This is a genomic window from Curtobacterium salicis, assembly GCF_011759505.1.
Lineage (GTDB): Bacteria > Actinomycetota > Actinomycetes > Actinomycetales > Microbacteriaceae > Curtobacterium > Curtobacterium salicis.
Map to the genome: position 1 here is coordinate 1 of NZ_JAAOYO010000006.1, position 81,627 is coordinate 81,627.

Annotated in this window: 81 protein-coding genes and 1 pseudogene; 50 read left to right on the forward strand and 32 right to left on the reverse strand. The window is 70.9% G+C overall.

Going from position 1 to position 81,627, the window contains the following annotated elements:
• Positions 1-664: 664 nt before the first annotated feature.
• Entirely contained in the window at positions 665-1,597 is a 933-nt protein-coding gene (locus tag E9228_RS16315) for a hypothetical protein (RefSeq protein ID WP_166781607.1), read from the forward strand.
• A gap of 143 nt (positions 1,598-1,740) precedes the next feature.
• Here E9228_RS16315 and E9228_RS16320 read toward each other — a convergent pair whose 3' ends face one another.
• The gene (locus E9228_RS16320) at positions 1,741-2,619 is read right to left on the reverse strand and encodes an SDR family NAD(P)-dependent oxidoreductase (protein ID WP_341849926.1); all 879 of its coding nucleotides are present in this window, start codon (positions 2,617-2,619) and stop codon (positions 1,741-1,743) included.
• Positions 2,620-2,779: 160 nt separating this feature from the next.
• A complete protein-coding gene (locus E9228_RS16325) occupies positions 2,780-3,613 on the reverse strand; it encodes an SDR family NAD(P)-dependent oxidoreductase (RefSeq protein ID WP_166781608.1) in 834 nt (277 codons plus the stop codon).
• 80 nt (positions 3,614-3,693) lie between these two features.
• Here E9228_RS16325 and E9228_RS16330 point away from each other — a divergent pair, with 80 nt between their 5' ends.
• Positions 3,694-4,320: an acyl-CoA-like ligand-binding transcription factor gene (locus E9228_RS16330; RefSeq protein WP_166781609.1), complete on the forward strand. Its 627-nt coding sequence runs from the start codon at positions 3,694-3,696 to the stop codon at positions 4,318-4,320.
• A 5-nt stretch (positions 4,321-4,325) separates the two neighbouring features.
• On the opposite strand, the gene E9228_RS16335 is transcribed toward E9228_RS16330, so the two are convergent.
• Positions 4,326-5,717 carry an MFS transporter gene (locus E9228_RS16335; RefSeq protein WP_341849927.1) on the reverse strand — a complete coding sequence of 464 codons (1,392 nt, stop codon included), beginning with the start codon at positions 5,715-5,717 and terminating at the stop codon, positions 4,326-4,328.
• A gap of 245 nt (positions 5,718-5,962) precedes the next feature.
• Here E9228_RS16335 and E9228_RS16340 point away from each other — a divergent pair, with 245 nt between their 5' ends.
• Positions 5,963-6,538, forward strand: a complete 576-nt coding sequence (locus E9228_RS16340) for a TetR family transcriptional regulator (protein ID WP_166781611.1) — start codon at positions 5,963-5,965, stop codon at positions 6,536-6,538.
• Between the two features lie 490 nt (positions 6,539-7,028).
• Here E9228_RS16340 and E9228_RS16345 read toward each other — a convergent pair whose 3' ends face one another.
• The 6 genes from E9228_RS16345 to E9228_RS16370 form a co-directional block, all read right to left on the reverse strand.
• The gene (locus E9228_RS16345) at positions 7,029-7,232 is read right to left on the reverse strand and encodes a hypothetical protein (protein WP_166781612.1); all 204 of its coding nucleotides are present in this window, start codon (positions 7,230-7,232) and stop codon (positions 7,029-7,031) included.
• A 212-nt stretch (positions 7,233-7,444) separates the two neighbouring features.
• Positions 7,445-7,858: a Rid family detoxifying hydrolase gene (locus E9228_RS16350; protein WP_215905457.1), complete on the reverse strand. Its 414-nt coding sequence runs from the start codon at positions 7,856-7,858 to the stop codon at positions 7,445-7,447.
• Complete coding sequence (locus E9228_RS16355) at positions 7,855-8,985, reverse strand: aminotransferase class V-fold PLP-dependent enzyme (RefSeq protein ID WP_341849928.1); 1,131 nt, start codon at positions 8,983-8,985, stop codon at positions 7,855-7,857. Before E9228_RS16355 ends, E9228_RS16350 begins: the two co-directional genes overlap by 4 nt.
• Positions 8,982-9,785: an ATP-binding cassette domain-containing protein gene (locus E9228_RS16360; RefSeq protein ID WP_166781614.1), complete on the reverse strand. Its 804-nt coding sequence runs from the start codon at positions 9,783-9,785 to the stop codon at positions 8,982-8,984. The genes E9228_RS16355 and E9228_RS16360 overlap by 4 nt, the downstream gene beginning before the upstream one ends.
• On the reverse strand, positions 9,782-10,756 hold the full coding sequence (locus tag E9228_RS16365; RefSeq protein ID WP_215905458.1) for an ABC transporter permease subunit: 975 nt from the start codon (positions 10,754-10,756) through the stop codon (positions 9,782-9,784). Before E9228_RS16365 ends, E9228_RS16360 begins: the two co-directional genes overlap by 4 nt.
• A 2-nt stretch (positions 10,757-10,758) precedes the next feature.
• A complete protein-coding gene (locus tag E9228_RS16370) occupies positions 10,759-11,724 on the reverse strand; it encodes an ABC transporter substrate-binding protein (RefSeq protein ID WP_166781615.1) in 966 nt (321 codons plus the stop codon).
• A gap of 179 nt (positions 11,725-11,903) precedes the next feature.
• Here E9228_RS16370 and E9228_RS16375 point away from each other — a divergent pair, with 179 nt between their 5' ends.
• A complete protein-coding gene (locus tag E9228_RS16375; protein ID WP_166781616.1) occupies positions 11,904-12,635 on the forward strand; it encodes a helix-turn-helix transcriptional regulator in 732 nt (243 codons plus the stop codon).
• 239 nt (positions 12,636-12,874) lie between these two features.
• Here E9228_RS16375 and E9228_RS16380 read toward each other — a convergent pair whose 3' ends face one another.
• Together E9228_RS16380 and E9228_RS16385 are read right to left on the reverse strand one after the other, a co-directional pair.
• Positions 12,875-13,867: a signal peptidase I gene (locus E9228_RS16380; RefSeq protein WP_166781617.1), complete on the reverse strand. Its 993-nt coding sequence runs from the start codon at positions 13,865-13,867 to the stop codon at positions 12,875-12,877.
• Positions 13,868-13,908: 41 nt separating this feature from the next.
• On the reverse strand, positions 13,909-14,511 hold the full coding sequence (locus E9228_RS16385; RefSeq protein WP_166781618.1) for a hypothetical protein: 603 nt from the start codon (positions 14,509-14,511) through the stop codon (positions 13,909-13,911).
• Positions 14,512-14,626: 115 nt separating this feature from the next.
• Here E9228_RS16385 and E9228_RS16390 point away from each other — a divergent pair, with 115 nt between their 5' ends.
• The 3 genes from E9228_RS16390 to E9228_RS16400 are packed head-to-tail and all read left to right on the forward strand — an operon-like array spanning position 14,627 to position 16,251.
• The gene (locus E9228_RS16390; protein ID WP_341849929.1) at positions 14,627-15,112 is read left to right on the forward strand and encodes a MarR family winged helix-turn-helix transcriptional regulator; all 486 of its coding nucleotides are present in this window, start codon (positions 14,627-14,629) and stop codon (positions 15,110-15,112) included.
• A gap of 39 nt (positions 15,113-15,151) precedes the next feature.
• On the forward strand, positions 15,152-15,817 hold the full coding sequence (locus tag E9228_RS16395) for a pentapeptide repeat-containing protein (RefSeq protein ID WP_166781619.1): 666 nt from the start codon (positions 15,152-15,154) through the stop codon (positions 15,815-15,817).
• Positions 15,814-16,251 carry a DUF6314 family protein gene (locus E9228_RS16400; RefSeq protein ID WP_166781620.1) on the forward strand — a complete coding sequence of 146 codons (438 nt, stop codon included), beginning with the start codon at positions 15,814-15,816 and terminating at the stop codon, positions 16,249-16,251. Before E9228_RS16395 ends, E9228_RS16400 begins: the two co-directional genes overlap by 4 nt.
• Here E9228_RS16400 and E9228_RS16405 read toward each other — a convergent pair.
• A complete protein-coding gene (locus E9228_RS16405; protein ID WP_166781621.1) occupies positions 16,235-17,200 on the reverse strand; it encodes an NAD(P)/FAD-dependent oxidoreductase in 966 nt (321 codons plus the stop codon). The two genes, E9228_RS16400 and E9228_RS16405, sit on opposite strands and share 17 nt — an antisense overlap.
• 66 nt (positions 17,201-17,266) lie before the next feature.
• On the opposite strand from E9228_RS16405, the gene E9228_RS16410 reads away from it, so the two are divergent.
• Positions 17,267-17,893, forward strand: a complete 627-nt coding sequence (locus E9228_RS16410) for a helix-turn-helix domain-containing protein (RefSeq protein WP_166781622.1) — start codon at positions 17,267-17,269, stop codon at positions 17,891-17,893.
• Between the two features lie 58 nt (positions 17,894-17,951).
• On the forward strand, positions 17,952-18,749 hold the full coding sequence (locus E9228_RS16415; RefSeq protein ID WP_166781623.1) for an SDR family NAD(P)-dependent oxidoreductase: 798 nt from the start codon (positions 17,952-17,954) through the stop codon (positions 18,747-18,749).
• Positions 18,750-18,809: 60 nt separating this feature from the next.
• Here the strand turns inward: E9228_RS16415 and xylB are convergent, their stop codons facing one another.
• Together xylB and xylA are read right to left on the reverse strand one after the other, a co-directional pair.
• Positions 18,810-20,336 carry a xylulokinase gene (gene xylB, locus E9228_RS16420; protein WP_166781624.1) on the reverse strand — a complete coding sequence of 509 codons (1,527 nt, stop codon included), beginning with the start codon at positions 20,334-20,336 and terminating at the stop codon, positions 18,810-18,812.
• Positions 20,329-21,522 carry a xylose isomerase gene (xylA, locus tag E9228_RS16425; protein WP_166781625.1) on the reverse strand — a complete coding sequence of 398 codons (1,194 nt, stop codon included), beginning with the start codon at positions 21,520-21,522 and terminating at the stop codon, positions 20,329-20,331. Before xylA ends, xylB begins: the two co-directional genes overlap by 8 nt.
• Before the next feature lie 99 nt (positions 21,523-21,621).
• Here xylA and E9228_RS16430 point away from each other — a divergent pair, with 99 nt between their 5' ends.
• The 3 genes from E9228_RS16430 to E9228_RS16440 all read left to right on the forward strand — a co-directional run bounded on the left by E9228_RS16430 (position 21,622) and on the right by E9228_RS16440 (position 25,749).
• A complete protein-coding gene (locus E9228_RS16430; protein WP_341849930.1) occupies positions 21,622-23,277 on the forward strand; it encodes a GrpB family protein in 1,656 nt (551 codons plus the stop codon).
• Positions 23,278-23,402: 125 nt separating this feature from the next.
• On the forward strand, positions 23,403-24,653 hold the full coding sequence (locus E9228_RS16435) for a Gfo/Idh/MocA family protein (RefSeq protein ID WP_166781626.1): 1,251 nt from the start codon (positions 23,403-23,405) through the stop codon (positions 24,651-24,653).
• Between the two features lie 61 nt (positions 24,654-24,714).
• A complete protein-coding gene (locus tag E9228_RS16440) occupies positions 24,715-25,749 on the forward strand; it encodes a LacI family DNA-binding transcriptional regulator (protein ID WP_166781627.1) in 1,035 nt (344 codons plus the stop codon).
• A gap of 16 nt (positions 25,750-25,765) precedes the next feature.
• Here E9228_RS16440 and E9228_RS16445 read toward each other — a convergent pair whose 3' ends face one another.
• Positions 25,766-25,984, reverse strand: coding sequence for a hypothetical protein (locus E9228_RS16445; protein WP_166781628.1), 219 nt, complete (start codon positions 25,982-25,984; stop codon positions 25,766-25,768).
• A 173-nt stretch (positions 25,985-26,157) separates the two neighbouring features.
• Between E9228_RS16445 and E9228_RS16450 the strand changes: the two genes are divergently transcribed.
• From E9228_RS16450 to E9228_RS16460, 3 genes are read left to right on the forward strand one after another with little or no spacing between them, the layout of a single operon-like run.
• Positions 26,158-26,715 (forward strand): RNA polymerase sigma factor, encoded by a 558-nt coding sequence (locus E9228_RS16450; RefSeq protein WP_166781629.1) that lies wholly within the window; start codon positions 26,158-26,160, stop codon positions 26,713-26,715.
• The gene (locus tag E9228_RS16455; RefSeq protein WP_166781630.1) at positions 26,712-27,326 is read left to right on the forward strand and encodes an Asp23/Gls24 family envelope stress response protein; all 615 of its coding nucleotides are present in this window, start codon (positions 26,712-26,714) and stop codon (positions 27,324-27,326) included. The genes E9228_RS16450 and E9228_RS16455 overlap by 4 nt, the downstream gene beginning before the upstream one ends.
• Positions 27,327-27,334: 8 nt before the next feature.
• A complete protein-coding gene (locus tag E9228_RS16460; protein WP_166781631.1) occupies positions 27,335-27,706 on the forward strand; it encodes a hypothetical protein in 372 nt (123 codons plus the stop codon).
• 31 nt (positions 27,707-27,737) lie between these two features.
• Here E9228_RS16460 and E9228_RS16465 read toward each other — a convergent pair whose 3' ends face one another.
• Positions 27,738-29,156 (reverse strand): MDR family MFS transporter, encoded by a 1,419-nt coding sequence (locus E9228_RS16465; RefSeq protein ID WP_166781632.1) that lies wholly within the window; start codon positions 29,154-29,156, stop codon positions 27,738-27,740.
• Positions 29,157-29,225: 69 nt separating this feature from the next.
• Between E9228_RS16465 and E9228_RS16470 the strand changes: the two genes are divergently transcribed.
• From E9228_RS16470 to E9228_RS16490, 5 genes are all read left to right on the forward strand, one after another.
• Positions 29,226-29,861 (forward strand): TetR family transcriptional regulator, encoded by a 636-nt coding sequence (locus E9228_RS16470; RefSeq protein WP_166781633.1) that lies wholly within the window; start codon positions 29,226-29,228, stop codon positions 29,859-29,861.
• A gap of 142 nt (positions 29,862-30,003) precedes the next feature.
• Positions 30,004-31,197 carry a Gfo/Idh/MocA family protein gene (locus E9228_RS16475; RefSeq protein ID WP_166781634.1) on the forward strand — a complete coding sequence of 398 codons (1,194 nt, stop codon included), beginning with the start codon at positions 30,004-30,006 and terminating at the stop codon, positions 31,195-31,197.
• A gap of 80 nt (positions 31,198-31,277) precedes the next feature.
• Positions 31,278-31,925: a ThuA domain-containing protein gene (locus E9228_RS16480; protein WP_252728541.1), complete on the forward strand. Its 648-nt coding sequence runs from the start codon at positions 31,278-31,280 to the stop codon at positions 31,923-31,925.
• Positions 31,922-33,037, forward strand: a complete 1,116-nt coding sequence (locus E9228_RS16485; RefSeq protein ID WP_166781636.1) for a Gfo/Idh/MocA family protein — start codon at positions 31,922-31,924, stop codon at positions 33,035-33,037. The genes E9228_RS16480 and E9228_RS16485 overlap by 4 nt, the downstream gene beginning before the upstream one ends.
• Before the next feature lie 69 nt (positions 33,038-33,106).
• Positions 33,107-33,448, forward strand: coding sequence for a hypothetical protein (locus E9228_RS16490; RefSeq protein WP_166781637.1), 342 nt, complete (start codon positions 33,107-33,109; stop codon positions 33,446-33,448).
• A 95-nt stretch (positions 33,449-33,543) separates the two neighbouring features.
• Here E9228_RS16490 and E9228_RS16495 read toward each other — a convergent pair whose 3' ends face one another.
• Complete coding sequence (locus E9228_RS16495; protein ID WP_166781638.1) at positions 33,544-33,900, reverse strand: putative quinol monooxygenase; 357 nt, start codon at positions 33,898-33,900, stop codon at positions 33,544-33,546.
• Positions 33,901-34,069: 169 nt separating this feature from the next.
• Between E9228_RS16495 and E9228_RS16500 the strand changes: the two genes are divergently transcribed.
• Positions 34,070-34,990, forward strand: a complete 921-nt coding sequence (locus E9228_RS16500) for an AraC family transcriptional regulator (protein ID WP_166781639.1) — start codon at positions 34,070-34,072, stop codon at positions 34,988-34,990.
• Between the two features lie 10 nt (positions 34,991-35,000).
• Here the strand turns inward: E9228_RS16500 and E9228_RS16505 are convergent, their stop codons facing one another.
• Positions 35,001-35,648, reverse strand: coding sequence for an FMN-dependent NADH-azoreductase (locus E9228_RS16505; protein ID WP_166781640.1), 648 nt, complete (start codon positions 35,646-35,648; stop codon positions 35,001-35,003).
• Between the two features lie 124 nt (positions 35,649-35,772).
• On the opposite strand from E9228_RS16505, the gene E9228_RS16510 reads away from it, so the two are divergent.
• Entirely contained in the window at positions 35,773-36,213 is a 441-nt protein-coding gene (locus tag E9228_RS16510) for a winged helix-turn-helix transcriptional regulator (RefSeq protein WP_252728510.1), read from the forward strand.
• Positions 36,214-36,250: 37 nt separating this feature from the next.
• Here E9228_RS16510 and E9228_RS16515 read toward each other — a convergent pair whose 3' ends face one another.
• The gene (locus E9228_RS16515; protein WP_166781641.1) at positions 36,251-36,709 is read right to left on the reverse strand and encodes a VOC family protein; all 459 of its coding nucleotides are present in this window, start codon (positions 36,707-36,709) and stop codon (positions 36,251-36,253) included.
• Positions 36,710-36,810: 101 nt separating this feature from the next.
• A complete protein-coding gene (locus tag E9228_RS16520) occupies positions 36,811-37,506 on the reverse strand; it encodes a WYL domain-containing protein (RefSeq protein ID WP_166781642.1) in 696 nt (231 codons plus the stop codon).
• 301 nt (positions 37,507-37,807) lie between these two features.
• Here E9228_RS16520 and E9228_RS16525 point away from each other — a divergent pair, with 301 nt between their 5' ends.
• The 6 genes from E9228_RS16525 to E9228_RS16550 all read left to right on the forward strand — a co-directional run bounded on the left by E9228_RS16525 (position 37,808) and on the right by E9228_RS16550 (position 45,784).
• Positions 37,808-38,815 (forward strand): LacI family DNA-binding transcriptional regulator, encoded by a 1,008-nt coding sequence (locus tag E9228_RS16525; protein ID WP_166781643.1) that lies wholly within the window; start codon positions 37,808-37,810, stop codon positions 38,813-38,815.
• Positions 38,816-38,909: 94 nt separating this feature from the next.
• On the forward strand, positions 38,910-40,214 hold the full coding sequence (locus E9228_RS16530; RefSeq protein ID WP_166781644.1) for an ABC transporter substrate-binding protein: 1,305 nt from the start codon (positions 38,910-38,912) through the stop codon (positions 40,212-40,214).
• A 175-nt stretch (positions 40,215-40,389) separates the two neighbouring features.
• On the forward strand, positions 40,390-41,292 hold the full coding sequence (locus E9228_RS16535; protein WP_252728551.1) for a carbohydrate ABC transporter permease: 903 nt from the start codon (positions 40,390-40,392) through the stop codon (positions 41,290-41,292).
• Positions 41,289-42,215 carry a carbohydrate ABC transporter permease gene (locus tag E9228_RS16540; protein ID WP_166781646.1) on the forward strand — a complete coding sequence of 309 codons (927 nt, stop codon included), beginning with the start codon at positions 41,289-41,291 and terminating at the stop codon, positions 42,213-42,215. Before E9228_RS16535 ends, E9228_RS16540 begins: the two co-directional genes overlap by 4 nt.
• Positions 42,215-44,470, forward strand: a complete 2,256-nt coding sequence (gene yicI / locus E9228_RS16545) for an alpha-xylosidase (RefSeq protein WP_166781647.1) — start codon at positions 42,215-42,217, stop codon at positions 44,468-44,470. The genes E9228_RS16540 and yicI overlap by 1 nt, the downstream gene beginning before the upstream one ends.
• Before the next feature lie 126 nt (positions 44,471-44,596).
• Positions 44,597-45,784 carry an ROK family transcriptional regulator gene (locus E9228_RS16550; RefSeq protein WP_166781648.1) on the forward strand — a complete coding sequence of 396 codons (1,188 nt, stop codon included), beginning with the start codon at positions 44,597-44,599 and terminating at the stop codon, positions 45,782-45,784.
• A 303-nt stretch (positions 45,785-46,087) separates the two neighbouring features.
• Here the strand turns inward: E9228_RS16550 and E9228_RS16555 are convergent, their stop codons facing one another.
• Complete coding sequence (locus tag E9228_RS16555) at positions 46,088-46,588, reverse strand: MarR family transcriptional regulator (RefSeq protein ID WP_166781649.1); 501 nt, start codon at positions 46,586-46,588, stop codon at positions 46,088-46,090.
• A gap of 102 nt (positions 46,589-46,690) precedes the next feature.
• Between E9228_RS16555 and E9228_RS16560 the strand changes: the two genes are divergently transcribed.
• A complete protein-coding gene (locus E9228_RS16560; protein WP_166781650.1) occupies positions 46,691-47,620 on the forward strand; it encodes an NADP-dependent oxidoreductase in 930 nt (309 codons plus the stop codon).
• Between the two features lie 78 nt (positions 47,621-47,698).
• On the opposite strand, the gene E9228_RS16565 is transcribed toward E9228_RS16560, so the two are convergent.
• Positions 47,699-48,466, reverse strand: a complete 768-nt coding sequence (locus E9228_RS16565; protein WP_166781651.1) for a glycosyltransferase family 2 protein — start codon at positions 48,464-48,466, stop codon at positions 47,699-47,701.
• Positions 48,467-48,656: 190 nt separating this feature from the next.
• Here E9228_RS16565 and E9228_RS16570 point away from each other — a divergent pair, with 190 nt between their 5' ends.
• From E9228_RS16570 to E9228_RS16600, 7 genes are all read left to right on the forward strand, one after another.
• Entirely contained in the window at positions 48,657-49,559 is a 903-nt protein-coding gene (locus E9228_RS16570) for a hypothetical protein (protein WP_166781652.1), read from the forward strand.
• Entirely contained in the window at positions 49,556-50,005 is a 450-nt protein-coding gene (locus E9228_RS16575) for a phage holin family protein (RefSeq protein ID WP_208386469.1), read from the forward strand. Before E9228_RS16570 ends, E9228_RS16575 begins: the two co-directional genes overlap by 4 nt.
• Positions 50,005-50,610, forward strand: coding sequence for a DUF3618 domain-containing protein (locus E9228_RS16580; protein WP_252728512.1), 606 nt, complete (start codon positions 50,005-50,007; stop codon positions 50,608-50,610). The genes E9228_RS16575 and E9228_RS16580 overlap by 1 nt, the downstream gene beginning before the upstream one ends.
• Before the next feature lie 132 nt (positions 50,611-50,742).
• Complete coding sequence (locus tag E9228_RS16585) at positions 50,743-51,417, forward strand: HAD family hydrolase (protein ID WP_166781653.1); 675 nt, start codon at positions 50,743-50,745, stop codon at positions 51,415-51,417.
• An 85-nt stretch (positions 51,418-51,502) separates the two neighbouring features.
• Positions 51,503-51,985, forward strand: coding sequence for a GNAT family N-acetyltransferase (locus tag E9228_RS16590; RefSeq protein ID WP_341849931.1), 483 nt, complete (start codon positions 51,503-51,505; stop codon positions 51,983-51,985).
• An 84-nt stretch (positions 51,986-52,069) separates the two neighbouring features.
• Positions 52,070-52,693 (forward strand): TetR family transcriptional regulator, encoded by a 624-nt coding sequence (locus E9228_RS16595; protein ID WP_166781654.1) that lies wholly within the window; start codon positions 52,070-52,072, stop codon positions 52,691-52,693.
• Positions 52,690-54,402 carry an MDR family MFS transporter gene (locus E9228_RS16600; RefSeq protein WP_166781655.1) on the forward strand — a complete coding sequence of 571 codons (1,713 nt, stop codon included), beginning with the start codon at positions 52,690-52,692 and terminating at the stop codon, positions 54,400-54,402. The genes E9228_RS16595 and E9228_RS16600 overlap by 4 nt, the downstream gene beginning before the upstream one ends.
• Before the next feature lie 65 nt (positions 54,403-54,467).
• On the opposite strand, the gene E9228_RS16605 is transcribed toward E9228_RS16600, so the two are convergent.
• The gene (locus E9228_RS16605) at positions 54,468-55,478 is read right to left on the reverse strand and encodes a LacI family DNA-binding transcriptional regulator (RefSeq protein WP_341849932.1); all 1,011 of its coding nucleotides are present in this window, start codon (positions 55,476-55,478) and stop codon (positions 54,468-54,470) included.
• A 245-nt stretch (positions 55,479-55,723) separates the two neighbouring features.
• Between E9228_RS16605 and uriH the strand changes: the two genes are divergently transcribed.
• Genes uriH through E9228_RS16625 form a run of 4 tightly spaced genes read left to right on the forward strand, consistent with a single transcriptional unit; the run spans position 55,724 to position 60,013 of the window.
• Positions 55,724-56,743 (forward strand): uridine-preferring nucleoside hydrolase UriH, encoded by a 1,020-nt coding sequence (uriH, locus tag E9228_RS16610; protein ID WP_252728555.1) that lies wholly within the window; start codon positions 55,724-55,726, stop codon positions 56,741-56,743.
• 6 nt (positions 56,744-56,749) lie between these two features.
• Positions 56,750-58,186 (forward strand): uridine transporter UriT, encoded by a 1,437-nt coding sequence (gene uriT, locus E9228_RS16615; protein WP_166781656.1) that lies wholly within the window; start codon positions 56,750-56,752, stop codon positions 58,184-58,186.
• Positions 58,183-59,043: a ribokinase gene (locus E9228_RS16620; protein ID WP_166781657.1), complete on the forward strand. Its 861-nt coding sequence runs from the start codon at positions 58,183-58,185 to the stop codon at positions 59,041-59,043. Before uriT ends, E9228_RS16620 begins: the two co-directional genes overlap by 4 nt.
• A 34-nt stretch (positions 59,044-59,077) precedes the next feature.
• Positions 59,078-60,013 (forward strand): Ppx/GppA family phosphatase, encoded by a 936-nt coding sequence (locus tag E9228_RS16625; RefSeq protein WP_166781658.1) that lies wholly within the window; start codon positions 59,078-59,080, stop codon positions 60,011-60,013.
• Between the two features lie 186 nt (positions 60,014-60,199).
• Here E9228_RS16625 and E9228_RS16630 read toward each other — a convergent pair whose 3' ends face one another.
• The gene (locus E9228_RS16630; protein WP_166781659.1) at positions 60,200-60,361 is read right to left on the reverse strand and encodes an aureocin A53 family class IId bacteriocin; all 162 of its coding nucleotides are present in this window, start codon (positions 60,359-60,361) and stop codon (positions 60,200-60,202) included.
• Positions 60,362-60,665: 304 nt separating this feature from the next.
• Here E9228_RS16630 and E9228_RS16635 point away from each other — a divergent pair, with 304 nt between their 5' ends.
• From E9228_RS16635 to E9228_RS17240, 5 genes and pseudogenes are all read left to right on the forward strand, one after another.
• On the forward strand, positions 60,666-61,346 hold the full coding sequence (locus E9228_RS16635; RefSeq protein ID WP_166781660.1) for a hypothetical protein: 681 nt from the start codon (positions 60,666-60,668) through the stop codon (positions 61,344-61,346).
• On the forward strand, positions 61,343-62,221 hold the full coding sequence (locus E9228_RS16640) for an ATP-binding cassette domain-containing protein (protein WP_166781661.1): 879 nt from the start codon (positions 61,343-61,345) through the stop codon (positions 62,219-62,221). Before E9228_RS16635 ends, E9228_RS16640 begins: the two co-directional genes overlap by 4 nt.
• A gap of 160 nt (positions 62,222-62,381) precedes the next feature.
• Complete coding sequence (locus E9228_RS16645; RefSeq protein ID WP_166781662.1) at positions 62,382-62,690, forward strand: PH domain-containing protein; 309 nt, start codon at positions 62,382-62,384, stop codon at positions 62,688-62,690.
• A 58-nt stretch (positions 62,691-62,748) separates the two neighbouring features.
• Positions 62,749-63,048, forward strand: a pseudogene (locus E9228_RS17705) (PH domain-containing protein); the annotation flags it as partial.
• A gap of 1,119 nt (positions 63,049-64,167) precedes the next feature.
• A complete protein-coding gene (locus tag E9228_RS17240) occupies positions 64,168-64,425 on the forward strand; it encodes a hypothetical protein (protein WP_252728514.1) in 258 nt (85 codons plus the stop codon).
• Positions 64,426-64,562: 137 nt separating this feature from the next.
• On the opposite strand, the gene E9228_RS16655 is transcribed toward E9228_RS17240, so the two are convergent.
• Together E9228_RS16655 and E9228_RS16660 are read right to left on the reverse strand one after the other, a co-directional pair.
• A complete protein-coding gene (locus E9228_RS16655) occupies positions 64,563-65,171 on the reverse strand; it encodes an antibiotic biosynthesis monooxygenase (protein ID WP_166781664.1) in 609 nt (202 codons plus the stop codon).
• Between the two features lie 103 nt (positions 65,172-65,274).
• Positions 65,275-69,228 (reverse strand): glycoside hydrolase family 3 protein, encoded by a 3,954-nt coding sequence (locus tag E9228_RS16660; RefSeq protein ID WP_166781665.1) that lies wholly within the window; start codon positions 69,226-69,228, stop codon positions 65,275-65,277.
• A gap of 220 nt (positions 69,229-69,448) precedes the next feature.
• Here E9228_RS16660 and E9228_RS16665 point away from each other — a divergent pair, with 220 nt between their 5' ends.
• Positions 69,449-70,630: an ROK family transcriptional regulator gene (locus E9228_RS16665; protein ID WP_166781666.1), complete on the forward strand. Its 1,182-nt coding sequence runs from the start codon at positions 69,449-69,451 to the stop codon at positions 70,628-70,630.
• Positions 70,631-70,786: 156 nt separating this feature from the next.
• Here the strand turns inward: E9228_RS16665 and ku are convergent, their stop codons facing one another.
• A complete protein-coding gene (gene ku / locus E9228_RS16670) occupies positions 70,787-71,857 on the reverse strand; it encodes a non-homologous end joining protein Ku (protein WP_166781667.1) in 1,071 nt (356 codons plus the stop codon).
• 94 nt (positions 71,858-71,951) lie between these two features.
• Between ku and E9228_RS16675 the strand changes: the two genes are divergently transcribed.
• The 4 genes from E9228_RS16675 to E9228_RS16690 all read left to right on the forward strand — a co-directional run bounded on the left by E9228_RS16675 (position 71,952) and on the right by E9228_RS16690 (position 76,425).
• Positions 71,952-72,524, forward strand: a complete 573-nt coding sequence (locus E9228_RS16675) for a hypothetical protein (RefSeq protein ID WP_166781668.1) — start codon at positions 71,952-71,954, stop codon at positions 72,522-72,524.
• A 103-nt stretch (positions 72,525-72,627) separates the two neighbouring features.
• Positions 72,628-73,518 (forward strand): SDR family oxidoreductase, encoded by an 891-nt coding sequence (locus E9228_RS16680; RefSeq protein ID WP_166781669.1) that lies wholly within the window; start codon positions 72,628-72,630, stop codon positions 73,516-73,518.
• A 23-nt stretch (positions 73,519-73,541) separates the two neighbouring features.
• Positions 73,542-76,028, forward strand: coding sequence for an ATP-dependent DNA ligase (locus E9228_RS16685; protein WP_341849934.1), 2,487 nt, complete (start codon positions 73,542-73,544; stop codon positions 76,026-76,028).
• Between the two features lie 199 nt (positions 76,029-76,227).
• Complete coding sequence (locus E9228_RS16690; RefSeq protein WP_166781671.1) at positions 76,228-76,425, forward strand: hypothetical protein; 198 nt, start codon at positions 76,228-76,230, stop codon at positions 76,423-76,425.
• 25 nt (positions 76,426-76,450) lie between these two features.
• Here the strand turns inward: E9228_RS16690 and E9228_RS16695 are convergent, their stop codons facing one another.
• The 5 genes from E9228_RS16695 to E9228_RS16715 form a co-directional block, all read right to left on the reverse strand.
• The gene (locus E9228_RS16695; RefSeq protein ID WP_166781672.1) at positions 76,451-76,630 is read right to left on the reverse strand and encodes a hypothetical protein; all 180 of its coding nucleotides are present in this window, start codon (positions 76,628-76,630) and stop codon (positions 76,451-76,453) included.
• 9 nt (positions 76,631-76,639) lie between these two features.
• Positions 76,640-77,623, reverse strand: coding sequence for a TIM barrel protein (locus E9228_RS16700; RefSeq protein ID WP_166781673.1), 984 nt, complete (start codon positions 77,621-77,623; stop codon positions 76,640-76,642).
• A 140-nt stretch (positions 77,624-77,763) separates the two neighbouring features.
• Positions 77,764-78,447, reverse strand: a complete 684-nt coding sequence (locus E9228_RS16705; RefSeq protein ID WP_166781674.1) for a fumarylacetoacetate hydrolase family protein — start codon at positions 78,445-78,447, stop codon at positions 77,764-77,766.
• A complete protein-coding gene (locus E9228_RS16710) occupies positions 78,444-78,929 on the reverse strand; it encodes a GtrA family protein (RefSeq protein ID WP_215905459.1) in 486 nt (161 codons plus the stop codon). Before E9228_RS16710 ends, E9228_RS16705 begins: the two co-directional genes overlap by 4 nt.
• Positions 78,930-79,008: 79 nt before the next feature.
• Positions 79,009-81,483 carry a phosphoketolase family protein gene (locus E9228_RS16715; RefSeq protein ID WP_166781675.1) on the reverse strand — a complete coding sequence of 825 codons (2,475 nt, stop codon included), beginning with the start codon at positions 81,481-81,483 and terminating at the stop codon, positions 79,009-79,011.
• Between the last annotated feature and the right edge of the window lie 144 nt (positions 81,484-81,627).

Below are 81,627 nucleotides of genomic sequence, written 5' to 3' on the forward strand. Positions count from 1 at the left end.
GAGGGGGTGGAGAACCAGCGGTGAGCTGCTGGTGAGCTGCTGGTGAGCGCTTGCGGGTGTTTCCCGCTCGTTGCAAGGGATTCGTCGCACCCCACGCAACCGTTTGGTGCCGAACGCGGTCGTTACCTCGTCGTTACATTCCCCGTACGAGACCCCGCGAAGTCAAGGTCGATCCACCCAGCGCTCCGTATCCGGCGACGTGAGATTGCTGCCGTTCAGCCGGCTGCCGGAGAGGAGGTGGGGCGTCTGCTCGCCACCCGAAGGCGACCAGGCGACCCGCTTCGTGAGCGCTACCCCACGCAACGGAGCATGCGCCGCAGAAGTGGCCCGACTCGTCCAGTGAAATGCATGGGCCTTTGTCCGGTGAACTCGAATTCAGGTCCAGAACACAGGTCCTCTCGGACCGGCCTCGCTCGCGATGCGGCGTAGCGTTTCTGCGTTCCGCCGTCACTCACTCGGCATCGACGGTTCAACGTGGTTGGCATTCTCGTCGGTACTCGGTGGTGACGGCACCGAAGCTGCGCGGCTGAAATCGAAGGATGAACCAGTGCCTGGCGAGGTACGAGGACATGACCACTGCTGGACGGCACGGCCGAGAACCGTGATCACGTTGTCCCTCGCAGGTTCTCGGCAGATGCGAGGTTGGACGGCGTAGACATTGTCGGTGCGAGATGACGAGTACGACGCGTTCGGGCCCTGGATCGATGAGGTCGACAGCGTCGCCCTGACCCCCCGGCTGTACCGGGACCACCCCATCGACTTCGATACCGCGCTCCTGGTGTTGAAAGTCCCCCGGGACATCGAACGCCGCAACGCAAACCCCTCGATGCACCTCTACGACGCGCTCATCATCGTGATGCCCAACACGATCACAGTCCTCGTCCGCTCCGGTGACACCTACACAACTCGAGTAGCGCAACTCGACGACGTCTTCGCCGTCGAAGACTCGGTTCATCTCCTCGACGGGCGTCTCACCATCCACTTCACCAACCGCGCTCCGATCGCTGTGCACTACAACGGATCGGCACGCGGGTCGATCGGCCGGCTCGTCGACCTCCTGCGAGCGTCGAAAGTCACCCCAGTGGCGAAGGCGGGAAAACTCGGTCAAGGCGCCGGTGCGATCGGCACTGGGCAAGCGTCGATGGCTTCGATCCTCGTATCGGATCGTGACCACGGACTCCGCGGTGACTGCGTCGACGTGTTCCGCACGGAACCGCAAACGGTCTTCCTCGGAGGTCACACCGCAAGCGTCGTGCGTCCCGCCGGTGGGCTCGTCACGACGCTCGCGCACCGGATACGGCCGGCATACCTCCAGGGTGCGGCGGTGATCGCCGCACCAGGTGAGGTATCTGTGATCCATCGTCGTGCTCCGATCACGCGCGGGCGAGGCGACGATCTCTCCCACGCCCGGACGTTCGTGTTCCCGGATCGGGTGCAGACGGTCGTCGCGAAGTCGCATCCCTTGTACCAAGACGTCGATCTCATCCGGTTCGGATCGCCTAGCCCGAGCGTGGAGCTAGTGGTCCCAGCCGGATCCGCGACAGCGACAAAGCTGTTGGCGGACGCTCAGGCACGCCAGGTTCAACCGGTCCGGTAGTTCATCGGCTACCGGACCGGCTGGCTACAGAGGTGGGCACCAGGTCCCCTGCGCTGCCGCCTGGCCCAAGTACGTTCCTCACGCTCGACAACGCTGTTGAGCGTGAGGCGGCGGTCGTCGCGAGTCCGCCCGCTCGGGTGCAGTTACTGCACGGACCAGCCTCCGTCGGACGGCAAGACCACTCCGTTGATGTTGATGCTGTCGTCGGAGAGCAGGAACGTGATCGAGGCAGCGAGCTGATCCGCGGTGGCAATGGTCGGGATCTGCTGTTGGAACGGCGCCAGTCGTGCTGATCCAGCCTGCGACACGTTCGGCGGGAATGGGATGCCGGTGGCGACACCGCCGGGGGCCACCGAGTTGACCCGGATGCCAGCGGGCCCGTACTGGAACGCTGCCGATCGGGTGAGCCCGACGACGGCGTGCTTCGACGCTGTGTAGGCGTTCCCCGAGGAGTTGCCTCGGAGAGCCGCTTCCGATGCGACGTTCACGATCGTTCCTGCCCCGACGCTGAGCATCAGCGGGAGGACGCCTCGGGTGAGCTTGAAGGTGCCGGTGAGGTTGATGCCGATCACCCGATCCCACATCGCGTCGCTCGTCTCGTGCAGCGGAGAGAAGTCGTCGTTGATCCCAGCCACGTTCGCCAGGCCATCGACTCGATCGCCCGCCGCTGCCAAGATCGCAGCGATCCCATCCTGCTGCGTGATGTCCGCCGTGACGGTCACCACCTCAGCTGGCGACAGGTCATCAGCAAGCGTCTGTAGCCGGTCGGCAGCAACGTCCACGGCGACGACTCGCCCACCTTCGCGTGCGATCCTGGACGCGGTCGCCCGTCCGATACCCGACGCCGCCCCGGTGACGATCACTGTCTTGCCGGTGAAGCGATCTTGCGTGATCCTCTCGACCCAACCGGTCGGAGCAGTCTCTTCCGGCATGACGCCGTCGTTCGCCTGCAGGACGAGAGCGTCGATTGCGGACTGGGGTAGCTCGCCCTGGCTCAAAGCGACGAGCTGCTGCAGGGGCACCCTCGCACCGGGTCGAGGCTCGCCGCGTCGGTCCCACCGGGAGCGAGGAAGTCGCGAAGCAGGTCACCTCCGGTGGGGTGGTCAAGCCACGTTCCGATGCTGGTCGAAGCGGTGAGCGGTGTTGCGTTCGTCACGGGGTTCTCCTCGGGTTGAGCTGTGGTCAGAGAGTTTCGCCGGCGTCGGCAAGCAGCGTGCTGCCGGTCATCACGACCGACAGGTCACTGGCGGCGAACAGGACGACGCGGGCGATGTCATCCGGGGTGCCGAGACGGCCGATGCGGCTGCTCGTCATGACATCGAGTGGCGGGATCTCGATCCCGTGTTCAGCGGCGGCCTGGGTGGCTGCTTCGGCGGCAGCGATGTTGCCCTCGGTCGGCACGAAGCTCGGAGCGACCCCGAGGACCCGGATACCAAGGGGTGCAAGGTCGACGGCGAGGGACTTCGTCAGCCCTCGGACCGCGTGCTTCGACGCCACGTACGCCGCCATGCCAGGGAAAGCGACCCGGAACCCGGCGGTGGAGACGATGTTGACGATGACTCCGCCATGGCCCGCATCGGCCATGCGACGTCCGGCCTCCCGGGCACCCAGGAACACCCCTCGAGTGTTCACTGCGAACACCTGTTCCCACATGTCGTCCGGTAGATCGAGAACCGGGACGTTCGGGAAGATGCCGGCGTTGTTCACCCAGATGTCGATCCCGCCCAGAACGGCGACCGCTTCGTCAGCGGCAGCAGTGACTTCCGCCGAGTTGGACACGTCAGTTCGGAATCCGCGGGCAGTCACACCGAAACGGGAGCTGATCTCCGCTGCGGCGGCGTCGGCGGCGGCGGCGTCGAGATCCACCAGGAGGAGATCAGCGCCAGCCTCCGCGAGGCGGAGTGCGATCGCTTTACCCAGCCCCTGAGCTGCGCCGGTGACCACCGCACGCCTCCCGCCCAGCGACAGCAGGTCCACAAGGGGGCTACGGGAAACGTCCGGAAAAGCAAGTGTCATGGGGGTCCTCCTCGACCGTGCAACCTTCTTTTGGCACGTTATGCCAAAACGCGCGGGCAAGCAAGCGCTACCGTGAACCCATGGAGCCGGCAGGGGCGAAGAAGCAGGGGCGACCTCGCGTGGCAGAGCGGGAAGTCCTTCGGAGTCAGGCGCTGCAGGTCGTCCTCGAACTCGGGTACGAGCACGCAACGATGTCGACGATCGCCGAACGAGTCGGTGTTGCGCTGAGGACGCTGCACCGCTACTTCCCGACGAAGGCAGACATCGTCTGGGGTGGGCTCGAGCGTTCCATCGATGCCCTCCGCGGTGGTCTCACCCGCGCCGATGACCAGCGGCCCGTCATCGAAGCAGTCTCGGCCGTGATCATCGAGGTCTTCGACGACGATGGCGACGAACTCGACGTCAGCCGAGCGCGCCTGCGACTGATCGCCACGGTCCCGGAGCTGCAGGCGATCCAGACGGAAACGTTCCTGCTCTGGCAAGAGCAGCTCAGCACCTACATTGCGCGTCGCGTTCAGACGGATCCGTCGGGTCTTGTGCCGATAGTGGCGGCGAAGACCTTGCAGGCTGCCGTGTTGCACGCACTCCAATGGTGGGCGGTGCACGACGTCAACGTCAACCCGAGCGAGGTCGTCACCACCGCCCTCGGCGGCCTGCTGGACATCCTCGGCAGCACAGAGCCCAAGCCGCCCGCCGCCAGCGCGTGACGCGCTCAGCCCATGTGCACGACCGGACCCGAGGGCAAGAGCTCCTCCTTCGACCCGCGGATCATGAGGAACGAGATCGGCGCGGCGACGAGCACCGCGATGGCGGCCCCGACGAACGCAGCCGAGTAACCATCAACGAGGGCTCCGAGCCCCGCGGCGGCGCTACCAGCGGCTGCTGTCGCGTAGAGGTTGGTGTAGACCGCGAGCCCGATCGAACCGCCGATCTGCATCATCGCGTTCGACGTGGCGCTGGCGGCACCCGCCTCATGCGGAGCCACACCGGCGAGTGCGAGGTTCTGCATCGGCACGAAGATCGCTGCAAGGCCCACCCCCATGACGACCAGTGGGGGCAGCACTTCGACAGCGTACGAACCGTCGGCGGTCACACGCGAAAGCCAGAACAGCCCGCCGGCTGCGACGAGCGGCCCGACGATCATGAGTACGCGGGGGCCGATTGCGGGGAGCAGCTTCGTGAACACCGGAGCGAGGATCGTGATGACGACGGTCATCGGGAGTGTGGCAATTCCTGCCTCTAGCGGACCGAAGCCGAGCACGATCTGCAGGTGGAACGTGAGGTAGAGCAGCGCGCCGATCATGACGCTGCCGACGAGGAGTTGCACGAGGAACGCTCCGCCTCGCACCCGGTTCGTCAGGACGCCGAGAGGCAGCAACGGGTGATCGCTGCGCTTCTCCACCAGGACGAAGAGCGCGAGCAGCCCCGCGCCGAGCGCGATGAACCCGATGACGACGGGGTCTCCCCAGCCTTCCTCAGCCTGGGTGAAGCCGTACACCAACGACGCCAGACCGAGCGCGACGACGATCGTGCCGACGACGTCGAGTCGGTTGTCGCCCTCGGCCTTGCTTTCGCCGACCACGAGGACCGCGGCGATGATCGCTACGAGCACGACGGGCACGTTGACGAGCAGGCACCAGCGCCAGCTGGCGTATTCGGTGAGTACTCCGCCGAGAACGAGGCCGACGGCCGCGCCGGCACCCGAGATCGCACCGAACACGGCGAACGCAGTATTGCGTTCGCGTCCTCGCGTGAACGTGGTCGTCAGCACGGCGAGGGCAGCCGGAGCAAGCAGTGCGGCGAAAGCCCCCTGCAGTGCGCGGGCAACGACGAGCAGCTCGCCGGTTGAGACCAGTCCGCCGAACGCCGATGCGGCGCCGAAGCCGATCATGCCGACGATGAACGTGCGTTTGCGGCCCCAGAAATCGGCGATGCGTCCGCCGAGTAGCAGCAGTGCACCGAAGGCAAGTGCATACGCGGTGACGACCCACTGGCGGTTCTCATCGCTGAGGCCGAGTTCGACCTGCGCCTGCGGCAGCGCGATGTTCACGATGGTGCCGTCAAGCACGACGACGAGCTGGGCGAGGCCGACGATGACCAGCACCCACCAACGCCTCGTCGAAGGATGCACGGTGTCGGCGGTCGGGACAGATCCGGTTGCTGAGGTGGTCACTGGTCTCCTCGTACGGGTGCGGGTCCTGCTGTGCTGTGGCTCGCACTACGCACTCGTCATTTCGACCTCCCACGATGACGGGAAGCGGCGCGGGCGCAGCAGGCACTTGTCACATCACGGGGACCACGTAAGGCTACCTACTAGTTGGTTGGGTCCGCAAGGCGTATCGTCAGTGTGTGGCCTATGACGCGGAGGAGACTCGACGACGCATCCTCGGAGCAGCGACAGACGAGTTCTCCGCACGGGGCCTGGCCGGAGCCCGGGTGGATCGCATCGCTGCGGCGGCGGGCTGCAGCAAAGAGCGGATCTATGCGAACTTCGGTGACAAGGAGTCGCTGTTCACCACGGTGCTGAACCGATCCTTCGTCGCGCTCGGCGAGGCAGTCGCGACGGCCAGAGCCGCGGACAGCGAGATCGAGAGTGTCACCGGCTTCGCTGTCGCCATGTTCGATCACTTCGCCGACAACCCGGTCAACCAGCGGCTACTGAGCTGGGCGCGCTTGGAAGACACGCACGACTGGCACGCGTCGTTCGCCGTGCTCGCGTCCGTACGGGAGGCGAGCACTGCGGAGCTCCTGCGTCTCGGCGCCGGCACCGCGCCTTGGTCGGTGGACGTCATCTTCGTCCTGGTCCTGTCGATCGCGACGGCATGGTCGCAACTGCCGAGGGTCGACGGAGTTGCGGGCGCCGTGCCTGACGTTGACGAGCAGCGCGAGATCGTGCGCGGGACAGTGGCGCGCCTCCTCACATGACGCACTACGCAACCGGGGCGGTTGCGGCGGAGCTCCCACGTCACGGTGCCGCACTTCGCGGGTCATGGCAGCCCCCGGGATCCCCTGGTTCCCGCAGATACCGCCATAGCGGCTGACACGACGCTCCTTCCCAACCCAACCCATCCCGGCCAGTGGCGGAGTCGTCACCGACTTGGATGTCCGTTCCCAGACGGGCGGACACGTCGCTTCCCCAGCAACCGTTCTCGACGCGTCAACGGGGCGCCGCTCACCTCGGAAGCCAACGACATCGACAGTCACGAGGGCACACCACTGAGCCCCTCGCACGCCGTCTGGCGCGCCGCAGATGCATGTCCTGTCAGATCCTGGAAGCAGTGGCCGCCTCGCCAGTGCATGTTCGAGTCGTCCAACGGCTTGTCGGACGACTCATGTGGGCTCCACGGCCGGTCATCGCTCGAGCCGGTGAAAGCGATCTGTCCGTGCTCGGGCGCGTACACCAGGCCCTTGTCGATCAGTGCTGCTCGGTAGGGGCCGAGACTGCTGGGCTGGATGCCCGGGCAGCGTCGAGGAGGGTCGCCAACGCGTCGGGCGCGTACTGAGCGCCGAGTCGTTCCGCTGGCTCGCGGAGCGCCTGCGCGGCGTCGTCCCGGCTGAACTTGCCGATCTGGCGGGAGTCGAACAGCCGCTCAGCGTAGGAGCGGGTTTCGGTCAGCACCCGGGGCAGGCTCGGCAGGCCCGCGGCGATGATGCAGAACGGCCAGTCGCGTTCAACGACGAGATGATGCCGAGCGCTTCACGCATCCGTCGGGTCAGTGAGGTTCGGGTGAGCTTGCGGGCGGAAACGACGAGCTCGCGTGCCAGAGCTCGTCGCACCGCCTTCGCCCCGGCTTCATCTCGCCGTACTTCGATGCGGACCGTCAGTCGCGATCAGGTACCTGTTCGGGTGGAGACAGCGATGAACTCGATCTCGACGCGCGCCCCTCGTGGTAACGCGGCAACCTGGTAAGCAGCCCGTGCCGGCAGCACCGCTCCGTTGAAGTACTCGCCGTAGACCTCATTGACGGCGGTGAAGTCGGCGATGTCGGTGAGCAAGACGGTGGTTTTCACGACACCGCTCATGTCCGATCCGGCGGCGGCGAGGATGGCCGCTCCGTTCTGGAGCGACTGGGCCGCCTCCTCGCGGACTCCCGGACCGGCGAACACGCCGGTAGCGGGGTCGATCGGGAGCTGTCCGGAGACGAAGAGCAGGTCTCCGGCCCGGACAGCCTGCGAGTACGCGCCCACGGCGGCGGGCGCTTTGTCCGTGTGGACGGCGCGTACGTCGATGGTGGTGTCGGTCACAGCGTTCCTCCTAGAACGTCGAGGGCCGCGTCGATCGCGGCGGTGGTGGTGGTGGCGTGCACGCTGAGCCGCACGCGGTCCTCGCCGTGTGCGGTCGCGGTCACGCCGGCGTCCGCGAGTCGCGCGGTGACCGCGGATGCGGCACCGGCCGATGTGCCGGCGACGACGATTCCGGCGCGGTCGGCTCGTCCGGTCGGTGAGAGCACCGGGGTGCCGGCCGTGGCGAGGGCCGCGAGCAGCTGGTCGACGGTCCCGGCAATCCGTTCCTCGACAGCTGGCACCCCGACGGACTCGAGCTGCTCCAGCGCCGTTGCGAAGGCGCCGGACGCGAACGGGGACCCGTTGGTGACGGAGAAGCGACGGGCGTTCGGGAGAGGACGATGGGGGCGGCCGTCGTAGTTGCCGGGGTCCTCGACGCCGGTCCATCCGCCAAGGACGGGCCGGATGCGATCGAGCGCCCGCGGGGACAGCGCGACGAACCCTGATCCCCACCCGGCGCGCAACCACTTCTGCCCGCCGACCACGAGCACGTCGGCGTCGGTCCAGTCGAGGTCCGCGACGCCGAAGCCCTGGATCCCGTCGACGACCAGGAGGCGGTCACCGACTACGTCCCGCAGTCCGGCGAGGTCGGCTCTCGCACCCGTACGGAAGTCGACCGCGCTGACTGACACTGCCACCGTGTCTGGTTTGAGCGCGGCAGCGACTCGTTCCGGTGTGATCGGGGCGAACGGATCAACCGGCACCGGAGGGAGTGGCCGGACCCGTGTCAGTCCTGCCTCCTCTGACCGCCACCAGGCGTACAGATTCGACGGGAACTCCGCCGCACTGACGAGCACCTCGCCCCGCGGCAGCCCGAACGCAACCTGCATGAGCCCGAGCGAGGTGCTGCTCGTCAGCGTCAGCCCGTCGGCATCGAATCCAGTCAGCCGACCGACAGCAGCCAGGGCACGCTGGTCCTCCGCGTGGAGCAACGCCGATGACGTGCCTTCCGCGGCGGCGGTCGCCAGCCGGCCAATGGTCTCGATCACCGCCCGTGACGGTGGTCCGTAGCTCGCGAAGTTCAGATAACCGCTCGGCTCGGCAAACGACGCCCGGTACGCGTCGAACGCTCCCGCCCCGTCGATCACGCGAGGACCCGCTGCAGGAACTGCCGCGTGCGGGCCTCCCGGGGCGACCCGAGCACCTGCTCGACGGGACCCTGCTCGATGATCCCGGCGTCGGCCATGAAGACCACGCGGTCGGCGACCTCGCGTGCGAAGGCGATCTCGTGGGTCACCACGAGCATCGTCATGCCGTCGCGGGCGAGGTCGCTCATCACCGTGAGGACCTCGCCGACGAGCTCCGGGTCGAGTGCTGAGGTCGGCTCGTCGAACAGCAGGAACAGCGGCTTCATCGCGACCGCACGGGCTATCGCCACGCGCTGCCGCTGACCGCCGGACAGCTGCCCCGGGTAGGCGTCGACCTTGTCACCGAGACCGACGCGTTCCAGGATCTCGACCGCTTCGGCGCGGACCTGCTTCGCCGGACGACGCTGGACGCGCGTCGGACCCTCCATCACGTTGCCGAGCACGGTGAGGTGCGGGAACAGATTGAAGTGCTGGAACACCATGCCGGTCTTCGCCCGCTGGGCCGACAGGCGGCGCTCGCTCAGCTCGTGCAGCCTGCCGTCCCGCAGCTCGAAGCCCATCGGCGTGCCGTCGACCCACACCTCGCCGGTGTCGGGCTCCTCGAGTCGGTTCAGTGTGCGGAGAAAGGTCGACTTCCCCGCACCGGACGGACCGATGATGCAGACGACTTCGCCGCTGTGCACAGTGAGCGACACGTCACGCAGCACCTCGTGGGAGCCGTAGGACTTGCCGATGCCGATCGCCTCGAGGACCGCCTTCCGCCCGGGAGCGGACGTCGCGTCGGTGTGGGTCGTGGTCACGGGGTGCTCCTGACGAGGGGCGCACGCCCCAGATCGGCGGCCACCTTGCGCCGCAGGGACCGGGGATTCGTCGGTCCGCCGGGACGCCGGTCCTGACGGTCGAACCCGCGTTCGAGGTAGTACTGACCGACGCTGGCGACGCTCACGATGACCATGTACCAGATGGCGGCCGCGATGAGGGTCTCCATGACCTGCAGGTTGAACGAGGAGATGTTGTTCGCGGCCTTGATGAGCTCGAGGTACCCGATCACCGACGCCATCGCCGTGCCCTTGAGCATGTTGATGAAGTCGTTGCCGGTCGGCGGGATGATGATCCGCATCGCCTGGGGCAGCACGATTCGGCTCATCCGCTGCATCGGGGTCTGTCCGATCGACTGAGCGGCCTCGATCTGCCCGCGGTCGACGCTCTTCAGACCCGCTCGGACGATCTCCGCCATGTAGGCGCTCTCGTTCAAGGCAAGGCCGAGGAACGCGGCAACGAACGTGGTCATCACGGCGTTCGTGCTGACGTCCACGAACGTCACGTCGGTGAGGGGGATCCCGATCTGCAGCCGCGGGAAGATCAGCGCCAGGTTGTACCAGAGCAGGATCTGGAGCAGGACCGGCAGGCCGCGGAACAACCACGTGTAGGCGGCGGCGAACGCCTGGGCGACCGGGTTCTTCGAGATGCGCATGAGTGCGATCACGATGCCGATCACGACGGCACTGGCCTGCGCCACCACGGCGAGCACGATCGTACCGACGAGCCCCTTCAGGATGATCGGTGAGACCAGGTAGTAGGGGATGTCGCCGTACGAGATGTTGCCCTGCGCCGCGCCCAGGACGAGCGCGACGAGCAGCACCACGATGACGACCGCGCTGATCCAACGGCCCCAGTGCTTCACCCGCACCTGGGGCAGGAGCTCGCGCTGCGGCCCGGCAGTGTCCGCCACGAGCGCGTCGGCGCTGGCGGGTCGGTCAGGAGTGGACACCGTCACTTGCCTCCGTTGACGACGGCCTTCGACACGCTGCCCGAGGTGATGCCCCAGGCGTCGAGGACCTTGCCGTAGGTGCCGTCGTCGATGAGCGAGTCGAGCCCCTTCGCGATGGCGTCGCGGAGTTCCGCGTCGTCCTTGTTCACGCCGATGCCGTACGGCGCACCGTCGATGACGTCACCCGGCACCACCTCGAACGCCTTGCCGTCCTGCGTGGTCTTCGAGATGTAGACCGCGCTCGGCAGGTCGTTGACGATGGCGTCGATACGGCCGGTGCGCAGCTGGGTCTGGTTCTGGCTGTCGCTGTCGGTCACGGTGACCTTCAGCGCGTCCTTGCCGTCGGCCGTGCACTGCTTGCTGGTGGCCTCGGCGAACTCCTGCTGGCTCGTACCGGTGACCACCGCGATCGACTTCCCGCACAGCCCGTCCGGCCCGGTGATCTTCGCCGGGTTCCCCTTCTGCACCATGAGCGTGATCCCCGAGGTGAGGTAGTCGACGAAGTCGATCGCCTTCTGCCGCTCGGCGGTGTCGTTCATCGCCGCGATGGTGACGTCGATACGCCCGGACTGGAGGCTCGTGATGAGCGACCCGAAGTCCTGGTTCTTGTACTCCACGTCGAGCCCGAGCTTCTTCGCGACCGCGGTGATGAGGTCGTGGTCGGAACCGATGACCGTGGAGCCGTCGGCCGCGTAGAAGTTGTTCGGCGCGGACTGGACGAATGACCCGACGGCCAGCGTGCCCTTCTTCGCGATGTCGCTCGGGACGCTGCTCGCGAGCGCGTCGTCCTCCTTCACGCCCGCGAGGAGCGATGTCGTGTCCGGGATCGTCGACGATGCCCCACCGGACGATGTCTCGCCGGGCTGCGGGGCACTCGGCCCGCCACCGCACGCGGAAAGCGTGAGTGCGAGGACCGCGCCGGTGGCGACGGCTCCCCAGACGGCGGGGCGGATGCGGGGTCGGGTCATGGGTGGCACCTTTCATGAACGTCGTCGGTCATCGGAAGTTAGCCGATTCCTCAGGTGGCTGAGAGGAAATTATCACACTGCGAGATACTTGTTACACACGGGTGACCTCGGAGGCGTTGGACGCCGTCGGCCACCGGCTGGCAACATCGAGTCCCGTGCGACACGACATGGAGGTGGTCATGAGCAGACCGACCAGCACGACCGTCGTTGACGACAGCCGCGTCCTCCGCCCCGAATTCCTGCCGTACTTGCCCGTGATGGACTTCTTGGCCGAGCTGCTCGGGCCACGTTCTGAGGTCGTCCTGCACGACACCAGTGACCTCAGCCGCTCGATCGTGGCGCTGACGAACGGCCACGTCAGCGGCCGCTCGGTCGGCGGCCCGGCCACGGACCTCGTCCTCAAGGTGTTGCAGAACCACGAGCACGAAGACCAGGACTTCCTGGCGAACTACCGAGCGGTATCCCGGGCCGGTGGCACCTTCCGGTCGTCCACGTTCTTCATCCGCGACGCCGGGGCGAACGTCGTCGGCATGCTCTGCGTCAACATCGACGACGAGCCACTCACCCGAGCGCGCGATCTGCTCACCGCGATCACCGCCACCACCGGACTGGTCAAAGGCGCGTCGTCAGGAGACGATTCCGCCACAGCTGGCGCACGGGACCCGGTGACGGAGCGGCTGAGCACCACCGTCGACGAGCTCGCCCTGGACGGGGTCCAGCGGATCATCGCCGCGCAGGGGGTCGACCCTCATCGCATGACGTCGGACGAGAAGATCGCGACGGTGCGGGACCTCGACCGTGCGGGGGTCTTCCTCCTCAAGGGTGCCGTGGCACAGGTCGCAAGTCACCTCCACGTCTCCGAACCCACCGTGTACCGCTACCACCAAGCAGTCCGCCGTGAGAAGCGCTGAGAGCAGGGTGCATCTGCCTCTGGCTCTGCCTCGAGCACAAGATCGGCGCGGTCGAGTCCGGGGACGGCGACGTCCTCCGCTCCCTCGAACAGCCTGCGTCGGCCGGTGTCGTGGCGACGCGGACCGCGGAGCTCTTCGGGTGCGTAGCGTTCGAGGCCCCGTCAACGGGGGCGCCTCGGGTGGTTCGCTAGCGAGCCGCACCAAGGTCCAGATCGTCACCGCCCCCGCACGACCTCCGGTCACCGCGCGCAGGAGGTCCGACCCAGCCCGAACAAGCGGATGGTCGTGATCCGGACCGTGCTGTTGGAGGTGGCGGTCCACGAGTCCGTGAGGTCCGTCCGGACCCCGATGGTCGACGTCTTCCACTGGAAGAAGTCGGACGCACGCAGCGCGACCTGGGCGGCGTCGGGGCCGGTCGTGATGCCGCTCGCGACGCCGTCGACCAGGATCGAGAAGCGTTCCGGGGCGACGCCGGTCGGTGTCCAGCCGATCGTCACCCCGCTGCCGGAGTCCGTGCAGGTCAGTCCGGTCACGGGACGCGCGACCGCGGTCGCCAGTGCGCTGACCGGGGTGGTCGTGGTCGCCCCGAACGCGGCTGCCGCAGCGGGTGCGGGCAGGGCGATGCCGACGACGGCCGACAGGACGGCGACGACGACCGCCCGGGTCCGTGTCCGGGTGGAGCGGCCGGCTCGGTGCCGACCCCGGCGCCCGAGCGGTGCGTCCGGGGTCGAGGCGCCGGACGGCACGGGCGGCAGCACCGCCAGGCCGACGAGCAGGGTGATCGCGAGCGCCAGGACCACCAGACGGTCGACGCGGTGTTCGGCGAGCCAGACGACCGGCGTCCCGACCAGGGGGACGCGCAGGTAGCCGACGCCGACCACGGCGGTGCGTCGGACGGTGCTCGAGTCGTCGGCCGGGTTCGCGTCCCCCTTCGTGACCAGGGCGCCGTCGGCGTCCACCTGGTGGAGGCGGTGGAGGCGCAGGACGCCGGCGTGGTCCGGGTCCGGGAAGAGCAGGACCTGGCCGGCACGGATCTGGGAGGTCGGGACGGGGCGGCTGACGACGACGTCTCCGGGCACCAGTGACGGCTGCATGGAGCCGGTCATCACCGTGGTGCTGTGCCATCCGAGTGCCAGCGGTGCGACGCCCCAGATGGCGACGCCGACGAGGGCGGCGACCAGGCCACGTGCGACGAGCACCGCCGTGAAGCGGAGCCAGGACGACGAACGCATCGCGATCCTCCTGTCCGGGCCGGGGCCCCTCGGTGCGGGGACTACAGGTTCTGTGCTTCCCAGGTGAAGCCGAGTCCGGCGGTGGCGCCCATCAGGGAGGCGGGGGCGTCGGGGGAGACCGTGTAGGTGATCTGGAAGGTGCGCGACTCGGGCTTGGCGCCGGTCGTCTTCCACGTACCGACACCGTTGGCGTAGTTGGTCCGCGTCGACGCGAAGGTGGCGAGGGAGTCGTCGTACAGGGTCCCGTCGGCACCCGCTGCGGGGGTGAAGCCGGCGCAGGTCCCGTACCCACCACCGGACCCCTGCTTCACCTGGAGCGACACGTACGAGGCGAGGGCCTTGGTCTGCGTGACGTGGGTGGCGTAGAGCCGCACTGCGCTGGGCAGGCTGCCGTCGGACGTCACCGCGATGCAGTTGGCGCCGGTAGAGCCGGGCTTGAGGTTCGCGGCCGAGAAGAGCGCGGCGTTCGACGCGTCGTTGGTCAGCGAGACGGAGCCCATCGACCAGTTGTCGGTCCCGTCCGAGGACGTCGCGGAGAAGGCGGAGTAGCTGGCCGTCGAGACCGCGACGCCGGCGGCGAGGAGCGCGGCGGGGATCACGGCGAGGGTGCCGATGCGAGCGAGGGTGCGGGTGGGGCGGCGCATGACTTGGAGTCCATCCTGATCGGAACACCTCGAAATTCGAGGCAACTGAGACCATACGCCTCGAAAAACGAGTTTGTCAATCTTCGTGCTGAACGGAATCGGTTATGCTCAGATCGTGACTGCTTCCGGACCGCCTCCTGCGCCGCGTGACGCGGACCGCCTGTTGGACGAGGCCGTCGCGACCTTCTACGGCGCTCAGCTCGAGCACGCGCATCTCATGCAGCACCTCGCCGTCGGGCACGACCTCAACCCGGTCGACCTCCGCGCGCTGCAGTACCTCGGCGCGATCGACGACGACCGCACCCCGAAGGAACTCGGCGGGTACCTGGAGATGGGGACCGGGGCGGTCACGGCGCTGCTCGACCGGTTGACGCGACAGGGGCTGCTGGCCCGGGTCCGGAACCCCGACGACCGCCGCAGCGTCCGCATCGAACTGACCGCCGACGGCTTCGCGGTCGTCGGGACCCTGCGAGCCGCCTACCGGCGGGTGCTCGAGCAGGCCGTCCCGCTCGAGTCCGTCCAGCTGTTCACGGACTTCACGGACCGGATGGCAGCGGCGCTCCGAGCCGCCGCCCTGCCGGAAGCGGACCCCGAGCGCTGACGCTCGCTGCCCGTCGGTGCCGGACGGCAGACTGGGCGCATGGCACGGAAGACCGGCGTCACGGCGCCCCGCATCACGCTCACCGAACCGACCGATCTCGAGGACTGGACGCCCGGCCCCGGTGACGTCCTCACCGGCGACCGCATCGAGGGCAAGCGCATCGGCGTCCTCGACCTGTCCGGCGAACGGCTGCCCGACCTGGAGGTCGAGGAGTGCATCATCGAGACCCTCCGCGCCGGTGACGCCGAGCTGCGCGGCTTCCGGATCCGCGACAGCGTCGTCGAGGTGCTCGACGCCCCCGTGCTCCGCGCCGTCAGCGGTGCATGGCGGGAGGTCCGGATCGCCGGCGGACGCGTCGGGTCGGCCGAACTGCACGACAGTTCGCTGGCCAGTGTCGAGTTCGTCGGTCTGAAGCTCGGGTTCGTCAACCTCCGCGCCTCGACGCTGACCGACGTGGTCTTCCGCGACTGCGTCATCGACGAGATCGACATCGCCGACGCCCGACTGCTGCGGGTGTCGTTCCCGGGCAGCACCGTCCGAGAGTTCGCCGGAACGAACACCCGCATCGAAGACGTCGACCTGCGGGACGTCGACCTCGACCGCCTGGAGCGGCTGGACGGCCTGCGCGGCGCGACGATCGGCGGCGAACAGCTGTTCACGCTCGCCCCCCTGCTCGCCGCCCAGGCCGGCTACCGGGTCGAGTGACCGGCGCGCTCGCACCCACCGACCTGCTCGGCCGGTGGGTGCTGGACCGCACCGTGCAGGACCGGCTCGCCGACCTACGCGGCACCGTCACCGGCACGACCGAACTCGCCGCGGTCGACGACGACACGGTGCGCTGGCACGAGACCGGCACGATGGTCCTCGGCGACCGGACGACGCCGGTCTGGCGAACGCTGACGATCCGGCGCGGCCCGGCGGACGGCCCGGATGGCCCGGTCGGCCGGTGGCGGGTGCACTTCGCCGACGGCCGGCCGTTCCACGACTGGGTGTGGGGAGCGCCGGTCGAGCACGCCTGCGCCCCCGACGACTACACGGGCCTGCTCGCCGGCACGGCCGAATGGTGGAGCGTCCGCTGGCACGCACGCGGGCCCGCGAAGGACCTGCTGCTCGCCAGCACCCTCACCCCGCTGCGCTGACCGCTGCCGCGACGTCCGCCTGCAGCAGGTCGCCGTGCACCGCGGCTCCGGTCTGCGACCCCGCGGCCGCCGAGGCGACCACGGTGTGCATCGCGTTCGCCGCGTTCCCCGCCGCGTACACGCCGGGCACGTCGGTCCGGCCGAGTGCGTCGACCGCCAGGACCCGGCCGATCACCGTGCCGTTCACGTCCTGGTCCGCCGGCGTCAGCCCGAGTCCGGCGGCCCACTCGACCCGGGCCTCGACGCGGCTCGCAGCGGCCAGGGCGTCGAGTCCGACGACGGTGCCGTCCGCCAGCTCCACCCCGGACAGCGCGTCGCCCGCAGAGACCACGCGGACGACGGGGGACTCGATGACCCTGATACCACGGGCCACGAAACCGGCCAGCACGGTGTCGTCGAGGAGGTCCGGGTCCGCCACGAAGGCCGTGACGTCGTTACTCAGCGCGCGGAACAGCTGCACCTGGTGTGCCGCCGCCGCCATCGTGACCAGGACACCGATGCGTCGGTCGCGGACCTCCCACCCGTGGCAGAACGGGCAGTGCACGACCCCGCGGCCCCACTGCTCCGCGAGGCCGGGGACGTCCGGCAGGACGTCGACCGCGCCGCCGGCCACGACCACACGGCGGGCGGCGACGACCTCGCCGGACGCCAGGGTCAGCCGGAAGCCGACCGGGTCGTCGGCGGTGGCGGGCGAGGCGGACGCGGCCACGATCCTCCCGTCCGTCACGGTGACCCCGTACCGGGCGACCTCCTGCCGTCCGACCCGGACCAGGTCGCGTGGTGCGGTGCCCTCCTGCCCCAGCAGGTTGTGCACGCCCTCGGCGCGGGCGTTGCGGGGTCCACCCGCGTCGACGACCAGGACGGAGCGACGCGAGCGCCCCAGGATGAGCGCGGCGGACAGGCCGGCGGGGCCGCCGCCGACGACGATGACGTCGAAGTGTTCAGACATGCGGTGATCCTCGGTCGTCCGGAACCAGAACGGCAAGTGCTGTTGCTGGTGTGGCAAGATCACCGCATGACATCCACACGGGAGGCACGCCCCACCGAACCGACGACGGCCGACGTCGTCGACGCGGTCGGCCCACGACTCCGCGCGCTCCGCACGCGGCAGGACGTCACACTCGCCGCCCTCGCGGAGCGCACCGGCATCTCGGTGAGCACCCTGTCGCGGCTGGAGTCCGGGCAGCGGAAGCCCACCCTGGAACTGCTGTTGCCGCTGGCGCGGGCGTACCAGGTGCCGCTCGACGACCTCGTCGGGGCGCCACCGACCGGGGACCCGCGCGTGCACCTCAAGCCGGAACGGCACGGTCGACGCGTGGTGATCCCGCTGACGAAGCGGACCGGGGGAGTGCGGTCGTTCAAGCAGCTCATCGAACCGAACGACCACGGCTCGGACACGACGCTGAAGACCCACGAGGGCTACGAGTGGCTCTACGTGCTCTCCGGTCGGCTCCGACTGGCGCTCGGGGACGAGGTGTTCGACCTCGGTCCGGGCGAGGTCGCGGAGTTCGACACCCACACCCCGCACTGGGTCGGCAACGTCTCGCAGCAGGTCACCGAGGTGCTCTGCCTGTACGGGCCGCAGGGCGAGCGGGCGCACGTGCGGTCCAAGCCCGCGCCGCGGACCACCGGCCGACCCTGAGCTGCGGCCCACCGCGGGCACCGAGCAGCTCCGGCCGCGGCGGCCTACCGTGGCCGGCATGCAGAACCTCGACCTGACGGGCCGCACGGCCCTGGTGACCGGCTCCACCCAGGGCATCGGGCTGGCCATCGCGATCGACCTGGCCACCGCCGGGGCACGCGTCGTCGTGAACGGCCGCGGCGACGACGGCGTACAGCGCGCGATCGCCGCGGTGCGGGCCGCGGTGCCCGACGCCGACGTGACCGGAGCGGCCGGCGACCTCGCCACCGACGACGGCACGGCCGCCGTGCTCGAGGCGTTCCCGCACGTCGACGTGCTCGTCAACAACCTCGGCATCTTCGGCAGCCGCGACCCGTTCGCGATCACCGACGACGAGTGGCGGCACTACTTCGAGGTGAACGTCCTCGCCTCGATCCGCCTGATCCGCGCGTACCTGCCCGGCATGACGGAGCACGGGTACGGCCGCGTCATCTCGATCGCCAGTGACTCCGCCGTCGTGATCCCCGCCGAGATGATCCACTACGGCATGACGAAGACGGCGCTGCTGGCGGTGTCGCGCGGGTTCGCGAAGGCCGTGAAGGGCACGGGTGTGACCGTCAACACCGTCATCGCGGGCCCGACACACACGGCCGGGGTCGAGGACTTCGTCGCCGAGCTCGTCGGCACCGACCTGCCGTGGGACCAGGCGCAGCGGAAGTTCATGCAGGAGCACCGGCCGCAGTCGCTCGTCGAACGACTGCTCGAGCCGGAGGAGATCGCGCACATGGTCACGTACCTGGCGTCGCCGCTCGCCTCGGCCACGACCGGCGGGGCGCTCCGGGCCGACGGCGGGTACGTCGACTCGATCCTGCCCTGACGCGGACGGGCCCCGCCGCCGACCGGGTGGTCGGTGACGGGGCCCGTGCACGTGCGCCGGTCAGCCGACGGCGGCGCGGTACCGCTCGAGCACCTCGGGGTGCGGGTCCGCCGGGATCGACGTCGTCGGGATCGACCAGCCGGGGAGGTCCCCGGTCACGACCCACGCAGCCTGCCGCGCAGCACCCGCGGCGACGTACTCGCCGGGTTCGGGCACCAGGACCTCGCGCCCGAAGACCTGCGCCGCGACGACGCGGACGGCCTCGTTCTGCGCGGCCCCACCGATGAGCAGCAGTCGCTCCACGGTGACGCCGGTCCGCTCGACCGCAGCCAGACCGTCGGCGAGGGCGCAGAGCATGCCCTCCACCGCGGCACGGGCCAGGTGTGCCCGGTCCGTCGTTCCCGGGGTCATGCCGAGCAGTGACGCGGTGGCGTCGGGCCGGTTCGGGGTGCGCTCACCGACGAAGTACGGCACCAGGACGAGCCCGTCGGCACCGGCCGGGGCCTGCAGCGCCAGTCGACCGAGTTCGGCGTGGTCGACGCCGAGCAGGCCGCCGATCACCTCGAGCACCCGGGCTGCGTTCAACGTGGTGACGATCGGCAGCCGGGCGCCCGTGGCGTCCGCGAACCCGGCGACGGTGCCGGACGGGTCCTCGACCGCGGTGTCGGTGACACCGAACACGGTGCCGCTCGTGCCGAGGGACACCGCGACGTCGCCGGCGGCCAGACCGAGTCCGAGCGCGGCGCCGGCGTTGTCCCCGGCACCGGGTGCGACGACGAGACCCGCGGGAGCGGTGACGCCGCCGGGCAGTCCGACCGCCTGGTCGAGCGTGCCCATCGCCTCGGACGGACCCACGACCCGCGGGACGATGACCGCGTCGCCATCGTCTCCTGTCTGCGTGTCGTCAGCAGTCTGGGCCAGCCGGAGTCGACGGCCCAGCGCGAGCTCGAACAGCTCCGGGTCGTACTCCCGGCGGGCCGGGTCCCAGTAGGCGGTGCCGCTGGCGTCGGAACCGTCGGTCGCCAGTGCGTCCAGGTCCGGGCCGAGCGGGCTCTCGTCCGCCGGGCCGTAGCCGCGGAGGCGCCATGACAGCCAGTCGTGCGGCAGCGCGACGGCGGCCACGCGGGCCGCGTGCTCCGGTTCCGCGTCGCGGAGCCAGCGGAGCTTCGTGGCGGTGAACGAGGCCACCGGGACCAGCCCCGTGCGGGCGACCCATGCCTCCCGTCCGAGTTCCTCGACCATGTCGGCCGCGGCGGCCGCACTGCGGACGTCGTTCCAGAGCAGAGCCGGTCGGATCACCCGGCCGTCGGCGTCGAGCACGACCATGCCGTGCTGCTGGCCGCCGATGCCGATCGCGGCGACGTCGTCCAGGCCGCCGGCGTCGGCGACCGCGGTGCCGAGGGCGTCCCACCAGGCGGCGGGGTCGACCTCGGTGCCGTCGGGGTGCGTGGCACGGCCGGAGCGGACGACCTGGCCGGTCGAGGCGCGACGGACGACGACCTTGCAGGACTGCGTGGACGAGTCGACCCCGGCGACGAGGAGGTCCTCATCGCCGGGGTCGGTCGCGCTGGAGGCGAGATCAGCCACGAGCGCCCATGAGGTGCTCGATCGCGAGCTGCTGCAGCTTGACGAAGCCGAAGCCCTTGCCGCCGAAGTACGCGTCGGTGTCGAAGTCCTCGTACGCCGAGGTGTCGGCGAGGAACGCGTCGTAGCTCTCGCCCTCGTTCAGCGTCGGCTTCGCGAGCTCGGTGACCTTGGCGGCCTCGAGCGCTGCCTGGACCTCGGGGTCGGCGCGGAAGGCCTCCGCGCGCTCCTTGAGGAGCAGGTACATGCGCATGTTCGCGGCGGCCGAGTCCCAGACGCCCGTGATGTCCTCGGTGCGGGACGGCTTGTAGTCGAAGTGACGGGGGCCGTCGTAGGCGCGGCCACCCTGCGGGGCGCCGTGCTCGAGCAGGTCGACGAGCGAGAACGCGTTCTGCAGGTCGCCGTGACCGAAGACGAGGTCCTGGTCGTACTTGATGCCGCGCTGACCGTTGAGGTCGATGTGGAAGAGCTTGCCCGAGTAGAGCGCCTGCGCGATGCCGGCGGTGAAGTTCAGGCCCGCCATCTGCTCGTGGCCGACCTCGGGGTTCACGCCGAACAGCTCGGGGCGCTCGAGGGTGTCGATGAACGCGATCGCGTGGCCGAGCGTCGGCAGCAGGATGTCGCCGCGGGGCTCGTTCGGCTTCGGCTCGATGGCGAACTTGATGCCGTAGCCCTTGTCGGTGACGTACTGGGCCAGCAGGTTCACGGCCTCGCGGTAGCGCTCGAGCGCAGCCTGGACGTCCTTGGCGGCGTCGTACTCGGCGCCTTCGCGGCCACCCCACATGACGAAGGTCTCGGCGCCGAGCTCGGCAGCGAGGTCGACGTTGCGGAGCACCTTGCGGAGGGCGAAGCGGCGGACCTCGCGGTCGTTCGAGGTGAAGCCGCCGTCCTTGAAGACCGGGGCGGAGAAGAGGTTCGTGGTCACCATCGGGACGACGAGGCCGGTCGACTCGAGCGCGCCCTTGAGGCGGTCGATCTGCGTCTGACGCTCGGCGTCGGTCGAGCCGAACGCGAAGAGGTCGTCGTCGTGGAAGGTGAGGCCGTAGGCGCCGAGCTCGTCGAGCTTCTCGACCGCCTCGACCACGTCGAGCTGGGGGCGCGTCGGGCCGCCGAAGGGGTCCGAGCCGTTGTAGCCGACGGTCCAGAGACCGAAGGAGAACTTGTCGTCGCGGGTGGGCTGCACTGCCATGGGGGTCTGCCGATCGTCGTCGAGCGGATTTGTTGTCAGCGAGAACATATCCCGTCCGACCGTCACCCGCAACCCTCGGCACCCTGGGATACTCGGCACATGACGATCGGCGCTGCGGAACGGTCCGGCTCGCGCCCGACCCTCGACGCCATCGCCCGCCAGGCGTCGGTGTCCCTGGCCACGGTGTCGAAGGTCCTCAACGGCCGCCCCGGCGTGTCCGATCCGACCCGGGAGCGTGTCGAACGCCTGCTCGCCGCCTCCGGCTACGCCCAGCGCGACACCCCACCCGGGCCCGGGTCGCTCGTCGAGCTCGTCGTGGAGGACCTGGCCAGCGAGTGGTCGATCGAGATCGTCCGCGGGGTCGAGGCCGTCGCCCGCGAGCACGGCTACGCCCTCTCCCTGTCCGCCCTCGGTCCGGACCACGCCGTCGGGGAGGACTGGATCACCGGTGTCCTGCACCGCCGACCCGCGGCGATCGTCCTGCAGTTCTCCGCGCTCACCGCCGGCCGCCGCGACCAGCTCCGCGCCCGCGGCATCCCGTTCACGGTGGTCGACCCGGTCGGCGACCCGCCCGCCGACGTCCCGGTCGTCGGTGCGACCAACACCGCCGGGGGAGCGGCGGCGACACGGCACCTGCTGGACCTCGGCCACACCCGCATCGCGGCGATCGCCGGTCCACTCGACATGGCCTGCGCGGTCGACCGGCTGGCAGGACACCGTGCGGCGCTCGCCGCGGCCGGACTGGAGGCACGCAGCACCTCCGGCACGCCCGTCCCGCCCGGCACACGCGACCCGTCCGTCGTCGTCGCCCGGTTCAGCCGGGAGGACGGCGAACGCGCGGCCCGTGGACTCCTGGCGGTCGACCCTCGGCCGACGGCGATCGTCACCGGCAACGACCTGCAGGCCCTCGGCGTGCTCGACGCAGCCCGGTCGCTCGGGTTCCGGGTGCCCGAGGACCTGTCCGTCGTCGGGTTCGACGACGTCGCTCCCGCACGGTGGGCACGACCGGCGTTGACGACGATCCGGCAGCCGCTGCAGGAGATGGCGGAGCGGGCCACACGGATGGCGCTCCGCCAGCACGCGGGCGCGGACGGGCCCGCGGGTGGCGCGCCGAACGGGCCGGTCCGGGTCGAGCTCGCCACGACGCTCGTGGTCCGCGACTCGACGGCCGCACCCGGTGTCGGGGCGGGGGACGAGCCTCCCGTCCGACGTGACGTGACCACCGTCGAGATCGTGGGCGGACCCGAGGCGCTGCGTGTCGGCCTGCACGAGCACGACCCGGCCTGGGCGGTGACGTTCGCGGAGCACCGGGAGCGGATCCTCCGCGCGGTCGGGCCGCTCGACGTGCGGGTCGAGCACATCGGCTCGACGTCGGTGCCGGGGCTCGCCGCCAAGCCGATCGTCGACCTGGTCGTCGTCGTGCCGGACGTCACCGACGAGTGCGCGTACCTCGAGCCGCTCCTGGGTGCCGGGTACGAGCTGCGGGTGCGTGAGCCCGGCCACCGTCTGGTCCGGACGCCGGCGCGGGACGTCCACGTGCACGTGTACGAACGCGGCGCGGCGGCGATCGACGACTACCTGCTGCTGCGTGAGCGGCTGCGGACGGACCCGGACGACCGGGCGCTCTACGAGCAGACGAAGCGGGCGCTGCTCGGCGGGACGTGGGACGACATGAACGACTACGCGGACGCCAAGACCGACGTGATCCGCGCGGTCATGGCACGGGCGCGCGCCGCGGCGGCGTCACCCGTGTGACTGGCGTGCTGCCGTCTGGCGATCGCGATGGCGCGACACGGGTTGACACGAGTAAACCCGCGCCGCCACACTGGCCGGACGCCCCGTCGGACGACGGTGTGCAACGACGCACAGAAGGACAGCACATGACGTTCACCCTCGGCATGGTCGGTGCCGGCCAGTTCTCGTCCCACTTCGCCGCCCTGTTCCAGCTGCACCCCGGTGTGTCGGCCGTGTACGCCACCGACGTCATCGAGGGTCGCGCGCAGCGACTGGTCGACGACCTCGGCCTCGCCGGCACGTACGCCGATCTCGACGCGATGCTGGCCGACCCCGCGATCGACGCGGTCGCCGTGTTCACGCAGCGCTGGACGCACGGGCCGATCGTCGCCCGCGCACTGCAGGCCGGCAAGCACGTCTACTCGGCGGTGCCGATGGCCGTGACGCAGGAGGAGATCGCCGAGGTCATCGACCTGGTGTCCGCGACCGGGCTGACCTACATGATGGGCGAGACCAGCCAGTACAACCCGGCGACGGTCTTCGCGCGGCAGAAGGCCGAGCAGGGTGCGTTCGGTCGGGTGTTCTACGCCGAGGGCGACTACCTGCACGACATGGACCTCGGCTTCTACGACGCGTACAAGTACAGCGGCGGTGACGACTGGAAGGCCACCGCCAGCTACCCGCCCATGTGGTACCCGACCCACGCGATCGGCGGGGTCCTCGGCGCCATGCCGCGGCACGCGACGAGCGTCAGCTGCATCGGCGTGCGTGACGACCGCGACGACGGGGTGTTCGACAAGCAGGTCAGCATGTTCGACAACGACTTCTCGAACATGACCGCGCTGTTCGAGCTCGACGGCGGCGGGTCCATGCGCATCAACGAGTTCCGCCGCGTCGGCTACCCGTCCCCGATCCGGGAGAGCCGGTTCCGCTGGTTCGGCACCGAGGGCAGCTTCGAGCAGCTCGCCGCGACCTCGGTCTGGCAGGACAAGGACGGCGTGCAGGACGTCTCCGACCTGCTCGCCTCGGAGCCCGCGATCGGTCCGGACGACCCGCTGCTGGCCGACATCGCACCGTCCCTCCGCGAGGCGTTCAGCTCCGGGCACGCGAAGGTCCACCAGGCGGAGGCCGAGCGCCTCCCGGCCGAGTTCGACGTCGCCCCGGACGGACACGAGGGCAGCCACCGCTTCCTGGTCGACGACTTCGTCCGCGCGGTCGCCGGCGGCACGCTGCCCACCGTCAACGCCTGGGTCGCGGCCCGGTACACGCTGCCCGGACTCGTGGCGTTCCAGTCCGCGCTGCGGGACGGCGAGCGACTGCCGATCCCCGACTTCGGCGACGCCCCGGTGCCCGTCGGGTCGCCGCTGCCGGTCCGCAGCGAGCCGTCCGGAGCATGACCGGTCGGGCGGCGCGGCCGCGTGCGCGCCGCCCTGTGCCGGCCTCCGTGCGGAGCCGGGCATGACGGGCAGGACGCCGGCGCCGCGGAAGGCGACCCGACGGGACGTCGCCCGGCTCGCCGGTGTGAGCGACGCGGTCGTCAGTTACACCCTGAACGGCACGGCGCCGGTCGCCGCCGCGACGGCGGAACGTGTCCTGGCTGCCGTCGAGCAGCTCGGGTACCGGCCGAACCAGGCTGCGCGCGCCCTCCGCTCCGGCTCCGCGGACACGCTCGCCTTCCTCGTGCCGAGCAGCAGCGACCCCGTCTTCACGAACCCGTTCTTCGGTGAGTACGCGAGCACCCTGGAGGCTGCTGCTCGCGACCGCGGGTACGCCCTGTACACGACGGCCACGTCGTTCCGACCGGACGAGGTGCTCGCCCGGTTCCGCGAGTTCGCCGCGCGCCAGATCGACGGTGTGCTCGTGCTGGCGGGCAGCACCCCGCTCGACAGTGCGGCCCTCGACCGTGTCGGACTGCCGTGGATCGCCCTCAACGTCGCCACCGGCGAGCACGGGGTCGCGAGTCTCGGTACCGACCTCCGAGCGGGTGCGGTGGCGATGACGACGCACCTGCTCGAGCACGGCCACGGGTCCGTCGGGTTCGTCGGCCAGGACGACCCGAGCGAGCCCCGGTACGTCGGGTGGCTGCAGGCATGCACCGCCGCCGGCGTGCCGGCCGGACCGTTCATCGCGGCCGAGGTCACCCGTCCGGGCGGTCGGGACGCCGGCCACCGGATCGCCGACGAACGGTCAGCGGACCCGACCCCGGCGCCGCGGGCGTTCTTCGTCGCGTCCGACCGGACCGCGGTGGGTGTGCTGCGGGCCTTCCACGAGCGTGGCGTCCGGGTGCCGGAGGACATCGCGATCGCGTCCTTCGACGGCTCGTCGGAAGCCGAGTACGCCTGGCCGGGCCTGACGACGTTCCGGCAGCCGATCGACGAGATGGCGCAGAGCGCGGTCGCGCGGTTGCTCGCGACGGACCGCGACCACACACACGAACTGTTCCCCGGAGAACTCGTCCGCCGACGCTCGTGCGGGTGTCCGGACGCAGGGTGACGACCTCCCTGTCGGGTCAGAGCGCGCTGAGGTCGCGGCCGTCCAGGGCGTCGTTCCAGGTGGTCCGGCCCTGCTGCTCCTCGGCGACGTGGAGTCCGCCGTGCGCCTGCTGCAGTCCGCAGAGCCAGCGGTCGAAGCGGCTCGGGCAGCGCTCCTCGCCGCGCGGAGCCGGGAGTTCCGGGGACGTCGCGGGGGCTGCCCCGGGGAGGGGATGGGTGGTCGAGCGGTCGTGCATCGTCTGCTTCCTGTCGTGTGTTCCTCTCCTTGGACGTGTCGAGCGGCCGTTCCGTCACGAAACCGATGCGCGCAGGCGAGTCGGGGGCGGACGGTGCATGCTCGGATGCGGCCGTCGACCCGGACGGACACCGCCTCCAGGACCCCGGAGGTCCCGGACCTCGGAAGGTGAGGATGACCGACGACGACCCGCTCGGCCGCGCCGAGGACTCGACGCTCGTCGTCCGTGCCGCCGACGGTGACGTGCCGGCCTTCGCGGTCCTCGCCCGCCGCCACGGACCGCTGATGCGCGTCTACGCCGAGCAGATGCTCGGGTCGAACATCGAGTCCGACGACGTCGTGCAGGAGTCGTTCCTCGCCGGGTGGCGCCGCCTGTCCGACCTGGACACCCCCGCCCACTTCCGGCCGTGGATGATGCAGATCGTCACCCGGAAGGCCATCGACCGCCTGCGCCGTCGCCGGCACCACGACGACGTCGACGAGGTCGAACGGCCTGCCGACCCGGCACAGAGCCCGGAGCGTATCGTCGAGGCGCGGCTGCAGCTCGACGCGATGTGGGCTGCGTTGGACCGGCTCCCTGCCGACCAGCGTCGCTGCTGGTTGTTGCGGGAGACAGCCGGGTACAGCTACCAGGAGATCAGTGAGGCGCTCGAGCTGCCGGTCTCGACGGTCCGAGGGCTCCTCGCTCGGGCACGGCAGTCCCTGCTCCGGGAGATGGAGGCGTGGCGATGAGCGACGACGACCAGACCCTGCCCGCGGACTCCCTGCCGGTCGACGGTCTGCCCGATGCCGACCTCGACGGCCACACCTTCGACGAGCTCGCCGACTACCTGGACCGCGGCCGCACACCGCGTGACCCCGACATCGAGTCGTCCGCTGCCTGCCGTCTGGCCCTGTCGAACATGCAGCGCCTCCGTGAGCTGTCGGTCGGGGCCATGCAGCGTCGGGCCGACACGGACCCCGACCCGCAGCGCGAGAGCGGGTGGATCGACGGCCTGCTCGCCACGATCCGGGCCGAGATCACCTCCGGCCGCGACGTCCCCGTCAGCCACCCGGACCCGCGGCTGCGGCTCACGCTCACCGAGGCGGCGGTCCGCAACCTGGTCCGTCGTGCCGGCGACACCACCGGTGGGATCGTGATGGGACGCTGCACCCTGACCGGAGACGTCTCCACCCCGGGGACGCCGATCACCGTCGACCTGACCGCGGCCATCGCCTACGGGCAGGTCGCCGACGAGACCGCGGACCGACTGCGACGACGGGTGGCCGACGTCCTCGCCCGGCACACCGAACTCGTCATCGAACAGATCGACGTCACCTTCGACGACGTCTACGTCCCCTAGGAGCATCCGTGGCCGACGACCAGGAGCTGTCCCGCCATCTGACCGACGTCGCCCGAGCGACCGAGGGCGTCAGTCACGTCTTCCCGGCGCAGTCGCTCGTGCAGATCGCGGCGGACGCCGTCGCGGCCCAGCTCGAGATCCGCGACCCGGGCACGCTGGTGGACGTCCACCGTGGCGGCGGGGCCGTCCGGGTCACGGCCGAGGTCGCGGTCGACGGCGCCCGACCCGCGACGGAGACCGTGCGCGAGGTCGGCGAACGCATCCGCTCGGTCGTGGACGCCGAGCCCGGCCCGCGACCGGACACGATCACCGTCGTGGTCCGGCTCGTCGAGGACACCGTCGGGATCACGGCGGACGAGGTCGCGGCCGACCTGGTCTGACCCGGTCCACGGACGGCACGCGGCGACGACGTCAGGAGCGGGACCGGGGCATGAACAGGGCGAGCCCGAGCGGGATCGAGCTCAGCCCGAAGACCCACCAGAACGTGCCGGCGAACGCTCCGACCACCGCTGTCTGGGTGGCGGCACCGGCGACGAAGTGCTCGAGGACCACCGCGACGACGGTCACGCCGAAGGGTGCGCCGACACGTTGGACGATGCTGAACGCCGCGCTCCCTCGCGGGGTCTCGGCCTGACTGAGGCTCGCGAAGGCCAGGGTCATGACCGGCAGTGACGCCGCTCCCATCCCGAAGCCCTGGACGAACTGGGCGGCGAGCAGCAGGACCGTGTCGCCGCTGGCACCGGCCGTGGCGAACGGGACGATGCCGAGCATGAGCAGGACGACGCCGCCCGCCACGACGACCCGCTGGTCGACCCGGGCGAACACCTTCCGGCTGAGCACGATGAACACGATCGTGCCGAGTCCCTGCGGCACGAGCAGCAGCCCCGTCTGCAGCACGCTGACGCCGCGGACCTGCTGGTACCAGAGCGGCAGGAGGAACATCAGCGCGTACATCGAGAACCCGCCGACGAAGGTGATGACGCTGGACAGGCCGAAGCTGCGCCGGGTGAACACACGGACGTCGACCAGGGCGTGTGTCCCACGGCGGAGCGCGGTGAGGACGAACGACACGAGGAGCGCCACCCCGACCGTGAGGGGGAGCCACGCCTGCACCGCACCGAACCCCTCGGAGCCGGTGAGCTGGCTGACGCCGAAGGCGACGAGAGCGACGCTCGGGGTGAGCAGCACGAAACCGAGCAGGTCGAACCGGTGTCCGCGCTGAGCGGCCGCGGCCGGGAGGTACCGCGGTGCGAGCACGAGCGCGGCGAGGCAGATCGGGACGTTCACGAAGAACAGCCAGTGCCAGCTGATCGACTGGACGATCGAGCCGCCGATGATCGGCCCGAGGATCGGCGCGAGCTGCCCGATCAGGCCGATCGTCGCGATCGCCCGGCCGATCCGTTCGCGGCCGGCGGCACGGGTCAGGATCGTGATCGTCACGGGGAGCACCAGTCCGGCGCCGAGGCCCTGGAGCACCCGGAACACGACGAGTGACGGCAACGACCACGCCAGGCCGCACAGCAGCGAGCCGACCGTGAACAGGCCGACGGCGACCATCCACGTGGCGCGGGCACCGATCCGTTCGGAGAGCCATCCGGACACCGGGATCACCGAGACGTAGGCGAGCAGGTAGCCGGTCGCGATCCACTGCGTGTCCGCCACGGGTGCGTGGAACACGTGGTGGAGGTGGTCGAGCGCGATGTTCACGATGGTCGTGTCGAGGAGCGTCGTGAGGGCTCCGAGCACCAGCACGAGGCTGATGGCGTTGAGTCGCCGGTCGCTGACCGGGGCGGTGTCGGTGGACGGTGGGGGAGTGCTGGTCGTCGTCATGAGCGGCACACTACACCGTGCAGTGTAGTTTCCAGCAAGGCCGGTAGGCTCGGGTTCGTGGGAGCTGCCGTGCCGTCGAGACCGCTCCGCCAGGGCCAGGCGGAGAAGCGATCAGCGATCATGGCCGCAGCACGGGAGCTCTTCGTGCGGGACGGTGTCGACCGCACGAGCATGGACGCGGTCGCCGCGCGGGCCGGGGTCTCCAAGCGCACCGTGTACGACTACTACGGCGACAAGCGCGGCCTGCTCCTCGGGGTCGTGGTCGACGCCGGCGAGTCCCTGGTCGCGTCCCTCCGGACAGCCCTCGACACGCACCTCTCCGACGAGGCGGACATCGCGGACACCGCCACCCTGGAACGCGCACTCACCGAGTTCGCCGTCGAGATCGGGTCGTCGATGCTCGGCTCCTCGGACTACGCCACCACCGTCAAGCTCATCTCGGAGAACCGCACGCTGCTGCCGGAGCTGGAGCAGCACCCGCTGAGCTCCGCCCCGGAAGAAGCCCTCGCCGAGCGGATCGCACACTTCGCCGAGACCGGCCTGCTCGATGCCGACGACCCGCGGCTGGCGTCGGACCACTTCAACGCGCTCACCACCCTGCTCGCGTGGAACAACTGGATCCCGGGGGAGCCCGCGCGCGCCGAGGTCCGTGACGTCATGACGAGCGGCGTGCACGCGTTCATGCGGGCGTACGGCGCACGCTGACGCGACCGGATCGCAGGGGAACACGGCCAGGCGCTCGCGCGACCCGTTCCACGAAAGTTTTCCGATCCTCCCGTCCGCCTTGTCCCGGCCACCCGCCCGTCCGTAGCGTCGACGACGGACGCACGATGCGAGGGAGCATGCGATGACGGAGGACCGGTTGCGGGTCGCCATGGTGGGCCACGGCTTCATGGGAGCCGCGCACTCGCAGGCCTGGCGGGTCGCCCCGCGCTTCTTCCCGCTCGACCGCGAGCCCGAGATGACCGTCGTCGTCGGCCGCGACCCCGAGCGCACCGAGGCCGCCCGCGCCCGCTTCGGGTGGCAGCGTGCCGAGACCGACTGGCGCCGTGTCGTCGAGGACCCCGACATCGACGTCGTCGACGTCTGCTCACCCGGGTCCTCGCACGTCGAGGTCGCGATCGCGGCACTGGAAGCCGGCAAACACGTCCTCTGCGAGAAACCGCTCGCCAACACCGTCGCCGAGGCGGAGGCCATGGTCGCCGCCGCCGAGTCGGCCGCCGCGCGCGGGATCCGCTCGATGGTCGGCTTCAGCTACCGGCGCGTCCCCGCCCTGGCGTTCGCCCGCCAGCTCGTGCAGGCCGGCCGGATCGGCGAGGTCCGCCACGCCCGCGCGCTGTACCTGCAGGACTGGCTCACCGACGCCGACGGCCCGATGACGTGGCGACTGGACGCCTCGCTCGCCGGGTCCGGCTCGCTCGGCGACATCGGCGCACACGCCGTGGACCTCGTCGAGCACATCACGGGTGCGACGCTCGGCACTGTCAGCGGCACGCTCGAGACGTTCGTGCACGAGCGCCCGCTGCTGGCCGACGGCGTCGGCCTGTCCGGTACCGCCTCCGACCAGCGCGGACAGGTCACCGTCGACGACGCCGCCTGGTTCACCGGCCGACTGACGGGAGGCGCGGCCCGCCCCGGTGGGACCGTCGCCACGTTCGAGGCCACCCGGTACGCGACCGGGCGGAAGAACGGCCTGACGATAGAGATCAGCGGGTCCACCGGGGCGATCGCCTTCGACCTCGAGGCCATGAACGAACTCCACGTGTACGACACGAACGCGCCCGCGGGGGAGCAGGGGTTCCGTCGGGTGCTCGTCACCGAGCCGGAGCACCCGTACATGGCGAACTGGTGGCCGACCGGTCACCCGATCGGCTACGAGCACACCTTCGTCCACGAGGTCGTCGACTTCGTCACGGCGATCACCAGCGGGCAGCAGCCCGAGCCGTCTTTCGCTGTCGGGCTGCACGTGCAGGACGTCCTGGACGCCGTGCAGCGGAGCGCCGCCGACGGCAGCGCCTGGACCTCCATCCCCCGCCGATGACCTTCCCTCCCCCCGATCCGCAAGGAGCACCTCCCGTGCAACGCCAGGCACTCGTCGTCCGCGGCGGTTGGGACGGGCACATGCCCGTCGAGACCACCGAGCTGTTCATCCCCTTCCTCCGTGAGAACGGGTTCGACGTCCGCGTCGAGGAGGGCACCGCCGTCTACGCCGACCAGTCCGTGATGGACACGATCGACCTCGTCGTGCAGGTCAACACCATGTCGACCATCGCGAAGGAGGAGTTCGACGGCCTGCAGCGTGCCGTCCTCGCCGGCACCGGGATGGCCGGCTGGCACGGCGGCATCGCGGACTCGTACCGGGACAACGCCGACTACCTCCACATGATCGGCGGCCAGTTCGCCCACCATGCCGGCAAGCACCCGGACGAGCGCGTGGGGGAGCAGTCCGACAACTACATCCCGTACACGGTGCACGTCACCGACCTCGGTCGTGCGCACCCGATCATGCAGGGCATCGAGGACTTCGACCTGGTCAGCGAGCAGTACTGGGTGCTCAGTGACGAGTACGACGACGTCCTCGCCACCACCACCCAGGAGGCCCGTGCCTGGGACGCGTGGAACCGCCCTGTGACCTCGCCGGCGATCTGGACCCGGCAGTGGGGCGAGGGGCGGATCTTCGTCTCGGCACCCGGGCACCGGATCGAGATCGTCGAGTCGCAGCCGGTCCGCACGATCATCGAGCGCGGCCTGCTGTGGGCCGCCCGATGAGCGCCGGAGTCGCGGGTGACGCCGGTCCTCGTGCTGCCGCTCCGCTGCGGGTCGGGATGGTCGGCGTCGGCAACATCAGCAAGCAGTACCTCGAGCAGTTCCCGTCGCTGCCGGACCTGCGCCTCACCGCGGTCGCCGACCTCGACACCGCCCGGGCAGCAGCCGTCGCCGACGAACAGGGCGTCCAGGCGCTCGGTGTCGACGAGCTGCTGGCGTCCCCGGACGTCGACGTCGTCCTCAACCTGACGATCCCCGCCGCCCACGCCGACGTCGCCAGCCGGGCGCTCGCCGCGGGCAAGCACGTCTACGGCGAGAAGCCGCTGGCCCTCACCACCGCCGAGGCCGCTCCGGTCCTGGCCGCCGCGCAGGCCGCGGGCCTCCGGGTCGGCAGCGCCCCGGACACCGTGCTCGGCACCGGGATCCAGACCGCTCGGGCCGCGCTCGACGCCGGTCGCATCGGCACCCCGGTCGCCGCCGCGGTGTCCTGGAGTGCCCCGGGCCACGAGCTCTGGCACCCCGCACCCGGCTTCTACTACCAGCCGGGCGGTGGCCCGCTGCTCGACATGGGCCCGTACTACCTGACGAGCCTCGTCACGTTCTTCGGCTCCGTGGTGCGGGTCAGCGGCAGCACGACCCGCTCGACCCGACAGCGGACGGTCGCCACCGGGCCGAACGCCGGCCAGGTCCTGCCGGTCGACGTCGACACCCACGTCGTCGCGGTCCTGGAGCACGAGGACGGCGTCGTCTCCACGGTCACGCTGTCGTTCGAGGTGTGGGCGACCGAGGCCCCGCTGTTCGAGGTGCACGGCACCGCCGGGTCCCTGTCGGTCGCCGACCCGAACCGCTTCTCGGACCCGACCCGCATCGCGACGGCCGAGGACCGGGCGTTCCAGGAGCTCCCCGTCCTCGCGGGCCACCGCGACGCCGGGCGGGGGGTCGGTCTGGCGGACATGGCGCGGGCGATCGCCTCCGGGGAGCCGCACCGGGCCTCCGGCGACCTGGCGTTCCACGTGCTCGACGTCATGGAGTCGATCGCGACCGCGGGGCGGGAGCACGCCGTCGTCGAGGTGGCGAGTCGCGCCTCCCGGCCGGCACCGGTCCCGCTCGGGTAGCCCGCTCCGCGCCCGTCGTGTGCCAGACTTCCGTCGCTGACACTGAGGTCGGCTCAGGAGGGGAACGAGATGCACCGGAACCGGGCGCCGTTCTGGATCAGGAGCATCCGGCGCCGGCCCGCAGCCGTCGTGGTCCTCTCCGCCCTGGCCGCGCTCGCCACGGTCGTGTCGGTCCTCGCCCCGATGCTCCTCCGTGCCGTGCAGCAGACGGCGCTGGACGAGGCACTGGACCACGCTGGCGTCCCGGGGACGTCGATCGCCGCCTCCGCCGACTACGACGTCGCCCAGGAACAGCCGGCAGGGCTCGTCGCGCTCGTCCGCGACGGCGCACTGCAGAACCTCGTTCGCGGCGGGGACGGAGCAGCCCTGGCCGACGAACCCGTCGCTGTCTTCGACCGCGCGCTCCGCTGAGTGACCGGTCACCGGGTCGAGCGACGCGGCGGCCCCGCCCGGGCCGTCGTGCCGCGGGCCGCCAGGAGGTCGGCTCGCGGCGCGGACGCACGGGGTCAGTCGGCCAACGGCCAGAGCCACTCGGCTTCGAGCTCACCCTCGACGAGGTCGCCCAGCTTGCCGAAGTACTCCTGCATGTGGGGCTGCTGCACGTGGCGGGCGATGTCCGCACCGGACGACCAGCGCTCGTAGAACGCGAACGCGCCCGGCTGCTCCTTCGTGGTGTGGACCGAGTACTGCTCGTGGCCCTGCTCGGCTCGGACCGACGGGATGATCGCGCGGATCGCGTCCTCGAGTTCGCGCTCCTTGCCCGCCTTCGCGCGAGCGAACCCGTAGACGGCGACCGCCGTCGGCGAGGCCAGGACGTCGGCGGGCATCAAGCCGTCGGGGACGGTGTCTTCGGTCGTGCTCATGGTGTGTTCCTCTTCCGGTTCTTTCGTCGAGAGCGTGCGCTCGGGACGACGTCAACGCTAGGAGCACTCGCTGGCACGATCAATGCGTGATCGGACCAGGAAGATGTCCGGAAGGACCAAGCGCTGTCGGCGGAGCGATCATCCGGGCATGTGGCCGTAGGTTCGGTCCATGGACGTTCTCTCCGAGGTGCTCGACATGTCCGGTGTCCGGGGGAGCGCCGGCGCACGGATCGCGGCAGCGGGCGACTGGGGCGTCGAGTGGCTCCGGGACCGGGACGCGGTCGTGTACGCGGTCACCGCAGGCACCGCCTCCCTGGCCGTCGACGGTGAGACTCCACGGCTGCTGATGACCGGCGACGTCGTGATCCTGCCCACCGGGGCGGCGCACGCCCTGTCCAGCGCACCCGGCGTCGAAATCCACTCGTGTGACGTGGCAGCCGCGGCCGAGGCTCGTCGGCGTGGTGACGTCCTGCGCCTGGGCGACGGGGACGTGCAGACCCAGATCCTCGGCGCCTCGTACTCCCACGACGCGGCGAGCAGCACGCCCGTCTTCGCCCTCCTCCCGACGGTCGTCCACCTCCACGCGCAACAACTCGACGCCAGCGCGTCGGACATCGTCCGGCTCCTCGGACGGGAACTGGCCCGCCCCGGCCTCGCGACCGACCTCGTCCTGGACCGCCTCGTCGACGTCCTCCTCATCGAGGTCCTCCGCGTCTGGCTCGCCGCGACGCCGCAGGCCGATGCGTCATGGTGGGGAGTGCTCCGCGACCCGATCCTCCTGCGAGCCGTCACCCGGATCCACGAGGCTCCGGGGCGCCCGTGGACGACCGAAGCACTGGCACGCGAAGCCGCGACGTCGAAGCAGACCCTGGTCCGCCGCTTCTCGACGTTCGCGGGGACCACCCCCGGTGAGTACCTGACCCGCTGGCGGATGGACCTCGCCGCCCATCGCCTTCGGGACACCGACGACGCCCTCGAAGCGATCGCCGCGGACGTCGGCTACACCTCCGTCCACGCCTTCAGCCGGGCCTTCCGGCGGGAGCGTGCACTCCCGCCGGGGCGCTACCGGACGGCTGCCCGGACGGCGTGACGCACCGTCGTCACCGTTCGACGGTCGCCAGCGTCCGGCCGTGGCGAGCCGCGTCGCCCTCGGCACGGACCCGCAACTCGTCGGCCAGCTCCGTGAACTGGTCGGGGGCAGGGTTCACCCCGACGAGCGTGAACTCCCGCGTCACCACCTCGAGGTCGAGCTGCCAGACGTCCTCGAGGATGCGCCGCATCCAGGCGGTGGCGTGGTCCCATCCCTCCCGGGGCGTGCCGGCGGAGTAGTTGCCCCCCTGCACCGTGACCAGGACGGCCGGCTTGCCCGCGGTGGCGGGTGCGACGCCGGGCGCCATGCGCGGATCGGTCAGCACGAGGTCGACGTAGGACTTGAAGTGCTGCGAGACGCCGAAGTTGTAGAGCGGCACGGCGAACAGCAGCGCGTCGGCACGGGTGAGCTCGTCGGTCAGCTCGCTCGCCAGGGCGACCGCGGCAACCTGGGCGGGCGTGCGCTCGGACTCGGGTGTCGCGGACGCGGCGACGGCGTCGGCCCAGGCGTCCGCGGGCAGGGGCTCGGAGCCGACGTGGCGTCGGGTCACGGCGGAGCCCGCGTGCACGGCGCTCCACTCCGCTTCGACGATGTCGCCGAGCGCTCGGCTGGTGGAGCCGTCGGTGCGGATGCTGGCGTCCAGGCGGAACAGGGTCATGACACTCCTTCGATCGTCCCCGGGTCGGCGACCCGGGCTACAGTTACGATCAGTAACCCTGCCTGCCGGGCTCGCGTTACCGCAAACGACCCCCTGTTACCCGGCAGTGACCACGGGAGACCGGATGACGGACCAGACAGCACTGGAGCGGTTGCACGCCCGGCTCGACCAGTCCATGCCGACGATGGCCGAGCTCTGCACCGGCGAGGACCCGGACCTCTTCCGGTCGCTGCTGGCACGCATGGGCGACAAGTGGACGCTGCTGGTGATCGGCGTGCTCGGTGACGAACGCCGACGGTTCACCGAGCTCTCCGAGGTCATCCCGGGCATCTCGCGCCGGATGCTGACCGTGACCCTGCGCGCACTCGAGCGCGACGGGCTCGTGTCGCGGACGGTCCACGCCCAGGTGCCGCCCCGCGTCGACTACGAGCTCACCGACCTCGGACGGTCGCTCCAGCACGTGGCCCTGGAGCTCGCCGACTGGGTGCGGGAACACCAGCGGACGCTCGCCGGCAACCGGCAGGCCTTCGACGGCGACGGCGACCGCGACGACAGCGGTCGATGACGACGCCTCGGGACGTCCGCGGGTGGGACCCGCCTCCTCACCCCGCGACGTCCGTCCCGCCGTCGTGACCCGGTGACGCGGGCGCGGCATGCGACGACCCGCTCGTCCGGTCGCTCCGCGCCGGGTCGGTGGCGGGACCGCTGAACAGGTTGACGACGTTGCCGTCGGGGTCGCGGACCAGTGCGGAGCGGTTGCCCCACGGCATCGTGGCCGGTTCGAGGACGACGTCCTCGCTCTCGACCTGCAGGTCGGCGACGGCGCGGTCGACGTCGGCGACCTCGAACTCGATGAACACCGACCGGTTCGTCGCCGGGACGAGGGCGCCGCCCAGCATGGCGACGGTCGCGGTGCTGGCGATCGCGAGGTTCGCGCCCGGCCCACTGAACTGCGCGAAGACCGGCGCGGGGCGCTCGGCCTGCTGCCCGGTGACCTGCTCGTAGAAGGCGACGAGGCCGTCGAGATCGTCGGTGACGATGCGGATGGATGCGAACGACATGTGGTTCCTCCGGTGTGCTGGTGTGTGGTGAGGGCATCAGCTTCACGGAGCGTCGCGACACCGTCCTGTCGGTGTTCCCCGAGAACGGTCCCGGCGACGGATCAGTCGTCCATGACGGACCGCAGCCGTCCGTACGGGATCGCGAGTTCCTCTGGTCGGAGGGAGCGCTTCGGGGGTCGTTCGTCCGTGACCTCGACGGAGAGCATCCGATCTCCCCGGAACGCCCGTACTCCGTCACGCAGTCGGCACCAGGCGATCAGGTACCACTGCCCCTCCTTCCCGATGGACCCCAGTGGTTCGACGTCCCGGACCGAGTCCGCCCCGTCGGCGTCCTGGTAGCGGAGCCGCACGACACGGTCCGATCGGAGGGCCGCCGCGAACGCCGTCGGCACGACGACGTCGTCCTCGCCCTCGAGGAAGTGCACCCGCGACGCGAGTGCACTGGCACGTGCCGCGTCCCCGTCGGGCATGACCGCGAGCACCTTCCGGGCAGCCGTCCGGGCCGACTGCCGGAACGGGCTGTGCCGGAGCCCGCCGAGTCCGATCAGCACCGCGAGGGCCTCGTCCAGCGTGAACCCCGCGGGGCCGAGCGTCGCCGACGCGTCGATGACGTACCCGCCGGTCCGGCCGGGCTCCGCCCAGATCGGCAGGCCCGACTGCTGCAACGCGGCGAGGTCCCGCTCGATGGTCCGGACCGACACCTCGAACCGTTCCGCGAGGCGACGAGCGCTCCGCGGTCGCGGCGACACGGCACGCAACTCCTCGACGAGGCCGTACAGACGATCCGTTCGGTTCACGCACTCATCATCCGCCAGGTCGCGGCTCTGCGAGGCTCGCGTCCAGCGACACGGCTCGGGCCGGCAGGAGCGCGTCCTGTCGCTTGAGGCGAATCCGGGAGGCGCGTGGCGCGGAACCGGGAGGCGCGTGGCGGAGCCGGGAGGCGCGTGGCGCGCTCCATTTGTTGGCATCGCAGACAAATGCTTGCGCGAAGCGCTTCGACGCTGTTAGCGTCGCCGTCGCGAGCTGATCGAAGCGCTTCACAAGCGCCGCGGTGAGCCGCGCAGGGCACGGCGCAGACAGGCACGAGGAGGTGCGGGCATGGTGACGATCCACGAGGTGGCGAAGGCCGCCGGCGTCTCGATCTCGACCGTCTCGTACGCCCTCTCCGGCAAGCGCAGCATCTCCGCCACGACCCGTGCACGCATCGACCAGGCCGTCGCCGAGCTCGACTACCGACCGAACGCCGGCGCCCGCATGCTCGCCGGCGCACGCACGAACATCCTGGCCCTGTCCGCCCCGATCCGGGAGGACGCGCACCTGCCCACGCACATGCGCTTCGTCACCGCGGTGGTCGAGGCGGCGCGGGCCCACGACGACGACGTCCTGCTCCTCGCTCGCGACGACGAGGTCACCGGCATCCGGCGCGTGGTCGACAGCTCGCTGGTCGACGGGGTCGTCGTGCTCGGGGTCTCGACGGACGACGAGCGCGCCGAGGTCGTGCGTCGTTCGGGTGCGGCGGCCGCGTTCGTCGGCGTGCCGGGTGACACCACGGGCCTGACCTGCATCGACCTGGACTTCGCGGAGGCCGGCCGTGCGTCGGTCCGCGAACTCGCCGCCGCCGGACACCGCAGCATCGGCGTGATCGGCCACCCCGCCACCTACGTCGAACGGCACACCGGCTTCATCCGCCGCTTCGCCGACGCGTTCGAGGACGAGTGCCGGGCAGCCGGCGTCGCGACCCTGGCGCTGTACCCGTCCCTCGACCGTGCCGACCAGCGTGCTGCGGCCGACGAGCTGCTCGCCGGCCTGCCGGACATGACCGCGCTCGTGTTCCACTGCAACGAGCCCGTCGTCGAGGCCGTCCTCGCCCACCTGGTGGCACGGGGTGTCCGCGTCCCCGAGGACGTGTCGGTCGTCGCCGCCTGTGCGAGCTACGACACCGACCGGCTCGAGATCCCCCTGTCCACCATCCCCCTCCCGCTCGAGGAGATGTGTCGCGGCGCCGTGGAGGACGCCGTCCGTCAGGTCGACGGAGCCCGTGAACCGGGCGTCACACTCCTCCGACCGCGGTTCATCGACCGCGGGTCCATCCGGCCGGTGCACTGACCGGCTCCGAACGGCCAGCGTCCTCGTCGGTCCATCGTCGAAGCGCTTCGACCGTTCGATCCCGCCCCGAAAAACCCTACAAGGAAGTAGCGACATGAAGAAGTCACGCCTGCTCGGCGCACTCGCCGGGCTCGCCGCGACCGCCGTCGTCCTGACCGGCTGTTCCGCCGGCGGGAGCGCCGACGACCGCAGCAACGAGGACGGCAAGACCCTGAAGCTCTGGCACTTCGAGTCCGAGGACTCCGCCATGGGCAAGGCCTGGAAGGAGTCCATCAAGGTCTTCGAGAAGGAGACCGGCGCCAAGGTCGAGTTCCAGGAGAAGAGCTTCGAGCAGATCCGGAAGACGGCCAGCCAGTCGCTCAACTCCGACCAGGCCCCGGACCTCATCGAGTACAACAAGGGCAACGCGACCGCCGGCCTGCTCGCCAGCCAGGGCCTCCTCAGCCCGCTCGACGACGCGGTGGAGAAGTACGGGTGGGACGACAAGCTCGCCAAGTCCCTGCAGACGACCGCCCGCTACGACGACAAGGGCGTGATGGGCTCCGGCTCCTGGTACGGCGTGCCCGACTACGGCGAGTACGTGGAGTTCTACTACAACAAGGACCTGTTCGAGAAGTACGGCGTCGAGGTGCCCAAGACCCAGGCCGACCTCGAGAAGGCCATGGCCACGTTCGAGTCGAAGGGCGTGACGCCGCTCGCCGAGTCCGCCGCCGAGTACCCCCTCGGTCAGCTCTGGTACCAGCTCGCCCTGTCCAAGGCGGACCGCAGCTGGGTGGACGACTACCAGCTGTACAAGAACCCGGTCGACTTCTCCGACGAGCAGATCTCGTACGCCACGAAGACGATCAAGGACTGGACCGACAAGGGCTACATCTCCGGCGACGCCACGGGCATGAAAGCCGAGGACGCGGGCACCGCCTTCATCAGCGGCAAGTACCCGATGTTCTTCTCCGGCTCGTGGTGGTACGGCCGGTTCACCACCGAGATGCAGCAGGACTGGGGCACGTTCCTCTACCCCGGCGCCGAGATGTCCCCGGGTTCCTCGGGCAACCTCTGGGTCGTCCCCACGAAGGCGAAGAACAAGACCCTCGCCGAGAAGTTCATCGACATCACGCTCCGTCCCGACATGCAGGCGATCATCGGCAACAACGGTGGCGTCCCGGTCGCGGCGGAGGAGTCGGACATCACGGACGCGAAGAGCAAGGAGCTCATCGCCAACTTCAACACGCTGACCGGACGTGACGGTCTCGGGTACTACCCCGACTGGCCCACCTCGACGTTCTACGACCAGCTGAACGCCGGTCTGCAGAGCGTGCTCAACGGCAGCAGCTCGCCGAAGCAGGTCAACGAGGAGCTCGGTCAGCAGTACGCCGACGGCGTGAAGGCCGTCACCGGCTGACCCGGCCACCCCGGCCGACCCGGGAGGCACGGTGCGCGTCCGACCCGCACCGCGCCTCCCGGCCCCCTCACCACCCACTCCCCGGAAGGGAAGCCCGACGATGGCGTCCAGTCCTCCCGTCGCGCCGCTCCGCGGCCGCGTCCCCCGCCCCCGCCGCCGCGACGACGGCGCGATCATGCCCGCCTCCGGCCGCGGCAGCTACTGGTTCTACCTGCTCCCCGGCTTCGTCCTGCTGGCGGCGATCATCCTCGTGCCGCTCGGATGGAACGTGTACCTGTCGTTCACGAACTACCGCGGGATCCTGCCGCCGCAGTTCACCGGCCTGGACAACTGGCGCCGGCTGATGTCCGACGGGCAGTTCTGGATCTCGTTCCGGAACAGCATCGTGATGATCCTGGCGATGGTGATCGTGCCGACCAGCCTGGGCCTCGTCCTGGCCGCTGCCCTGTTCGACGTCATCGGCAAGAAGTTCGGCGGCAAGCTCGCCAGCTTCCTCCGGGCCACGTACTACCTGCCGCAGATCCTGCCCGCGGTGATCGCCGCGATCGTCATCGGGTGGATCCTCCGCCCGGAGAACGGCGCGCTCAACGCGGTCCTCGGTGCGGTCGGCCTCGACGGCCTGCAGCACAACTGGCTCGGCAGCCCGGACACCGCCCTGCTCTCCGTCGCGGTCGTGCTCGTCTGGGTGCAGATCGGCTACCCGGTCGTCGTCTTCATGGCGGCCCTGCAGCGCGTCGACCCGGAACTGTACGAAGCCGCCGAGCTCGACGGCGCGAACTGGTTCCAGCGCTTCCGCTCCATCACGGTGCACATCATCCGGCCCGAGATCTTCGTGGTCGTGCTCACCTGCACGATCGCGGCGCTCAAGGTGTTCGGCCCCGTGTACGCCCTGACCGGCGGTGGCCCGGGCAACGCCACGATCGTGCCGAGCTACTACTCGTACAGCCAGTTCTTCCAGGCGCAGCAGGTCGGGTACGGCGCGACGATCGCCACCGCCCTGACGGTCGTCATCGTCATCGTCGCCATCGGGTTCATCGCCGCCCAGAACCGGGCCGAACGCAAGGAGGAGGCACGATGACCGTGTCCGCACCCGACACCAGGGCGACCGTCGCGGCGGACGCGGGGCGTGCCTCCCGTCCGACGACGCCGAAGCCGCGCAAGCGACCCGGCGAAGGCGGGCGCAAGCGGCCCTCCGACTGGGTCGTACTCGCCGGCGGGATCGTCATCGCGGTGCTCATCGCCGCGCCGTTCCTGCTCATCCTGCTCAACTCGTTCAAGACGCCGGCGGACTACGCGGCCGGCGGCCCGCTCGCCTGGCCCACGCAGCTGTCCTTCGACGGCATCACCACGTTCTGGAACCGGGTCGACTTCCCGTTGAAGCTCTGGAACAGCGTGTTCATCAGCGGCATGGTGGCGCTGCTCGCGGTGCTCATCTCGATCCTCAACGCGTTCGCGATCGGCATCGGGCGGGTCCGCTACCGCACCTGGATCGTGGTGCTGTTCATGCTCGCGAACATGCTGCCGCAGGAGGTCCTGCTCTACCCGCTCTACATGATGTTCAAGGGCATCGGACTGTACGACAACGTGTGGAGCGTCATCATCGTCTTCACGGTGATCCAGTCCGCGTTCGGCACGTACCTGCTGTCGAGCGTATACGGCACCTTCCCGAAGGAGATCCTGGAGGCCGCCGCACTCGACGGTGCCGGCCGCTGGCGCGTGCTCTGGCGTGTGATCGTGCCGATCAGTCGCCCGACCCTGTCGGTCCTGCTCATCTTCTTCTTCATCTGGACGTGGAACGAGTTCCTCATCCCGCTGACCTTCCTGGTCAGCAACGACAACCAGACGGTCCCCGTCGCGATCTCCCTGCTGCAGGGCGACCGCCTGATGGACGTCACCACCACGAGCGCGTCGGCCCTGCTCGGCCTCATCCCGACGCTCGTGTTCTTCCTCATCTTCCAGCGCACCCTCGCGCGCGGCATCACGGCAGGAGCGGTCAAGTAATGAAGTTCACCGACGGGTTCTGGCAACTCAGGCCCGGAGTCCACCCCGTGTACGCCGCCGAGGCGTACGACATCGACGCGCGGACGTCGCCGGAGGGTGACCGCCTGGTCGTCACCGCGCCGACGAAGGTCATCGCGTCGCGGGGCGACACCCTCAACCGTCCGACGCTCACCGTCTCGCTGTCGAGCCCGATGGAGGGCGTGGTCACGGTCCGCGTCGAGCACTTCCGTGCGCCCCGTCCGGAGCTCTCGTTCGACCTGGTCGGGAAGGAGGCCGGGCACGGGTCCGTCACGGTCGCCGACGGTGTCGGGACCCTCACCTCCGGCGACCTGTCGGCCGTCGTCACGCCCGGGGCGCCGTGGGACCTGCGGTTCCTGTCGGAGGGGCGGGTGCTCACCGGGTCCGGCCACAAGTCGCTCGGGTACGTCACCCTCGACCCCGGCGCCGAGGTGTCCCGCGGGGTCGTCGGCAACGCGCGGGTCCAGGGCGCGGACGCACCCGCCTCGGACCGGTTCGTGCACGCGCAGCTCGACCTCGGCGTCGGCGAACTCGTCTACGGGCTCGGCGAGCGCTTCGGGCCGCTCGTGAAGAACGGGCAGACCGTCGACATCTGGAACGCCGACGGCGGCACGTCGAGCGAGCAGTCGTACAAGAACGTGCCGTTCTACCTGACGAACCGCGGCTACGGCGTGCTCGTCGACCACCCCGGACACGTCTCGTTCGAGGTCGGCTCCGAGACCGTCGAACGCGTGCAGTTCTCGGTGCCGGGGGAGTCCCTGGTCTTCCACGTGATCGGTGGCGGCAGCCCCGCGGCGGTGCTCGAGCGGTACACCGCGCTGACCGGCCGTCCGGCGCACGTGCCGGCGTGGTCGTACGGTCTGTGGCTGTCGACCTCGTTCACCACGGACTACGACGAGGCCACGGTCACGTCGTTCGTCGACGAGATGACCGCCCGCCAGCTGCCCGTGTCGGTGTTCCACTTCGACTGCTTCTGGATGCGCGAGTTCACCTGGTGCGACTTCGAGTGGGACCCCCGGGTGTTCCCGGACCCCACGGGCATGCTCGGCCGCCTGCACGACAAGGACCTGCGGGTGTGCGTCTGGATCAACCCGTACATCGGGCAGGCGTCGAAGCTGTTCGACGAGGCCGCCGAGGCCGGGTACCTGGTCCGGAACCCCGACGGCACCGTGTGGCAGTGGGACCTCTGGCAGGCCGGCATGGGCCTCGTCGACTTCACCAACCCGGACGCGACCGCCTGGTACCAGTCGAAGCTCCGCGCGCTCGTCGACCAGGGCGTCGACTGCTTCAAGACCGACTTCGGCGAGCGGATCCCGCTCGACGTGGTCTACGCCGACGGCAGCGACCCCGAGCGGATGCACAACTGGTACACGCAGCTGTACAACCAGGCCGTGTTCGAGGTGCTGCAGGAGACCAAGGGCCCGGGCGACGCCGTCGTCTTCGCCCGTTCCGCGACCGCCGGTGGCCAGCAGATGCCGGTGCACTGGGGCGGGGACAACACCTCGTCGTTCCCGTCGATGGCGGAGACCCTGCGCGGCGGCCTGTCGCTCGCACTGTCCGGCTTCGGCTTCTGGTCGCACGACATCGGCGGCTTCGAGGGCACCCCGGACCCGGCGGTGTTCAAGCGCTGGGTGCAGTTCGGTCTGCTGTCGTCGCACAGCCGGTTCCACGGCAGCAGCTCGTACCGGGTGCCGTGGGCGTTCGACGAGGAAGCGGTCGACGTCACCCGGGCGTTCACCGAGCTGAAGCTGCGACTCATGCCGTACCTGTACGCGGCCGGGCTCGAGGCGTCGTCGCGGGGCATCCCGGTGATGCGTCCGATGCCGCTGGCGTTCCCCGACGATCCGACCGCGGCGTACTGCGACCGGCAGTACCTGCTCGGACCGGACCTGCTCGTCGCGCCCGTGTTCAGCGAGTCCGGCGACGTCGAGTACTGGCTGCCCGCGGGTTCGTGGACGAACTGGTTCACGGGCGAGGTCGTCACGGGCGGGGTCTGGCGGCGCGAGCAGCACGGCTTCGACACCCTGCCGCTCTGGGTCCGTGAGGGGGCGGTCCTGCCGCTGTCCACCCGCATCGACCGGCCGGACCACGACTACCACGAGGCGCTCGAGCTCCGCGCGTTCCCGGGAGCCGGTGGTGCCGGTGCCCGCGAGGTCGTCGTGACCTCCCCCGAGGGTCGTGCGGTCACGTACCCGGTGTCCTTCGACGCCGACGGCACGGTGACGACCGCCGGCTGACGCGCGATCGTCCGTCCGCGCTGAGCGACGGTCCTCGCGGCCGCCACCACGAGGACTGTCGCTCAGCGCGGGACGAAGCGGACCGAGCGGACAGCTACGCTGGCGGGACGGACGATCGGAGCGGCCATGTCGGAGGCGAGCACTGCCTCCCGTCCGGTGCGCACCACGGACGTCGTCCGCCGCCGCAACCTGGCACGGGTCCTGCGCCTGGTCCACGAGCGCGGACCGATGCCCCGCTCGGCACTCACCCGCGAGACCGGCCTGAACCGCTCGACGGTCGCGGCGCTGGTCGGCGAACTCGTCGACCTCGGCCTGGTCGTCGAGGGTGACGCGCCGCCCGCGACCGGTGTCGGACGGCCGAGCGCGACGGTGTCCGCGTCCGCCGAGGTCGTCGCGCTGGGGATCGTGCCCGAGATCGACGCCGTGACGCTGGCGGTCATCGGCCTGGACGGCACCGAACACGAGCGCCGCACGGTCCGCACGTCCTCGGTCTCCACCCCGGACGAGGCGCTCGCCATCGCCACCGACCTCGTCGCCTCGGCCACCGGACGGCAGCGGGACGCGGGCCGTCGGGTCGTCGGCGTCGCCGTGTCCGTCCCGGGCATCGTCCGCGTCGGCGACGGCGTCGTCCGGTACGCGCCGCACCTGGCCTGGCGGGACGAGGCCTTCGCCGCGCCGCTCGCCGACCGCACCGGGTTGCCGGTCCGCGCGGCGAACGACGCGAACCTCGGTGTCACGGCGGAGTTCCTCTACGGTGCCGGCCGCGGCGCGACCGACGTCGTCTACGTCAACGGCGGCGCGAGCGGCATCGGTGGTGGGATCATCACCGGCGGACGTCCCCTCGCCGGAGCCGCCGGGTACGCGGGGGAGCTCGGCCACACCTTCGTCGCCGCGAACGGCATCCGTTGCCACTGCGGCGCGGTCGGGTGCCTGGAGACCGAGGCGTCGCAGGCCGCGCTGCTCGATGCCGCCGGGCTCGGGATCGACGAGGCCGACCGGCTCGGCGACGTCCTCGCGGCGACGCCGGCACCTGCGCTCGCCGCCGTCGTGGACCGACAGGTCACCGCGCTCGCCGTCGCCATCCGCAACGTCGTACACACCGTCAACCCGGACGTCGTCGTGCTCGGCGGGTTCCTCGGCACGCTGCTCCGGCACGTCGGGACGCGGTTGGAGGAAGCCGTCCGGGCGCAGACGATGACGGCGATGGGCGAGGACCTGCGGATCGTGCCCGCGGAGCTCGTCGGCAGCGTGCTCTTCCGTGGTGCGGCCGAGCTGGCGTTCGCGTCCCTGCTGGCCGATCCCACCGCGGGCTGAGCACACCGGAACGGCACCGGAACCAGCACCGGCACGAGGGGGATCGCGGACGCCCGCCGCCGTTCGGGTCAGGGGCGGGCGTCCACGGCCTGCGCGTGCCTCCGGGAGTGGCAGGCGCGTGTCGTCGCTCCACGAGGTCAGGGTCCCTCGCGTGCCTTCCGGCTGGGCGACTGGAGCGACGCTACGCCGTCCGTCTGGACTGTGCACGGTATTCGTCGAACGGATGATCGGGTCGATCGGGTCGATCGGGTCGGTCGGGTCGGCCGGGTCGGCCGGTCGGTGGGCCGGGCTGCCGGTGCGTCCTCAGTCGACCCGACGGCGACGCGGCGCGGCGGACCGGGGCGGGGCCTCGCGGAGCCGGGTCCCCACCTGTCCCAGGATCCGCGCGAGCGATGCGACGTCGTCCTCGGACAGGGACGCGAAGAGGAGTTCCCGCACCAGGGCGATGTGTCCCGGGAACACCGCTGCCAGGACCTCGCGGCCGGCGTCGGTGATGGTGACGACGACCCGCCGTTCGTCCTCGGGCGACGGTGCTCGCGAGACGAGTCCGCGCTGGTCGAGCAGCTGCGCCTGGTAGGTCAGTCCGCTCCGGCTGTAGACGACGCCGTCGGCCAGGTCGGTCATGCTCCGGCTGCCGCTCGGGTCGTCGCCGAGTCGGGCGAGCAGCTGGAACTGCACGTAGCTGAGCGCGCCGACGTCCTTGAGCTGCTTCTCGACCGCCGGACGGAGGAGGGCGCTGACCTCGGTGAATGACAGGTACGCCGTCAGTTGCGCGCGGGTCAGGGCGGGAGGAGTCGCAGGCACGATCCCATCCTACCCGTTGCTTCGAGTTCGAAGCAGCGGTACGTTCCTCACCAGGTGCTTCGAACTCGAAGCAAAAGGCATCATCAACGAGAGGAAACGATCATGCGTGCAGTCCAGTTCTCCGAGGTCGGCGGTCCCGAGGTGCTGCGTACCGTCGACGTCGAGCAGCCCGTCCCGGCCGACGGTCAGGTGCGGGTCCGCGTCGCGGCGTCGGCGTTCAGCGCGGCCGACAACGGCATGCGGGCCGGCTTCCTGCCGATCCCCGTCGTCCTGCCGCACATCCCCGGCTACGACGTCTCCGGCACGGTCGACGCCGTGGGGGCCGGGGTCGACGGCCTCGCCGTCGGTGACCCGGTCATCGGGTTCCTGCCGATGGAGCGCGACGGCGGCGCGGCCGAGTACGTCGTCGCACCCGCGGAGGCCCTCGTCGCCGCCCCGACCAGCATCCCGCTCGCCGACGCCGCCGCGCTGCCCTCCGTCGCGCTCACCGCCTGGCAGGCCCTGGTGGACGATGGCGGGCTCACGGCCGGTCAGCGTCTGCTGGTCGTCGGCGCCGGCGGTGTCGTCGGCAAGTACGCGGTGCAGCTGGCGAAGCAGATCGGCGCGCACGTCATCGCGACCGCCAGCCCCCGCAGTGCCGACGCCGTCCTGGCCGCCGGCGCGGACGAGGTGGTCGACCACACCACGACGGACCTGCTCGACGCCGTCGGCGAGCCGGTCGACGTCCTCCTCAACCTGGCCCCGATCGACCCGGAGCAGTTCACCCGCCTGGTCACGCTCGTCCGTGACGGCGGCGTGGTCGTGAGCACCACGGCGTGGATGGCCGCCCCGGACGACGCTGCCCGCGGAGTCCGGTCTGCGGTCGTCTTCGTCCTGCCGAACCGGGACCGCCTGACGCGACTCGTGTCGATGGTGGACGAGGGCACGCTGCACGTCGAGGTCACCCGCCGCATCCCGCTCGACGCGCTGCCCGCCCTGCACGCCGAGGCGAGTGCCGGCCCGGTCGTCGGCAAGGTCATCGTCCTGCCCTGAGGGCTGAGGGCTGAGGCCGGACGCCCGGGGCCTGACGGGGCGAGGCCGGTCCCGGGGCAGCGCCCGGTCGCGCCGTGGTCAGCGGCCGCGCCACCACGCGTGCGCGTCGCCGCGGTTCCGCCAGTCCGTCCGCAACCGTCGCGCCCACCGACGCGGCGGCGACGCCCGCCGGCCGTTCACCCGGAAGGTGTGGAACGCGCGGCGGGCACGCAGGACAGCGGACGGGAGGCTCGAGAACGGTCGCGCGGACACCCGCACGGTGAGCGCGGGATCGGCCAGCACCCGCCACGCCGGGTCGAACTGCATGCTCAGGTCGATGTCGTCGTGCACCTCGGGGTCATCGCGGTGCACCCGGTCTCGGACCGCGAGCCACGTCGAGCGGCGGAGTGCGGTGGCGGACCCGAACAGCGGCGGGCGGGAGAGGGCTCCGCGCATGAGCACGAAGTACGGCTGCATGTAGAGGACCGGCCAGACGACCCGGACGAGGGCACCGGCGTCGGACGGCCGGCCGGGCCCGGTGACCGCGACGACCGACGGGTCCGCGAGCAGCTCGAGCGCCGTCGCGATCCAGTGCGGCGGCGGCACGGAGTCCGCGTCGAGCCGGACGATCACGTCGCCACGAGCGGTGTCGTAGCCGCGGGACGCCGCCCGCGCGATGCCCCGGACCGGTTCGGTACGGACGACGGCTCCGGCCGCCCGGGCAACGGCTGCGCTGTCGTCGGAGCTGCCGTTGTCGACGACGACCACCTCGTCCGCGGGGCGGGTCTGGGCCTGGAGCGCGGACAGACACCGCCGCAGGTGTGCGGCGTCGTCCAGCACGGGGACCACGACGGACACGGATGGCATGGCCCGAGCCAACCGGACCGTCGCTGGGAGGAGCGCTCGTTCCGCTCCTCGTCTGGCGTTCTGGGGAGGGTGCGCGTCGAATCCGCGCAGATCGGCGTTCCTGGCACCCGTCCCAGAGGGTTCAGCGCACCTTCGGGTCCAACGCAGCGGGTGCACCGCCCGCCGCGACGAGAAGACCGGAAGGCCGACCATGACCACGAACCCACCCGGGAACGACTCCGGGACGCCCATCCACGACGCCACGGCTGCCACCGAGGGTCACGAGATCCACCCCGGCGTCACGGTCCCGTCCTACGCGAGCGGCACGCCCGTCGAGCGCCCCATCGGTTTCGACGACCTCGAACCGCTGGACGCCATCCCCGCCGACGAGCAGCTCCCCGCCGGCACCGTCCCCGCCGGCAGCCTGACCGCGAGCAGCACCGGCAGCACCGACTCCGGCAGCACCGGCTCCGACAGCTCGGGCGGCGGCAAGGCCAAGGCCGACGCCGCCAAGGGCGCCGCGTCGGACGTCGCCGGTGACGCCAAGGAGAAGGCCGCGAACGTCGCCGGCACCGCCAAGGAGCAGGCCGCGAACGTCGCCTCCGAGGTGTCGGACCACGCACGCCAGCTCTTCGGCCAGGCGTCGAGCACCGTCAAGGACCAGGCCGCCGACCAGCAGCAGAAGGCCGCCAGCGGGCTCCGCACCATCGGCGAGCACCTCGGCAAGATGGCCGACAACGACGACGAGCAGGGCCTCGCGGCGAAGGTCGTCCGCGACCTGTCGAACCGCGCCGGTTCGGTCGCCGGCTACCTCGAGGGCCGCGACCCGGGCTCCCTCGTCGACGAGGTGAAGTCCTTCGCCGCACGTCGTCCGGGCACCTTCATCGCGATCGCCGCCGGCGCGGGCATCCTCGCCGGTCGACTCGCCAAGGCGCTGACGACCGAGATCAAGCACGAGAAGGAAGCCGAGGCGAGCGGCAGCACCGGAACCGCCACCACCGAGGCCGACTTCGGCACGACCGGCACCGCCGGGTTCGGCACGACCGGACTGGGCACGACCGGCACCACCGGCACGGGTACCACCGGTTCCGCCGGGACGGGGCCGCTCGTATGACCGATCCGTTCCCCGGCGCGTCCGGTCGGACGGTGCCCGGGCAGCCGAGCGCCGAGGAGCGCGCAGCGTCGACGCCCCTCGGTGAGCTCCTCTCCGAGGTGTCCCGTGACCTCTCGACCCTCTTCCGCCAGGAGGTCGCGCTCGCCAAGGCCGAGCTGACCGACTCCGCGAAGAAGGCGGGCAAGGGCGCCGGCATGTTCGGCGGCGCAGGTGTCGCGGGGCTCTTCGCCCTGCTGTTCCTGTCGATCGCCGCGTGGTGGGGTCTCGGCTACCTCATCGGCAACGCGTGGTCCGCCGTGATCATCGCCGTCATCTACGCCGTCGTCGCTGCGATCCTCGCGTCGCGCGGTCGCAAGGAGATCAAGCAGATCGACGGCGCCCCCCAGACGGTCGCGACCGTCAAGGAAGTCCCCGAGACACTCAAGCCCAACACCGGGAGGAACTGATGAGCACCCCAGACGAGATCCGCGCCGACATCGAGCGCACCCGAGGAGCACTCGGCTCGGACGTCGACGCACTGGCCGACAAGGTCAGCCCGTCACAGATCGCCCATCGCCAGTCCGAGAAGGTCAAGGGCAAGTTCCAGGACGTCCGTGAGTCCGTCATGGGTGCCGCCGGCAGCGCGCGCGACTCCGTGATGGGTGCGGCCGACTCGGCTCGTTCCAGCATCTCGGGCACCGGGTCGAACGCCACCGGTTCCGCGAAGGACGCCGCCTCGCGTGGTGTCGAGAAGGCGAAGGGCAACCCGCTCGCCGTCGGCCTCATCGCCTTCGGTGTCGGCTGGCTCGCGTCGTCGCTCCTGCCGTCCTCCACCAAGGAGGAGGAGCTCGCCGGTGAGCTGAAGGACAAGGCCGCTCCGCTCGTCGACAAGGCGAAGGAGCAGGCGAAGGACGCCGGCGCACCGCTGCTCGACGCCGCGAAGGAGCACGCACAGGACCTCAAGGGCACCGCGCAGGACGCCGCCCAGACGGTCAAGGACGAGGCGCAGGGCGCCGCGTCCGACGTGAAGGACAACGCGCAGTCGTCGGCCGACGACGTCCGCAACGCCTGATCGCGTCACCACCTGACGGACGGGAGGCCCGGGACCAGCTGGTCCCGGGCCTCCCGTCCGTCTCGTGGCGGGTCACCGCGCTCTCCGGCGCACCTGAGGCGACGGTCGTCGCCCACGGAGCAGGCTGGCCGCATGTCCGACACCCCCACCACCGCCGTCCTGTTCGACATCGACGGCACCCTGGCCGACTCGAACTACGCCCACATCGACGCGTGGTGGCGGGCCTTCCGCGCCGTGGGGGAGTCCGTCGACGCCTGGCGCATCCACCGGGCCATCGGGATGGACTCGTCGAAGCTGCTCGAGGCGCTGCTGCCGGACGCCTCCGAGGACGTCCGCGACACCGCGAAGCAGTTCCACACCGCGTTCTACTCCGAGCACATGCCGCAACTGCGCCTGCTGCCCGGCGCCCGTGACCTGCTCGAGGCGGTCGCGGGTCGCGGGCACGCCGTGATCCTCGCGACGAGTGCGCCGCAGAACGAGCTCGACCGTCTGCTCGAGCTGCTGGACGCCGAGCAGTGGATCACCGCCGTCACCAGCAGTGAGGACGTCGAGCAGGCCAAGCCGGACCCCGGGATCATCGAGGTCGCCCTGCAGAAGGCCGGCGTCGACGCGGACCACGCGGTCATGGTCGGCGACGCGATGTGGGACGTCGAGTCCGCGAAGCGTGTCGGTGTGCCGTGCATCGGCGTGATGACCGGCGGGATCGGCGGCGACGAACTGCGCGGTGCGGGTGCCGCGGCCGTGTACGACGACGCGGCGGCGTTGCTCGAGGACCTCGACGCCAGCCCGATCGGCTCGCTCGGTTGAGCAGCCCTGCTGCCGGTGTCGGCGCGGGTGCTGCCCGTCGGCGCGGTACGCCCGCTGTCGTCCGTTCGTGTCAGGATTGACGACCGTGATCACCATCGAACGCGTGCCCTGGGAAGACCCGCGCGGAGTCGCACTCCGCGCGACCATGGACGAGGAGATGCACGAGCGCTACGGCGACGGCAACCCCGGAGAGGCCCCCGAGGTCTCCGCGGAGCGCAACCGTGTGCTGTCCGTCGACCCGAGCACCGTCGTGACGTCCCTGCTCGCCGTCGACGAGGACGGGACCGTCCTCGGGCACATCGCCGTCCGACGCCTCGGGGACGAGATCGAGCTGAAGCGCCTCATCGTCCTGGCGGCCGCCCGGGGCAAGGGCGCCGCGACCGCGCTCCTCGACGAGTGCGCCCGGGTCGGCCGCGAGCAGGGCGCCAGTCGCCTGATCCTGCAGACCGGTGACAAGCAGCCGGAGGCCGTGGCACTGTACGAGAAGACCGGGTGGGACCGCATCGACGTGTACGAGCCGTACGCCGAGACCATGCCGTGGTCGTACTGCTTCGCGAAGGCGCTCTGACCGGCTGTCACTGCGAGACCGGACATCCTGGGAGTTCGGCCGCGGTGAATTGCACTCTCGCAGAAGGAGTGCAAGTATCACCGGGTGACCACTGCTGAACGCACCCGCGCCCTCCGGCGCAGCATGGTGTCCGAAGCGCGCCGGGCGGTCGTCGACGGCGGGCTGCAGGGCTTCACCATCGAACAGCTCTGCGAGCGCGTCGGTGTCTCCCGTCGCACGTTCTTCAACCACTTCGCGTCGAAGGAGGACGTGGTCCTCGGCATCGAGCTCAACGCCGACACCGCACTCCTCGCCGCGTACGCCGAGGGCTCGGTCGTCCCCGCGACCCTCGCCCCGCTGCCGTCCGTCATCGCGCTCATCATCGAGCAGCTGCACGTCGCCGGCATCGACCGCGCCGACGAGGCCCTGGTGCGCCGCGTCTTCGAGCGCGAGCCCGCGCTGACCGCACGGTTCCTGTCCGCCACGGACACCCAGATCCAGAAGGTGGCCGACGCCGTCCGCCAGCGGTTCTCCTGGAACGACCCCGCCGACCCGCGCGCCCGCCTGGTCGCCGAGGCCGCCGTCGGCGTCATCCGGGTCAGTGCCGGCACCTACTTCGACGACGACTTCGACGAGGCGTCCGGACCCCGGTTCGACGAGCTCCTCGACACCAACCTCCGTCTCATGACGGAAGCCATCACCATCCCCGCCCAGGAAGGCACCTCATGAGCGCATCCGCGCCGAGCACCACCCGCCGGGGTCGCCAGCAGGCCGACGGGCCGCTGCTCCTGACCCAGCGCCGCATCTGGATCATCTTCTCGGCGCTCATCGCCGGGATGCTGCTCTCGAGCCTCGACCAGACCATCGTGTCGACCGCCATGCCCACCATCGTCGGCGAACTCGGCGGCGTCGCCCACCAGGCGTGGATCACGACCGGGTACCTGCTCGCGTCGACGATCGTCATGCCGATCTACGGCAAGTTCGGTGACGTCATCGGCCGCCGCAACCTGTTCCTCGTCGCCATCGCCCTGTTCACGCTGGCATCCCTCGGCTGCGCGCTGTCGACGGACTTCTGGCAGTTCGTGGTGTTCCGCGCCCTGCAGGGCCTGGGCGGCGGCGGTCTCATGATCCTGTCGCAGGCGATCATCGCCGACATCGTGCCCGCCTCGCAGCGCGGCAAGTACCTCGGCCCGCTCGGTGCGATCTTCGGCCTCTCCGCCGTCGGCGGCCCGCTGCTCGGCGGGTTCTTCGTCGACCACATGACCTGGAACTGGGCGTTCTGGATCAACATCCCGGTCGGCATCGCGGCCTTCGCCGTCGCGTGGTTCGCCCTGACGCTGCCGAGCAAGAAGGCGACGAAGCGGATCGACGTCCTCGGCGTCGCCCTGCTGTCCGCCACCACCGCGTGCCTGGTGTTCTTCACCGAGTTCGGCGGCAACCGGCAGCACGGCTGGGGCGCTCCCGAGACGTGGGCGTGGGGTGCCGGCTTCCTCGTCGCCGCCGCGTCGTTCGTGCTCGTCGAGTCCCGGGCGCAGGACCCGATCATCCCGCTGTCGTTCTTCCGCAACCGGACGTTCGTCATCGCGACGGCGATCGGCTTCGTGCTCGGTCTCGGCATGTTCGCGGCGATCGGCTTCGTCCCGACGTTCCTGCAGATGGCGTCGGGCACGTCCGCCGCGGTCTCCGGGCTGCTGATGCTGCCGATGATGGTCGGCCTGATCGGCACCTCGATCCTGTCCGGCACGCTCATCACGAAGACCGGCCGCTACCGTGCGTTCCCGATCATCGGCACGATCGTGGTCGGCATCGCGATGCTCGGCATGACCTCCCTGGCCGCCAGTACCCCGATCTGGCTGATCTGCGTCTACCTGTTCGTGTTCGGTGCGGGACTCGGCCTGATCATGCAGGTCGTCGTCCTGGTGGCGCAGAACGCCGTCCCGCCGGAGCAGGTCGGGACCGCCACGTCGACGAACAACTACTTCCGCGAGGTCGGCGCCTCCCTCGGGGTCGCCGTCTTCGGCGCACTGTTCACCTCGCGCCTGACGGACGCGCTGACCGACGTCTTCCGCGGCGCCGGTGGCAGTGCGACGGACGCGGCGAGTGCCAGCTCGAGCATCGACCCGACCTCGCTGTCGAAGCTGCCGCAGGCCGTGCAGGACGGCATCGTCAACGCGTACGCCGACTCGCTGTCCCCGGTGTTCTGGTACCTGCTGCCGTTCATCGCCGCCGCGCTCGTGCTCGCGCTCTTCATCCCGCAGATGCAGCTGGCGGACGTGGCCGGCATGGTCGCCCGTGGCGAGGCGGTCGGTGGCGACGAGGCCGACGCCCTCGAGCGGGCACGACGCGAGGGGACGGCTCCGGCCGCGACCCAGCCGGCCACCCCTGAGCCGGTGGGCTCGCAGACGGGGTCGGTGTCGACGACCCGCCACGACGAGTAGATCGACCGGACGACGGACGGGAGGCGCGGTGCCGGCTGGCACCGCGCCTCCCGTCCGTCGCCGTCTCAGGCCCCTGTGCTCGCGCGGGGGACCAGGCGTGTGGGCAGGGCGGGGTCCGGCGCGTCGACCCCGTCGAGCGTGGCGAGGAGCCGGAGTGCCGCCGCCCGCCCCAGCTCGGCACCGGGGAGGGCGACGCTCGTCAGGCTCGGTGCCGTGACCGAGGACGACGGCAGGTCGTCGAAGCCGGCGACCGCCAGGGAGGCCGGGACGGCGATGCCCCGCTCAGCGGCGACCCGGAGCACCCCGTAGGCCAGGGTGTCCGCGGCCGCGACGACCGCGGTGACCCCGTCGGCGAGCCACGCGTCGACGACCGGCGCGACCGCGCCCGCAGCCGCGTCGATCGTCAGGTCGGCCTGTGCCTGGACGGGGGACACCGTGATGTCGGCGGTGGTGCAGGCCTGCTCGAACAGCGAGCGGCGGACCGCGAACGTCGTCGCGCGCGAGGTCCCGTCGAGGTAGGCGACCCGACGGTGCCCGGCGGCCCGGAGGTGGGCGACCAGCGCCTGCACCCCGGCGGTCAGGTCGTAGTTGACCGCTCCGGGGCCGCCCGGGGCGTCGAGCAGGACGACGGGGACGCTCGCGGACATCGACGCGCTCTCGGCCGGGGCATCGACCAGGATCCCCGCTGGCCGGAGTCGCTCGAAGCGGCGGACGTCGGCGTCCACCGGCTGCTCGCCCCGCTCGGTGACGGACAGCACGAGCTGGAAGCGGTCGCCGACGGTGTCGCGGACGCCGCGGATGACCTCGGCGAAGAACGGGTTCGACAGGTCCGGTGCGATGAGCACCACGAGGTCGCCGCTGCCCCGCGCCAGGGAGCTCGCGGCGTGGTCGACGACGTAGCCGAGCTGCTCGACGGCATCGCGGACCCGGTCGGCGATCGGCGTCGAGACGCGTCCGCGGTCCTTGCCGTTCACGACGAGGGAGACCGTGGCGATGCTCGTGCCGGCGCGTTCGGCCACCATCGCGGCGGTCACCCGGCCGGACGGAGCGGAGCGACTGCGCGGGGTCGTGGGCACGTGTCGATGCTAGCGACGGCCGTGCATGCGGAATCCGCGCGACTTGACGTCAAGCGCTTGATGCGGTGTGATGTCAAACGCTTGACGCGGCGTGCATGGCGCGTCAGGCCCTGACCTCCTGCCGGCCGCCCGCACCCCGGGCACCCGGCTCCCCGACGAAGTGGAGCACCCCCGTGTCCGACGCCCCGCGCACCCCCGCGAAGATCATCCTGGACTGCGACCCCGGCCACGACGACGCCGTCGCGATGCTGCTGGCGCACGGCAACCCGGACGTCGAGCTCCTCGCCGTGACCACCGTCGTCGGCAACCAGACCCTCCCCAAGGTCACCCGGAACGCGCTCGCCGTCGCCCGGATCGCGGGGATCACCGGCGTGCCCTTCGCCGCCGGTGCCGCACGGCCGCTGCTCCGGCAGGTCGAGGTCGCCCCCGAGATCCACGGCGAGAGCGGCCTGGACGGACCGATGCTGCCCGAGCCGTCGTTCGCCCTCGACGAGCGCCACGCGGTGGACCTGATCATCGACACCGTGATGGCCCACGAGCCCGGCACCGTCACGATCGTGCCGACCGCCGGCCTGACGAACATCGCGCTCGCCGTCCGCAAGGAACCCCGCATCGTCGAGCGCGTCAAGCAGGTCGTGCTGATGGGCGGCGGCGTCCACGTCGGCAACTGGAGCCCGGTCGCCGAGTTCAACATCGTCATCGATCCCGAGGCCGCGTCGATCGTCTTCGACGCCGGCTGGGACGTCGTCATGGTCGGACTCGACCTCACCCACCAGGCGCTCGCCACCCCCGAGGTCGCCGCCCGCATCGCCGCCGTCGGCACCGGGCCCGCCGCCTTCGTGGGCGAGCTCCTCGACTTCTTCGGCAAGGCGTACCAGGACGTGCAGGGCTTCGACGCCCCACCGGTGCACGACCCCTGCGCCGTGGCGTACGTCATCGACCCGACGATCGTCCGCGCCGTCAAGGTCCCGATCCGCGTCGAGACCCAGGGCACGCTGACCCTCGGCATGACGGTCGCCGACTTCCGCGCCCCGGCGCCGGAGGACTGCCGCACGAGCGCCGCGATGGAGCTCGACCACGGCCGGTTCTGGGACCTGGTCGTCGACGCCCTCGAGCGCATCGGCGAGACGCCCGACACCGGCTGGACGCCCCGCGCCGCAGCCGACGCCGTCCAGGCCGGCCTGACCACGCAGCCGAGCACCACACAGCCGAGCACCACCCAGCCGTCCGGCGCTCAGCCGACCGCCACGACCACGGAGATCTGACCCACCATGACCACCCCCTCGACGACGATGTCGAAGAAGTCCATCGGCGCGCTGACCGCGGCACTCCTCGCCGCTTGCATCGCCTTCCAGCTCAACGCCAGCATGCTCAGCCCCGCGCTCGTCACGATGGCGCGTGAACTCCACACCGACGACGCCACGATCGGCCTGTCGCAGACGCTCTACTTCACCCTCGCCGCGCTGTTCTCACTGTTCCTGCCCCGGCTGTCGGACATCGTCGGCCGGAAGCGGGTGCTCGTCGCCATGCTCGCCGTGATGTTCGTCGGCAGCGTCGTCGCCGCCCTCGCCGTGAACGTCCCGATGCTGTTCGCCGGCCGCATCATCCAGGGCGTCACCGGCCCGGTCGTCCCGATCAGCCTGCTCGTCCTGCGCAACGAGATCCGCGACCCGAAACGCTACGGCGCCGCCCTCGGGCTGCTCACCGCGGTGAACGGCGGCATCGCCGGGATCGACGCGCTCGCCGGCGGGTGGATCGCGACACACTTCGGCTTCCGCGGCATCTTCTGGGTGATCGCGGTCGTCACGGTCATCGCCCTCACCCTCGTCACGAAGTGGGGCGTGGAGTCCCGTCCCTCGGCCGGCACCCGGATGGACTGGGTCGGCGTCGTGCCGCTCGTCGTCTCGGTGGGTGCGCTGCTGACGGCGTTCAACGAGGCCGGCAAGCTCGGCGCCGCGAACCCGGTGCTCGTGGTCGGCGGGATCGTCGTCGCCCTCGCCGCGTTCGCCGTGTTCTGGGCCGTCGAGTCCCGCGTCCGCGAGCCCCTCGTCGAGACCCGGTTCCTCCGGCGTCGGGGCACGTGGGCACTCCTCGCCACCACGTTCCTCACGATGACCGGCGTCTTCGCCGTCGTCAACGGACTGGTCACCTCGCTCGCGCAGAACGGGGACGCGGGCTACGGGATGGAGGCCGACCTCGCCTCCCTCGTGTTCCTCACACCCTACGCACTGGTCGGCTGGGTCGTCGGGCCCTTCGCCGGCCGGCTCGCCCCGACGCTCGGCTACCGCGCCGTGCTGCGCGTCGGACTCGTCGGCAGCATCGTCGCCACCGTCCTGATGGCACTCGTCGGCGTGCACTCGCTGCCGGTCCTCGTCGCCACCACCGTGCTCATCGGCATCACCTACGCCGGCATCGCGAACATCATCCTCAACGGCCTGGGCATCGTGCTGTCCCCGGACTCGAACCCCGGCTTCCTGCCCGGACTCAACGCCGGTGCGTTCAACCTCGGCGCCGGCGTCAGCTTCGCCGTGCTGCCCGCGCTGCAGATCGCGCTCGGGGTCGGCGGTTCCTCGGGCACCGCCGGGTACTCCGGTGGGATGCTGCTCGGTGCCGTGATCACGACCGCTGCCCTGGCGACCTCGTTCCTCATCCCCCGGCCGGAGGCCGCCGAGACCGCCGCCGCCCCGCAGAAGGAGTCCGTCCGATGACCGACACGATCGTGATCGTCGGGTCGCTCAACGCCGACCTGGTCGTCCGCACCGAGCGTTTCCCGCAGCCGGGGGAGACCCTGCACGGGTCCGACCTGGCGACCCTGCCCGGCGGCAAGTCCGCCAACCAGGCCGTCGCGGCCGGCAGGCTCGGGGGCACCGTCCGCATGGTCGGCGCGGTCGGCGACGACGGCAACGGAGCGCTGCTCCGCGACTCGGTCGCTGCCTCGGGCGCCGACACCACGCACGTCGCGGTCCGGACGGGCACGGCCACCGGCACCGCCGTCATCACCGTCGACGGCCGTGGTGAGAACACCATCGTCATCTCGGGCGGCGCGAACGCCACGCTCACGCCCCAGGACCTGCCCGACGACGTGTTCCAGGACGCCGCCGTCCTCGGGCTCTGCCTCGAGGTCCCGATGGACGCCGTGCTCGCCGCCGCCCGGGCAGCCCACGCCGCCGGGGTCACCGTGCTGACGAACCTGTCCCCGTTCGGCGCCGTCCCGCCGGAGCTCCTCGACCTGACCGACGTCCTGCTCGTCAACGAACACGAAGCCGCAGCGCTCGGCGACCACGGCGTCGCACGCTCCATCGTCACCCGGGGCGGCGACGGATCGGTCGTGCACGACGGGGACGCTCGGCCGGTCGAGGTCCCCGCTGTGCCCGTGGACGCGGTCGACACCACGGGGTGCGGGGACGCCTTCATGGGTGCGGTGGCACTCCGGCTCGCCGCGGGGGACTCGCTGGTCGAGGCTGCGCGGTTCGCCGCCGGGGTCGGCGCGTACGCGGCGACCGGTGCCGGCGCGCAGGCGTCCTACCCGACCACCGCACAGCTGGAGGCGTTCCTCGGGACGTGATCCGGGCCTCCCGTCCGACCACTAGCGTGGGCGCATGCGCGTCGGAGTCCTCGACATCGGTTCCAACACCGGTCACCTGCTCGTCGTCGACGCCCACGGGGGTGCGGCGCCACTGCCCGCGTCCTCGTTCAAACGGCCGCTGCGGCTCGCCGAGCACCTGGACGACCGGGGCGCGGTGACGCCGGTCGGCATCGACGCGCTGACCGACTTCGTGGCCGAGTCCGTCCGGGTCGCGGAGGACCGCGGCTGCGAGGACATGCTCGGGTTCGCGACCTCCGCGGTCCGCGATGCCGTGAACTCCGAGGCCGTCCTGGCGCACGTGCAGGAGAAGACCGGGGTCGAACTCGCGGTCCTCTCCGGCTCGGACGAAGCCCGGTTGACCTTCCTGGCGGTGCGCCGCTGGTTCGGCTGGTCCGCCGGACGACTGGCCGTGTTCGACATCGGTGGCGGCTCGCTCGAGATCGCCGGTGGCGCGGACGAGGCGCCCGACGTCGCCTGGTCCATGCCGATCGGGGCCGCACGACTCGCTCGCACGTACTTCGCAGCCGGTACCCCCAGCCAGGACGAGCTGCGCCACGTCCGGCACGAGGTCCGCGTCGAGATCGCCCGCGAAGCCGGACGGCTGCTGCGGTCCGGAGCGCCGGACCGGGCGGTCGCGACCTCGAAGACGTTCCGGTCCATCGCGCGGATCTGCGGTGCAGCGCCGTCGGCCGCCGGGCCGCTCGTCCCGCGGGTGCTCGACGGGGCGGCGCTCCGCGAACGGCTGCCGTCGCTGCTGACCATGTCGGTCGACGAGCTCGGCACGCTGCCCGGGGTCTCGCCGAGCCGGGCGCACCAGGTCGTGCCGGGGGCGCTCGTCGCCGAGGCGTGCCTGGACATCTTCGACCTGCCGGCGCTCGAGATCTGCCCCTGGGCGCTCCGCGAGGGCGTGATCCTCGAGCGGCTGGACCAGCTCTCGGTCCTCGGCTGACCGCTCGCGAAACGCAACGTCGGCGCCTCCTCGCAGCGGTATTCCGTTGCGGGCAGACGCCGACGTTGCGTTCCGCGATCAGGAGTTGACGCATTTGTCCATGCCGCGAACGACGGTCAGCGCCTGCGCTCAGTCCCCGAGCGCAGGCGCTGACCAGCTCTGCATCAGACAGGCCTGGCCGTCCTGCTAGCGGATGCCGAGGACCTGCTTGATCTTCGACACGATCCAGTCGATCGCCTGTCCGATGTTGATCCAGTTCAGTACCTGCTGAACGTGGGCCTTCGCCCACGCGACGGCCCGCGCTCCGTACCTCGCCAGCAGCTGGAGGATCCTTGCGAACACAGCCATGGCTGTGCCCCCCTTCGATTCGTTGTTCGCTTCATCCGGGTCGCCGCGTGCACACGTCTCCCCGACCGCAGTCGGTGCGGTGAGCACGACCGTGGCAGGCCGGAGCCGTCACGTCAAATACAAAGTACTGATAGATGTTGTAAGGCATACGCGACCGCGAAAACCCGCTACGTTGGGCCATCCCGGATGTTCCGGGACGGCGGAGACCGGAGTTCGAGGGCGGGAAACGATGACAAGGCGGTCGAAGTACGCAGTGACCAGGTCCAGATGGTCGCGATCGTTGCGGGCCGAGGGGTACCGGCTCGTGAGCCTGCGCTCCCAGGTGGCCCTGGTGGCGATCGCCGTAGTGGGAGCGCTTGCACTCGGCGCGGGGCAGGTCCTCGTCCTCGCACCGGCCGCGGCACCGGCGGCGGTCGTGCGAGCAGCTGTGTCGGGCGCAGAGGTCAGCCCGTTCTTCCTGGGACTCGCGGCGGCGCTGTTCACCTCGGCTGATCTGTCATCGCGCCAGTTCGCGCTCACGCTCCTGCAGATGAACGATCGCACGCTCGTCTTCATCGCGAAGACGGCGGTGCTGGCCGCGTCAGGAGTGCTCACTGCGATCGCCGTGGTGATGTTGCTCGTGCCGCTCGCGCTCTCTCGCGCAGACGGCGTCCTGCACGTATCGCCGCTTGCGTGGCTGGCGCTCCCCGCCCTGCATCTCCTGTTCGTCTTGCTCGGCGCCGGCCTCGGCATGCTCATGCGATCGCCCGTCTCGGCGGTGTTCGTCTACTTGGCAGTCGTGTGGGCGCTGCCGCTCGTCGTGGCGATCGCCGGGATCTGGGCGCCCAGCATCAGCGTCTCGGTCCTGCAGTTCGCGCCGGTGACGCTCACTGCTGCCGTGTTGGAGTCCGCGACGCAGGGGACTGCCGTCCTCCGATTCGTGGGTTTGGACACCGCACTCATCATCGCCGGTCTGGTCAGCGTCCGACGGTGGGGCATCCGATGAACTCCGTGGTCCGACTCATCGGCGTCCGTCAAGGGTTCGGGACTCATCAGGTGCTCACGGACCTCGACCTCGAAGTCCGCCGTGGCGAGGTGCTGGGACTGCTCGGCGCGAACGGCTCCGGGAAGAGCACCCTCCTCCGGATCGTCGCTGGTATCGACACGGCGCAGTCTGGTGTCGTCGAACTCGGAGGGACCACGGACGGTCCTCTGCGGATCGGCGCACTCCTCGACCCGGCGTGGCTCGACGACAGGCTCACGTGTCGTCAACACCTGGTGATCGCTCACCTGTATGCCCACGGTCGAGTGCGCCGCAGTTCTGTGCAGGCTGCGCTGACAGCCGTCGGGCTCAGTGAGGCGGAGCGCCGACGCGTGAAGCACCTCTCACTCGGGATGCGGCAGCGGCTCGCTCTCGCCTTGGCGCTGGTCGACGAGCCGGACGTCCTGGTGCTGGACGAGCCGCTCAACGGTCTCGATCCCGACGGGGTGCTCTGGATGCGCGAACTGCTCCGGGACTTCGCCAGTTCCGGACGATCCGTGCTGCTTTCCTCGCACCTCATGGCAGAGATGGAGCGGATCGCCACCCGCGTGGTGCTCCTGGCGGACGGGTCGCTGTCGCCCCTCGTGAGCGGGAGCCGGATGCAGAACGCGGTCCGGCTCCGCGCGGAGTCGCGCGCGGAAGAACTCGTCCGTGCCTTGGCGGCGGCCGGAGCCGACGTGGTCGTCACCGCCGACAGTTCGATCCTGGTCCGAGGGATGGAGCCAGCGCGGGTGTTCCACACGGCGACGTCTTCCGGCGCGGTCTTGTCCCACCTCGTCTCGGAAGCGCAGACCCTCGAAGAGCAGTACCGTGACGCGACGTCGAACCGCCAGCGGTGAACGGCGCGGAGGTCGCGAGGCCCGTGAGTCGCTCCGAGCGGCGAGAGTTGCAGCCACGACGGTCGGTCGGATCGAAGCCTGGGCGGGGGGCCTCATCGTCGCCGGAGGAGCGATCCTCAGCACTGTCTGGGCGTCCGGGGCGTGGCGAACGTGTTGTTGGGTGGGGGTGGCACTCGCTCTGCTCAGCGCGGTCATCGAGTCGGTGCTCGTCGTTCCGGTCGCAGTCCGGAACTTCCGTGTCGAGATCGTTCCAGGGGGCGTGCTCGTGTACCGGGGAGCAGTGTTCCGCTCAGTGGATCACGTTCCCGGATCCAAGATCACGCTGGTCCGCCGTCAATCGGGTCCGCTCCTGCAGCGCCTCGGCGTCGCGAAGTGCGTGCTGTTCACCCCGGCGCGGGAGGTCTCACTCCTGCCCATGTCGGACGCGGACGTCGAGCGCCTGATGCGGCTCGGGGCTGACGATGTCTGATCGCGTTCCACTTCGCCGTCCCCATCCGCGAACCCTGCTCGTCCGAACCGCGATCGCGATGCGATCCGCCTGGCTGGTGATCGGGTTCGGTGTGACGCTGACGGCGGTGCTCCCATCTGGCTGGAACCCGGTGCTCGTGGTCGTCTCGGTCTACTACGGCTACACGCGGCTGGTGCAGGTCTTCTCCGGTTGGGTCACCGTTCGGTACGTCGCGAACAGGAGCGGCATCACGGTCTTCCGAGGACTCGTCGGCCGCGAGGAGAAGCGTCTCTCATGGCGGTCCGTCGTCAGCGTCACCGTCCGTCAGACGCTGGTGCAGCGCACGCTCGGTGTCGCAGAACTCCGGATCACGCTGCGGGCGACGGAGATCGCATCCGTCACGATCCAAGACCTCCTCACCGGCGAGGCTGCTCGCCTCGTCCGACTCCACGGTCAGAGCCGATCGCAGCGGACCACTCCGAGCCCGCGCGACACCGGAGAAGTACACGATGTCGCGCCGATCGAGCAGGCCGAGCCGGGACGGGTCGTGACTCCCGCTCTGCGACCGTCCGACTTCTTGCTCATCGGGGTCTGCACCGGCGCGTTCGTCTTCTTCCTGCCGAGCGTCTACTCCGGCGCATCCGAGATCCTGCCGTGGTTCGGTCTCTCCAGAACCCTGTTGCCGTCGATGCGTGAGATCGTTCGGCTCGATCCGGTGGCGTCCGGCCTCGCCGTCGCGATCGTCGCCGTCGGGAGCCTCGTCTACGGGGCCGCCATCGCGTGGGTCCGGTACCGCGGCTTCTCAGTGACGTGCCGCCCGAGCGGTGCGTTGGTCTTCGCCGCGGGGCTGGCGCAGAGGGAGCAGCGTGTCGTGGTGTCGGAGGACGTGGCGGCGTACGAGTCCCGGCGACCCGTGCTGATGCTCTTCGGGAACCGCGTCGTCCTCCGTGCGGTCGTTCGAGGAGACAGCGGGCTCGTGACCCGGAACCTGCTGCTGCCGTTGACCCGCGTGACGCATGCCGTCGAGATGCTCCAATTCCTCACCGGTCTCCCGCCCGCCGACTTGGCGGGCGGTCCTCGTCGGACTCGTACGGTGCCCGTCGTGCTGGTCATCGCCGCGGGGGGGTCTCGTCCTCGCCGCCGTCGCATCTGTGGTCCTGGCTCCGCTCGCGCTGGTCGCCGTGACCGTGGCGTTCCTCCTGCTCCGTGCGGCAGACAGCCACATCGGTCACATCCGGGTCGCGACCAGTGCGTCCGGCGCCCGATGGGTCATCGCACAGCGCGGGACGCTGTTCCGATCCGTGTGGGTGATCAAGGCGGACTCGGTCGATGTGTCCCGATGGGTCGGGTTCGCCAGGCGGCGCGGCACGCAGACCGTGACACTCCGCGGGCGGCGCACCGTCCGACTCACGGTGTGGGCCACATCCGCTCGTCTCGTAGCTCTCCAGCGTCGGGGCTTGGAGTCGCCGACGCCGCTCGATCTGGAAAGGAACCTCCGATGACCGATCTCCTCATCGCCCTGTGTGTCGCCGCGTTCTTCGGAGCAGCCTGGTCGGCTGGTCGGATCCTGCCGAAGGCCGTTGCTGTCTGCTTCCCCGTTGCGGTCCTGATCGCCGTGATCATCGTCGCGGCCACCGGCGGCCTGGGCACAGTCCGAGACTGGTTCATGGCGGGAGTGGTGATCTGCATCACCGCGATCATCACCTCCGCGGGCCGCGGCTCGCGGCGACGGAACAGCCGGGCAGCAGACTCCTGACGCGCTGCGCCACACCGCGATGGACGGACCGAGACCGTTCGCCGAGGCACTGCTGGGACACCCTCGCGGAACGCAACGTCGGCGCCTCCTCGCAGCGGTATCCCGTTGCGTGCAGGCGCCGACGTTGCGTTTCGCGATCAGGAGGTGCGGGGCGGGGCGAGCAACCAGGGGCGGATGAGCTTCGTCACGAACGGCAGCACCCAGAACGTCATGATCGGCGTGAGCACCAGCGTCGTGATGAGCACCCGGGGCAGTGCCGCCAGACCCGCGAAGGACGGCAGCAGCCAGCCGACCAGCACCGTGAAGACCAGGTTGACGGGGAAGAACCCGAGCCAGATGCTCACCGCCTGCTTCCACCGCGGCGGCGCGCTCGATGCCGGGGCTTCCTGCGGGACGTCGAACCACCCCTCGATGCCGGTGCGCTTCTCGACGCGGGACTCGACGACGAGGTCACGGCCGAGGTCGAGCCAGCGCAGCCGGTCGTCCGAGTCCTCCCACGTGGACAGGGAGTCGTGGTCGGCGAACCGGTAGAGCATGTGCCACTCGCGGGACCGGGCTGTGGACCGGACCCAGCCGGAGCCGAGGAACCCCGGGTAGCGGTTGGCGAGGTTCACGCCGGACTGCACCCAGCGGGTGACCTCCGGGATCCGGTCGGGTTCGACCAGGCGGGTGATGGACACGGTGACGGGCGGCCCGGCGGTCTCGGGCGCCGACGGGGACAGGGCCCCAGGCTCTTGTGGAGTCATCCGACCAGTGTCCCGGACGACTGTTTCGACCGTGTGAAACGGGACGGGGCACCGCCCACCCGGAGGTGGACGGTGCCCGCGGCTCATCGGAGCCGGTGTGCGGTCACTTCGCCGTGGTCACCGTCACCTTCGTGGCCGAGGTGGCGGTCTGCCCGGCGTCGTTGGTGAACACGGCCCGGAACTGCCGACCGTTCGACGTCGCGGTGGCCGTGAAGCTCCACGTCGTCTTCGTCGCCCCGGCGACGGTCGTCCACGTGCCGCCGCCGTTCGTGCTCCGCTGCCACCGCACGGTCGGCGTCGGGGTGCCCGACGCGGCCGCCTGCAATGTCACCTTCGTCCCGGCCTTGACCGAGACCTTGGCGACCGGCTGCTTGGTGACGACCGGCTTCACCGACGGTGCGGTGACCGTGACGCGCTGGACGGCGCTCGTGTTGCCCGCCACGTCGGTCGCCCGGTACTGCACCGTCTTCGGCGTTCCCGGGACGGTCACCTTGCCGGCGTAGGTCTTCCAGGTCGTGCCGTCCAGCGAGTACTGGACGGTCGCGACTCCGGAGAGCGCGTCCTCGGCGGTCAGGGTCAGCTGTCCCTTGGTCGCCGTGCCGGCCGTGACGGTCGGGGCGGTGCGGTCGATGCGGACGGTGGTCTCGAGCAGCTTCGAGATCGAGCCGTCCGTGCCGACGGCGAGGGCCCGGAGGCTGTGCTCACCCTCGTCCGAGATCGTCACCGGGTCGGAGGCCGGGAGCAGTTCGCCCTGGTCGACCGACAGGTAGAGCCGTGCGTCGTCGTCCGTGGACGTGACCCGGACCGTCACCGGCTCCGTGGACCAGCCCGCGGCGTTCGGCTTCGGCGTGACGGCGACCGCGACGGACGGGCCGTCACCGGTCTGCTGGGTGAGGACCGCGCCCTTCGTCACCGACTGGTAGTCGACGAGGTCGGAGAACTGCGCGGTGTAGGGCTTCACCGAGATCCCGGAGACGCCCTTCGCCTCGGCGAGCTGCTGGAACCCGGCGGTCTGCGACGCGGTGGTGAGGATGCGGCTCGCACTGCGCTGCAGGTCGCCCAGGCGCAGGTTGTAGCCGGTCGCCGGGTAGTTCCCGGTGACGGTGACCGTGTACGCCACGACCGGCGACGCGGGGTCGGCCGGGTCCTGGCGCTGCACACCGGTGACGGTGATGCCGGCCTTCTGCGCGGCGGTCAGCGTGCTGCCGGCGAGCAGTGCGGTGACGTCGGCGTAGGCGGCCTGGACGGAGGCGTACGGAGCGTTGGCCGCGTACGTCTCGTTGTTGATGGCGTCACGCGTCGTCGTCCCGGAGAGGGGCGTCTTCGTCAGGTCGGTCGTCGCGTCCACCGTGGTCGAGATCGACTGGGTGCCGGTCGCGGCGGGCGTCAGGCCGCCGAACTGCCAGGCGGTCGACGTCCGGGTGGGCGTGACGGTCCTGGTGTACGCGGGCAGGCCGGACACGTCGATGGTCGGAGCGACCTGCTTGAGGGCGTTGAGGACCTCGTTCGGGTTGCCGCCGGGCTCGATGAGGTCGTTGCCGGCGTACATGACCCCGGTCGCCCCGGTGCGCGGACCCGCGCCCCAGTCGGTCATCACGGTGCCCGCGAAGCCCCACTCACCACGGAGGACGTCCGTGTTGAGGTCGTAGCTCCCCGACGCGTACGTGCCGTTGACCTTGTTGTACGAGGTCATCACCGCCATCGGCTGGGCGCTCTTGACGGCGATCTCGAACCCGCGCAGGTAGATCTCCCGGCTCGCCCGCTCGCTGACGACGTCGTTCGAGCTGGTGCGTGCGGTCTCCTGGTTGTTGCCGTAGAAGTGCTTGATCGTGACGCCGACGCCGGGGATGCTCTGCACGCCCGTCGTCATGGCGGCCGCGGTCAGGCCGGTGAGCAGCGGGTCCTCGGAGTAGTACTCGAAGTTGCGCCCGTTGAGCGGGTCGCGGTGGATGTTCATGCCGGGTGCGAGCCAGAGGGCGACGCCGTATTCGGACATCTCCTGACCGACGGCGACGCCGACCTCCTGGACGAGCTCCGGGTCCCAGGTCTGCGCGAGCAGTGTGCCGATCGGCCACGCGGTGCCGAACTGGTAGGTCGCCGGGGTGGTCGACGTCTTCTGCGTGATGCGGAGACCGGCGGGTCCGTCGGCGAGGGTCATGCCCGGCAGTCCGCGGTCCTCGTACTTCGCCGTCGTGTAGCCGGCGGCACCGATCGCGGTCGCGGTGGTGCCGGCGGCGCTGGCGCCCTCGACGATGTTCGCGAGCTGGGTGGCGCTGAGGCCCGCGATGAACTGCTGCATCGTGATCTTGCCGGTCTTCACGTCGAACAGGGTCGCGTTCGGCACGACGGCCACGGGCTCGGTCGTCTCACCGGTCTTCGGGGCGTAGGGCTTGCCCGTGCCCTCCCAGTCGGTGGTGGCGGCGTCGACGTAGGCGGTCACGGACGCGATCGTGTCGCCGTCGATCGCCGCGTAGGGCGAGTCGGCTGCGACGGGGACGTCCTGCTCCAGGTTCGACGCGTGGTCCGGAGCGGTGAAGCCGGTGGTGTCGAGCGGCACGACGGGGGCGTCGGCGAGCTGCTGCTCCTCCTCCGGGTACGACCAGAAGTCGGCGGGGTCGCTGGTGCGCTCGGTGGCCGGGCGCTGGTCGTCGAGCTCGTTGGCGAGCTGTTCGGTGGTGGTGGTGGCACCGAGACGGAGCTTCGCGGCGACACTGGTGTTCCGCGACGAGTCACCGACGCGGATGACGTAGTCACCGGCCTCCATGGTGTTGGCGGCCTTGGTCTCGTCGTAGGAGGCCATGTCCGTGGTGTTGTACCGGATGGTCACGGTCTGCGACGCTCCGGGGGCCAGGCTGTCGGTCTTCGCGGAGCCGGCGAGCTGCTGGTACGGCTTGTCGAGTCCGGTCTGCGGTGCCGAGAAGTACGTCTGGACGACGTCCTTGCCGGACGCCTCGGTCCCGACGTTCGTGACCCGGGCCTTGACGGAGACGGTCGACATGTCCGCGGTGACCCCGAGCGGCTCCACCTGGAACTGCGTGTACGACAGCCCGTAGCCGAACGGGTACTCGACGACGCTCGCCGGGTCCGCGGGGTCGAGCGAGCGGTACATCGAGTCGAACCAGCGGTAGCCGACGTAGATGCCCTCGCTGTACTGCTCCTCGGCGCTGTTGCCGTCGTTGTTGGCGAAGGTCGCCGACGCCGGGTAGTAGGAGTACTTCGAGGCCCAGGTGTCGGTGAGCTTGCCGGAGGGGGTGACCGTGCCGTTGAGCACCTCGGTGACCGCGGTGCCGGACTCCTGGCCCGCCTGGCTCATGAGCAGGATCGAGTCGAGCGGCTTGCCGCCGTCGGGGTCGTTCGCGGACTTGTTGATCTCGTCGAAGAACGCCGTGTCGACGATGCCACCGACGTTGAGGACGACGACGACCTTGCGGTACGTCTGCCCGATGACCTGTAGGTCGTCCTTCTCGGTGTCGGTGAGCTGGTAGTCGCCGGGGCCGGAGGAGCGGTCGCTGCCCTCGCCGGAGTTCCGGGCGACGACGAAGAGCGCGGTGTCGGTCGGGGCGGTCGGCTTGACGGTGGTGCGGGTCAGTCGCTGTTCGACCGACGAGTAGTCGATCGAGGGCCCGAAGCCGCCGGCGTTCGCGGTGCCGTACTTGGTGTCGAAGGCGGTCTTCACGGCGTCGGAGTACGCCGGCGCGGTGGTGATCTGGTAGCCGGCGTTCTGCAGTCCCTGGCGGACCGAGATCGTGTAGCGGTTGTTGACGTTGCCCGAGCCGGTGCCGCCCTTGACGGTGGCGTAGGCGCCGACGCCGTAGACGGCGACCGAGCCGTCCTTCGCCATCGGCAGCGCGTCGTCGTTGTTCTCGAGCAGGACCATCCCCTGGCCGGCGGCACGCTCGCTGAGCGCGGCGTTCGCCTTCTCGAGTGGTCCCGGGTTGGGGTTGGTGGTCGCGGCGTTCGCGAACCCGGCCCCGGTGACGACGAGCGCCCCCGTGACGCAGACCGCGAGTGCGGCCTTGACGGCGGTCCGGACGGATCGCCTGTTCTCCACATGCATCGAGTTGTCCTCTCTGACAACGTCGTACGCGTCGACCGTCGCCCCCACCACGTCCCTGTGGTGCGGGGGCAGAACCGGTCTCGGCGTGGTTCTGACGGAACAATCCCGGACCGTATTCGGGATTCGCGGATGCTGTCAACGCTCGCAGCTGATGATCGTTCGTCTTTTTCGACCGGTCGCCAGCCGAGAAGGGCCGCGGCTCGGAGCTACGATCACGGTCATGACGGCCGACGGCGACCGCGTCCCCCTCCGCGAGCGCACCGCGGAGGAGCTGCTCGCGCTCGTGCGCGCCGGTGGCGCATCGACCCGTCAGGAGCTGGTGAACAGCACCCGGATGGCCCGCAGCACCGTCAACCAGGCCGTCGCACGGCTGATCCGGGAGGGACGGATCACCGAGTCGGACCGCGCACCGAAGGGACCGGGGTCGGGAAGCGGTCGCCCCGCCGTCCGGCTCGTCGCGGTGGTCGACGCGTCCGCGGTCGCCGGCATCGACTTCGGCCACTCCCACGTCCAGGTCGCCGTCGCCGACGAGCAGGGCGCGTTCCTCGGACACCGGATCGCGCGGCTCGACGTCGACGCCCACGCTCCGGCGGCGCTCGACCTCGCGGCCACGATGCTCGACGGACTCGTCCGGACGACGGGGGTCACCCTCGGGTCGGTGGTCGCCGGCGTCCCCGGACCCCTGGACGCCCGGACCGGTGCGGTGACGTCGCCGACGATCCTGTCGTCGTGGGTGGGCCTGCACCCCGGTGCCGAGCTGACGCGGCGGCTCGCGCTGCCCGTCCGGGTCGAGAACGACGCCGTGCTCGGCGCGTACGGCGAGGCCCGGCACGGGGCCGGGGCCGGTCGGGGCCGCGCGGACTTCCTCTACGTGAAGGCGTCGCACGGCATCGGCGCAGGGCTCGTCGTCGGCGGGCGGCTCTACACGGGGGCGACGGGCATCGCCGGGGAGATCGGCCACATCGGCCTGCCCGGACGGCCCGAGTCCTGCCGGTGCGGCAAGCGGGGCTGCCTCGAGGCGGTGGTGTCCGTCGAGGCCGTCCGGGCCCGGGTCGCCCTGGTCGACCCGTCCCGCGGCGTGGCGGACGTGCTCCTCGACCGGCGGGGCGGTCCGGTCGTCGAGCGCGTGGCGCACGAGGCCGGACGGACCCTCGGCACCGTCCTGGCGCAGCTCTGCGACCTGTTGAACCCCGGAGCCCTGGTGCTCGGCGGAGAGCTCGCGACCGTACCGGGGTTCGTCGACGGGGTCCGCGCCGCCGTCGAGCGGGACGCCCAACCGGCGATCGCGGCGACCGTCGAGGTCCGTGCGGCCGCGCTCGGCGACCGGGCCGAACTGCACGGGGCGCTGGAACTCGCGGCTGCCTCGTCCCCCGCCCGGGCCGACGGGGACGCACCGCACTGAGCGGACTGCCCGGCCCCTGTCCCGGCCCCGGAGGCGTCCGGTGGGCCCGGTGTCGGGCTGTCCGTGGTTCAATCCCCGACTTGGAGCACGGCGACCACCCCGCTGCCACGACGGAACGCGGGCGCAACGAGACCCCGGACCGCAGCGACTGAGCCCTCAGCTCGCCTTCTTCTTCGCCGGGGCACGCTTCGCGGTCGACTTCGCGGCGGTCGACTTCGCCGGAGCGGACTCCGCCGCCGCAGCCTTCTTCGACGGCGCCCGCTTCGACGGCGCCCGCTTCGTCGGCGCCCGCTTCGTCGGGGCCTTCGCTGCAGGGGTCCGCTCCGCCGCGGGCTTCCGGTCCGGAGCGTCGTCCGCGTCGTCGTCGGACGCGGCCGCGCGCGATCGCGAGCCGGACCCGGAGCGCGACCCCGTGCCTCCCGACCGGCTCCCGCCGCCACGGTTCTTGTCCACCGACGCCCGCAGGGCGGCCATCAGGTCGATGACGTCACCGCCCGCGTCGTCGTCGTCGGACGCGGCCTGCTCACCGAAGGTCTCCGCCGTGTCGACGTCGTCGCCGGCCTCGAGCTTCGCGTCGATGAGCTGCTGCAGATCCTCCTGGTACTCGTCCGTGTAGCGGTCCGGGTCGAAGTCGGTCGACATGCTCTCGACGAGCGAGGACGACATCTCCAGCTCGTTCGCGCTGACCTTCACCGACGTGTCGAGTGCCGAGAAGTCGGCGGACCGCACCTCGTCGCCCCAGAGCAGCCCCTGCAGCAGCAGGACGTCGTCGTGCACCCGGAGCACCCCGAGCCGGGTCTTCTGCCGGAGCGTGAACTGCACGATCGCCAGCCGGTCGGTCTGCTCGAGCGTCTTCCGGAGCAGCACGTAGGCCTTCGGGGAGCGGGAGTCCGGCTCGAGGTAGTACGTCTTCTCGAACATCATCGGGTCGACCTGGTCGACCGGGACGAACTCCAGGACCTCGATCTCGTGCGACTGTTCCTGCGGCAGCTGCTTGAAGTCGTCGGGGGTCAGGACGACCGTCTTCTCACCGTCGTCGTACGCACGCTGGATGTCGCCGTACTCGACCTCGTGCCCCAGCTCGCAGACACGCTTGTACCGGATGCGGGCCTTGTCCTCGTCGTGGATCTGGTGCAGGGAGACGTCGTGCGTCTCGGTCGCCGCGTAGACCTTGATGGGCACGTTGACGAGCCCGAACGCGATGGAGCCCTTCCAGATCGACCTCATGCGCTCATGATGCTCGCGCCAGGGCCGGGTGACCCCCAGTTCTGAGCGGATCGGCAGGTGCGGCGGGCGCCCGGGGGGCGTACGGTGCCGGAGCATGACGGGGGAACGGACAGCGGCCGGGCGACCGGCCGAGCACCACGCGGCCACGGCGGGGCAGGCCGACGCCGGGGACCGGATCGACGCGGCCGGGTGGGCGCAGCTCGCCTTCGGCGCCGCCGTCGGCCTGGCGACGGGTGTCGGGATCGGCCTGACGACGGCCGGGCCCTTCCCCTGGGTCACGGTCGTCGTCCTCGGCCTGGCGCTCGCCGTGGTGCTCCCGGTGTCGCTCCTGCGGGCGTGGTGGGCTCGCGGCGGTCGCGCCGCCGTCCTCGCGACGCATGCCTGGGTCCGGGCCGGACAGGTGCCGGACGGGGTCCCGGACACGCTGTGGCGTCCCCGGGTCCGACAGCTGCTCAGCGAGTCGACGCGGCAACTGGTCGGCGCGTGGGTCGCCGTCGTGGTCGCGTGTCTCTGGTGCGGTCTCGCGATCGCGGGTGAGCCGCGGGACTGGGCGTTCGCTGCGGTCTGGGCGGTCCTGGCGGCGGTCCAGTTCCTGCGGACGCACGGGGTGCGTCCGTCGGCACGACGCCTGCTCGACGCACCGGTGCGCGCCGTCTCGACCGTCTGAGGACCGCTGGTCGTTCCTCCACAGCCGGGAGGCACGGCCCACGTCCTCCACGGACCTCGCCGCTCCTGTGTCGCCGGTCCGGTTCCGCGAGCACGATGGGCCCATGAGCCAGCTCGACAAGCAGGACCCGCGGGATCAGTACGCCCGGCCGCCGTTCCCCGCGCAGACGCAGCAGGGGTCCGGGCGGGCGGCGGAGCTCGACCCGCCAGCCGACCACGGGGAGACGTCGTACCAGGGCACCGGCCGGATGCGCGGCTACCGCGTGCTGGTCACCGGTGCGGACTCGGGCATCGGCCGGGCTGCTGCGATCGCGATGGCGAAGGAAGGGGCCGACGTCGCCCTGAACGCCCTGCCGGAGGAGATCGACGACCTGACCGAGGTCCGCGACGTGATCGCCGACCTCGGGCGGACAGCGGTGATGCTGCCGGGCGACCTCACTGACGAGGGGTTCTGCACCGAGCTCGTCCGCACCGCCGTCGACCTGCTCGGCGGACTGGACGCGCTGGCCCTGGTCGCCGGACACCAGAAGGTGCACGAGGACATCACCGAGCAGAGCACCGAGGACTTCGACCGCACGATGAAGGTCAACCTGTACTCGCTGTTCTGGCTGACCCGGGCCGCGGTCCCGCACCTGGCCCCGGGCAGCGCGATCGTCACGACCAGCTCGGTGTCGGCGTACCTGCCGCAGGACCGCATGATCGACTACGCCGCCACGAAGGCCGCGATCATCACGTACACGAACGGGCTCGCACGTCAGCTCGCGTCGAAGGGCATCCGGGCGAACACCGTCGTCCCCGGCCCGGTGTGGACCCCGCTCCAGCCGATCAGCTACCCGGGCGACGAGATCGCGGCGTACGGGCAGGACACCCCGCTGGGTCGGCCCGCGCAACCCGTCGAGCTCGGCAGCGCCTACGTGTACCTCGCCGGCCCGGAGTCGTCCTACACGTCGGGCACCACGCTGACGGTGGGCGGTGCCACGGGGGTCGCGCTGTGAGCCCGGTCGCCAGGAAGACGACGGTGCAGGTGGGGGACCGTCGGCTCGCGCTGACGAACCTCGACAAGGTGCTCTACCCCGAGACGGGGACGACCAAGGGGCAGGTGATCGCGTACTACGAGCGGATCGCCCCGTGGATGATCCCGCACGTCACCGGCCGCCCGATGACCCGGAAGCGCTGGGCGAACGGGGTGGACGGCAAGGTGTTCTTCGAGAAGAACCTGCCCGACTCCGCCCCGGACTGGATCCGCCACCACACCATCCACCACGAGCACCACGACGTCGAGTACCCCGTCGTCGACGACCTGCCGACGCTGGTGTGGCTGGCGCAGCAGGCGTCGCTGGAACTGCACGTGCCGCAGTGGCGCTTCGGCCCGCGGGGCGGACACCAGGACCCGGACCGGCTCGTGCTCGACCTGGACCCCGGCGACGGCGTCGGGTTGCCCGAGTGCGTCGAGGTGGCGGTCGCGGCCCGCGCGGTGCTGCAGGGCATGGGACTCGAGCCGTACCCGGTGACGTCCGGGTCGAAGGGCATCCACCTGTACGCGGCACTCGACGGCTCGGCCACGGCGCAGCAGGTGTCCGACGTCGCACACGAGCTGGCGAAGGCACTCGAGCAGGACATGCCCGACCTGGTCCTGTCGTCGATGAGCCGGGCGGAGCGGGCGGGCAAGGTGTTCGTCGACTGGTCGCAGAACAACGGCAACAAGACGACGATCGCGCCGTACTCGCTGCGTGGACGGTCGCACCCGACGGTCGCGGCGCCACGGACGTGGAAGGAGCTGACCGAGCCCGGTCTGACGCACCTGACTCTCGATGAGGTCCTCGAACGCATGCCGGACCTCGGCGACCTGCTCCACCCGGTCGCGGCGGCCTCGCTCGGCGTCGGACGTGCGGACTCCGGGCACTGGGACGGCGCCCGGACCGAGCAGGTGAACGAGCGCGAGCGTCAGGAACGGCAGGAGCTGCAGGATCGTCTGACGACCTACCGCGCCAAGCGGGACGCCTCGAAGACGCCGGAGCCGGTGCCGCAGGGCTCCCCGACGGTCCGGACCGACGGCACACCCACCTTCGTCATCCAGGAGCACCACGCCACCCGCAACCACTACGACTTCCGTCTGGAGCACGACGGCGTCCTGGTGAGCTGGGCGCTGCCGAAGGGGGAACCGACCGACCCCGGGGCGAACCACCTGGCCGTCCACACCGAGGACCACCCGCTCGAGTACGGCGGCTTCGAGGGGATCATCCCCGCCGGTGAGTACGGCGGCGGCACCGTGACCATCTGGGACGACGGCACGGTCGAGGTCGAGAAGTGGCGTGAGGACGAAGAGGTCATCGTCACCCTGCACGGCCGGACGAACGGCGTGCGACGGCTCGCGCTCCTGCACACCCGCGGGCACGGCCGCGGCCGGACCGGGGACGAGAAGAGCTGGCTCATCCACCGGACGAAGGACCAGCCGACCGCCGACGGTGACGCCTCCACCGGCTCGCACCCCGGACCCGCGGCCCGTGCTGCGGGTGCGCGGATCGAGCACGCCGCGGACTCGGACACGGCCCCGGAGCAGCGCCGCACCATGCAGGCGTCACTGCAGAAGGGCGAGCCCGGCCTCGACCCCGAGCAGTGGGCGTTCGAGATGAAGTGGGACGGCGTCCGCGCACTCGCCACCGTCCACGACGGCACCGTCCGACTGCGCAGCCGGAACGGCAACGACCTGACCGACCAGTACCCGGAACTGCAGGAGCTGGCGGAACGGGCCGGTGTCGACGGCGTCTTCGACGGCGAGGTCGTCGCGCTCGACGAGCACGGACGTCCGTCGTTCCAACTGCTCCAGAACCGGATGGGGCTGACGAAGCCGCGTGAGGTCAGCGCTGCCCAGGCCACGACGCCCGTGCGGCTGCTGCTCTTCGACGTCCTCGAAGCCGACGGGCACGAACTCACGCGCCACGGGTACACCGCTCGGCGCGAGGCGCTCCGGACGGTCGTGGAACCGGGCGGGGCGATCGACGTCCCGCCGGAGTTCGACGGGGATCTCGCCGGGGCGATGACGGAGTCGCGGAAGCGCGGGCTCGAGGGGGTCGTGGCGAAGAAGCGCTCCTCGCGGTACGCCGAGGGCCGGCGCTCCGAGTCGTGGCTGAAGCTGAAGCACCACGCCACGCAGGAGGTCGTCGTCGGCGGGTGGAAGCCCGGGGCCGGTCGGCGTGCAGGAGGCATCGGCTCCCTGCTGCTCGGGATCCCGGGCGACGAGGGACTGGTCTACGTCGGCAAGGTCGGCACCGGGTTCCGCGACCGGGACCTCGACGAGATCGGAGCCGTCCTCGGTGACCTCGAGCAGGACGACTCGCCGTTCGTGGACGTCCCGCGGCCCGATGCGCGCGATGCGCACTGGGTCGCACCGGAGCGTGTCGGCGAGGTCGAGTTCGCCGAGTGGACGGGCGACGGGCGCCTCCGGCAACCCTCGTGGCGGGGGTGGCGCAGTGACAAGCGCCCCGAGGACGTCGTCCGGGAGTGACGTCCGGGCGTGACCTGCGCGACGTCGGCCGACGCGGGCCGCGGTGCCGCGGAGGTCCGGAATCCGCATGCAGGAGCATGAGGTCCGCCCCGGGCGAACTTCCGTCCCCCGTTGTCCGCACATGCGGGGGACGATTGCGGCGACCACTCCCGTCGGGCCGAGGCCGGCTGTTACGTTCCTCGGGACGGAAGGACGCGACATGGACGCGAGCAAGTACCTCCCGCCGTTCACCCAGGGGCAGCGCGGAGACACGTCCGCAGAGCAGCCGGGCGACCAGGACGGCACGACGAGAGCACGGCCCGACGGCCGGACGGGAGACCGTCAAATGGTGGACGCGGGCGGGACCGAACACGAAGCCACCTACGCCGACTTCCTCGGCGACCAGGTCGACGACTGACCTGAGGGCAGCCGTCCCGACCAGGTCAGGCGGCCGGTGCCGGCCCGTCCGCCGGTGCGGCGCCGGACTCGAGGGGCAGGTCCTGCTCCGCAGCCGCGCGCTCGTCAGCCTGACCGGCGTCCGCCGCAGCGGCCTTCGCCTCGTCGATGGCCTCCTGCGAAGCCTGCAGTGCGTCGTCGTTGCCGGGGTGTGCGTGATCAGTCATGCCGCCACGCTACGCGGAGGCCGCTGGACCGGCTCGACGGCCAGCCCCCGCGGGCGCACGCGGCACGGATCCCGGCACGAGTGGGACGTCCGGACCACGCGGGACGTCGTAGTCGACGGCTGAGGTCGGGGCGAGTGACGTCGGCATCGCGGGCGCCGGTGGGCCGCCGTGCGCGTCCGCGGCGTCGAGCACGGCCCGGGTCGCGGCCGCCGACACCCGGAGCGCGTCGGCCAGTGGCATCGCACGGAGCGCAGGCGTCCGGACCTCCACGCCCCAGGGCTCGTCGAAGCCCAGGCCGCGGACGGTGCGGATGAAGCCCGGCAGGTCCCAGGCACCGGTGCCCGGCAGGTAGCGGCCGTTCCGCGACTCGTCGGCCAGTGTCATGCCGTTCGGGGTGTGCAGCAGACCGTCGCTGAGTTCCACGGCGGCGAGGACGGCGGGGGCCACCCCCTGCCCGATGGAGGCCAGGGTCGAGCCACCGCGCAGCGCGTGCATCGCGTCGAGGAGCAGGCCGCCGTTCGGGTGGCCGGCGGCGACGAAGCGTGCGGCTCGCTCCACCGTCCCCAGGTTCGACCACGGCTCGGACTCGAGGACGAGCCGGGCGCCGACGCCCTCGGCCTGGGCGGCGAGGTGGTCCCAGGCCTCGGCCATCGCGGTGAGCGGGGCGCCGGGGACCGAGTGGTCGGCGCGGACGACGACCTGCCACGCACGGAGGGTCGCGGCGGCCTCCAGGAGCACCCCGCGGTCGGCGTCGTGCTCGGCGTCGGCGGACCACCAGTCGCCGAGCGTCCCGACCTGGACCCAGACCACGCCGGCGTCGTCGAGCATCCGTCGCAACGCTGCGAAGCCGGCGGTGGCGCGCACGTCGTGCAGGTCGTCGAGCGAGAGTGCGAGCCCGGAGAACCCCGCCGCGGTGACGGCGTCGATGCGTTCGCGGACGGACTCGCGTCCGGCCCACGTCCAGGACGTGGCGAGCAGGTCGTGTTCCTCCACAGGACCACCTCCATGATCCGGACGTGCTCGACTGCGTCGTTGCAGCTGCTGCACACCCCGTCTGCGGATCGCTGCCGTGCCCCGCGCAGCGTCAGGCCCGGTTCTACGCCCGCCGTCTCCGAGCGCTCCCAGCCCGCGCGTCAGACGATGCGGGTCTCGACCGTGCCGACCCCGTCGATCGCACCGCGCAGCACCGACCCGCGGGTCACAGGGCCGACGCCGTCCGGGGTGCCGGTGAAGAGCAGGTCGCCGGGCTCGAGCCGGACGGCCCGGGACAGCGCGGCGATGGTCTCGGCGACGGACCAGATCTGGTCCGCGAGGTCGCCGGACTGCCGCAGTTCGCCGTCGACGTGCAGGGTGACGGCACCCGACGTCGGGTCGACGCCGGCAGCGGGGACCACCACGCCGATCGGGGCGGAGGCGTCGAACCCCTTCGCCAGGTCCCACGGCCGACCGAGTCGCTTGGCCTCGGCCTGCAGGTCACGCCGGGTCAGGTCGATGCCCACGGCGTAGCCCCAGACCAGTTCGAGGGCGTCGGCCACGGCGACCTCCTGTCCGCCGGCACCGAGCGCGACGACCAGTTCGACCTCGTACTCCAGCTGCGCGGTCAGCGTCGGGTAGGGGGTGTCGTGGCCGTCGGCGACGACCGCGTCGGCGGGCTTGCCGAAGAAGAACGGCGGCTCACGATCGGGGTCGTGCCCCATCTCGCGCGCGTGCGCCGCGTAGTTGCGGCCGACGCAGTGGATGCGCCGGACCGGGAAGCGGCCGCCGGCGGCGGTGGGGACGGACGGGAGGCGCGGGGCCGGGACGACGAGGTCGGTCACGCGTCCAGCGTGGCACGTTGCGCTGGCTGCGCCTGCTGGGCCGGGAACACGAACCGGTTCATCGCCCAGTAGCGGAAGCCCATCGCGATGAGCGTGCCGATCACGGGCCCGCTGATGAAGTCCGCCAGTTCCTGCCCCGCGAGCGAGACGTTCGGCACCTCGAGCCCGAAGACGTACCGGGAGATCCAGAGCGGCGCGGAGTTCAGTGCGACGCCGATCAGGCTGACGACGAGGAACAGCAGGAGCTCGTGTCCGGTGTGGAGTTCACCGCGGTCGCCGAACGACCACTTCTTGTTGAGGAAGTACGAGAACACGGTCGCGACGATGATGCCGATCGACAGGGCGGTCACCGGGTGCTGCGGGATGACGAAGATCTTCAGCCCGTAGTTGATGCCCATCGTGATGACGAAACCGAGGCCACCCACGACCAGGAACCGGAGCGCCGGGTGTTCGACGAGCGACCGGACGGAGAACGACTGCACCGGCCAACCCTAGACCGGTGTCGCCGGGAACCCGCTGACCGGCACGCCTTCCGGACCGGCAGTCCGCTCAGCCGGACGGTCAGGCACCGGGTGCTGCGCCCTCGGTCTCGCCGCGGCCGGGGTCGCCGCCCGTGCCGCCGTCGGACGGCTCGTCCTGCGGCCAGCCGGTGAACTCCCACCCGGAGACGGCCTCGTGGTCCTCGCCGTTCGTGTAGGCGAAGGTCCGGGCGGCGGTCCGGGCGTCGGTGAGGGCGGTGAGCAGGTCGGCGAACCGGTCGGACCCGTCCGCGACGCGGGTGAGCGCGTCGTGGGCCAGCGCGTAGCGGTCCATCTCGTTGCGGATGAGCATGTCGAACGGCGACGTGGTGGTGCCCTGCTCGAGGAAGCCGTGCACGTGCAGGTCGTCGTGTCCGTGCCGACGGTAGGTGAGCTGGTGCACGAGCGTCGGGTAGCCGTGGAAGGCGAAGACGGCGGGGGTGCCGGGCAGGAAGACCTCGTCGTAGCGCTCGTCGCTGATCGGGTGCTCGTGCTTGCGCGGGTCGCCGATGGAGAGCAGGTCGACGACGTTGACCACGCGGACGCCGACGTCGGGGGCGTGCTTCCGGATGATGTCCGCGGCAGCGACGGTCTCGACGGTCGGGACGTCCCCGGCGCTGACGAGCACGACGTCGACGCGGCCGACCTGCTGTTCGGTGCCGGCCCAGTCCCACGTGCCGACGCCGGCGTCCGCGTGGGCGACGGCGTCCTCGAGGGACAGGAACACCGGCTCGGGGTGCTTGCCGGCGACGATCACCTCGATGCGGTCGGTGGTCTCCATCGCGTGCGCGGCGACGGCGAGGAGCGTGTTCGCGTCGGCGGGCAGCTTGATCCGCACGAGGTCCTGCTGCTTGGACGCGACGACGTCGAGGAACCCGGGGTCCTGGTGCGAGAACCCGTTGTGGTCCTGCCGCCACACGTGCGACGACAGCAGGATCGTCAGGTTCGACACCGGTGCGCGCCAGTCGATGTCGGTCGCCGACTCGAGCCACTTGGCGTACTGCCCGACCATCGAGTCGACGATGTGGGCGAACGCCTCGTAGGTGTTGAAGACGCCGTGTCGGCCGCTCAGCACGTAGCCCTCGAGCATGCCCTCGAGCAGGTGTTCGGAGAGCACCTCGATGACTCGACCGCGTGCGGCCATGTGCTCGTCGCCCTCGGCCCGTCGGGCCCGCCAGACGCGGTTCGTGACGTCGAACACCGCGTCGAGCTTGTTCGAGATCGTCTCGTCCGGTCCGAACAGCCGGAAGTTCTCCGGGTTGCGCTGGATGAGTTCGGCCATCCAGGGGCCGAGCGTGCCGGTCGCCGAGGCCGGCTCGCCCACCGGCACCCCGAACCGCTCGAGTCCGGGCCGGTCGAGGGCGGTGCGGATGCGGCCACCGTTCGCGTGCGGGCTGGCGCTCATCCGGGTGTCCCCGGTCGGCCGGATGGTGTCGAGGATCCCGATCGGGCGGGCGTCCTCGTCGAAGAGCTCCTCGGGGCGGTAGGAGCGCATCCACTCCTCGAGCTGCCTGCGGTGCCCCTCGTCCTCGCGGACGTTCGGCAGCGGGACCTGGTGAGCGCGGAAGGTGCCCTCGACCTGCTGGCCGTCGACGACCTTCGGCCCGGTCCAGCCCTTGGGGGTGCGGAGCACGATCATCGGCCAGCGCGGGCGGAGGTCCGCGGCACCGGCCATCTCACCGGCCGCGGCGCGTGCGGCCTGTGCGCGTGCGGCGGCCTGGATGTCGTCGATGGTCGCGAGGGCACGACGGAGCGCACCGTCGAACAGGGCGTGCACGGCGAACGGGTCGTGGTCGACCCGGCCGGAGTCGACGACGATCGGCTCGTAGCCCAGCCCGCGGAAGTAGGCCTGGAGGTCCTCGTCCGGGATGCGCGCGAGGACCGTCGGGTTCGCGATCTTCCACCCGTTGAGGTTGAGGATCGGCAGCACCGCCCCGTCGGACACCGGGTCGAGGAACGTGTGCGCCTGCCACGATGCGGAGAGCGGTCCGGTCTCGGCCTCGCCGTCTCCGACGACGCAGGCGACGACGAGGTCCGGGTTGTCGAGGGCCGCGCCGTACGCGTGGGCGAGGGAGTAGCCGAGCTCGCCGCCCTCGTTGATCGACCCGGGGGTCTGCGGGGCCGCGTGCGAGGGGATGCCGCCGGGGAACGAGAACTGTCGGAAGAAGCGCTGCAGTCCGGCGGTGTCCGGCGTGATGTCCGGGTAGAGCTCGTTCCAGGTGCCTTCGAGCCAGGCGTTCGCGTTCATCGCGGGGCCACCGTGGCCGGGGCCGCAGATGTACAGGACGTCGCGCCCGGTCTCGCTGATCACGGCGTTGAGGTGTGCGTACACGAGGTTCAGCGCGGGGGAGGTGCCCCAGTGCCCGAGCAGCCGCGGCTTGATGTCGGAGGGCTCGAGTGGCCGTTCCAGCAGCGGGTCGTCGAGCAGGTAGATCTGCCCGACGGTGAGGTAGTTCGCGGCGCGCCACCAGGCGTCGATCGCGCGGATGCGGTCGGTGGAGGAGTGCGTCGTCGGCATGCTGACCAGGCTACGAGGACACCGATCCGGGGAATCCAGAAATCTCTCCAATCCGATCGGAGGACGGCCCCGAATCACTGTCACAAGCCGGGAAACACCCGCAAGCGCTCACTAGCAGCTCACCGCTGGTTCTCCACCCCCTCA

What these genes read in the sequence shown, in the direction of transcription:
- E9228_RS16325 (WP_166781608.1), bottom strand. Translation starts at nt 3,613, where the DNA reads ATGACACTTGCTTTTCCGGACGTTTCCCGTAGCCCCCTTGTGGACCTG.
- E9228_RS16330 (WP_166781609.1), top strand. Translation starts at nt 3,694, where the DNA reads ATGGAGCCGGCAGGGGCGAAGAAGCAGGGGCGACCTCGCGTGGCAGAG.
- E9228_RS16370 (WP_166781615.1), bottom strand. Translation starts at nt 11,724, where the DNA reads ATGACCCGACCCCGCATCCGCCCCGCCGTCTGGGGAGCCGTCGCCACC.
- E9228_RS16375 (WP_166781616.1), top strand. Translation starts at nt 11,904, where the DNA reads ATGAGCAGACCGACCAGCACGACCGTCGTTGACGACAGCCGCGTCCTC.
- E9228_RS16380 (WP_166781617.1), bottom strand. Translation starts at nt 13,867, where the DNA reads ATGCGTTCGTCGTCCTGGCTCCGCTTCACGGCGGTGCTCGTCGCACGT.
- E9228_RS16385 (WP_166781618.1), bottom strand. Translation starts at nt 14,511, where the DNA reads ATGCGCCGCCCCACCCGCACCCTCGCTCGCATCGGCACCCTCGCCGTG.
- E9228_RS16395 (WP_166781619.1), top strand. Translation starts at nt 15,152, where the DNA reads ATGGCACGGAAGACCGGCGTCACGGCGCCCCGCATCACGCTCACCGAA.
- E9228_RS16405 (WP_166781621.1), bottom strand. Translation starts at nt 17,200, where the DNA reads ATGTCTGAACACTTCGACGTCATCGTCGTCGGCGGCGGCCCCGCCGGC.
- E9228_RS16410 (WP_166781622.1), top strand. Translation starts at nt 17,267, where the DNA reads ATGACATCCACACGGGAGGCACGCCCCACCGAACCGACGACGGCCGAC.
- E9228_RS16415 (WP_166781623.1), top strand. Translation starts at nt 17,952, where the DNA reads ATGCAGAACCTCGACCTGACGGGCCGCACGGCCCTGGTGACCGGCTCC.
- xylA (WP_166781625.1), bottom strand. Translation starts at nt 21,522, where the DNA reads ATGGCAGTGCAGCCCACCCGCGACGACAAGTTCTCCTTCGGTCTCTGG.
- E9228_RS16430 (WP_341849930.1), top strand. Translation starts at nt 21,622, where the DNA reads ATGACGATCGGCGCTGCGGAACGGTCCGGCTCGCGCCCGACCCTCGAC.
- E9228_RS16435 (WP_166781626.1), top strand. Translation starts at nt 23,403, where the DNA reads ATGACGTTCACCCTCGGCATGGTCGGTGCCGGCCAGTTCTCGTCCCAC.
- E9228_RS16440 (WP_166781627.1), top strand. Translation starts at nt 24,715, where the DNA reads ATGACGGGCAGGACGCCGGCGCCGCGGAAGGCGACCCGACGGGACGTC.
- E9228_RS16445 (WP_166781628.1), bottom strand. Translation starts at nt 25,984, where the DNA reads ATGCACGACCGCTCGACCACCCATCCCCTCCCCGGGGCAGCCCCCGCG.
- E9228_RS16450 (WP_166781629.1), top strand. Translation starts at nt 26,158, where the DNA reads ATGACCGACGACGACCCGCTCGGCCGCGCCGAGGACTCGACGCTCGTC.
- E9228_RS16455 (WP_166781630.1), top strand. Translation starts at nt 26,712, where the DNA reads ATGAGCGACGACGACCAGACCCTGCCCGCGGACTCCCTGCCGGTCGAC.
- E9228_RS16465 (WP_166781632.1), bottom strand. Translation starts at nt 29,156, where the DNA reads ATGACGACGACCAGCACTCCCCCACCGTCCACCGACACCGCCCCGGTC.
- E9228_RS16475 (WP_166781634.1), top strand. Translation starts at nt 30,004, where the DNA reads ATGACGGAGGACCGGTTGCGGGTCGCCATGGTGGGCCACGGCTTCATG.
- E9228_RS16480 (WP_252728541.1), top strand. Translation starts at nt 31,278, where the DNA reads ATGCCCGTCGAGACCACCGAGCTGTTCATCCCCTTCCTCCGTGAGAAC.
- E9228_RS16485 (WP_166781636.1), top strand. Translation starts at nt 31,922, where the DNA reads ATGAGCGCCGGAGTCGCGGGTGACGCCGGTCCTCGTGCTGCCGCTCCG.
- E9228_RS16490 (WP_166781637.1), top strand. Translation starts at nt 33,107, where the DNA reads ATGCACCGGAACCGGGCGCCGTTCTGGATCAGGAGCATCCGGCGCCGG.
- E9228_RS16495 (WP_166781638.1), bottom strand. Translation starts at nt 33,900, where the DNA reads ATGAGCACGACCGAAGACACCGTCCCCGACGGCTTGATGCCCGCCGAC.
- E9228_RS16500 (WP_166781639.1), top strand. Translation starts at nt 34,070, where the DNA reads ATGGACGTTCTCTCCGAGGTGCTCGACATGTCCGGTGTCCGGGGGAGC.
- E9228_RS16505 (WP_166781640.1), bottom strand. Translation starts at nt 35,648, where the DNA reads ATGACCCTGTTCCGCCTGGACGCCAGCATCCGCACCGACGGCTCCACC.
- E9228_RS16510 (WP_252728510.1), top strand. Translation starts at nt 35,773, where the DNA reads ATGACGGACCAGACAGCACTGGAGCGGTTGCACGCCCGGCTCGACCAG.
- E9228_RS16515 (WP_166781641.1), bottom strand. Translation starts at nt 36,709, where the DNA reads ATGTCGTTCGCATCCATCCGCATCGTCACCGACGATCTCGACGGCCTC.
- E9228_RS16525 (WP_166781643.1), top strand. Translation starts at nt 37,808, where the DNA reads ATGGTGACGATCCACGAGGTGGCGAAGGCCGCCGGCGTCTCGATCTCG.
- E9228_RS16530 (WP_166781644.1), top strand. Translation starts at nt 38,910, where the DNA reads ATGAAGAAGTCACGCCTGCTCGGCGCACTCGCCGGGCTCGCCGCGACC.
- E9228_RS16535 (WP_252728551.1), top strand. Translation starts at nt 40,390, where the DNA reads ATGCCCGCCTCCGGCCGCGGCAGCTACTGGTTCTACCTGCTCCCCGGC.
- E9228_RS16540 (WP_166781646.1), top strand. Translation starts at nt 41,289, where the DNA reads ATGACCGTGTCCGCACCCGACACCAGGGCGACCGTCGCGGCGGACGCG.
- yicI (WP_166781647.1), top strand. Translation starts at nt 42,215, where the DNA reads ATGAAGTTCACCGACGGGTTCTGGCAACTCAGGCCCGGAGTCCACCCC.
- E9228_RS16550 (WP_166781648.1), top strand. Translation starts at nt 44,597, where the DNA reads ATGTCGGAGGCGAGCACTGCCTCCCGTCCGGTGCGCACCACGGACGTC.
- E9228_RS16560 (WP_166781650.1), top strand. Translation starts at nt 46,691, where the DNA reads ATGCGTGCAGTCCAGTTCTCCGAGGTCGGCGGTCCCGAGGTGCTGCGT.
- E9228_RS16565 (WP_166781651.1), bottom strand. Translation starts at nt 48,466, where the DNA reads ATGCCATCCGTGTCCGTCGTGGTCCCCGTGCTGGACGACGCCGCACAC.
- E9228_RS16570 (WP_166781652.1), top strand. Translation starts at nt 48,657, where the DNA reads ATGACCACGAACCCACCCGGGAACGACTCCGGGACGCCCATCCACGAC.
- E9228_RS16575 (WP_208386469.1), top strand. Translation starts at nt 49,556, where the DNA reads ATGACCGATCCGTTCCCCGGCGCGTCCGGTCGGACGGTGCCCGGGCAG.
- E9228_RS16580 (WP_252728512.1), top strand. Translation starts at nt 50,005, where the DNA reads ATGAGCACCCCAGACGAGATCCGCGCCGACATCGAGCGCACCCGAGGA.
- E9228_RS16585 (WP_166781653.1), top strand. Translation starts at nt 50,743, where the DNA reads ATGTCCGACACCCCCACCACCGCCGTCCTGTTCGACATCGACGGCACC.
- E9228_RS16600 (WP_166781655.1), top strand. Translation starts at nt 52,690, where the DNA reads ATGAGCGCATCCGCGCCGAGCACCACCCGCCGGGGTCGCCAGCAGGCC.
- uriH (WP_252728555.1), top strand. Translation starts at nt 55,724, where the DNA reads ATGCTGCTGGCGCACGGCAACCCGGACGTCGAGCTCCTCGCCGTGACC.
- uriT (WP_166781656.1), top strand. Translation starts at nt 56,750, where the DNA reads ATGACCACCCCCTCGACGACGATGTCGAAGAAGTCCATCGGCGCGCTG.
- E9228_RS16620 (WP_166781657.1), top strand. Translation starts at nt 58,183, where the DNA reads ATGACCGACACGATCGTGATCGTCGGGTCGCTCAACGCCGACCTGGTC.
- E9228_RS16625 (WP_166781658.1), top strand. Translation starts at nt 59,078, where the DNA reads ATGCGCGTCGGAGTCCTCGACATCGGTTCCAACACCGGTCACCTGCTC.
- E9228_RS16630 (WP_166781659.1), bottom strand. Translation starts at nt 60,361, where the DNA reads ATGGCTGTGTTCGCAAGGATCCTCCAGCTGCTGGCGAGGTACGGAGCG.
- E9228_RS16640 (WP_166781661.1), top strand. Translation starts at nt 61,343, where the DNA reads ATGAACTCCGTGGTCCGACTCATCGGCGTCCGTCAAGGGTTCGGGACT.
- E9228_RS17240 (WP_252728514.1), top strand. Translation starts at nt 64,168, where the DNA reads ATGACCGATCTCCTCATCGCCCTGTGTGTCGCCGCGTTCTTCGGAGCA.
- E9228_RS16655 (WP_166781664.1), bottom strand. Translation starts at nt 65,171, where the DNA reads ATGACTCCACAAGAGCCTGGGGCCCTGTCCCCGTCGGCGCCCGAGACC.
- E9228_RS16660 (WP_166781665.1), bottom strand. Translation starts at nt 69,228, where the DNA reads ATGCATGTGGAGAACAGGCGATCCGTCCGGACCGCCGTCAAGGCCGCA.
- E9228_RS16665 (WP_166781666.1), top strand. Translation starts at nt 69,449, where the DNA reads ATGACGGCCGACGGCGACCGCGTCCCCCTCCGCGAGCGCACCGCGGAG.
- ku (WP_166781667.1), bottom strand. Translation starts at nt 71,857, where the DNA reads ATGAGGTCGATCTGGAAGGGCTCCATCGCGTTCGGGCTCGTCAACGTG.
- E9228_RS16675 (WP_166781668.1), top strand. Translation starts at nt 71,952, where the DNA reads ATGACGGGGGAACGGACAGCGGCCGGGCGACCGGCCGAGCACCACGCG.
- E9228_RS16680 (WP_166781669.1), top strand. Translation starts at nt 72,628, where the DNA reads ATGAGCCAGCTCGACAAGCAGGACCCGCGGGATCAGTACGCCCGGCCG.
- E9228_RS16690 (WP_166781671.1), top strand. Translation starts at nt 76,228, where the DNA reads ATGGACGCGAGCAAGTACCTCCCGCCGTTCACCCAGGGGCAGCGCGGA.
- E9228_RS16695 (WP_166781672.1), bottom strand. Translation starts at nt 76,630, where the DNA reads ATGACTGATCACGCACACCCCGGCAACGACGACGCACTGCAGGCTTCG.
- E9228_RS16715 (WP_166781675.1), bottom strand. Translation starts at nt 81,483, where the DNA reads ATGCCGACGACGCACTCCTCCACCGACCGCATCCGCGCGATCGACGCC.